The sequence below is a fragment of the Pseudomonas sp. R3-56 genome (assembly GCF_051132075.1).
Classification (GTDB): domain Bacteria; phylum Pseudomonadota; class Gammaproteobacteria; order Pseudomonadales; family Pseudomonadaceae; genus Aquipseudomonas.
This window is the reverse complement of the sequence record NZ_CP071657.1, coordinates 815,729-931,071: the sequence shown is the minus strand read 5'-3', so window position 1 is coordinate 931,071 and position 115,343 is coordinate 815,729. Positions and strand designations below refer to the sequence as shown.

97 protein-coding genes and 1 pseudogene (2 of these 98 running past the window's edge) are annotated in these 115,343 nt (G+C 60.9%); 52 read left to right on the top strand and 46 right to left on the bottom strand.

The window, feature by feature from the left end; translation table 11 throughout:
* The 4 genes from J3P96_RS04315 to J3P96_RS04300 all read left to right on the top strand — a co-directional run.
* Positions 1–710: the 3' portion of a ThiF family adenylyltransferase gene (locus J3P96_RS04315; RefSeq protein ID WP_434655564.1), read on the top strand. The gene continues 268 nt to the left of window position 1, outside the view; the window shows 710 of its 978 coding nt (coding positions 269–978); its start codon lies off the left edge, out of view; its stop codon occupies positions 708–710.
* 2 nt (positions 711–712) lie between these two features.
* Positions 713–1,180, top strand: a complete 468-nt coding sequence (locus tag J3P96_RS04310) for an HIT family protein (RefSeq protein WP_434655561.1) — start codon at positions 713–715, stop codon at positions 1,178–1,180.
* 31 nt (positions 1,181–1,211) lie between these two features.
* A complete protein-coding gene (locus J3P96_RS04305; protein WP_434655559.1) occupies positions 1,212–1,688 on the top strand; it encodes a hypothetical protein in 477 nt (158 codons plus the stop codon).
* Between the two features lie 379 nt (positions 1,689–2,067).
* A complete protein-coding gene (locus J3P96_RS04300) occupies positions 2,068–3,348 on the top strand; it encodes an FAD-dependent oxidoreductase (protein WP_434655557.1) in 1,281 nt (426 codons plus the stop codon).
* Positions 3,349–3,411: 63 nt separating this feature from the next.
* Here the strand turns inward: J3P96_RS04300 and J3P96_RS04295 are convergent, their stop codons facing one another.
* The 5 genes from J3P96_RS04295 to rplU all read right to left on the bottom strand — a co-directional run bounded on the left by J3P96_RS04295 (position 3,412) and on the right by rplU (position 7,328).
* Positions 3,412–3,870 (bottom strand): CreA family protein, encoded by a 459-nt coding sequence (locus J3P96_RS04295; RefSeq protein ID WP_434655555.1) that lies wholly within the window; start codon positions 3,868–3,870, stop codon positions 3,412–3,414.
* A 9-nt stretch (positions 3,871–3,879) separates the two neighbouring features.
* Positions 3,880–4,998, bottom strand: a complete 1,119-nt coding sequence (proB, locus tag J3P96_RS04290) for a glutamate 5-kinase (protein ID WP_305498706.1) — start codon at positions 4,996–4,998, stop codon at positions 3,880–3,882.
* Positions 4,999–5,306: 308 nt separating this feature from the next.
* Complete coding sequence (gene cgtA, locus J3P96_RS04285) at positions 5,307–6,530, bottom strand: Obg family GTPase CgtA (protein ID WP_434655552.1); 1,224 nt, start codon at positions 6,528–6,530, stop codon at positions 5,307–5,309.
* Between the two features lie 190 nt (positions 6,531–6,720).
* The gene (gene rpmA, locus J3P96_RS04280) at positions 6,721–6,978 is read right to left on the bottom strand and encodes a 50S ribosomal protein L27 (RefSeq protein ID WP_003205738.1); all 258 of its coding nucleotides are present in this window, start codon (positions 6,976–6,978) and stop codon (positions 6,721–6,723) included.
* A 35-nt stretch (positions 6,979–7,013) separates the two neighbouring features.
* On the bottom strand, positions 7,014–7,328 hold the full coding sequence (rplU, locus tag J3P96_RS04275) for a 50S ribosomal protein L21 (RefSeq protein WP_003176051.1): 315 nt from the start codon (positions 7,326–7,328) through the stop codon (positions 7,014–7,016).
* A gap of 239 nt (positions 7,329–7,567) precedes the next feature.
* On the opposite strand from rplU, the gene J3P96_RS04270 reads away from it, so the two are divergent.
* From J3P96_RS04270 to J3P96_RS04260, 3 genes are all read left to right on the top strand, one after another.
* Entirely contained in the window at positions 7,568–8,536 is a 969-nt protein-coding gene (locus J3P96_RS04270) for a polyprenyl synthetase family protein (protein ID WP_305498703.1), read from the top strand.
* Positions 8,537–8,770: 234 nt separating this feature from the next.
* Positions 8,771–9,112: a zinc ribbon domain-containing protein YjdM gene (locus J3P96_RS04265; protein ID WP_030140290.1), complete on the top strand. Its 342-nt coding sequence runs from the start codon at positions 8,771–8,773 to the stop codon at positions 9,110–9,112.
* A gap of 192 nt (positions 9,113–9,304) precedes the next feature.
* Positions 9,305–9,562, top strand: coding sequence for a PA4570 family protein (locus J3P96_RS04260; protein WP_003205743.1), 258 nt, complete (start codon positions 9,305–9,307; stop codon positions 9,560–9,562).
* A 114-nt stretch (positions 9,563–9,676) separates the two neighbouring features.
* Here J3P96_RS04260 and J3P96_RS04255 read toward each other — a convergent pair whose 3' ends face one another.
* The 4 genes from J3P96_RS04255 to J3P96_RS04240 form a co-directional block, all read right to left on the bottom strand.
* Positions 9,677–10,294, bottom strand: coding sequence for an FKBP-type peptidyl-prolyl cis-trans isomerase (locus J3P96_RS04255; protein WP_003205746.1), 618 nt, complete (start codon positions 10,292–10,294; stop codon positions 9,677–9,679).
* A gap of 120 nt (positions 10,295–10,414) precedes the next feature.
* Positions 10,415–10,903, bottom strand: a complete 489-nt coding sequence (locus tag J3P96_RS04250) for a TIGR00645 family protein (protein WP_047230159.1) — start codon at positions 10,901–10,903, stop codon at positions 10,415–10,417.
* 118 nt (positions 10,904–11,021) lie between these two features.
* The gene (locus J3P96_RS04245; protein ID WP_305498700.1) at positions 11,022–11,363 is read right to left on the bottom strand and encodes a hypothetical protein; all 342 of its coding nucleotides are present in this window, start codon (positions 11,361–11,363) and stop codon (positions 11,022–11,024) included.
* 311 nt (positions 11,364–11,674) lie between these two features.
* The gene (locus J3P96_RS04240) at positions 11,675–14,113 is read right to left on the bottom strand and encodes a Lon protease family protein (RefSeq protein WP_434628136.1); all 2,439 of its coding nucleotides are present in this window, start codon (positions 14,111–14,113) and stop codon (positions 11,675–11,677) included.
* 274 nt (positions 14,114–14,387) lie between these two features.
* Here J3P96_RS04240 and J3P96_RS04235 point away from each other — a divergent pair, with 274 nt between their 5' ends.
* The 4 genes from J3P96_RS04235 to J3P96_RS04220 all read left to right on the top strand — a co-directional run bounded on the left by J3P96_RS04235 (position 14,388) and on the right by J3P96_RS04220 (position 17,829).
* Positions 14,388–14,876 carry a DUF3015 domain-containing protein gene (locus J3P96_RS04235; protein WP_030140293.1) on the top strand — a complete coding sequence of 163 codons (489 nt, stop codon included), beginning with the start codon at positions 14,388–14,390 and terminating at the stop codon, positions 14,874–14,876.
* Between the two features lie 90 nt (positions 14,877–14,966).
* Complete coding sequence (locus J3P96_RS04230; protein ID WP_434655549.1) at positions 14,967–16,820, top strand: Lnb N-terminal periplasmic domain-containing protein; 1,854 nt, start codon at positions 14,967–14,969, stop codon at positions 16,818–16,820.
* Positions 16,821–16,909: 89 nt separating this feature from the next.
* Positions 16,910–17,266, top strand: a complete 357-nt coding sequence (locus J3P96_RS04225) for a hypothetical protein (RefSeq protein ID WP_434655546.1) — start codon at positions 16,910–16,912, stop codon at positions 17,264–17,266.
* A gap of 71 nt (positions 17,267–17,337) precedes the next feature.
* Positions 17,338–17,829, top strand: a complete 492-nt coding sequence (locus J3P96_RS04220) for a GreA/GreB family elongation factor (RefSeq protein WP_434655544.1) — start codon at positions 17,338–17,340, stop codon at positions 17,827–17,829.
* 299 nt (positions 17,830–18,128) lie between these two features.
* Here J3P96_RS04220 and ettA read toward each other — a convergent pair whose 3' ends face one another.
* The gene (ettA, locus tag J3P96_RS04215; protein ID WP_434655542.1) at positions 18,129–19,793 is read right to left on the bottom strand and encodes an energy-dependent translational throttle protein EttA; all 1,665 of its coding nucleotides are present in this window, start codon (positions 19,791–19,793) and stop codon (positions 18,129–18,131) included.
* Between the two features lie 271 nt (positions 19,794–20,064).
* On the opposite strand from ettA, the gene J3P96_RS04210 reads away from it, so the two are divergent.
* The 3 genes from J3P96_RS04210 to J3P96_RS04200 all read left to right on the top strand — a co-directional run bounded on the left by J3P96_RS04210 (position 20,065) and on the right by J3P96_RS04200 (position 26,137).
* Positions 20,065–23,913: a bifunctional diguanylate cyclase/phosphodiesterase gene (locus tag J3P96_RS04210; protein WP_434655540.1), complete on the top strand. Its 3,849-nt coding sequence runs from the start codon at positions 20,065–20,067 to the stop codon at positions 23,911–23,913.
* Between the two features lie 220 nt (positions 23,914–24,133).
* Entirely contained in the window at positions 24,134–25,387 is a 1,254-nt protein-coding gene (gene glyA / locus J3P96_RS04205) for a serine hydroxymethyltransferase (RefSeq protein WP_434655538.1), read from the top strand.
* A gap of 210 nt (positions 25,388–25,597) precedes the next feature.
* Complete coding sequence (locus J3P96_RS04200; protein WP_434655535.1) at positions 25,598–26,137, top strand: hypothetical protein; 540 nt, start codon at positions 25,598–25,600, stop codon at positions 26,135–26,137.
* A 68-nt stretch (positions 26,138–26,205) separates the two neighbouring features.
* On the opposite strand, the gene yjiA is transcribed toward J3P96_RS04200, so the two are convergent.
* On the bottom strand, positions 26,206–27,174 hold the full coding sequence (yjiA, locus tag J3P96_RS04195) for a GTPase (protein WP_434655533.1): 969 nt from the start codon (positions 27,172–27,174) through the stop codon (positions 26,206–26,208).
* Between the two features lie 236 nt (positions 27,175–27,410).
* On the opposite strand from yjiA, the pseudogene J3P96_RS04190 reads away from it, so the two are divergent.
* Positions 27,411–27,500: pseudogene (locus tag J3P96_RS04190) on the top strand (metal ABC transporter ATP-binding protein); the annotation flags it as partial.
* A gap of 14 nt (positions 27,501–27,514) precedes the next feature.
* On the opposite strand, the gene J3P96_RS04185 reads toward J3P96_RS04190, so the two are convergent.
* Positions 27,515–27,712: a YbdD/YjiX family protein gene (locus J3P96_RS04185; RefSeq protein WP_003182142.1), complete on the bottom strand. Its 198-nt coding sequence runs from the start codon at positions 27,710–27,712 to the stop codon at positions 27,515–27,517.
* 15 nt (positions 27,713–27,727) lie between these two features.
* A complete protein-coding gene (locus tag J3P96_RS04180) occupies positions 27,728–29,794 on the bottom strand; it encodes a carbon starvation CstA family protein (protein WP_434571699.1) in 2,067 nt (688 codons plus the stop codon).
* A 158-nt stretch (positions 29,795–29,952) separates the two neighbouring features.
* On the opposite strand from J3P96_RS04180, the gene J3P96_RS04175 reads away from it, so the two are divergent.
* Positions 29,953–30,309: a PilZ domain-containing protein gene (locus J3P96_RS04175; RefSeq protein WP_434571697.1), complete on the top strand. Its 357-nt coding sequence runs from the start codon at positions 29,953–29,955 to the stop codon at positions 30,307–30,309.
* Positions 30,310–30,373: 64 nt separating this feature from the next.
* Here J3P96_RS04175 and radA read toward each other — a convergent pair whose 3' ends face one another.
* From radA to katB, 3 genes are all read right to left on the bottom strand, one after another.
* Complete coding sequence (radA, locus tag J3P96_RS04170; RefSeq protein WP_030140305.1) at positions 30,374–31,741, bottom strand: DNA repair protein RadA; 1,368 nt, start codon at positions 31,739–31,741, stop codon at positions 30,374–30,376.
* A 41-nt stretch (positions 31,742–31,782) separates the two neighbouring features.
* On the bottom strand, positions 31,783–32,331 hold the full coding sequence (locus tag J3P96_RS04165; RefSeq protein WP_434655531.1) for an ankyrin repeat domain-containing protein: 549 nt from the start codon (positions 32,329–32,331) through the stop codon (positions 31,783–31,785).
* 109 nt (positions 32,332–32,440) lie between these two features.
* A complete protein-coding gene (gene katB / locus J3P96_RS04160) occupies positions 32,441–33,982 on the bottom strand; it encodes a catalase KatB (RefSeq protein WP_434655528.1) in 1,542 nt (513 codons plus the stop codon).
* A 284-nt stretch (positions 33,983–34,266) separates the two neighbouring features.
* Here katB and mscL point away from each other — a divergent pair, with 284 nt between their 5' ends.
* Positions 34,267–34,680 carry a large-conductance mechanosensitive channel protein MscL gene (gene mscL, locus J3P96_RS04155; protein WP_434571690.1) on the top strand — a complete coding sequence of 138 codons (414 nt, stop codon included), beginning with the start codon at positions 34,267–34,269 and terminating at the stop codon, positions 34,678–34,680.
* A 44-nt stretch (positions 34,681–34,724) separates the two neighbouring features.
* Here the strand turns inward: mscL and J3P96_RS04150 are convergent, their stop codons facing one another.
* Complete coding sequence (locus J3P96_RS04150; protein WP_434655526.1) at positions 34,725–35,501, bottom strand: ferredoxin--NADP reductase; 777 nt, start codon at positions 35,499–35,501, stop codon at positions 34,725–34,727.
* 285 nt (positions 35,502–35,786) lie between these two features.
* On the opposite strand from J3P96_RS04150, the gene J3P96_RS04145 reads away from it, so the two are divergent.
* Together J3P96_RS04145 and J3P96_RS04140 are read left to right on the top strand one after the other, a co-directional pair.
* The gene (locus J3P96_RS04145) at positions 35,787–36,500 is read left to right on the top strand and encodes an autoinducer binding domain-containing protein (RefSeq protein WP_434655523.1); all 714 of its coding nucleotides are present in this window, start codon (positions 35,787–35,789) and stop codon (positions 36,498–36,500) included.
* Positions 36,501–36,682: 182 nt separating this feature from the next.
* Positions 36,683–37,807 (top strand): methyltransferase, encoded by a 1,125-nt coding sequence (locus tag J3P96_RS04140; RefSeq protein ID WP_434655521.1) that lies wholly within the window; start codon positions 36,683–36,685, stop codon positions 37,805–37,807.
* A 23-nt stretch (positions 37,808–37,830) separates the two neighbouring features.
* On the opposite strand, the gene J3P96_RS04135 is transcribed toward J3P96_RS04140, so the two are convergent.
* The 3 genes from J3P96_RS04135 to J3P96_RS04125 are packed head-to-tail and all read right to left on the bottom strand — an operon-like array spanning position 37,831 to position 40,465.
* The gene (locus J3P96_RS04135) at positions 37,831–37,995 is read right to left on the bottom strand and encodes a DUF2474 domain-containing protein (protein WP_434605841.1); all 165 of its coding nucleotides are present in this window, start codon (positions 37,993–37,995) and stop codon (positions 37,831–37,833) included.
* A gap of 21 nt (positions 37,996–38,016) precedes the next feature.
* Positions 38,017–39,024: a cytochrome d ubiquinol oxidase subunit II gene (cydB, locus tag J3P96_RS04130; RefSeq protein ID WP_434571683.1), complete on the bottom strand. Its 1,008-nt coding sequence runs from the start codon at positions 39,022–39,024 to the stop codon at positions 38,017–38,019.
* A gap of 1 nt (position 39,025) precedes the next feature.
* The gene (locus tag J3P96_RS04125) at positions 39,026–40,465 is read right to left on the bottom strand and encodes a cytochrome ubiquinol oxidase subunit I (protein WP_434601886.1); all 1,440 of its coding nucleotides are present in this window, start codon (positions 40,463–40,465) and stop codon (positions 39,026–39,028) included.
* A 496-nt stretch (positions 40,466–40,961) separates the two neighbouring features.
* Between J3P96_RS04125 and J3P96_RS04120 the strand changes: the two genes are divergently transcribed.
* The 3 genes from J3P96_RS04120 (at position 40,962) to J3P96_RS04110 (ending at position 43,802) form a co-directional block, all read left to right on the top strand.
* Positions 40,962–42,200: an MFS transporter gene (locus tag J3P96_RS04120; RefSeq protein ID WP_434655519.1), complete on the top strand. Its 1,239-nt coding sequence runs from the start codon at positions 40,962–40,964 to the stop codon at positions 42,198–42,200.
* Between the two features lie 116 nt (positions 42,201–42,316).
* Complete coding sequence (locus tag J3P96_RS04115; protein WP_434655518.1) at positions 42,317–42,910, top strand: hypothetical protein; 594 nt, start codon at positions 42,317–42,319, stop codon at positions 42,908–42,910.
* An 82-nt stretch (positions 42,911–42,992) separates the two neighbouring features.
* Entirely contained in the window at positions 42,993–43,802 is an 810-nt protein-coding gene (locus J3P96_RS04110; protein ID WP_434655516.1) for a hypothetical protein, read from the top strand.
* A 164-nt stretch (positions 43,803–43,966) separates the two neighbouring features.
* On the opposite strand, the gene J3P96_RS04105 is transcribed toward J3P96_RS04110, so the two are convergent.
* From J3P96_RS04105 to J3P96_RS04085, 5 genes are all read right to left on the bottom strand, one after another.
* Entirely contained in the window at positions 43,967–46,168 is a 2,202-nt protein-coding gene (locus J3P96_RS04105; RefSeq protein ID WP_434655513.1) for a xanthine dehydrogenase family protein molybdopterin-binding subunit, read from the bottom strand.
* Positions 46,165–47,157: an FAD binding domain-containing protein gene (locus J3P96_RS04100; protein ID WP_434628074.1), complete on the bottom strand. Its 993-nt coding sequence runs from the start codon at positions 47,155–47,157 to the stop codon at positions 46,165–46,167. The genes J3P96_RS04105 and J3P96_RS04100 overlap by 4 nt, the downstream gene beginning before the upstream one ends.
* Positions 47,154–47,678 carry a (2Fe-2S)-binding protein gene (locus J3P96_RS04095; protein WP_434655509.1) on the bottom strand — a complete coding sequence of 175 codons (525 nt, stop codon included), beginning with the start codon at positions 47,676–47,678 and terminating at the stop codon, positions 47,154–47,156. The genes J3P96_RS04100 and J3P96_RS04095 overlap by 4 nt, the downstream gene beginning before the upstream one ends.
* Before the next feature lie 178 nt (positions 47,679–47,856).
* The gene (locus J3P96_RS04090) at positions 47,857–48,423 is read right to left on the bottom strand and encodes a DJ-1 family glyoxalase III (protein ID WP_434601889.1); all 567 of its coding nucleotides are present in this window, start codon (positions 48,421–48,423) and stop codon (positions 47,857–47,859) included.
* A 79-nt stretch (positions 48,424–48,502) separates the two neighbouring features.
* Positions 48,503–48,949 carry a DUF4879 domain-containing protein gene (locus tag J3P96_RS04085; protein WP_434655507.1) on the bottom strand — a complete coding sequence of 149 codons (447 nt, stop codon included), beginning with the start codon at positions 48,947–48,949 and terminating at the stop codon, positions 48,503–48,505.
* Between the two features lie 209 nt (positions 48,950–49,158).
* On the opposite strand from J3P96_RS04085, the gene J3P96_RS04080 reads away from it, so the two are divergent.
* From J3P96_RS04080 to J3P96_RS04065, 4 genes are all read left to right on the top strand, one after another.
* Entirely contained in the window at positions 49,159–50,454 is a 1,296-nt protein-coding gene (locus J3P96_RS04080) for an NCS2 family permease (RefSeq protein WP_305498657.1), read from the top strand.
* Entirely contained in the window at positions 50,451–51,530 is a 1,080-nt protein-coding gene (trmA, locus tag J3P96_RS04075; protein ID WP_434655505.1) for a tRNA (uridine(54)-C5)-methyltransferase TrmA, read from the top strand. The genes J3P96_RS04080 and trmA overlap by 4 nt, the downstream gene beginning before the upstream one ends.
* A 262-nt stretch (positions 51,531–51,792) precedes the next feature.
* On the top strand, positions 51,793–52,233 hold the full coding sequence (gene aroQ / locus J3P96_RS04070) for a type II 3-dehydroquinate dehydratase (RefSeq protein WP_305498655.1): 441 nt from the start codon (positions 51,793–51,795) through the stop codon (positions 52,231–52,233).
* Positions 52,233–53,090, top strand: coding sequence for a shikimate dehydrogenase (locus tag J3P96_RS04065; protein ID WP_434655502.1), 858 nt, complete (start codon positions 52,233–52,235; stop codon positions 53,088–53,090). Before aroQ ends, J3P96_RS04065 begins: the two co-directional genes overlap by 1 nt.
* 128 nt (positions 53,091–53,218) lie before the next feature.
* On the opposite strand, the gene J3P96_RS04060 is transcribed toward J3P96_RS04065, so the two are convergent.
* On the bottom strand, positions 53,219–53,896 hold the full coding sequence (locus J3P96_RS04060) for a TetR/AcrR family transcriptional regulator (RefSeq protein ID WP_320389482.1): 678 nt from the start codon (positions 53,894–53,896) through the stop codon (positions 53,219–53,221).
* A 102-nt stretch (positions 53,897–53,998) separates the two neighbouring features.
* Positions 53,999–55,897, bottom strand: a complete 1,899-nt coding sequence (gene quiC, locus J3P96_RS04055; protein ID WP_434655499.1) for a 3-dehydroshikimate dehydratase QuiC — start codon at positions 55,895–55,897, stop codon at positions 53,999–54,001.
* Between the two features lie 269 nt (positions 55,898–56,166).
* Here quiC and J3P96_RS04050 point away from each other — a divergent pair, with 269 nt between their 5' ends.
* The gene (locus J3P96_RS04050) at positions 56,167–57,504 is read left to right on the top strand and encodes an MFS transporter (protein ID WP_434655497.1); all 1,338 of its coding nucleotides are present in this window, start codon (positions 56,167–56,169) and stop codon (positions 57,502–57,504) included.
* Positions 57,505–57,658: 154 nt separating this feature from the next.
* Here J3P96_RS04050 and J3P96_RS04045 read toward each other — a convergent pair whose 3' ends face one another.
* Positions 57,659–58,537 carry a DMT family transporter gene (locus J3P96_RS04045; protein ID WP_434571664.1) on the bottom strand — a complete coding sequence of 293 codons (879 nt, stop codon included), beginning with the start codon at positions 58,535–58,537 and terminating at the stop codon, positions 57,659–57,661.
* 248 nt (positions 58,538–58,785) lie between these two features.
* Between J3P96_RS04045 and ypfJ the strand changes: the two genes are divergently transcribed.
* Together ypfJ and J3P96_RS04035 are read left to right on the top strand one after the other, a co-directional pair.
* Entirely contained in the window at positions 58,786–59,673 is an 888-nt protein-coding gene (gene ypfJ / locus J3P96_RS04040) for a KPN_02809 family neutral zinc metallopeptidase (protein ID WP_434655494.1), read from the top strand.
* Positions 59,674–60,621, top strand: coding sequence for an alpha/beta hydrolase (locus tag J3P96_RS04035; RefSeq protein ID WP_434655491.1), 948 nt, complete (start codon positions 59,674–59,676; stop codon positions 60,619–60,621).
* Positions 60,622–60,744: 123 nt separating this feature from the next.
* On the opposite strand, the gene J3P96_RS04030 is transcribed toward J3P96_RS04035, so the two are convergent.
* The 3 genes from J3P96_RS04030 to J3P96_RS04020 form a co-directional block, all read right to left on the bottom strand.
* Positions 60,745–61,338, bottom strand: coding sequence for an HAD family hydrolase (locus J3P96_RS04030; RefSeq protein WP_434655489.1), 594 nt, complete (start codon positions 61,336–61,338; stop codon positions 60,745–60,747).
* On the bottom strand, positions 61,335–62,204 hold the full coding sequence (gene tesB, locus J3P96_RS04025) for an acyl-CoA thioesterase II (protein WP_072411434.1): 870 nt from the start codon (positions 62,202–62,204) through the stop codon (positions 61,335–61,337). The genes J3P96_RS04030 and tesB overlap by 4 nt, the downstream gene beginning before the upstream one ends.
* A 104-nt stretch (positions 62,205–62,308) precedes the next feature.
* Positions 62,309–62,878, bottom strand: a complete 570-nt coding sequence (locus J3P96_RS04020) for a GNAT family N-acetyltransferase (protein ID WP_434571658.1) — start codon at positions 62,876–62,878, stop codon at positions 62,309–62,311.
* Positions 62,879–62,950: 72 nt separating this feature from the next.
* On the opposite strand from J3P96_RS04020, the gene J3P96_RS04015 reads away from it, so the two are divergent.
* The gene (locus tag J3P96_RS04015) at positions 62,951–63,871 is read left to right on the top strand and encodes a histone deacetylase family protein (RefSeq protein WP_434655486.1); all 921 of its coding nucleotides are present in this window, start codon (positions 62,951–62,953) and stop codon (positions 63,869–63,871) included.
* A 170-nt stretch (positions 63,872–64,041) separates the two neighbouring features.
* Here the strand turns inward: J3P96_RS04015 and J3P96_RS04010 are convergent, their stop codons facing one another.
* The gene (locus J3P96_RS04010) at positions 64,042–64,989 is read right to left on the bottom strand and encodes an IS110 family transposase (RefSeq protein ID WP_434623735.1); all 948 of its coding nucleotides are present in this window, start codon (positions 64,987–64,989) and stop codon (positions 64,042–64,044) included.
* A gap of 338 nt (positions 64,990–65,327) precedes the next feature.
* Here J3P96_RS04010 and J3P96_RS04005 point away from each other — a divergent pair, with 338 nt between their 5' ends.
* Positions 65,328–66,569 (top strand): TIGR03862 family flavoprotein, encoded by a 1,242-nt coding sequence (locus J3P96_RS04005; RefSeq protein ID WP_434658087.1) that lies wholly within the window; start codon positions 65,328–65,330, stop codon positions 66,567–66,569.
* A 135-nt stretch (positions 66,570–66,704) separates the two neighbouring features.
* On the opposite strand, the gene J3P96_RS04000 is transcribed toward J3P96_RS04005, so the two are convergent.
* The 5 genes from J3P96_RS04000 to J3P96_RS03980 all read right to left on the bottom strand — a co-directional run bounded on the left by J3P96_RS04000 (position 66,705) and on the right by J3P96_RS03980 (position 71,390).
* Complete coding sequence (locus J3P96_RS04000) at positions 66,705–68,042, bottom strand: DEAD/DEAH box helicase (protein WP_434571654.1); 1,338 nt, start codon at positions 68,040–68,042, stop codon at positions 66,705–66,707.
* Between the two features lie 58 nt (positions 68,043–68,100).
* Complete coding sequence (gene yedA / locus J3P96_RS03995) at positions 68,101–69,003, bottom strand: drug/metabolite exporter YedA (protein WP_434571653.1); 903 nt, start codon at positions 69,001–69,003, stop codon at positions 68,101–68,103.
* A gap of 375 nt (positions 69,004–69,378) precedes the next feature.
* Complete coding sequence (locus J3P96_RS03990; RefSeq protein ID WP_434655483.1) at positions 69,379–69,990, bottom strand: 3'-5' exonuclease; 612 nt, start codon at positions 69,988–69,990, stop codon at positions 69,379–69,381.
* A 21-nt stretch (positions 69,991–70,011) separates the two neighbouring features.
* The gene (locus tag J3P96_RS03985; RefSeq protein ID WP_008012653.1) at positions 70,012–70,491 is read right to left on the bottom strand and encodes an NYN domain-containing protein; all 480 of its coding nucleotides are present in this window, start codon (positions 70,489–70,491) and stop codon (positions 70,012–70,014) included.
* Positions 70,492–70,619: 128 nt separating this feature from the next.
* Complete coding sequence (locus J3P96_RS03980) at positions 70,620–71,390, bottom strand: DUF2076 domain-containing protein (protein ID WP_434655481.1); 771 nt, start codon at positions 71,388–71,390, stop codon at positions 70,620–70,622.
* A 176-nt stretch (positions 71,391–71,566) separates the two neighbouring features.
* Here J3P96_RS03980 and J3P96_RS03975 point away from each other — a divergent pair, with 176 nt between their 5' ends.
* The 3 genes from J3P96_RS03975 (at position 71,567) to J3P96_RS03965 (ending at position 75,036) form a co-directional block, all read left to right on the top strand.
* The gene (locus J3P96_RS03975) at positions 71,567–72,226 is read left to right on the top strand and encodes a YciC family protein (protein WP_434571649.1); all 660 of its coding nucleotides are present in this window, start codon (positions 71,567–71,569) and stop codon (positions 72,224–72,226) included.
* The gene (locus J3P96_RS03970) at positions 72,223–73,302 is read left to right on the top strand and encodes an endonuclease/exonuclease/phosphatase family protein (protein WP_434655478.1); all 1,080 of its coding nucleotides are present in this window, start codon (positions 72,223–72,225) and stop codon (positions 73,300–73,302) included. The genes J3P96_RS03975 and J3P96_RS03970 overlap by 4 nt, the downstream gene beginning before the upstream one ends.
* A gap of 150 nt (positions 73,303–73,452) precedes the next feature.
* On the top strand, positions 73,453–75,036 hold the full coding sequence (locus J3P96_RS03965; protein WP_434655475.1) for a glycosyltransferase family 4 protein: 1,584 nt from the start codon (positions 73,453–73,455) through the stop codon (positions 75,034–75,036).
* A gap of 3 nt (positions 75,037–75,039) precedes the next feature.
* Here J3P96_RS03965 and hrpB read toward each other — a convergent pair whose 3' ends face one another.
* On the bottom strand, positions 75,040–77,556 hold the full coding sequence (gene hrpB, locus J3P96_RS03960) for an ATP-dependent helicase HrpB (protein ID WP_434655472.1): 2,517 nt from the start codon (positions 77,554–77,556) through the stop codon (positions 75,040–75,042).
* Positions 77,557–77,651: 95 nt separating this feature from the next.
* Here hrpB and J3P96_RS03955 point away from each other — a divergent pair, with 95 nt between their 5' ends.
* On the top strand, positions 77,652–78,071 hold the full coding sequence (locus J3P96_RS03955; protein WP_434571645.1) for a polyribonucleotide nucleotidyltransferase: 420 nt from the start codon (positions 77,652–77,654) through the stop codon (positions 78,069–78,071).
* A gap of 27 nt (positions 78,072–78,098) precedes the next feature.
* Positions 78,099–78,992: a cation diffusion facilitator family transporter gene (locus J3P96_RS03950; RefSeq protein WP_434655470.1), complete on the top strand. Its 894-nt coding sequence runs from the start codon at positions 78,099–78,101 to the stop codon at positions 78,990–78,992.
* Between the two features lie 122 nt (positions 78,993–79,114).
* Here J3P96_RS03950 and J3P96_RS03945 read toward each other — a convergent pair whose 3' ends face one another.
* Complete coding sequence (locus J3P96_RS03945; RefSeq protein ID WP_434655467.1) at positions 79,115–80,095, bottom strand: DUF6515 family protein; 981 nt, start codon at positions 80,093–80,095, stop codon at positions 79,115–79,117.
* A gap of 344 nt (positions 80,096–80,439) precedes the next feature.
* Between J3P96_RS03945 and J3P96_RS03940 the strand changes: the two genes are divergently transcribed.
* From J3P96_RS03940 to J3P96_RS03920, 5 genes are all read left to right on the top strand, one after another.
* Positions 80,440–82,131, top strand: coding sequence for a ShlB/FhaC/HecB family hemolysin secretion/activation protein (locus J3P96_RS03940; RefSeq protein ID WP_434655464.1), 1,692 nt, complete (start codon positions 80,440–80,442; stop codon positions 82,129–82,131).
* 35 nt (positions 82,132–82,166) lie between these two features.
* On the top strand, positions 82,167–91,808 hold the full coding sequence (locus J3P96_RS03935; RefSeq protein WP_434655462.1) for a hemagglutinin repeat-containing protein: 9,642 nt from the start codon (positions 82,167–82,169) through the stop codon (positions 91,806–91,808).
* The gene (locus J3P96_RS03930) at positions 91,805–92,608 is read left to right on the top strand and encodes a hypothetical protein (protein ID WP_434655459.1); all 804 of its coding nucleotides are present in this window, start codon (positions 91,805–91,807) and stop codon (positions 92,606–92,608) included. Before J3P96_RS03935 ends, J3P96_RS03930 begins: the two co-directional genes overlap by 4 nt.
* 337 nt (positions 92,609–92,945) lie before the next feature.
* Positions 92,946–93,425: an Lrp/AsnC family transcriptional regulator gene (locus J3P96_RS03925; protein ID WP_434655457.1), complete on the top strand. Its 480-nt coding sequence runs from the start codon at positions 92,946–92,948 to the stop codon at positions 93,423–93,425.
* A gap of 227 nt (positions 93,426–93,652) precedes the next feature.
* On the top strand, positions 93,653–93,862 hold the full coding sequence (locus tag J3P96_RS03920) for a DUF2788 domain-containing protein (protein WP_434655454.1): 210 nt from the start codon (positions 93,653–93,655) through the stop codon (positions 93,860–93,862).
* On the opposite strand, the gene J3P96_RS03915 is transcribed toward J3P96_RS03920, so the two are convergent.
* From J3P96_RS03915 to J3P96_RS03900, 4 genes are all read right to left on the bottom strand, one after another.
* Positions 93,857–94,423: a pseudouridine synthase gene (locus J3P96_RS03915; RefSeq protein ID WP_434574092.1), complete on the bottom strand. Its 567-nt coding sequence runs from the start codon at positions 94,421–94,423 to the stop codon at positions 93,857–93,859. The genes J3P96_RS03920 and J3P96_RS03915 overlap by 6 nt on opposite strands.
* A gap of 145 nt (positions 94,424–94,568) precedes the next feature.
* Entirely contained in the window at positions 94,569–96,068 is a 1,500-nt protein-coding gene (gene amn, locus J3P96_RS03910; protein WP_305501175.1) for an AMP nucleosidase, read from the bottom strand.
* A gap of 430 nt (positions 96,069–96,498) precedes the next feature.
* On the bottom strand, positions 96,499–98,148 hold the full coding sequence (locus J3P96_RS03905) for an acyl-CoA dehydrogenase family protein (RefSeq protein ID WP_434655452.1): 1,650 nt from the start codon (positions 98,146–98,148) through the stop codon (positions 96,499–96,501).
* 73 nt (positions 98,149–98,221) lie between these two features.
* Positions 98,222–100,606: a hybrid sensor histidine kinase/response regulator gene (locus tag J3P96_RS03900; RefSeq protein ID WP_434655449.1), complete on the bottom strand. Its 2,385-nt coding sequence runs from the start codon at positions 100,604–100,606 to the stop codon at positions 98,222–98,224.
* 406 nt (positions 100,607–101,012) lie between these two features.
* Here J3P96_RS03900 and J3P96_RS03895 point away from each other — a divergent pair, with 406 nt between their 5' ends.
* The 4 genes from J3P96_RS03895 to J3P96_RS03880 all read left to right on the top strand — a co-directional run bounded on the left by J3P96_RS03895 (position 101,013) and on the right by J3P96_RS03880 (position 104,537).
* Positions 101,013–101,810, top strand: a complete 798-nt coding sequence (locus J3P96_RS03895; protein WP_434655446.1) for a hydroxymethylpyrimidine/phosphomethylpyrimidine kinase — start codon at positions 101,013–101,015, stop codon at positions 101,808–101,810.
* Positions 101,811–101,825: 15 nt separating this feature from the next.
* Positions 101,826–102,452: a thiamine phosphate synthase gene (gene thiE / locus J3P96_RS03890; RefSeq protein WP_434571635.1), complete on the top strand. Its 627-nt coding sequence runs from the start codon at positions 101,826–101,828 to the stop codon at positions 102,450–102,452.
* A 27-nt stretch (positions 102,453–102,479) separates the two neighbouring features.
* Positions 102,480–103,763 carry a glutamate-1-semialdehyde 2,1-aminomutase gene (gene hemL / locus J3P96_RS03885; protein ID WP_434571634.1) on the top strand — a complete coding sequence of 428 codons (1,284 nt, stop codon included), beginning with the start codon at positions 102,480–102,482 and terminating at the stop codon, positions 103,761–103,763.
* A 219-nt stretch (positions 103,764–103,982) separates the two neighbouring features.
* On the top strand, positions 103,983–104,537 hold the full coding sequence (locus tag J3P96_RS03880; RefSeq protein ID WP_305498608.1) for a tetratricopeptide repeat protein: 555 nt from the start codon (positions 103,983–103,985) through the stop codon (positions 104,535–104,537).
* A gap of 156 nt (positions 104,538–104,693) precedes the next feature.
* Here the strand turns inward: J3P96_RS03880 and J3P96_RS03875 are convergent, their stop codons facing one another.
* Entirely contained in the window at positions 104,694–105,023 is a 330-nt protein-coding gene (locus J3P96_RS03875) for a DUF1820 family protein (protein WP_305498606.1), read from the bottom strand.
* Positions 105,024–105,156: 133 nt separating this feature from the next.
* Between J3P96_RS03875 and miaB the strand changes: the two genes are divergently transcribed.
* The 5 genes from miaB to lnt all read left to right on the top strand — a co-directional run bounded on the left by miaB (position 105,157) and on the right by lnt (position 110,591).
* Entirely contained in the window at positions 105,157–106,485 is a 1,329-nt protein-coding gene (gene miaB / locus J3P96_RS03870) for a tRNA (N6-isopentenyl adenosine(37)-C2)-methylthiotransferase MiaB (protein WP_434571631.1), read from the top strand.
* Between the two features lie 216 nt (positions 106,486–106,701).
* The gene (locus J3P96_RS03865; RefSeq protein WP_434627991.1) at positions 106,702–107,709 is read left to right on the top strand and encodes a PhoH family protein; all 1,008 of its coding nucleotides are present in this window, start codon (positions 106,702–106,704) and stop codon (positions 107,707–107,709) included.
* Positions 107,702–108,160, top strand: a complete 459-nt coding sequence (ybeY, locus tag J3P96_RS03860) for an rRNA maturation RNase YbeY (RefSeq protein ID WP_434571627.1) — start codon at positions 107,702–107,704, stop codon at positions 108,158–108,160. The genes J3P96_RS03865 and ybeY overlap by 8 nt, the downstream gene beginning before the upstream one ends.
* Positions 108,161–108,200: 40 nt before the next feature.
* Positions 108,201–109,040: an HlyC/CorC family transporter gene (locus J3P96_RS03855; protein ID WP_186610826.1), complete on the top strand. Its 840-nt coding sequence runs from the start codon at positions 108,201–108,203 to the stop codon at positions 109,038–109,040.
* A gap of 27 nt (positions 109,041–109,067) precedes the next feature.
* Positions 109,068–110,591 (top strand): apolipoprotein N-acyltransferase, encoded by a 1,524-nt coding sequence (gene lnt, locus J3P96_RS03850; protein WP_434655444.1) that lies wholly within the window; start codon positions 109,068–109,070, stop codon positions 110,589–110,591.
* A 171-nt stretch (positions 110,592–110,762) separates the two neighbouring features.
* Here the strand turns inward: lnt and J3P96_RS03845 are convergent, their stop codons facing one another.
* Positions 110,763–111,524: a YdcF family protein gene (locus J3P96_RS03845; protein WP_434655442.1), complete on the bottom strand. Its 762-nt coding sequence runs from the start codon at positions 111,522–111,524 to the stop codon at positions 110,763–110,765.
* A 103-nt stretch (positions 111,525–111,627) separates the two neighbouring features.
* Positions 111,628–111,948 (bottom strand): hypothetical protein, encoded by a 321-nt coding sequence (locus J3P96_RS03840; protein WP_434571622.1) that lies wholly within the window; start codon positions 111,946–111,948, stop codon positions 111,628–111,630.
* Between the two features lie 293 nt (positions 111,949–112,241).
* Here J3P96_RS03840 and leuS point away from each other — a divergent pair, with 293 nt between their 5' ends.
* Together leuS and lptE are read left to right on the top strand one after the other, a co-directional pair.
* Complete coding sequence (gene leuS, locus J3P96_RS03835) at positions 112,242–114,848, top strand: leucine--tRNA ligase (RefSeq protein ID WP_434655439.1); 2,607 nt, start codon at positions 112,242–112,244, stop codon at positions 114,846–114,848.
* 90 nt (positions 114,849–114,938) lie between these two features.
* Positions 114,939–115,343, top strand: the 5' portion of a protein-coding gene (gene lptE, locus J3P96_RS03830; RefSeq protein ID WP_434655437.1) for an LPS assembly lipoprotein LptE. The gene runs 201 nt beyond the window's last position; the window shows 405 of its 606 coding nt (coding positions 1–405); it begins with the start codon at positions 114,939–114,941; its stop codon lies off the right edge, out of view.

Genomic DNA, 115,343 nt, shown 5'->3' with positions numbered 1-115,343 from the left:
CTTACCTCACTACATTTTCCTCTAGTTGTCGTGAGATTATTACTATCATGCACGCATTGAAAGCAGCACACATTCTCATCATTGGGTGCGGTGGCATAGGTAGCAGTACCGCTTTATTACTGGCCGGAGCGGGAATTAAAAAATTCACTCTGGCTGACGACGACATTATTGAAAAAAGCAACTTGAACAGACAGTTATTTTGGCGACTGCAAGACGTAGGCAAGAAGAAAACAGAAACTCTAAAGAATGCCATAACAGAACGATTCGAGGCCACAGAAATATCTTGCATTAACCAACAACTTGAATATGAAAAAATCCTAGAGCTTGTCATCAATAACAACTTTAACACGGTAATTATAACCGCTGATTCTCCTATTGATTTAGCTACCCGATGCGGCGAGCTTTCCAGAGCCGCGAAAACAACTGTCATGAGTGCAGGGTATTTACATAGCTCATGCCGCGTAAATTTCTTTTCAGCCTCAGATTACGATAGTGAATATGAAATCTCACCTGATGCTAATCAATGGAGGCGGTTACCCGAATCAATAGCGCCGAGTTATGGACCAAACAATTTCATCCTAGCTTCAATACTGGCTCACAACACCATCACCAACACAATATTAAAAGACAGCCCAAACATCAAAAGCAACTACACTCAGTGGAACACCCGAAGCTTTCCAATATCCTTTTCCACCTTTATTTGGCCATAACAATGAAATGCATATTCTGTGATATTTCCAAGCGAAAACAAACAGCTCACATTATTTGGGAAGATGAAAAACATCTCGCATTCCTTTCAATATACCCGAACACTCCCGGCGCCTCGGTCGTAATAACAAAAGAACACCATTCAAGTTACGCATTTGACCAATCTGACAATACTCTCTCAGACCTGATCATAGCGGCAAAGCAAACAGCAGTGCTGCTAGACAATTCTCTTCCCGATGTAGCGAGAACCGGAATGATACTGGAGGGCTACGGAGTCGACCATTTGCATGCAAAACTCTTCCCCATGCACCAAACGGGTAATAGTAGCAAATTCAAGAAAATCAATTCCAATATTGCAACTTTCTTTACGAGGTATGAAGGATATATCTCTTCCCATGACGGTAAACGGGAAGACGATAGCACCCTTGAAAAACAAGCCAGCATGATTCGCGCCTACAACTTCAAAATCTAAAAAATTTTCTACTCAATCTACAGAGATCGATATGATAAAACTTAAAAAGCTGTTCACCTACCTGATACTAATGATGCCTACGTATGGAGTCTGCGCATCCGAACCTGATGACAACGAAACAATAAAACTTATCACACCAAAGTCGTTGACGATAATATTTTATCCCCCGGCAGGAAGAGAAAGAGAATTTCTTGATATCTTTGTAAAGCAACAATCGGAGCACATGAAACAATACACAGATAAATATCCAAACCCTGATGGAAACATGAGTATAAATATCGCCCCTACTGAAGCCGGCGAACCACTAATCCATCTTATAATATACAAGAGCAGCGAGAATTACAAAAAAGCAATCGCAACTTTCTCCTCGCGAGAAAAGCTTTTGAGTTATATAAATTCACATTCAAGTCTTTACGGAGGCGAGCAAATAAATCCAGACTTCCTAAAAAATTCAAAAATCCATTTCGGAGAAGTCATATCCGAACTACCCAGATCAATCACTCCATGACATACAAAAATATAAAAAAAACTCCTCAGCTATTATTAACCATCATGCTTCTTCCAGCGTACACGCAGGCCAGCCAAACCGAAGACATTATGCTTACGAATATCTGTCTAAATTGCCACCAAAGCCAAACAGATACCTCTAAAAAAACATTCCCAAGCCTAGACGGGCTACCTAAAGAATATATTTTCCATAAGCTTTCCAGCTTCAAAGAGCAAGCCGCCCCCAGCACAATAATGAATCGTATCATGCGATCCTATGACTCAACCACCATTGAAAAACTATCAGCACACTATAGCTCACTAACAACCATTCATCTTCCACCCTAAGCACCTGTCGACACTCGAAGCGGCAGCAATAATAACTACTACAGGCCTCAGCAATGTTTAAACGAAGAGACTTTATTAAGGGCTTAATCTTAAGCTCGGCATTAATAAAAAACCAAGCACACGCTAAAGAAATAAAAAACTTCAAAATTGTAGTTATTGGCGGCGGCTTCGCAGGCGCCACCTTCATTAAAACGATAAGAAAACTACACCCTCTAATCAGCGTCACACTGATCGAACCGAATAGGCATTACTTTTCTTGCCCATTAAGCGCAGAATATCTGGTAGGCAAGCGTCCTCTCAGCTCGCTGGAATTCTCTTACGATTACCTAGCAAAACAAAATGTAAATATAATATGTGACCGAGCACTAACAATAAACACCACAACAAAAACCATTAATACTCAAAAAAATATTTTAATACACTATGATCGATGCATAGTCGCTTGCGGTGTTGGATTCAAGTTGGACACCATCGTTGGCTATGATGAAAACAGCTTAGAAATAATCCCTCACGCATGGGCAGGCGGCATACAGCATAGCCATCTGAGAAACAAATTACTTGGAATACCAGATGGAGAAAATTTTTTAATCTCCGTACCGCCAGGAGATTACAAATGCCCTCCTGGCCCCTACGAAAGAGCCAGCTTGATCGCCGAATATTTTAAGAAAAACAAGCCAGCGTGCCGCGTTATTATCCTCGATTCCAATAATAAATTTCCAAAACAGCCCCAGTTCGAGCTAGCTTGGAGTAAATTTTATGGCTATGGCACGGGTGGATCGCTTATCGAATGGGTGAGTGAAAAAGATGGAGGGGCCGTCAAAGCACTGCAAAGGGAAACGATGGAGTTGTCCACGCCTATTCATAGCTTTAAAGGCGGAGCTATAAATATTATTCCGCCACAACAAGCAGCAATCTTCGCTCAAATGAATGCATTAACCGACGCCACAGGTTGGTGCCCGGTAAATACTCAATCGATGGAATCACTCTTCATACCGGAGGTCCACATAATCGGCGATTGTGCTTATGCCGAGATGCTTCCCAAATCGGCGTTTGCGGCAGCTTGCCAAGCGCGTGTTTGCGCTATCGCTATTAGCCGTATGATCCACGACTTACCAGCGATTCCGCCTGAGTTCGCGAATATTTGCTATAGTCTCTGTGCCGACGATTATGGCGTCTCTGTTTTCATTAAGTACCAAAGAAACGATTTAAACAATATTCTGGAAATAGTAGACCTCCTAACCACCCCCCTTAACTCCGACGAAGGTCAATACATCAAGGAAGCTCAATCGGCTCATAACATGTTCACTTCCCTGACTCGAGGAGCATTTTATTAGTTACCTATACTCAGCGATAAATTAAAGAATATCCCTTAACGATCAGCGTCTCAGACTTATACATTAGTTCGCCCAAGGCAGGATCGGAATCGCCGTCACCGCATTCTGCGGGCTACCCTCGATCACACGGTCGCTGTAGACCAGGTACACCAGCGTATTGCGCTTCTTGTCGAGAAAACGCACCACCTGCATGGTCTTGAACACCAGCGAGGTGCGCTCCCGGAAGACCTCCTCGCCATCCTTGAGCTCGCCCTTGAAGCTGATCGGCCCGACCTGGCGGCAGGCGATGGACGCCTCGGCGCGATCTTCGGCCAGCCCCAGGCCACCTTTTACGCCGCCGGTCTTGGCCCGCGACAGATAGCAGGTCACGCCATCGACCCTGGGATCATCGAACGCCTCGACCACGATCCGGTCGTTTGGCCCGACAAATTTGAACACAGTGGACACCTGACCGATTTCCTCGGCAGAGGCCAGCAGCGGTAGCGCCACCAGCAAGCCGATCAATCCTTTTGCCAAACCCATGATTTTTCCTTAGACGAGGATCAGGTTGTCACGGTGAACCAGCTCAGGCTCAGCCATGTAACCCAGCAGGCCAACAATCGCATCAGACGATTGGCCGATGATTTTCTGTGCTTCCAGCGCGCTGTAGTTGGCCAGGCCCCGGGCAATCTCTCGACCATCCGGCGCTACGCAAACGACCATTTCGCCGCGGCGGAAGCTGCCCTGGACCAGCTTCACGCCTACCGGCAGCAGGCTTTTGTTACCTTGAGACAACGCCGACACGGCCCCGGCGTCCAGCACCAGCGTGCCCCGGGTTTGCAGATGCCCGGCCAGCCATTGTTTGCGCGCCGCCAGCATGCCGCGCTCAGGCGACAGCAGCGTACCGATGCGCTCCCCGGCCTTGAGGCGATCCAACACCCGTTCCAAACGACCACCGACGATGATGGTATGAGCACCGGAACGGGCCGCCAGACGCGCCGCGCGCAGCTTGGTCTGCATGCCGCCGCGCCCCAGGGCTCCGCCAGTGCCACCCGCCACCGCATCCAGCGCGGGATCGTCGGCTCGGGCTTCGTAGATCAGCTTGGCATCAGGGTTATTGCGCGGATCGGCGTCGAACATGCCGTCGCGATCCGTGAGAATCACCAGCAGGTCGGCTTCCACGAGGTTGGCTACCAGCGCCGCGAGCGTGTCGTTGTCGCCGAAACGGATCTCGTCGGTGACCACCGTGTCGTTCTCGTTGATCACCGGGATGACTTTCAGCTCCACCAACGCTCGCAGCGTGCTACGGGCATTGAGGTAACGCTTGCGGTCGGACAGGTCGTCGTGGGTCAGCAGAATCTGCGCCGTGTGGCGATCATGCTCGGCAAAGCTCGACTCCCACGCCTGCACCAGGCCCATCTGGCCAATGGCGGCAGCGGCCTGGAGTTCGTGCATCGCGCTGGGTCGCGAGGTCCAGCCCAAACGGCTCATGCCGGCCGCCACAGCACCCGAGGAGACCAGTACCAGCTCGACGCCCGCCTCATGCAGGGCCACCATCTGCTCGACCCACACCGCCATCGCCTGGCGATCCAGGCCCTTGCCATCCGCCGTCAGCAGTGCGCTGCCGATCTTCACGACCCAGCGTTGCGCACCCGTCACCTTGCTCCGCATTTTCTTCAACCTTTGCCAGCGAACAGCGCGACCCAGCGCCACTCATGGGATTATTCGTATTTGCGTTTTTCAGATACCAAAACGCCGCTCGAATGAGCGGCGCCTTGAAAACCGGCCGACTGCGATGATAACACCGCGCCGAAACACTTGAACCTGCTCCCCATGCCAGCTACCCGAGAAACCTTGTGGGAGCGAGCCTGCTCGCGATGGCATAGGGTCAGCAGCATGAATGCAAACTGACACACCGCCTTCGCGAGCAGGCTCGCTCCCACAGGTTCTGATCTCAAGCGGCCTGCATCAGCACCAGATCAGTCGCGAACGTAGATGATTTCCGGACCGTCTTCGTCATCCACATCCTCTTCGTCCCAATCGTCATCACCGATGTCATGGACCGACTTGACGCCGCTGCGGCGCAGGGCACGCTGGTCGTCCAGCGCCTGCAACTGGGCGCGTGCCTCGTCTTCGATGCGCTGGTCGAGCTCGGCCAGTTCTTCCTTGTAGACCGGATCATTGGCCAGGCGATCAGCACGATCTTCCAGGTAACGCATGATGTCGTGGCAAAGGCGCTCGGTGCCTTCTTTGGCAATGGCCGAGATCACGTAGACCGGACCTTCCCACTCCAGGCGATCGACGATTTCCTTGACCCGCTCTTCGTGCTCTTCTTCGAGGATCTGGTCGCACTTGTTCAGCACCAGCCAACGGTCGCGCTCGGCCAGGGCCGGGCTGAATTTGGTCAGCTCGTTGACGATAACCTCGGCGGCATCGGCGGCATCGGTTTCATCCAGCGGCGCCATGTCGACGAGGTGCAGCAACAGACGGGTGCGGGACAAATGCTTGAGGAAACGAATCCCCAGGCCAGCACCTTCGGAGGCACCTTCGATCAACCCCGGAATGTCGGCGATCACGAAGCTTTTCCAGCGATCGACACTGACCACGCCCAGGTTCGGCACCAGGGTGGTGAACGGGTAATCGGCGACTTTCGGCTTGGCCGCCGACACCGAGCGAATGAACGTACTCTTACCCGCGTTCGGCAGGCCCAGCAGACCCACGTCGGCCAGTACTTTCATTTCCAACTTCAGGTCACGCTGCTCGCCTGGCTTGCCCGGCGTAGTCTGGCGCGGCGCGCGGTTGGTACTGGATTTGAAGCGGGTGTTACCCAGACCGTGCCAGCCGCCATGAGCCACCAGCAGGCGCTGACCAGCCTTGGTCAGGTCGCCGATGACTTCCTGGGTGGCGGAGTCGATCACTGTGGTACCGACCGGCACACGCAGGATCAGGTCTTCGCCCTTCTTGCCGGTGCAGTCGGTGCTGCCGCCGTTGGAACCACGCTCGGCATCGAAATGCCGGGTGTAACGGTAATCCACCAAGGTGTTGAGGTTTTCATCGGCGAGCATGTAGATCGAGCCGCCATCGCCCCCGTCACCACCGTTCGGACCACCGTTTTCAATGAATTTTTCCCGACGGAAACTCATGCAACCATTGCCGCCGTCGCCAGCCTTTACTCGAATCGATACTTCATCAACAAACTTCATGACACACGCCTCTCGCCGTACGGACGAGCCAAAAAAACAAGACATAAGACTCTTGCAAAAATGAGCGCAGCGACCTGAAAACACGCCCCAACCGCAGCGCCGACAGCCCATACAAACAGTTTTGCAAGAGACTCACCCCACAAACGAAAAAGCCCCGTCGCAAGACAGGGCTTTTCCAGCGGTCTCGCAATTAAGCTGCGATAACGCTTACGTAACGACGACCGAAGGCGCCTTTTACTTCGAACTTGATCACGCCTTCGACTTTAGCGAAGAGGGTGTGATCCTTGCCCATACCAACGCCGTAGCCAGCGTGGAATTGGGTGCCGCGCTGACGCACGATGATGTTGCCCGCTTTGATAGCCTGGCCGCCATACATCTTCACGCCAAGGCGTTTGGCTTCTGAGTCGCGACCGTTACGGGTACTACCACCAGCTTTTTTGTGTGCCATGAGTTCAATTCTCCTAGTGAGGAATTAGGCTGGAATTAAGCCTGAATACCGGTGATTTTGATCTCGGTGTACCACTGGCGGTGGCCCATACGCTTCATGTGGTGCTTACGACGACGGAACTTGATGATGCGGACTTTATCGTGACGACCTTGGGAGATCACTTCAGCCACAACGGTAGCGCCAGCAACGACTGGAGCGCCGATATTCACGTCGTCGCCATTGGCGACCAACAGAACGCGATCAAAAGTCACGGATTCGCCGGTAGCGATTTCCAGTTTTTCGATCTTCAGGTATTCACCTGGGGCGACCTTGTATTGCTTGCCACCAGTAACAATTACTGCGTACGACATGGTATTTCTCCGATAATCCTGCTCACCCAGCGCTTTATAAGAAGAGGTATTGGCTGGCATGGCTGCATAGGCTGGAAGGCCCGGATGCAATTGCGTAAGGCAGGTGCTGCCCAGGAAGTTCAGGGTGCGCGATTGTACGCAAGCCGGCAGAGCCTTGCAAGTGGCCGTCTATCGCGCCTTGACAGGCCTGGACGTGGGTCCTAGCATGCCGCGCAACCCTTCTGGAGCGCCTGTCGCTGATGCAACCCCAAGCTTTCTACCGCGCTGTGGCGGACGATTTTAGCGCCGTCGACGGTATCATCAAGAAGCAGCTGACTTCCCGAGTGCCGCTGGTATCGAAAATCGGCGACTACATCACTTCGGCCGGGGGCAAGCGCCTGCGTCCTCTATTGGTGCTTTTGTGCGGCAAGGCCCTGGGTCGCGAAGGCGACGACATGCGCCTGCTGGCCGCCACCATCGAATTTTTGCACACCGCGACGCTGCTGCATGACGACGTGGTCGACATGTCCGGCATGCGCCGTGGCCGCTCGACCGCCAACGCGATGTGGGGCAATGCCCCAAGCGTGCTGGTGGGCGACTTCCTGTATTCGCGCTCGTTCGAAATGATGGTCGAACTGGGCTCGATGCCGGTGATGAAGATTCTGTCCCAGGCCACGCGCATCATCGCCGAAGGCGAAGTGTTGCAGTTGTCCAAGGTCCGCGACGCCAGCACCACTGAAGAAACCTATATGGAAGTCATCCGCGGCAAGACCGCGATGCTCTTCGAAGCCTCGACTCACAGCGCCGCCGCCCTGGCCGGCGCCACCGCCGAGCAGAGCGAAGCCCTGCGCACCTTCGGCGATCACTTGGGCGTGGCGTTCCAACTGGTAGACGACCTGCTGGACTACAAGGGCGACGCCGACACCCTGGGCAAGAACGTCGGTGACGACCTGGCCGAAGGCAAGCCAACCCTGCCGCTGATCTACACCATGCGCGAAGGCACGCCGGAACAGGCCGCGCTGGTCCGCCAGGCGATCCAGAAAGGCGGAATCGAAGACCTGGAAAGCATTCGTGCGGCGGTTGAAGCCTCCGGCTCGCTGGACTACACCGCAACCCTGGCCCGGGATTACGTTGCCCGTGCGATCAAGTGCCTCGACGCCCTGCCGGCCAGCGAATACCGCGACGCGCTGGTGGAATTGAGCGAGTTTGCGGTGGCGCGTACGCACTGATTGCATGAAAACGGCGAGCTTTAGTGGCGAGGGAGCTTGCTCCCGCTCGGCGGCGCAGCCGTCGTAAAACCGGCTGACGCGATCCGCCTGAATGATCGCAGCAATCCAATCGGGGCTGCTTCGCAACCCAGCGGGAGCAAGCTCCCTCGCCACAAAAGCCCCGTATCACCCTCCTTGCGACAAAACCCTATACAATGTGCGCCCTTTTGACCTCCTGATACCCAAGGAACCTTAGTGAGCACGTTGCCTCCCTGCCCGAAATGCAATTCCGAATACACCTACGAAGACGGTACTCAACTGGTCTGCCCGGAGTGTGCCCACGAATGGTCCGCCAGCGGCGAAGCTGAAGCGCCGTCCGACGATACGGTGAAAAAAGATTCGGTCGGCAACGTCCTGCAGGACGGCGATACCATCACCGTGATCAAGGACCTCAAGGTCAAGGGCACTTCGCTGGTGGTCAAGGTCGGCACCAAGGTGAAGAATATCCGCCTGTGCGATGGCGACCACGACATCGACTGCAAGATCGACGGCATCGGCCCGATGAAGCTCAAATCCGAGTTCGTCCGGAAGGTCTGAACCTGTCACACGCCCATCCCGCGTCACGCGCGGGATGCTGCTTCGCCCCCTCCGTTTCGCCAGGCCCGCCAGTTGCGGATGACCTGAGCCATCCCAACCCATCGTCAGAAAAACCAGCGTTGCGCCAATAGAGACTTGCTATTTAGCGAATAAGAATTATTCTCATCGAACCCCATCAAGGAGATGAGAACCATGACTTATTTGATCGATGCCTGGCTGGACCGCCCACATCCCTACCTCAGGATCCTGCATCGGGAAACCGGCGAAGTCTGTGCGGTGCTCGAAGAAGAAGCCTTGAACGAGCTGCAGGACCAAGGCGACCTGGACCTCAACAGCCTCAATTCCAGTGAGCCGCTGGTGCTCAAGGAGCTGGTGCGTAACCTGTTTCTGTTCTGCTACGCCCGGGCGTTGCGCCCGACGGGTGATTTCAGCGGCAGGTTCCATGGATGAAGCAGCAAACCCTGTGGGAGCGAGCCTGCTCGCGAAGGCGGTAGGTCAGTCGATATCAATGTTCGATGACACACCGCTTCGCGAGCAGGCTCGCTCCCACAAAAGGCAGTTGCCTTACAGAACGTCCAACAGCTCGACGTCGAACACCAGCACGCTGTGCGGTGGAATGCTGCCAACGCCCTGGGCGCCGTAGGCCAGTTCGCTCGGCACGTACAGGCGCCATTTGCTGCCGGCGTTCATCAGTTGCAGCGCTTCGGTCCAGCCCGGGATCACGCCACCTACCGGGAATTCGGCTGGCTGGCCACGATCGTAGGAGCTGTCGAACACAGTGCCGTCGATCAGGGTGCCATGGTAGTGGGTACGCACCTGGTCTTCGCGAGTCGGCTTGGCGCCTTCGCCCTGGGTCAGCACTTCAAACTGCAGGCCGGACGCCAGGGTGGTAATGCCTTCGCGCTTGGCGTTTTCGGCCAGGAATGCACGGCCTTCGCCAGCAGCGGCTTCAGCCTTGGCGGCAGCTTCGGCCTGCATGATTTCGCGGATCACCTTGAAGCTTGCGGACATCTCGTCCTGGCCCACGCGGCTCGGCTTGCCGGCGAAAGCGTCGGTCAGGCCGGCGAGGATCGCGTCCAGGCTGACGCCCGGCGGCGGGTTGTCGCGCAGTTGGTCGCCCAACTGACGGCCGATGCCGTAGCTGACGCGGGTTTCGTCGGTGGACAGGTTAACTTCGGACATGCTGCTGCTCCGCTGTGCGGACGGCTCGGGAGCGTGCCGTGCGTGACACAGCGCCTCCCGGAGCGCCCGGAACCAAAAGGGCGAGCAGACTAGCACAGATGCCGCCGCCCGTGACGAACCTCAATGCTTGGTCAGTTTGTCCAGATAGCCCATGGCGAATGCCGAGACCACGAAGGTCATGTGGATGATCACGTACCACATCAGGTGCTCGGGATCGACGTTCTTGGCGTCCATGAAAATACGCAGCAAGTGGATGGACGAAATGGCAACGATCGACGCCGCGACTTTCATCTTCAGCGACGAGGAATCCATGGTGCCCAGCCAGTTGAGCTTTTCCTTGTCGGAGTCGATGTCCAGTTGCGAGACGAAGTTCTCGTAGCCGGAAATCATTACCATCACCAGCAAGCCACCTACCAGCGCCATGTCGATCAGCGACAACAGCACCAGGATCAGCTCGGACTCGGCCATGGCAAATACGTTGGGAATGATATGAAAGACTTCCTGGAAGAATTTCAGTGCCAGGGCCAGCAAGCCCAGGGACAACCCGAAGTAGATCGGCGCCAGTAGCCAACGGGAGGCATACATTGCATTTTCGATAAAGCGTTCCATTGAGTCTCACACCTGGGCTGAAAAATCGCGGCGAGTATATCAGCCACGACCCGCCCCACAAACGCCGCCCCCTTCCTGAGGCCCGACGCTTGTGTCAAGACTTTACCGCGCTGAAGGCTCAATGCAGCGGGCGATATTCGACGCCGCCGACGTTGCGACAACGGCCTCCGTTGATTTCCCGTAGCTGTGCCTGCATGTGCAGCGACCAGATCTGCGGATCATCAGCCAGCTCATAACCGTGCAATGTCAGGTTCTGGACGATGGTGTCGAGGAGGGTTTCAGCGGCAGTCGGGCCAGGGAACGGCCCTTGGGCCTTGATCGCGGTAGGTTGCTCGCCGGCCATTCCGGCGGCGAACAGTACAGTCCACATGCCGGTGTCGCCAGCGAGCGGACGAACGGCGCATTCGATACGGGTCACCAGACCCAGGCAGTGGCGAGTAAGACAAAGGTTGCGCGACATGGCGGCGCCCCTCGGTAGATCCGGTATTCAGCCCGGGAAGGCTGTTTCGATCCAATGATGGCTCTCGTTATCCTTGAACTGAGGATAGGAGAAAAGTTCCGGCCGCAAGGGATTTCGAGACCAGAATGCGCTGAGCGGTCATAGTGTGAATATTGACGCCAAACTGGTGACGCACAGTCGAAATAACCCACGAAACAATGTGGGAGCGAGCTTGCTCGCGATAGCGGTTTGACAGTCAAAAAACTGTGACTGAAACTCCGCTATCGCGAGCAAGCTCGCTCCCACAGGGTCTTGCGGCGGTCAGGAAAGCCTTACGCAGGCTTCGCCTCCGCCAGCGCCTGCTGGGCCATTTCCTTTTCCGCTTCCTTGATGTCGTCTTCGCTGATCATTTCCGCGATCACCCGCAACCGCTCCACCACGCGAGCGTTGACGCTGCCCTCCGGGAACTCGCCATTTTCATCCGGCTCACCGGCAGGTTCGCCCACCAGCAGGCTCAATGCCTCGTCGGCCTGGCGCACGGCATAGACGTGGAACTGCCCCGCTCGCACCGCGGCCAGCACCTTCTCGTCGAGCATCAGGGTCGCAACGTTGGCCTGGGGGATGATCGCACCCTGCTCTCCCGTCAGTCCGCGGGCTTCGCAGAGGCGGAAGAACCCTTCGATCTTCTCGTTGACCCCGCCGACCGCCTGCACTTCGCCGAACTGGTTGATCGAACCGGTGATGGCGAAGCACTGCTTCAACGGCGTCTTCGACAGGGCCGAGATCAACGTGCAAGCCTCGCCCAGGGAGGCGCTGTCACCGTCCACATAACCGTAGGATTGCTCCAGGGCGATGCTGGCCGAAATCGCCAGGGGGAATTCCTGGGCATAACGGCTGCCCAGGTACCCGGTGAGGATCATCACACCCTTGGAGTGGATCGGCTGGCCGAGGTTGACCTCACGCTCGATGTCGACGATACCGCTGCCGCCCGGGTACACCGTGGCGGAAATCCGCGCCGGCACGCCAAACGCCGAATCCCCCACTTCCAGCACGGTCAGCCCGTTGCACTTGCCCACGGCCGCGCCGTCGGTATCGATCAGGATGATCCCGGCCAGCATGTCGTCGAGGATCCGCGCCGAAACCCGTCCGGTGCGAGTCGCCTTGGCCTTGAGGGCGCGCTCGATGTGGCCGGCATCGGTCATGTCATCGCCGGCCAACTGCCGGATGAAGTCCGCTTCGCTGACCAATTGGAACAGATCACCGATCCGCGCCGACAGGCGCCCCTGATGCTCCGCCAGGCGCGCGCTGTAAGTGGCCAGGCGCGCCACCGCATCGGCGGTAAGCGGGGCCATGCCCTCCTCCGAGGTTCGGGTCTTGAGCAACTGGGCAAACTGCTCCAGGCTCTCGTCGCCCATCGGGATGTCTTCGTCGAAGTCCACCAGCACGCGAAACATTTCCTGGAAGTCCGAATCCAGGTCCTGCAACGCGTAGTACAGCTGGCGGGCGCCGATGATCACCACCTTGACCTGCAACGGAATATGTTGCGGCGTCAGGGTGACCGTCGCCAGCCGCCCCAGCTCACCCAACGGCGACTCCATCTTCAGCTTGCGCGATTGCAGGGCGCGCTTGAGCGCATCCCACACGAACGGCTCGCCTAGCATCTTTTCCGCCTCAAGAATCAGGAACCCGCCGTTGGCCCGGTGCAAGGCACCCGGGCGCAACTGCCGATACGTGGTGTAGAGCGCGCCCTGATCGGTGCTGTACTCGATGCGCCCGAACAGGTTGTCGTAGGTCGGGTGCGGTTCGAACACCACCGGCGCGCCACCGCTCGCCGGATGCCCCACCACCAGGCTCGGCGCGTATTGCTCCTCGAGCAATTTGCGGGCGACGGCGTCGGTCTTGCTGTCGTCGACCAATTGCTCGACCACGGTCTTGAGCAGGTAGACCTGCATGGCCTGCAGGTAGCCGCAGACGGCGGCATTCTCGGCGTATTTTTCCGAGAGCGGCGCGAGCAACGGCTGCAAGGCCAGGGTGATGGTTTCTTCGTTGAGCTGGCGCAGTTGGTTGTTGGATTCGCGTTTCCACTGCGGCAGGCTGGCGAGCTCTTCGTTCAGACGCTCCTCCAGATTGGAAATGTCCTCATGGAAGCGCTCGCGATCGGCCTCTGGCAACTGGGCGAACTCCGCTTCATCCAGGGCCTTGCCTTCGCTCATCGGCGTAAAGGCGATGTTGCTGCTGTCACGGTACAGCGCGACATCCTTTTCCAACGCCAGGCGCTCGATCACATCGAGGGCGCGGTCGTAGCGCTGATTGAAGGCGCGGTCGATCGCGCTTTTTTTCTGTTGGTAGGACGGATGCTCGAACACCGCCGGAAAAGTCGCCAGCAGATTGTCGATCAGGCCATTGATGTCGGCGATGAAAGCCCCAGCCGTGCCCGACGGCAATTCCAGGGCACGCGGTTCGCGAGGCTCGTCGAAGTTATTGACATAGACCCAGTCCGCCGGGGTCTGCATGCGCTTGCCCTCGGCCTTGAGGTAGCGTTTGACGAACGAGAACCGACCGGTGCCGGGCTCGCCCATGACAAAGACGTTGTAACCGGGGCGTGGCATCGCCACACCGAACTGCAAGGCTTCGACCGCGCGTTCCTGGCCAAGCACACCGCGAAAGGGCTCCAGATCATTGGTGGTAGAGAAGCTGAACTGTTCAGCGGAAAACGGACGGGTCAGCGCTTCGGGCGCTAGACGCAAGCTGGCAGCAACAGGATCAGGCATCGGGCTTCCTTACATCAGGCGGGGCAGATAGCGGCATTCTGGCGCTGCCCATGCCTGACTGGCAAGGAGCGCCTCAGGCCGAAGCATAGTCGACGGCCCCACCACCGGCAGAAGCCCGTAAACAGGTGATTTCAAATAATGTTTTTGCAAAATGTCACGGAACCCTCGGAACGTGCCTAAACTCCAAACTGCGCGGCTGGAACAATAACCGGCCCACTGGCTGCTGTAGGGGCCAGACCCTGTCCATTGGTATGCACATAAAGAGAACATAGCTATGAAACGGATTCTTCTCGGTACTCTCTTCACCGCTGTATCCATCAACGCCATGGCTCAGGCCCCGGGCGGCCCGGATTGCGGTTGGGGCAACATGCTGTTCGAAGGCCAGCGTGGCACCCCGGCGCATTTCCTCGCATCCACCACCAACGGCACCTCCGGCAACGCCACCTTCGGCATGACCTCCGGCACCAACGGCTGCTCGACCAACGCGGCACTGACCTACGGTGGCAAGTCCTGGCTGGCCATGAATGGCATGATGAACGAGCTGTCCGAAGACATGGCCAAGGGTCAGGGTGAAGCACTGACCACTTACGCCGTGGTACTGGGCGTGGCGCCGGAAGACCGCGCGCACTTCTCCGCTGTGACCCACGAGCACTTCCAGCAGATCTTCAGCAAGGCTGACGTGACCGCCGAAGACGTGCATACCAACACCCTGGCCGTGCTGAAAAACGACCCTCGCCTGGCCAAGTACGCTACTCAAGCTTAAGCTCGACATCACTCGCTCCTTTCGGGGAGCGGGTTTTTTCTTTTTGGGGCCCCTTCGGTCTTTATTTTTCGACTTTCCAAGTAGCCGACTATGCTCAAACGCCTTGCCTGGCTGGCGCTCTGTGTGTGCGCCCCGCTGTCCGCCGCGCCTCATGTCGATCCTCAACGTTTGCAGCAACTGGCCAATGACCGCTTCTGGATTTCCCTGGGTCACTACGAAACGGCCAAGCTCGGCGGCTGGCGCAGCTATGTCAGCGATCGCAAGTTTTTCCTCGCACCCGACGGCAATGAACATCCCGACCGTGAGCTGACCGCCACGCTGCAAGCCTTGTACGGCCCGGCCAGTGCCGGCCAGCAACATGCCCAGTGCGTGTACCCGGCGCGAACGCGCTGGCTCAAGGAGCAGCTCAACCTGACGGACCTGCCGGCGGTCAATTGCAGCGAATTCACTCAGTGGTTCAAGGACGTATCGCCCCACAGCGCGGTGATGATTTTCCCCGCCGCGTACCTGAACAGCCCTTCCTCGATGTTCGGCCATACCTTGCTGCGCATCGACCAGGCCGACGTGCAAAGCGACAAGACCGCCCTGCTCAGCTACGCAATCAACTTCGGCGCCTACATCGAGGGCTCCGACAACAGCCTGCTCTACGCCTGGAAGGGCTTGATGGGCGGCTACCCAGGACTGTTCGCCCTGGTGCCGTACCAGGAAAAACTCTCCGAGTACCGTAGCCTGGAGAACCGCGACCTGTGGGAATACCGTCTCAACCTGAGCCAGGCGGAAACCGAACGCATGGTCGAGCATGTGTGGGAACTCAAGCAGATCCAGTTCGACTATTTCTTCTTCGATGAAAACTGCTCCTATCGCCTTCTCGAACTGCTGCAGGTGGCGCGTCCGAGCCTGCGCCTGACCGAGCAGTTCCCGCTGACGGCGATCCCCACCGACACTGTCAAGGCGGTGAAAGAAGCCGGACTGGTGGAAAGCATCCAGTACCGGCCGTCCCGCGAGCGAGAGCTGCTCAGCCGCGCCGAGCCGCTCAGCGACGACGAGCAGCAATGGGTACAGAAAGTCAGCGCCGACCAGCAGCAACTGCAAGCGCCGGCATTCAAGGCGCTGCCGCGTCAACGCCAGGCCCTGATCATCGATGCCGCCTATCGCCTGGAGCGCTATCGCGCCAACGGCCAGGAACGTGACCCACAGCGGGCCCAACGCAGCTTCGAACTGCTGCGGGCGATCAACCGCAATCCCGCGCCGGAACTGGACATCCCGCAACCCGGCCTGCCCGAGGATGGTCATGAGTCGCGCACCTGGCAGGCTGGCCTGGGTACGCGAGGCGATCGTGCGTTCGGTGAATACGGCCTGCGCATGGCCTATCACGACCTCAACGACAACGCCGAGAGTTTCCCCCTCGGCGCGCAGATCGAGATCCTGCAATTGAAGCTACGCCAGTACGAAGGCAACGATTGGCAGCTACAACAACTGGACCTGGCGACCATTCGCTCGCTGACCCCGCGCAATGAGTTGCTGCAGCCGCTGTCCTGGCAGGTTACCGGTGGCCTGGAGCGGGTGCCTGGCAAACACGACGATGAAACCCTGGTCAGCCACGTCAACGGCGGCGCCGGTGGTACCTGGGCCTTGGGTGAGGATGTGCTGGGCTTTGCCCTGGGCACGGTGCGGGTCGAGCACAATAACGACTTCGCCCAGTTCATCGCCCCGGCCGCCGGCTTCAACAGCGGCGTGCTGTGGAAAAACCCACTGGGCAACCTGAGCCTCGAAGCAAAGGGCGATTACTTCGTCAACGGCGAAGTGCGCCGTAGCCTGAGCCTGAATCAGCAGTGGGAATTGTCGCGCAACCTCGGTCTGCGCCTGAGCGCCCAGCGCGAATTCAGCCAATTGGCTTCGCCGGAAACCGAGGTGATGCTCGAAGTGAAGTGGTACCACTACTGAACGAACGGAATGATCACCGCGCTTTCACGCCTTTCTGACGAATCCGCTTCTAGACTTGCCTTACAAGTGGATCCGGCAGGCAGGCAGACATGAGGCGCGCGGCAGTGGTACTGGGTGTGTTGATGTTGCTCGGTGGCTGCGAAACCACCCACGAGGATCTGATCGCCCGAGGTTATCCACCGGCCTTCGCCGATGGCTTCGATGACGGTTGCAGCAGTGGCCGGCAAGCCGCCGGTGCGATTACTGGCCAATTCCGGAAAGACGTGCCGCGTTATCTCAAGGACGCCCACTACGCCGAAGGCTGGAGCGATGGCTTTCGGCAGTGCCAGGCCATGCGCGAGAGCCAAGAGCGTGACGCCTACCGCGAGCGCCATTGGGACGACCGCGAACGGGCCTGGCAACAGGAGAAAGATCGGGACGCCGCCCGGGCTTATCGCTCGCCGTGAGTCGCGTACAGACATTCGTCGAAACCAAAACCCTGCGACCATGGCCCAAACTCCACTACAAGGAGATCATCATGAGTCGCGCCTTCGTCAACGAAGACAACGCCGCCGCCCAGGCCGATCAACCGGTCGAGCGTCAGGTCAGCACGCAACCCAACTACGTCACACCCGCCGGGCTTGCCCAGCTACAGGCGCGTGTCGCCGAGTTGCAAGCACTGCACAGCCAACAGACAGCCCAGGGCGAGCAGGCGGACAAGCAGCGTATCGCCGACCTCGAACGGGACCTGCGGTATTTCAATCAGCGGCTGCAAAGCGCACAGGTCGTCACCTTGAGCAAATGTGATCAGGTGCGAATCGGACATTGGGTGACATTCGCCGATGAGCACGACCAGGCGCAACGAGTGCAACTGGTGGGTGAAGACCAGGCCGATGCCGCCAATGGATTGATCAATTGGGGCTCGCCGCTGGGGCGGGCCTTGCTAGGTGCGAAGATCGGGGATGAGGTGGTGTGGAAGCGGCCGGTGGGGGACGTGACGATCGAAGTGCTGGAAATAGAGCTTGGGTGATGTTGCTCCCACAGGGTTCGATGTCAGCCAGGTATCTTGCGGCCACCCCAAAACCAATGTGGGAGCGAGCCTGCTCGCGAAAGCGGTGGATCAGTCAATTATCTTTCAACTGATCTGACGCCTTCGCGAGCAAGCTCGCTCCCACAGGGTTCGATGTCAGCCAGGTATCTTGCGGCAAACCCAAAACCAATGTGGGAGCGAGCCTGCTCGCCATGGCGGTGGGTCAGTCAATTACTTTTAACTGATCTGACGCCTTCGCGAGCGGGCTCGCTCCCACAGGGTTACTGCTTAGCCGCGAATCAAGCCAGTTTCTTGTGCCGTACACGATGCGGCTGGGCAGCGGCTTCGCCGAGGCGCTTCTTGCGATCGGCTTCGTACTCGGTGTAGTTGCCTTCGAAGAATACCGCTTGCGAGTCGTCTTCGTACGCCAGGATGTGCGTCGCGACACGGTCAAGGAACCACCGGTCGTGGGAGATCACAATGGCCGCGCCCGGGAAGTCCAGCAGGGCCTCTTCCAGGGAACGCAGGGTTTCGACGTCGAGGTCGTTGGACGGTTCGTCGAGTAGCAAGACGTTGCCACCCTCCTTCAAGGTCAGCGCCAGGTGCAAGCGACCACGCTCACCACCGGACAGGTCCTTGACGAATTTCTGCTGATCGCCACCCTTGAAGTTGAAGCGCCCCACGTAGGTACGCGACGGAATTTCGTAGCTGCCGATGCGGATCTGGTCGGAGCCGTCGGAGATCTGCTGGAACACCGTCTTGCTGCCGTCCAGGTCCTCGCGGCTCTGGTCGACGCAGGCCAGCTGCACGGTTTCACCGATTTCGATGGTGCCCGAATCCGGCGTTTCCTTGCCCATCAGCATGCGGAACAGCGTGGATTTACCGGCGCCGTTACCACCGATCACTCCGACGATGGCGCCCTTGGGCATGGAGAACGACAGGTTGTCGATCAACACGCGGTCGCCATAGCCCTTGGTGACGTTCTTGAACTCGATGACCTTGTCACCCAGGCGCGGACCGGCCGGGATGTAGATCTCGTTGGTTTCGCTGCGCTTCTGGAATTCCTGGGACTGCATTTCCTCGAAGCGTTGCAGACGCGCCTTGGATTTGGACTGACGAGCCTTGGCGCCTTTGCGCACCCACTCCAGTTCTTCCTTCATGGCTTTTTCATGCGCCGATTGCTGCTTGGATTCCTGGGCCAGACGATCGGATTTGGCCTCCAGCCAGCCCGAATAGTTGCCCTCGTATGGAATGCCTGCGCCACGGTCGAGCTCCAGGATCCAGCCGGCAACGTTGTCCAGGAAGTACCGGTCGTGCGTGATCGCAACCACGGTGCCGGGGAAATCGTGCAGGAAGTGTTCGAGCCAGGCGACGGAATCGGCGTCCAGGTGGTTGGTCGGTTCGTCGAGCAGCAGCATGTCCGGGGCGGACAGCAGCAGGCGACACAGCGCCACGCGGCGCTTTTCACCGCCGGACAGGTGCTCAACCTTGGCGTCCCAGGCTGGCAGGCGCAGTGCATCGGCGGCGACTTCCAGCTGACGGTCCAGGTTGTGGCCATCGCTGGCCTGCAGGATCGCTTCGAGCTTGGCCTGCTCGGCGGCCAGCTTATCGAAATCGGCGTCCGGTTCGGCGTAGGCGGCATAGACCTCGTCCAGGCGCGCCTGGGCGTCCTTGATCACGCTGACCGCTTCCTCGACCACTTCGCGGACGGTCTTGGTCGGATCCAGCTGAGGTTCCTGCGGCAGGTAGCCGATGTTCAGGTCAGGCATCGGACGGGCTTCGCCGTCGAAATCGTTGTCGACGCCAGCCATGATTTTCAGCAGCGTGGACTTACCCGAACCGTTGAGGCCCAGCACGCCGATCTTGGCGCCGGGGAAAAATGACAGCGAAATGTTTTTCAGGATTTCCCGCTTCGGCGGAACAACTTTGCTCAGCCGATGCATGGTGAAGACGTATTGAGCCATGGTGAACCTAGCGTCAGTGACAGGTGAAAAGAACGAGCCAGGCCATGCGCGGCGCGGGCACTTGATGTTGATCAATGCCTGCGGGCCGATTGAGCCTGGGAATCTGGAGCCGGAGCGCTCTTGTTTGACCGGCAAAGCTACCTCAACCGTCGGTCAAGGTCCAGCCGCCCAGGGCTGGCACTTTGCCACAAGTCAAGGCATGCTAGCCGCCCTTCGGGCGTCCGGCTTATAGTGCACGTCGCGCCAGTCCAGCAAACTGCAGGATTACAGCTTGTCCAACGTCACTCCGTCCCCGTCCCCGCGCGCCGCACCTGCTGTGCCTGGCGTGCCCCTGCGCGGGACATTGAAGGGCGCGCTGGCCTCGCTGGTGCTGTTGCTGCTGGGCCTGCTTTTCTGGCAATTGCTCGACCAACTGCGCGAAACCCAGCAGCAACAGCGCCAATACACCATCGACTACACCGCCGACCTGGCCGCGCAAGTCAGCCTGAACATGGCCTTGAATGCGCAGATTGCACTCAATCTGCTACCGATCGTCGAACAACCGCAAAGCGCCGACGAACAACAGGCGCTGCTGCGCAAACTCCAGCAATCGTTGCCCGAATTACGCAGCCTGGCACTGCTGAGCCCTTCCGGCCGGGTGCTCAGCGACAGCGACGCTACCAGCGAGGATGCCGGCTACCTGGCCGAACTGGTACGGCGCAGTCATGCCCAGGCGCATTATTTCAGCAATGCCGAGGACGGTTCCGTGGTGCACCTGCTATTGCATCAGGCCAGCGGCAGTACTCGCGGTTATTGGGCGTTGCGCCTGACCCCGAGTTTTTTTGCGACATTGACCAAACAGGCCGATACCGGGCTGCGCCCGCTGTGGCTGGTGGAGAACCGGCTCAACCAGCAAATCGTCAGCCGTGACGAGGCCCCGCCCGCGCTCAACCCGACCCGATTGACCGAGCAAGACCTGAGCAACACCGTATTGACCGTGCCCCTGAGCAGCAGTGACTGGCAGCTGCGCGGGTTGTTCGATCGCAGCCAGGTGCTCGAACAGTTGCTGCCCGCGTTCATCGGCAAATGCCTGCTGGGCCTGGCGTTTTCGCTGCTGCCGGTGATCGCGCTGCTGAACATGCGTCGCCGCCAGCGTCAGTTGCATGAGGGGCGCCGCCGCTACCAGGACATTTTCGAGGGCACCGGCGTGGCCCTCTGTGTACTTGACCTGTCCGGGCTCAAGGCCTTTTTTGCCAGGGCCGGCCTGCATGATGGCGAGCAATTGCGCGCCTGGCTGCAGGTCCCCCAGCAGCTCGAGCAGTTACAGCAGCAAGTGCACGTCACCGAAGTCAACCAGATGGCCTTGAAGCTGCTCAATGTCGACTCCTGCGGACAGGCCTGGCAACTGCTGGTGGGCAACGCGGCAAAAGACAACAACCCGGTTGGCTCGAAACTGCTCGAAGCGCTGCTCGACCAGCACAAACAACTGGAACTGGAAATCAGGCTCCAGGACGCCCATGGTCGTGACCAGCATTTGTGGCTGGTGTTGCGCCTGCCGGAAACGCAGGACGACTATAACGCCGTCATCCTGAGCATCAGCGATATCACCAGCCGCAAGCTGATCGAATTGTCGCTGCTTGAGCGCGAAGGCTTCTGGTCCGACGTGGTGCGCACCGTCCCGGATCATCTTTACGTACAGGACGTCATCAGCCAGCGGATGATCTTCAGCAACCATCACCTGGGCCAGACGCTCGGCTACGACCGTACCGAGTTGCACCAGATGGGCGAGTATTTCTGGGAAATCCTGCTGCACAGCGACGATGCCGATCACTACCACCACTTGCGCCAGGAACAGCGCCGCGGCGGTTACACGCAACTGCTGCAATGCCAGTTACGCTTTCGCCATCGCAACGGCAAATGGCGACGTTTCGAGGTCCGCGAACAGGCCCTGGCCCGGGACCGCCATAATCAGGTCACGCGGATCATCGGCGTGGCCAAGGACATCACCGAGCAGATCGAGGCCAGCGAATCGTTGCGCGACAGCGAGCAGCGCTACCGGATGCTCGCCGAAAGCATCAGCGACGTGATTTTCTCCACCGACAGCAAACTCTCGCTCAACTATGTCAGCCCGTCGGTCCAGGCAGTGCTGGGCTACACCGCCGACTGGATCTTCCAGCATGGCTGGCAGTCGACCATCGCCAATCCGCAACAACTGACCGGCATCTACAGCCTGATGGACCGGGTCAGCAAGGCCCTCGACCAGCCCGACCAGTTGGCCGAGCTGCGCAACCAGTTGCAGACCCAACTGTTCCTGTTCGACTGCCTGCGTGCCGACGGGCGCAAGATCCCCATCGAGCTGCGGCTGGTGCTGGTGTGGGACGACAACGGCGCGTTTGAAGGGGTATTGGGCGTCGGCCGCGACATCAGCCAGCAGCGCCGAGCGGAAAAAGACCTGCGCATGGCCGCGACGGTATTCGAGCATTCGACCTCGGCGATCCTGATCACCGACCCGGCCGGCTACATTGTCCAGGCCAACGAAGCCTTCAGCCGCGTCAGCGGGTATGCGGTGTCGCAGGTGCTGGACCAGTTGCCCAACATGCTGACCGTGGACGAGCAGCAGGAAGCCCACCTGCGCTACGTACTCAAGCAGCTGCAACAGCACAGCACCTGGGAAGGCGAAGTCTGGCTCAAGCGCCGCAACGGCGAGCACTACCCGGCCTGGGTCGGCATTACGGCGGTGCTCGACGACGAGGGCGACCTCGCCAGCTATGTGTGCTTCTTCAGCGACATCAGCGAGCGCAAGGCCAGCGAGCAGCGCATCCACCGCCTGGCTTACTACGACGCCCTGACCCACCTGCCCAACCGCACGCTGTTCCAGGACCGCCTGCATACCGCGCTGCAATCGGCGGAACGGCAGAAGAGCTGGGTGGTGCTGATGTTCCTCGACCTGGACCGCTTCAAGCCGATCAACGATTCCCTCGGCCACGCCGCCGGCGACCGGATGCTCAAGGAAATGGCCACGCGACTGCTCGGCTGCGTGGCCGATGACGACACGGTGGCGCGCATGGGCGGCGACGAGTTCACCCTGTTGCTGCAACCGCGCGCGAGCCGCGAAATGGCGCTCAACCGGGCGATTACCGTGGCCGAGCAGATCCTTGCCAGCCTGGTCCGGCCGTTTGTGCTCGAAGGCCGGGAATTCTTCGTCACCGCCAGTATCGGTATCGCCCTGAGCCCACAGGACGGCAACGAGCTGAGCCAACTGATGAAAAACGCCGACACGGCCATGTACCACGCCAAAGAGCGCGGCAAGAACAACTTCCAGTTCTACCAGGCCGACATGAACGCCAGCGCCCTGGAGCGCCTGGAGCTGGAAAGCGACCTGCGCCATGCGCTGGAACAGAACGAGTTCGTCCTGTATTACCAGCCACAGTTCAGCGGCGACGGCAAGCGCTTGACCGGGACCGAGGCCTTGCTGCGCTGGCGCCATCCGCGACGCGGGCTGGTGCCGCCAGGGGACTTCATCCCGGTGCTCGAAGAACTCGGGCTGGTGGTGGACGTCGGCGACTGGGTCATCAGCGAGGCCTGTCGCCAGCTCAAGACCTGGCACCAGGCCAAGGTCCGGGTGCCGAAGGTCTCGGTCAACATTTCCGCACGGCAGTTCTCTGACGGCCAACTCGGTACGCGCATCGCCAATATCCTGCGCAGCACCGGCCTGCCGCCGGCGTGCCTGGAACTGGAGCTGACGGAGAGCATTCTGATGCGCGAAGTCAGCGAGGCGATGCAGATCCTGGCCGGCTTGAAGAATCTGGGCCTGAGCATCGCGGTCGATGACTTCGGCACTGGTTATTCATCGCTCAACTACCTCAAGCAATTCCCCATCGACGTGCTGAAGATCGACCGTACTTTCGTCGACGGCCTGCCGTCCGGCGAGCAGGATGCACAGATCGCCCGGGCAATCATCGCCATGGCCCATAGTCTCAACCTGGCGGTCATCGCCGAGGGTGTCGAGACCCATGAGCAACTGGATTTCCTCCGCGAACATGGCTGCGACGAAGTCCAGGGCTACCTGTTCGGCCGCCCGATGCCGGCCAACCGGTTTGAAGCGCAGTTCAGCAATGATGCGTTGTTCATGCTCGACTGAGATTCCCATCGTCTGGGCGGGCCCCTTCGCGAGCAGGCTCGCTCCCACAGGGGAATGCATTTCAAGTGTGGGAGCGAGCCTGCTCGCGAAAGGCCCGGCCAGGACACCACTTGGGGCGCATGAAACCCATTCGTCCAGGACATGACGTCCTTTCATATGCCTTCCAAAACCGGTTGGGTTAGAATGCCCCCCTTTTCTGCCCCGATCCTTGAGGACCGCCATGTTCAGCCGTGATTTGACTATTGCCAAGTACGACGCCGATCTCTTTGCCGCCATGGAGCAAGAAGCTCAGCGCCAGGAAGAGCACATTGAGCTGATCGCTTCGGAAAACTACACCAGCCCCGCGGTGATGGAAGCTCAAGGCTCGGTACTGACCAACAAGTACGCCGAAGGCTACCCGGGCAAGCGCTACTACGGCGGTTGCGAGTACGTCGATGTGGTCGAGCAACTGGCCATCGACCGCGCCAAGCAACTGTTCGGCGCCGATTACGCCAACGTCCAGCCGCACGCAGGCTCCCAAGCCAACGCCGCCGTCTACCTGGCGTTGCTGTCGGCCGGCGACACCATCCTGGGCATGAGCCTGGCCCACGGCGGTCACCTGACCCACGGCGCCAGCGTTTCGTCCTCGGGCAAACTGTATAACGCCATCCAGTACGGCATCGATGGCAACGGCCTGATCGACTACGACGAAGTCGAGCGCCTGGCGGTCGAGCACAAGCCGAAAATGATCGTGGCCGGTTTCTCCGCCTACTCGCAGATCCTCGACTTCCCGCGCTTCCGCGAAATCGCCGACAAGGTCGGTGCCTACCTGTTCGTGGACATGGCTCACGTTGCGGGCCTGGTCGCCGCTGGCGTCTACCCGAACCCGGTGCCGTTCGCCGACGTGGTCACCACCACGACCCACAAGACCCTGCGTGGCCCACGTGGCGGCCTGATCCTGGCACGCGCCAACGCCGACATCGAGAAGAAGCTGAACTCGGCCGTATTCCCTGGCGCCCAAGGTGGCCCGCTGGAGCATGTGATCGCGGCCAAGGCGATCTGCTTCAAGGAAGCTCTGCAACCTGAGTTCAAGGCCTACCAGCAGCAAGTGGTGAAGAATGCCAAGGCCATGGCCGGCGTGTTCATCGAACGCGGCTTCGACGTGGTCTCCGGCGGTACTGAAAACCACCTGTTCCTGCTGTCGTTGATCAAGCAAGACATCTCCGGCAAAGAAGCTGACGCCGCATTGGGCAAGGCGTTCATCACCGTGAACAAGAACTCGGTGCCGAACGACCCACGCTCCCCATTCGTCACCTCGGGCCTGCGCTTCGGCACCCCGGCCGTGACCACTCGCGGCTTCAAGGAAGCCGAGTGCAAGGAACTGGCCGGCTGGATCTGCGACATCCTGGCGGACCTGAACAACGAAGCGGTGATCGATGCCGTTCGCGAGAAGGTCAAGGCCATCTGCAAGAAGCTGCCGGTTTACGGCGCTTAATCAGCCTCGCTACATCGCTGTTCAAGCAAGGCCCATATCGAAAGATATGGGCCTTTTTAGTTAGCGCGACTCACTGATGTTATCGACAAACTGCTCCAGCCTCTGCAGAGCCAATTAAAACTGGCAACACTTCAAATATCCCCCTCCAACAGAAAAAATAATATAAGTACTCCTCACTTGATCAATCGACCTTAAGGAATACTTCAACACATGGACAATCAATCATCTTTCGATGTCGTATTAAGAACTTCCGGCGAGCATATAAACCTGCTTGAAGAGCTGCATGGTAAACCCGCACTCGCAACCTTGACCGAGTTCAGCGGAGGCTTCTTCACCGGCAGACCCCAGCCCCATGACCACTCGACGCTTCTGGGTGCTGTCTCCAGAGATCCGCGCCTGGATCGGAAGCCGCTAAGGCTACGTTTTCAATACACCGAAGCCGGATATGCATTGACTATAAAAAACACAGGCGAGCATCAGGACAAATATATCGGCATGACTTGGCGCAACCACTTTGGCGTGACGACTGCAAACTTTGAAGACGCCGCCTTGTTCAGCCTGATGGATCAGAACAACAACTTACTTACCCGAGATAGTTTAAAAGCAGCCCACACCCTCATCACTTTGAGAACTGCGACCGATAAATATATCGGTAGATCCAAGCGGCGCGGATCCCCTTATACCTATCTCGCCGAGACAAACGAAAATGCAAAGATAACGTTCCTGCTAACTCTCCTTGAGCAGTCCTGATCCGAAGAGCCGGGGCCTGACTCTGGCTATCCGGAGCAGGCCTCGTGGCGCTTAGGTACACACGATCGTCACAATAGCGCAGCATCGAAACCAGCGCGGATCTTCTCTTCAGGCAATCCGTCAGCAATAAATACGATCACGCTTTCCCGAGCTTCACCCTCGGCCCATTCGGTGTCCCAATCGAAACCGTACAGCTTGAGTACGCCCTGGAACACCAGTCGGCGGGGTTCGCCGGCAATGTTCAGCACACCTTTGTAGCGCAGCAATTGCTTGCCGTGTTCTTCCAGCAGCTGGTTCATGAACGCACTCAGCTTGTCGATATCCAGCGGCTTGTCGGTGCGCAGCACAAGGCTGCTGATGCGATCGGCCGTGGTGGCCTTGGCGACCGGGCGAAGGCTGAGCCCGCCGCCCAGGTCCGCGTTGAGATTGAAGCCGCGGATATCCAGCAGCTCGGCGAGGTCGATATTGCCGTGCTCGACGACCCTGATCGGCGCCCGTCGGTTGATGCGCGTCAGACGCTCGGTAAGTGCCTCGACCTGAGCGGCGTCCACCAGGTCGGTCTTGCTCAAGAGCAAGCGGTCGGCAAACCCGACCTGGGCCTGGGCAATGGCCTGGGTCAGGTGGATCTCGGCGTGAGCGGCGTCCACCAGGGTCAGGATACCGTCGAGGATGTAGCGTTCGCGCAGGTCTTCATCGATGAAGAAGGTCTGGGCCACTGGGGCTGGATCGGCGAGGCCGGTGCATTCTATCACCAGGCGGTCGAAGGCGATTTCACCGCTGTCCAGCCGCTCGAGCAACAGGTACAGGGCCTTGGTCAGATCGGTGTGAATGGTGCAGCACACGCAACCGTTGGCCAGGGTCATGACTTGCACCGGATCGTCGCCCAGCAACTGGGTGTCGATGCCGGCATCGCTGAATTCGTTCTCGATCACGGCGATTTTCAGGCCGTGCTCGGCCTTGAGCAGATGACGCAACAACGTGGTCTTGCCAGCACCGAGAAAGCCGCTGAGGATCGTGACCGGGATGGGAGAGGACACACTGGATCTCCTGTTTCGAAATTAGAATAAGGCAAACAAACTCCTGTGGGAGGGAGCCTGTGTAGCGCATGCGAATCCTGAGTCTGCCCCAAAAACAACTGTTGGAGCGAGCCTGCTCGCGAAGGCGCCCGCTCAGTCGACATCTTCATCGACTGACACCCCGCTTTCGCGAGCAGGCTCGCTCCAACAAGGGCATCTGTGGCGCATGCAAATCCTGAGTCCAACCCAAAACAACTGTGGGAGCGAGCCTGCTCGCGAAGGCGTCAGGTCAGTCGACATCATCCTTGACTGACACTCCGCTATCGCGAGCAAGCTCGCTCCCACAGGGGATTACTTCAGTTCAACAGCATTTGGGGCCACCCTTGCCACCGTAGCGGGCTTCCTGGCGTTCTCGGAAGAACGCCTCGTAGTCCATCATCGGTTTGTCGGGGTGCTTGGTTTGCATGTGCTCGACGTAGTTGTCGTAGTCGGGCATGCCGACCATCAGGCGGGCGGCCTGACCGAGGTATTTACCGAGGCGACTCAAGTCATTGAACATCGTTGCAATCCCCTATCAAGCGTCCGGCAGCGCCTGGAAGGGCGCTTCCTTGTCCGTGCGTTCTTTCGTGCCCCAGGCGGCGATGCCGACCTTGAGCGCGTAGAACAGGATGCTGAAGACCACGAACAGGAACAACACCGTCAGCGTCGCGTTGGTGTAGGCGTTGAACACCACGTGCTGCATCTGCTCGATGCTCTTGGCCGGGGCCAGGATCTGGCCGGCGGCCAGGGCATCGTTGTACTTGCGCGCCAGGGCCAGGAAGCCGATCGCCGGGTTGGCGTCGAACAGCTTGATCAGGCCCGCGGTGGTGGTGCAGATCAGCAGCCAGCTGGCCGGCAGCAGCGTGACCCAGACGTAGCGCTGGCGCTTCATCTTGATCAGCACCACGGTGGCGAGCATCAGCGCGATACCGGCCAGCATCTGGTTGGAGATGCCGAACAGCGGCCACAAGGTGTTGATGCCGCCCAGCGGATCGATCACGCCCTGGTACAGCAGGTAGCCCCACAGCGCGACGCAGCCGGCGGTGGCGATCAGGTTGGCGGTCCACGATTCGGTGCGCTTGAGGGCCGGCACGAACGAGCCGAGCAGGTCCTGCAGCATGAACCGCCCGGCACGGGTGCCGGCGTCTACCGCGGTGAGGATGAACAGCGCTTCGAACAGGATCGCGAAGTGGTACCAGAACGCCATGGTGTTCTCACCCGGCAGCACCGAGTGGAGGATCTGCGCGATACCCACCGCCAGGGTCGGCGCACCGCCGGCACGGGCCAGGATGGTGGTCTCGCCGATGTCCTTGGCCACCGCTTGCAGCGCGTCGGGGGTGATTGCAAAACCCCAGCTGCTGACGGTCTGGGCCACAGCCACCACGTCGGTGCCGACGATCGCCGCCGGGCTGTTCATGGCGAAGTACACGCCCGGCTCGATCACCGAGGCCGCGACCATCGCCATGATCGCCACGAACGATTCCATCAGCATGCCGCCGTAACCGATGTAGCGCGCGTTGGTTTCGTTATCCAGCAGCTTGGGCGTGGTGCCCGAGGAGATCAGCGCGTGGAAACCCGAGACCGCGCCGCAGGCGATGGTGATGAACAGGAACGGGAACAGACCACCCTTCCACACCGGCCCGGTGCCGTCGGTGAATTGGGTCAGCGCCGGCATTTTCAGCTCGGGCATGGTCACCAGGATGCCGATCGCCAGGGCGATGATGGTGCCGATCTTGAGGAAGGTGGACAGGTAGTCCCGTGGCGCCAGGATCAGCCACACCGGCAGCACCGCGGCGACAAAACCGTAGCCGATCAGCATCCAGGTGATCTGGATCCCGGTGAAGGTGAAGGCCTTGGCCCAGACCGGGTCGGCGGCAATCTGCCCGCCCAGCCAGATCGAACCGAGCAGCAACAGCACGCCGATGAGCGAGATTTCACCGATGCGGCCCGGGCGGATGTAGCGCATGTAGATGCCCATGAACATCGCGATCGGGATGGTCGCCATCACCGTGAAGATGCCCCACGGGCTCTCGGCCAGGGCCTTGACCACGATCAGCGCCAGCACCGCGAGGATGATGATCATGATCAGGAAGCAGCCGAACAGCGCGATGGTGCCGGGGATGCGGCCCATTTCCTCGCGCACCATGTCGCCCAGGGAGCGGCCGTTGCGGCGGGTCGACAGGAACAGGACCATGAAGTCCTGCACCGCACCGGCCAGCACCACGCCGGCGATCAGCCAGAGCGTGCCGGGCAGGTAGCCCATCTGCGCCGCCAGCACCGGCCCGACCAGCGGCCCCGCGCCGGCAATGGCCGCGAAGTGGTGGCCGAAGAGGATGTGTTTGTTGGTCGGGACGTAGTCCAGGCCATCGTTGTTGAGCACGGCGGGCGTGGCCCGGCGCGCATCGAGTTGCATCACGTTGTTGGCGATGAAGAGGCTGTAGTAGCGGTAGGCGACCAGGTAGATGGCCACGGCTGCGACGACGATCCAGAGGGCGTTGATCGGCTCTCCGCGGCGCAGGGCCACGACGCCAAGGGCGCACGCGCCTACGACGGCCAGCAGTAGCCAGGGCAGATGGCGTAGCAGGCTATTATTGTTTTTCATTTTTTTATTCCAGCCAGGGTGGACAAGAAAGACAGCCACCCGAGTTTAGCGCTTACCGGCGTAAAGGCCATACCCGACATTCGTCTGCCAATGGCCAAACGGGCACGATGCTGCGCCAGCAGGGTCTATAGTCAGTGAATCTCCAGAGGGAATGCGTAATGAGCGAACGCCGCCGCTTCGTACGAATTGAGTTCCATGCCAAGACCGAACTGAGCCAAGGGCCGTTCATTTGGCCGGTAAAGCTGCTGGATCTATCCCTCAAGGGGCTGCTGATCGAAAAGCCCGAACCCTGGATTGGTGACCCCGAAAAGTCCTTCATGGCTGATATTCATTTGAGCCCTGAGGCTGAGGTCAAGATGGAAGTCCGGCTGACTCACGACGACCATGGTCACTTGGGCTTTGTCTGTGAACACATCGACCTGGATTCCATTGCGCATCTACGTCGGCTGGTAGAGCTGAATCTGGCCGACCATGACGAGCTGGAGCGGGAACTGGCGGCGCTGATTCATATCTGACGGCACCGAGCTCCCCTGTGGCGAGGGAGCTTGCTCCCTGGCCACAAAAGGCCTGCACAAGCCGCTATTCGAACAAAGCATCCAACGCCTGCTCCAACCGCGTCACGGCAATGATCTGCAACCCCGCCGGCGCTTCCTTCGGCGCGTTCCCCTTGGGCACGATGGCGCGCTTGAAGCCATGCTTGGCAGCCTCCTTGAGCCGCTCCTGCCCGCTGGGCACTGGCCGCACCTCACCCGAAAGCCCGACCTCACCGAACACCAGCAAATCATGCGGCAGCGGCCGATTGCGCAGACTGGACATCACGGCCGCCATCAACGCCAGGTCGGAGGCGGTCTCCAATACCTTCACCCCGCCCACCACGTTGAGGAACACATCCTGATCGTGGGTAGGAATGCCGCCGTGTCGGTGCAAGACAGCCAACAGCATGGCGAGCCGGTTCTGATCCAGGCCCAGGGTGACCCGGCGCGGGTTCGCCAGGTGGCTGTCATCCACCAGCGCCTGGACTTCCACCAGCATCGGTCGAGTGCCTTCCCACGTCGCCATGACCACGCTACCCGGAACTTCTTCCTGGGCACGCGTGAGAAAAATCGCCGAAGGGTTGGAGACTTCCTTCAGGCCCCGGTCAGTCATGCCGAACACGCCCAATTCGTTGACGGCGCCAAAACGGTTCTTCACCGCTCGCAACAAACGCAGGCGACCGTCCGATTCGCCTTCGAAATACAACACCGTATCGACCATGTGTTCCAGCACCCGAGGGCCCGCCAGCGCGCCCTCCTTGGTGACGTGGCCGACCAGGAAGATCGCCGTGCCGCTCTGCTTGGCATAACGCACCAGCAACGCCGCGCTTTCGCGCACCTGGGACACCCCGCCCGGTGCCGATTGCAGCTGTTCGGTAAAAATCGTCTGGATCGAGTCGATCACCATCACCTTGGGTTTTTCCAGGCGCGCCGTGGCGATGATGGTTTCGATGCAAGTCTCGGTCATGACGCGCAACTGATCCTGGGGCAACCCCAGCCGTCGTGCGCGCATCGCGACCTGTTGCTGGGATTCTTCGCCAGTGACATACAGCGCCGGCATGCGAGTGGCGAGATTGCACAGGGTCTGCAGCAGGATGGTGGATTTGCCGATGCCCGGATCCCCGCCGATCAGTACCACCGAACCATCCACCAGACCGCCGCCCAGCACGCGATCCAGTTCGCCGGACGCCGTGGAAAAGCGCGGGATTTCTTCAACGCTGACCTCGGCCAGGGTCTTGATCTGGGCTTGTTGCCCGGCCCAACCTGTGCGCCCGGTGGGTGCCGCCGCCCCGCCGCTTTCCACCATGGTTTCGGTCAGGGTATTCCAGGCCCCGCACTCACTGCATTGGCCAGCCCATTTGGGAAAGGTCGAGCCGCACTCGGTGCAGCCGTACATGCGCTTTGCCTTGGCCATCTGAACTCCGGTTAAAACCGCGATGATAGCCTAGCCAGGCTTTACTGCGGGGCCGGCATTCTGATTTCACCCTTCGCCAGATCCGCCGCGCTATTGCCCAGCGGATCCCTGGCCTCCAGGTCGGCGCCCCTGGCCTTCAAGGCATCGAGCAATTCGTCACGCTTGAACAGGCCCGCATACATCGCAGCGGTCTGTCCGGCACCGTTGCGTTGGTCCGGACTGCACTCGGTGGACAATAACCGGCGGGCGATCTGGACTTCACCCTTGAAGATGGCGCCCATCAACGCGGTATTGCCGCGTTTGTCCTGGGCGCAGGCATCGGCGCCAGCGGCCAACAGCCGCTCCACCGCGCGAGCCTGACCGTGGTAAGCCGCCAGGATCAACGCGGTGTAGCCCTTCTCATCCCGGGTGTCGAGCGAGTAACCGCCCTTGATGAAGGTATCGAGCATCGGCACATCACCCCGGCGTGCGGCGTCGAAATAATAGTCTTGCAACTGTTCCCGCACCGCAGCCGGATCGGCGGGTACAGGTTGCTCGGCCAACACGCCCACCGACCAGGCCACGAGTACCGATAGAAGAACATTTCGCATCAGGCTTCTCCTTATGACGCAGGCCTGTGGGAGCGAGCCTGCTCGCGATCCAGGCAACGCGGCCTGCCTGGGCACCGCATCGCGAGCAAACTTGCTCCCTACAGGTCGATCAGTCGCTCAGCTTCTCGGCCAGCGCCTTGACCCGCGCCAGGTCGCCTTTGGCGACACGAGCCACGCCGGTGCCGTATTCGGGGTCAGCCTTGTAGAGATACGACAGGATGATGTGCTTGCTCTCATCATCAGTGGTTGCCAATGACCCACCGAAGCTTTCGATCAAGTCATTGCGCTCCTTCTGATTGAACGAGCGGTACAGATCACCCGCCTGCTTGAAGTTCTGCTCGCGCTGGATTTTCGCTTGCTGGGTGCTGCCGGTCAGCGCTGCCTGGCTATAGCGCGCCGCAGGTTGCTCTTCGCGCGGCATCAAGCGGCTCGGCTGGTAGTTCACCCCGGTACTGGTAGCGCCGAAATTCATCGCACCGTCCTGGTTGCCATTGTTTACCGCGACCTTGGGCGCGTTGATGGGCAACTGCAACGCGTTCGGCCCGACCCGGTACATTTGCGTATCGGCATAAGAGAAGACCCGACCCTGCAACAGGCGATCCTCGGAAGGCTCGATACCCGGGACCAGATTGGCCGGGGCCATCGCGACTTGTTCGGTTTCCTGGAAAACATTCGCCGGATTACGATTCAACACCATCTGCCCAACTTTTCGCTCAGGCACATCCGGCCAGATCTTGGTGGCGTCCAGCGGATCGAAATCGAACTTCGACAACTCTTGCGGCTTGAGCACCTGAACGTACAGATCCCACTTTGGAAAGTCACCCTTGTTGATATGACTGACCAAATCATTCGTCATATGGCTGTAATCCTGCCCTTGCACTTTCACTACTTCTTTTGGATCGAGGTTTTTCAGCCCCTGCAAACTTTTCCAATGAAACTTCACGTAACTGATATCGCCCTTGGCGTTGATCAGTTTGTAAGCGTGCACGCCATTGCCGTCCATTTCGCGATAACTGGCCGGGGTGCCGGAGTTGGAATACAGCTCGGTCAGCGTGCGGGTGGCTTCCGGTACGTGGGAAAAGAAATCGAAACGACGCGAATCATCGTCCAGGTTGGTCCGCGGGTCGGGCTTGAACGCATGGACCATGTCGGGAAACTTGATTGCATCACGGATGAAGAACGTCGGGAAATTATTCCCGACCAGGTCCCAGTTACCATCGGCCGTGTAGAACTTGGTAGCGAAGCCTCGCGGATCACGCAGCGTCTCAGGCGAATGATTACCGTGCACCACGGCAGAAAAACGGACGAACACCGGCGTGACCTGTCCGGCGGCGAATACCTTGGCCTTGGTCAGGTCGCTCAGGTCATTGGATACCGTAAACTCGCCATGCGCACCGGTACCACGGGCGTGCACCACACGCTCGGGGATCCGTTCACGGTCAAAACGCTGGAGCTTCTGGATCAGTTGCACATCCTGCAGCAGGGTCGGGCCGTTGGGGCCGGCGGTCTGGGAGTTCTGGTTGTCGCCCACTGCCGCGCCATTATCCCGGGTCAGGGTGGCGGCATTGACGGACAGGGAAAACAGGCTGGCGGTCAGCACAACAAGGGTATGGCGGTTGGAAAAAGCACCAAGGCCAAGGGAAGTGTTCATGTGAGTTTCCTCTGATTTTATAGAGCGCATCCATGTGCGCCTTTCAGAGGCTAGTGCTCGACAAACCGAAACCTAAATAGAAATGCCGTACCGACCTGATAGAAAAAACAATATGGGGAATCGGCCCTGAACCGCGTATCACGCGCGATTGGTGGCACTTTGTAAACTTTTTGCGAGGCCCTGGGTCGATAACTGGCAAGCTTTGTAAGCATGCATGTCAGGCAAGACCCGTTTAGCTGACTTACACTGCGGCTATAAACCTCATCTGTCACAAGGAACAACTCATGGGCGTGCTAAGCGAGTTCAAGGCCTTCGCGGTCAAAGGCAATGTCGTCGACATGGCCGTCGGGATCATCATTGGTGCTGCTTTTGGCAAAATCGTTTCGTCATTCGTTGGCGACGTGGTCATGCCGCCGCTCGGCCTGCTGATCGGCGGAGTGGATTTCAGTGACCTGGCGATCACGCTCAAGGCGGCCGAAGGAAATACGCCAGCGGTGGTGCTCGCCTATGGCAAATTCATCCAGACGACAGTGGATTTCATCATCGTGGCTTTCGCCATTTTCATGGGCGTCAAAGCCATCAACCGCCTGAAGCGCGAGGAGGCCGTCGCTCCGAGCGCGCCGCCTGTTCCTACCAAGGAAGAACAATTGCTCAGCGAGATCCGCGACCTGCTCAAGGCTCAGAACGAGAGGCCTTGAGGATTCGCCGGCCCAAAAATGGCGTCCCACGGACGCCATTTTTTTCACCAGTAATTTTCCACCGCCACCTGGCCGGGCCGCCGCGTGAGGCTCAGTTGCAAGCCCCTGGCCTTGAGCAACTTGCGCGTGTCGTCAATCATCTGCGGGTTGCCGCACAACATGACCCGCGAATGCTCTGGCGTCAGCGCGACACCGGCGGCCTGTTCCAGCTCGCCATTTTCGATCAGTGTGGTGATGCGTCCGTTGAGGGCGCCAGGGCGTTGTTCACGGGTGACCGTCGCAATGAAGCGAAACTTATGGGCGTATTCGACGAGGTAGTCTCGCCGGGGCAACGCGTCGATCAAGGCCTGGTAGGCCAATTCCGGTGACTCGCGGACGCTGTAAACGAGGATGATCCGCTCGAATTTTTCCCAGACCTCGAAGTCCTGCAGGATAGAAAGAAACGGGGCGACCCCTGTCCCGGTGGACAACAGCCACAAATCGCGACCGTCAACAAAACGGTCCAGCGTCAGGTAACCAAAGGCCTGGCGCTCGACCAACAAGCTGTCCCCCGGCTTCAACCGGCTGAGCTCGCTGGTGAATTCGCCGTCCGGGACGACGATGGAAAAAAACTCCAGAAACTCGTCGAACGGCGAAGACACCATGGAATAAGCCCGCCAGACGGCAGTGCCGTCCGCCTTCACCACCCCCAGTCGAGCAAACTGACCAGCCCGGAAACGAAAGCCGCGATCCCGGGTGGTACGCAGGGTAAACAGGTGAGGCGTCAGGGGCTGCACATCGATCAGGGTTTGGCGGGTAAACTTTTCTGCGCTGTCGGTCATGAGCCTCTCCAATGGGACGAGGACCGTATTGTCCCGTAAACCAAGCACGTTAACCACTTACGATCAGTAATGATACTTAGGTCGTACATCACACATCTTCCCAGCGGATTCCTTCATCAAAGTTATACAAAAACAAATTAACGTATCGAAAACCGTAATAGAAAATCATCAATTTAATAACAACTAACGCCGATAAAAAAATGCCTGAAGCGTAGGAAATACCCTACACTAATTTTCGCAGCATCAATTGGATCCACATCACTGGACGACACCCAGGAGAACGCCATGGATGCATGGAAGGATTTACAACTAAGGAAATTGTCGTGCGAGCAGGACCTGCAAAAAGCCTATCGCCTCGTACAAAACTTCTTTAATTATCAAGGATTTGAATACTGCGCCTTCGCCGCCTACCCGACTTTTGCGGACAGACACAGGCATCGGATCAATATCAACAACTACCCTTATGGATGGAACAGGCTATACAAACAAAACGGTTATGCGGCGAACGACCCGATACTGGCACACTGCAATCAATCATCCCTGCCAATTCTCTGGAGCGAAGATATTTTTTGCGAGGTCCCCGAATTATGGCAAGCACTTGAACACCAAGGGCTCAGCCATGGCTGGACACAAGCCGTCCATGAGGAACGGGGCACCTATTACAGTCTGTTCAGTCTCGCCAGGATGCAACGCCCCATCGACCCGGAGGAGCATTATGGCAACCTGGGCTATGCCATTTTCGCCAGCCAACGGTTGCATGCGCTGGCAGGCCGGCGAATGTCCGACGCCGAGCCTTCGTCACAGACAGTCCATTTGTCGCCAAGGGAAATTGAAGTATTGAGATGGTCTGCCGAAGGCAAGACGGCATCGGAAGTCGGCAGGATCCTCTGTCTTTCCGAGCGCACCGTGAATTTCCATGTCAACAGCTGCATGCGGAAACTGAACGTGACCAACAAAATCTCGGCGGTTGCCAAGGCGGCCCATATCCACATGATCTGATCAGCAAAGCAGAACAGCCCCCCTGAAAAACCCACGAGTAATGCCCAGTAAAAAAACGTAACATCCACGGTTCCACTTGAATGATGACGTGCCAGGCACGCGACGCAGTTCATTCAGGCGGTCCCGCTGAGACACCTGCCTCCAGGCAGCGGGACATTCGTTGATTTGCCAGAGTCCCCGCCATGCCCTTGCTAGATAGTCCCTTCGCCCAACTCGACCTGATCCGCCAACCCGAACAGCAGAACGAACCGCTGCAGGCATTCGACGCAGCCGATGAATATCTGCTTGCGTACCTGGCCGAACAGCAGCCGGGAGCGGATACCCGGGTTCTGGTACTCAATGACGGCTTCGGGGCCCTGGCGGCGAGCCTGGCCGGCAAGGTCAAGGTCACCAGCAGCGGCGACTCGTTCCTTGCCCTACAGGCATTGGAGAAAAACCTGGCGCGCAACGGTTTGCCCTTCGATGCGGTACCGATCGTGCCCGCCAGCGAACCGCTGACAGGGCCGTTCGACCGTGTCCTGATCAAAGTACCCAAGACCCTGGCCCTGCTGGAAGAGCAATTGATCCGGCTGCAAGAGCAACTGGCTCCAGGCGCTCAGGTCATAGCCGCCGCGATGGTCAAGCATCTGCCACGGGCCGCTGGCGATCTGCTGGAGCGCTATATCGGCCCGGTACAGGCCTCGTTGGCGGTGAAGAAGGCTCGCCTGTTGATTGCCACGCCACAAACCAGGACCACCACCGCCTCTCCCTACCCCACTCGCTATTGGCTGGATGAGCCGAAAATCGAGTTACTCAATCACGCCAACGTATTCTGTCGCGAAGGGCTGGATATCGGCACGCGCGCCTTTTTGCCACACCTGCCAAAAAACCTCGGCGCGGCGCGGGTGGCGGACCTGGGGTGCGGCAATGGCGTGCTGGCTATCGCCAGCGCCCTGCACAACCCGCAGGCCCAGTACACGTTGGTGGATGAGTCATATATGGCGGTCCAATCGGCCGCTGAAAACTGGCGAGCGGCCCTCGGCGAGCGTGAGGTGACCCTGCGGGCCGGCGATGGACTCGCCGGACAAGCGCCGCAATCTTTGGATGTGGTGCTGTGCAATCCGCCCTTCCATCAGCAGCAAGTGGTCGGCGATTTCCTCGCCTGGCGGATGTTCCAGCAAGCCCGCGAGGCGTTGGTGGTTGGCGGCGCGCTGTACATCGTCGGCAACCGGCACCTGGGCTACCACAGCAAGCTGGCTCGGTTGTTCCGGGGAGTCGAGCAGGTCGCCGCCACGCCAAAATTCGTGATTCTCAAGGCCCGCAAGTAGCCCTGGCATTCAGTGCGGTCCGCTCAATGAGTCGTCAGACCGGCGGCGTTCATGAACATCCGCATCAGGCTGGCAACGATGAACAGCGCCAGCACACTCCCGGCCCAGATCGCCACGAGCCAGCCGAGCCGCTGCCATAACGGTTTTTTCTCAGCGGCTTCGATGTCTTTCAAGTCAGGCTTGGCCATTCTCGGCACCTCGCAGGTCGGTCAATGGTAGCCATCGTCATGGGTGACCTTGCCGCGGAACACGTAGTAGCTCCAGAAGGTGTACACCAGGATCAACGGTATGATGAACAGCGTGCCGACCAGCATGAAGCCCTGGCTCTGGGGCGGTGACGCGGCGTCCCAGATCGAAATGGATGGCGGCACGATGTTTGGCCACAAGCTGATGCCGAGGCCACTGTAGCCAAGAAAGATCAACACTAGCGTCAGGATGAAGGGCGTGTAGTTGGCGTTGCGGGCCACGGCGCGGAACAAGCCGTACATGGTGACGAGCACCAGGATCGGCACCGGCAGGAACCAGAACAGGTTCGGCAGGGTGAACCAGCGTGCCGCGATGTCGGCGTGAGCCAGCGGCGTCCAGATGCTGACGATGCCGATCACGGCGAGCACCACGAATGCCAGCGGTCTGGCCAGATCGTGCATCTGCTCTTGCAGCTTGCCTTCGGTCTTCATGATCAGCCAGGTACAGCCGAGTAAAGCGTAGGCGGCGATCAACGCCAGGCCGCAGAACACCGTAAACGGCGTGAACCAATCCAGGGAGCCGCCGGCAAACTGGCGATTGACCACCTCGAAACCGTCGATGAATGCCCCCAGCGCCACGCCCTGGAAAAAAGTCGCCGTCAGCGAACCACCGATGAACGCCTTGTCCCACAAATGCCGCTTCTCGGCCTTGGCCTTGAAACGGAACTCGAACGCCACGCCCCGGAAGATCAGGCCAACGAGCATCAGGATCAGCGGCAGGTACAGCGCCGAGAGCACCACCGAATAGGCCAGCGGAAACGCCCCGAACAGCCCGGCGCCGCCCAGCACCAGCCAGGTTTCGTTACCGTCCCAGACTGGCGCGACGGTATTCATCATCACGTCGCGGTCGCGTTCGCCCTTGACGAAGGGGAAAAGAATGCCGATCCCCAGGTCGAAGCCGTCCATGATCACGTACATCATGATGCCGAAGATGATGACCACGGCCCAGATCAGCGGAAGATCAATACCCATCTCAATTCCCCTTGTGCGAGCTGTCGTTGTGGTCCACTTCGTCGTCGCCTTCGTTGGCGGCCGACAATGGACGGGCCGGGGTGCGTTTCTGGCCCGGACCGCCGTCGCTCGGCTCGGCTTCGTGAGCCACCGGCCCCTTGCGCACCAGGCGCAGCATGTAGCTCAGGCCCGCACCGAACAGCGCGAAATACACCACCACGAACATGATCAGGGTGAAGCTCATTTGCGCAAAGCTGTGGCCGGACGAGGCATCCGCCGTGCGCATCAGACCGTAGACCACCCAGGGTTGGCGGCCGATTTCAGTGGTGAACCAGCCCGCGAGAATTGCAATCAAGCCCGACGGTCCCATCCACAGCACCAAGTGCAAAAATGGCCGGGATTGGTAGAGCCGTTCACCACGCCGCAGCCAGAGGCTGCACAGGCCGGTGAAAATCATCAGCAGCCCCAGGCCCACCATGACCCGGAAAGACCAGAACACGATGGTCGAATTCGGCCGGTCCTCCGGCGGAAACTCCTTCAGGGCCGGCACTTGATCGGTCAGCGAGTGCGTCAGGATCAAGCTGCCCAGGTAAGGGATCTCCACGGCAAATCTGGTTTCCTCGGCTTCCATGTCCGGCCAGCCAAACAGAATCAGGGGCGTGGGCTCGTCGCCGACGTTTTCCCAATGCCCCTCGATCGCGGCGATTTTTGCCGGCTGATGCTTGAGCGTGTTGAGCCCGTGGAAGTCGCCGATGACCGCTTGCACCGGTGCCACCAGCAGGGCCATCCACATCGCCATGGACAGCATCCGGCGAATGGCCGGATTGTCGCGACCACGGAGCAAATGCCAGGCCGCCGACGATCCGACGAAGAACGCCGTGGCAACAAATGCCGCGACCGACATGTGCAACAGGCGGTAAGGGAACGAGGGATTGAACACCACCGCCAGCCAGTCCACCGGGATGACCCGGCCATCGATGATTTCGTAGCCCTGCGGAGTCTGCATCCAGCTGTTGGAGGAAAGAATCCAGAAAGTCGAGATCAGGGTGCCGATCGCCACCATGACCGTGGAGAAAAAATGCAGTCCCCTGCCGACGCGGTTCCAGCCGAACAACATGACCCCGAGGAAACCCGCCTCCAGGAAGAATGCCGTGAGCACCTCATAGGTCAGCAACGGCCCGGTGACCGCACCGGCGAAGTCCGAAAAACGGCTCCAGTTGGTGCCGAACTGATAGGCCATGACCAGCCCGGACACCACGCCCATGCCGAAGTTGACGGCAAATATCTTCGACCAGAAGTGGTACAGGTCGCGGTAGGTGTCGTCACGCGTCTTCAGCCACAGCCCTTCGAGCACCGCCAGGTAACTCGCCAGGCCAATGGTGATGGCCGGGAACAGGATGTGGAACGAGATGGTGAATGCGAACTGGATTCGGGCGAGATCGAGCGCCTCCAAACCGAACATAAGTCTTCCTCTGTCAGGTAAAACCGGCTGCGGGCGGGGCTTGCATCACAGCTCCCTGGGGATATGGAGTGTGATGCTTTTCAAATCGTTCTTTTTTTAGAACCGTCACAACGCAGGATTCTGGCCGGGTGGCCCCAGCGCAACGCCTTTGCAGGCATTGATCTGGATCAAGCAATGTTCAAAGAGTAGACCCATATTTGCCGATGGACGGCGTGGTCTTTTGTCGCGTGGCAGGTTGTCTCAGGGCCGCAAAGCTGCCCCACGGCATCGCTTCCAAACACATGCTGTCCCGTGGCGAGGGAGCTTGCTCCCGCTGGGCTGCGCAGCGGCCCCGAGATTTTGCGGTCGCTGCGCAACCGAGCGGGAGCAAGCTCCCTCGCCACAATAGCCCGCATCAATTTGAATTGATGTCTGGCTAACTATTTTTCCAGCCGCCGCAACTTCCAGTTACAGCTCGGTGATAATCTCGCTCTTCACGTCACCGGACCCGTCATAGATGCCCAGCCAAGCGCCCTTGCTGCTCCGTCACCACCGACCTTTCATTGCCTTCTGGCTGGCCCGGATCTTCACAGCGAGCGGCTTCCAGATGCTCACCGTGGCCATTGGCTGGAACCTCTATCAGCTGACCGGCAACGTCTTGGACCTGGGTCTCGTAGGGCTGGTCGAATTCGCACCGCGGGTGCTGTTCATGCTGCACACCGGGCATGTGGCCGATCGGTATGACCGGCGCAAGGTCGCGGCCATCTGCCAATCCCTGCAGGCGACGATTGCCGTGGCGCTGGTGATCGGCAGCGCCACCGATAATGTTACGCGCGAGATGATCTTCATCCTGGCGTTCCTGCTGGGCGCGGCCCGCTCCTTCGAAATGCCGACGACCCAGGCGCTGCTGCCGAGCATCGTGCCTTCCGCGCTGTTTCCCCGCGCCGTGGCCGCTGCGCAGTCGGCACAGCAATCGGCGACCATCGTCGCACCCGCGCTGGGCGGTTTGCTGTACGCCTTCGGCAGCGTCTGGGTCTACGGGCCGACCGTGCTGCTCTACCTCATCGCCTGCGGCCTGATGCTCAACCTGCCCGCGCGGCAGACGCCGTTGAACAAAGGCAAGGCGACCCTGAATTCGCTGCTGGCGGGCATCCGCTTCATCCGCAGCCGGCAGGATATTCTCGGGGCGATTTCCCTAGACCTGTTCGCGGTATTGCTAGGGGGCGCGACGGCGTTGCTGCCGGTATTCGCCAAGGACATCCTGCTCACCGGCCCCTGGGGCCTGGGCCTGTTGCGCTCGGCACCGGCGGTGGGCGCCTTGCTGATGTCGTTGTGGCTGGCGCGGTTTGCCGTCGAGCGCAAGGTTGGCCGAGTGATGTTCACGGCGGTGGGCGTGTTCGGCGTCGCCACGATTGCCTTCGGCCTCTCCACTTCGTTCTGGTTTTCCTTGGCGGTACTGGTGGTGCTGGGCGCGGCGGACATGATCAGCATGGTCATCCGCGCCTCTTTCGTGCAATTGGAAACGCCGGATGAAATGCGTGGCCGGGTCAGCGCCGTGAACGGCCTGTTCATCGGCGCCTCGAACCAGCTGGGCGAATTCGAATCCGGCCTGACCGCCCACTGGTTCGGCACGGTGCCGGCGGTGGTCATGGGGGGCGTCGGCACGCTGCTGGTGACCGGAGCCTGGATCAAGCTGTTCCCGACCCTGGCCAACCGCGACCGGATGCACGAACCGGTTGCCGAAACGAAAGCCTGAGACGTATTGCTTCGGGAATCGCTGAGCTTTTTTGCCTGTGGGTCACGACCTGTGGGAAGAGTCTTAAGGGCTAATCTGGTTTGTTTATATAAATAACTTACTTACTACGCGCCGAAGTGAAATTTCTTACGCACCTTTCCTTTATTAACATTCACAGACTTATTGGCATTGCAAAAACCCACTTAGCGTCACACCATGCGAAAAACATCCTCCGTGAAGCAATACCGGCAACGCTGTATAACAATCAATACAGGGAACAAACCATGCGCGCATCAAACTGGGTGATAACAACTCTCGCATTGACAATTTTCTCCGTGGCTTCAGCTATGGCTGGGCCAGCCGTAACCGTCACATTCAAAAACCTTGGCACAAAGGACGCAACATATACCGTTGCAAACAACAACGAAGCCTCCACCAGAAATAATTCCAACCCCACCCCCACGCCATCAGTAAAAGCAGATCAATCCAATACCTACAAGGTGCAAAGTCGAACCTCTCCAGATGCCAACTTTGCAAGTTTGCGCTACAAAATGGGCAGCAAGGAGTGTGTTTATTCAACTACTTTCGTGGCGACTGCGGGTCCAGGAGGCTCCAAGATTCCAAGATGGAAGGAATCTGCTACTCCGGGGGGCGGTGCTATCTGCACGATCACAGTCCTGTCCAGAGACTTCAGAACTTATGAATGGGCAGTGCAAATTACTATGAAGTGAGGACCGTCCGAATTCGAAGTCTTTTCAGGCCTGAACTCGGCAAATCAATATCCAAATACCTCGCCAGGAATAGGTGACTGCCATGGCAATTTCCAATGTCAACTTCATGACCCACAGCGCTCCCGCCCTGAGTAAAGCAACCGAAACCAAAGCCACCATTAGCGATAACTTCAATATCATTCGAGACCCGGTAAATACCGGAGGTGATGACAGCAGTACCGTTTCTCCGCTCTCACGTCAATTGAGCGAGGCCGCTGAACGCGCAGAGGCGCGGGACGCTAGCCTGAGCAGGAAAGAGCTTTTCGCCTTGGCCATGAGCACAGCAGAAAAATTGGGTGAGGATTATATTGAAACCAAAGCCAGATATGATGCTGAAGTTCCTGATACCGATGACCCCGAACTCTTGGCGCGTGCCAGACAGGCTACTGAATACATCAACGGAGTCGTCACAGACGGCCGCGGCAAAAATCCTTTTTCCGGGATGCCGAGAGATCAGCTGAATTTGATCATTTACGATGACAGCGGCGCTTTTACCGTCAATGAGCGGCGCTCTGCGCAACATGAAGTAGCCCAACAGGAAGAGGCATGGCGGCAGATAGTCATCGCCAAGGGGACGATGGAATACAGCAACACAGGAAAAATGACCGATTTCTACAAGAACCTGCTCGATCATTACCGTGGCTTGCCCGCCATTGAACAATCGCAGTATCCAGCCGATTACGAAGCCAGGCTGCTGCTTGATATAGCCATGGACCTCAACACCGAAGTACCTGATATCGATAGTGAAAGCTTCTGGAACGAACTCTTCAAGGGCGACACCTCACTGGCCGGCAAGTCCACCGCCTCCACCGAGGAGAAAGCAGCGGTCAATACCGATATCAAGGAGCCTTAGAACAGATTATCCAAGAGCGACAACCCGTTGTTCGACAAGCCCCCTCTACCCGAGCGGGACGCATGGCAACCGAAGGCTCTGCTTTGAACTCGGGAGGCGTTTGAACCACTGCTCTTCAGCCTGTGGAACCGAAGTTCCACAGGCTCACCGTATTGACCACTCCCTCAGAGCAACTTGTCCAGCGTAATGGGAAAGTCCCGCACCCGTTTGCCGGTGGCATGGTAAATGGCATTAGCCACCGCTGCCGCCACACCGACGATGCCGATTTCACCGACGCCCTTGGACCCCAGCGCATTGACGATGTCGTCCTGTTCATCGACGAACACCACGTCGATGTCGCCGATGTCGGCGTTGACCGGCACGTGGTATTCGGCGAGGTTGTGGTTCATGTGACGGCCCAGGGCGTGATCGGTCAGGGTTTCTTCGTGCAGGGCCATGCCGACGCCCCAGACCACGCCACCGAGAATCTGGCTGCGGGCGGTTTTCGGGTTGATCACCCGCCCGGCCGCGATGGCGCTGACCACGCGGTTGACCTTCACCGTGCCCAGGTCTTCGTCGACCAGCACCTCGACGAACACCGCCGAGTGCGTAGCAGTGGCATAGGCCTGGCGTTTCTCATCCGGCTGGGCCGTGACTTGTGCCTGCAACGGCGTCTCGCCGCTGTTCCGAGCGAGCTCCGCCAGGGTGACACTGGCCTCCCCCATGCGCAGTTCACCGTCGATAAACGTCACTTGCTCAAGGGTTGCGCCGCTGAAGGCCGGGCAAGTCTGCCGAGCCACGGCGAGCAGTTTTTCCCGCAGCGCCTCACAGGCTTGCTGCACTGCGGTGCCGACTGACGAGACGGTAAACGAACCGCCCTGCAGCGGTGCGGTCGGCAGCGACGAATCGCCAAGCACAAAAGTGACATTCTCCAAGGAAACGCCGGACGTCTCGGCAGCAATCTGGGTCATGACGGTATAGGTGCCGGTGCCGATGTCAGTGGTCGCGCTGCTCACGGTCAGCTTGCCGTCGGGGTCCAGCGATGCTCGGGCGCTGGCCTTCTGCTGCATGGCCTCCCAGACACCGCCGGCCATGCCCCAACCTACCAGTTGCCGCCCTGCGCGCATGCTGCGCGGCTCCGGATTGCGCTTGCTCCAACCGAAACGGTCGGCACCCTGGGCATAACATTCGCGCAACTCCTTGCTCGAATACGGCTTGCCTTCGTTCTCGTTACGTTCGGCATAGTTGATCAAGCGCAGCTGGACCGGGTCGATGGCCAGGGCGCAGGCCAACTCGTCCATGGCGCACTCCAGACCGATCAGTCCAAGGGCGGCGCCGGGGGCACGCATGTCCAGCGGTGTGTAGACGTCCAGGGGTACCAGCTTGTAGCTCAATTCGACGTTATCGCAGTGATAGAGCATGCCGCTCCACTCCACCACATGCTCGGTGAAGTCCTCGAAGCGCGACGTCTGGCCGACGGCGCTATGGGCCACCGCGAGCAAACGTCCGTTGGCCGCAGCCCCCAGTTGCACGCGCTGGAAGGTCCGGGGCCGGTAGCCGAAGGTAAACATTTGCTGACGGGTCAGGCTGACCCGCACCGAGCGCTTGAGCGTCAGCGCGGCCATTACCGCCAACGGCAACTGGTACTGCGGGCGCAGCCCGGAACCGAAAGCGCCGCCAACGTAGGCGGCAAACACCCGCACCTGTTCTTTTTCCAGCCCGAACACCTCTTGTACATAGGCCTGGCAATTCTGCGTGCCCTGGGTCTTGTCGTGAATATGCAAGCTGCCGTCGGGTTGGTACAGAACGGTCGAAGCGTGGGGCTCCATAGGGTTGTGATGTTCTATCGGCGTGCTGTAGGACACATCAACGCTGAGCGCCGAGCTGGCGTACTCGCCCTGAAAATTCCCACGGGGCTTGGGTAATTCGGCGGGCGCCGGATGCGCTTCGTTTTGCAGGATGGTCAGATCGGTCTGATGGTCCTGGGTCTCGTAGTCGATCTCAACGAGCGAGCCGGCGTAACGCGCCAGCTCGATATTTTCCGCAACCACCAGGGCAAGCGGCTGGCCGCTGTAGAGGACCTGATCGTTGAACAACGGCCGGAACGGCGAACCCTCTGCAGCGTCGGCATCCTGGTAGGGCTCGTCGTAACTGGCGATCTTCGGGCGGTTGGTATGGTCGATCACCGCGACGACGCCCGGCAGCGCCAGGGCTCGGGAAGCATCGATGCGCACGACCCGGCCACGGGCGATACCGCTGGAGACGACGCTGCCGTGCAGCAGGCCATCTTCGGGATACTCCCCGGCGTATCGGGCCCGACCGGTGACCTTGAGCAGGCCATCGGTCCGGTCAAGCGGCTTGCCTATGGTTTTGCTCAATGCATTCATCGGGTGGTTCCCCCCACCAGCGCGGCATCGCTCAAGGCGCGGATAATTGCCCGGCGTGCCAGTTTGACTTTGAAGCCGTTGTGTTCCAGCGGCTCGGCGTTCTGCATTAACGCATCGGCAGCCGCCGTAAAGGTTTCGCGGCTGACGGCCTGGCCGACCAGCCAGTTTTCCACGGCCTTGTCGCGCCACGGTTTGTGGGCTACACCGCCGAGGGCCAGCCGAGCCTGGCGAATCACCGGCCCATCAAGCTCCAGCGCCGCCGCCACCGAAACCAGCGCAAAGGCGTAGGAGGCCCGGTCACGGATCTTCAGGTAGTGGCTATGTTCAGCAAAACCCACTGGAGGCAACTCGATATAGGTGATCAGCTCGTCATCGGCCAATTGGTTGTCCCGATCCGGTGCGTCACCGGGCAGACGGTGAAAATCCGCGAACTCGATGGTCCGCGCGCCGCCCCGTCCCAGCACATGAACAACCGCCTCAAGCGCCGCCAGGGCCACGCACATGTCCGACGGATGAGTCGCCACGCACTGATCACTGGCGCCGAAAATCGCGTGGATCCGGTTCAGGCCGCTTCGGGCCGGGCAACCGCTGCCTGGGCGCCGCTTGTTGCACGGCACGGAGGCGTCATAAAAGTAATAGCAGCGCGTGCGTTGCAACAGGTTGCCACCGGTGCTGGCCATATTGCGCAACTGCGGCGAGGCGCCCGCCAGGATGGCTTGGGCGAGCAGCGGATAGCGCCGTTGAATCCACGGATGCCAGGCCAGATCGGCATTACTTACCAATGCGCCAATCATCACCCCGCCCGACGGGGTCTCGCTGAGGTCCGTCAAAGGCAGACCGGTGATATCGATCAAGTGCTGGGGGCGGCTGAGGTTTTCCTTCATCAGGTCCAGCAGGTTGGTGCCGCCAGCGATGAAGCGCGAGTTCGCACTGGACAACTCGACGGCCGCCTGCACGGTGTCGGGCTTGCTGTAGCTAAAGGGATTCATCGCTCGCCCTCCGTTGTCTGGCAGAGCGGAAGCGCTTCCTCGATGGCGTCGCGAATATTGTTGTAGGCGCCGCATCGGCAGAGGTTGCCGCTCATCAGTTCGCTGATTTCGGCGCTGGTCTGCGCCCGGCCCTCGTTGGCCAGCCCCACCGCCGAACAGATCTGCCCCGGCGTGCAGTAGCCGCACTGGAACGCGTCATGCTTGATGAACGCCCGCTGCATGGGGTGCAGCTCATCGCCATTGGCCAAGCCCTCGACGGTGGTCAACTCGGCGCCGTCGCACATCACCGCCAGGGTCAGGCAGGCGTTGATACGCTTGCCATCACGCAACACCGTGCAGGCGCCGCATTGCCCGTGATCACAGCCTTTCTTGCTACCTACCAGGTCCAGTTGCTCGCGCAGCAGGTCCAGCAGCGTAGTCCAGGACAGCACCTGCAACTCGCGCACGGCGCCATTGAGTGTCAGACGTATCGGATGACGGACGAAGGACGCCTGCGTCGCTTCGGACAAGGTCGCGCTCATGGAACACCTCACGGTTGGTCGTACTCGCGGCGTTTTGGGAAACCGCCGTCATAAGGGGTACGACTTCGAGGTGGGGTGAGCGTTCAAGGCAATTGGGCGACGAAACGCCAGCGGCCGCTGCGCAGCCGAGCGGGAGCAAGCTCCCTCGCCACAGGGCTACTCTCGATTAAAGGAAAGATCAGGCCAGCAACTCCGCCGCCACCACACCTCTCACACCCTTGCCGGCGAGTTGCTCCACCAGCGTCAGGGCAAATATCAGGGCGGCGGCCGAGCCTTGGGCGGTGATGCAGTTGCCATCCACCACCACCGGCTGGTCGACGAAGCTGCATCCGGACAGCTGCTGGCTCACGGCGGGCAGGCACGTCATGCGGCGCTGGCGTAGCACGCCGAACGCCTGGAGTACCAGCGCCGGCGCTTCGGCGATGGCGGCAAAAAATCGCCCGGCGGCGGCCTGGTCCCTGACCAACTGCTGCAAAGGCTGGTGGGCGGCCAGATGCTGCGCGCCAATGATGCCGCCCGGCAGGACGATCAGGTCGAAATCCTGAACCAGCATGTCCACCAGCATGCCGTCGGCGGTCAGGCGCGTGCCGCGTGCACAGGTGAGCATGCGTCGGCCCTCGATACTCGCCACCACCACTTCGAGCTGCGCACGACGCAACACATCGATCAGCGTCACCGTCTGCAAATCGTCGACGCCTTCAGCCACGGCAATCAGGGCTCGGGGGATCTTGGTTCCAGGAATCATGGGCGCTCTCCGCTGGGTGATCCCTCAAGACTAGCCAGCTTTGCCGGGCCGTGTCAGGTGAAGGTCGCCCGTGACGGTGTCATTTGATGTAGAGCTGGGTCGCCATCCGGTTCCCCGGCGCGTTGATCGACACATTGGTGAAGCTGAAAGTGCCTTCCTGCTTGCCCTTCAGATCGAAGATGTACAGGTAACCGACCACCTTGGTGCTCGTCGAACAGTCGTTGAGATTGCCATTGCCGAACGCGCACACCGGCGAGCGGGTGCCGTCGACTTCGAAGCCGTCCAGCGTGACATGAGGCTGGCGGCCATAACCGACCTCCAACACGTAGACCTTGATATTCGGCCCGCTGTGATCGCAACGGGTCTGCGCCTGCCCTGCCGCGATATTCTCAAACCCACAGGTCGGCGATTCGACCTTGAGCACCTTGACCTCGCTCAGCGGCGGCGCCGAGGCGGCGTGCGCCGCCGTTCCGAGCAGCCCCAGGTTCAAGGCGCAGGCCCATGCGAATTTTTTCATGCGATACATACCGACCTCCCCGGAATCGCGCGCAGTATGGCCCAACTTTTGCGTCTGCACACTTTGCGACGCACACCGAGGATCGCAGCCTCATCGCCGCGCTGCTATGATGCGCGGCTTTTTCCGACCCGCAGAAAATCCCGGGCGCCCCTGGCGCAGTGTGCTTTGCTGTTGAGGTCGATACATTCACGGCGCCGCGCGCGCCACGGGGAGCAGACATGCTGGAAAGGCTGTTTCAACTCAAGGCACACAATACCAACGTGCGGACCGAGATCCTGGCGGGCGTCACGACCTTCCTGGCCATGGCCTACATTCTGTTCGTCAACCCGAGCATTCTCGGCGAAACCGGCATGGACAAGGGTGCCGTATTCGTCGCCACCTGCCTGGCGGCGGCCATCGGTTCGACGGTCATGGGCCTGATCGCCAACTATCCGATCGCCCTGGCACCGGGCATGGGCCTGAATGCCTTCTTCACCTACACCGTGGTCTTGCACATGGGCCATACCTGGCAAGTGGCGCTGGGTGCGGTGTTCGTCTCCGCCGTATTGTTTTTCCTGCTGTCGATCTTTCGTATTCGCGAATGGATCATCAACAGCATCCCGCTGCCACTGCGCTCGGCCATCGCCGCCGGTATCGGCCTGTTCCTGGCGCTGATCGCCCTGAACAACGCTGGCATCGTGGTGAAAAACCCGGCGACCATGGTCGGTCTGGGCGACCTGAAACAACCGGCGCCGATCCTGGCGACCCTGGGCTTCGTCCTGATCGTCGCCCTCGAAGCACTGAAAGTGCGCGGCGCCGTGCTGATCGGCATCCTGGCGGTCACCGTCGTCTCGATCGTGATGGGCTTCACGCCGTTTGGCGGGATCATTTCCGCGCCGCCCTCCCTCGCCCCGACGTTTTTGCAACTGGACATCAAGGGCGCCCTGGACATCGGTCTGGTGAGCGTGATCTTCGCCTTCCTCTTCGTCGACCTGTTCGACAACTCCGGCACCCTGATCGGCGTCGCCAAGCGCGCCGGGCTGATGGGCAAGGACGGCCACATGCCGAAGATGGGCCGCGCGCTGATCGCCGACAGCACCGCCGCCATGGCCGGTTCGCTGCTGGGCACCTCGACGACCACCAGCTACATCGAGTCGGCGGCAGGCGTCAGCGCCGGCGGACGCACCGGCCTGACCGCCATCGTCGTGGCGATCCTGTTCCTGCTGGCGCTGTTCTTCTCGCCACTGGCCGCCAGCGTCCCGGCCTTCGCCACCGCGCCGGCCCTGTTGTTTGTGGCCGTGTTGATGACCTCCGGCCTGGCCGAGATCGACTGGGACGACATCACCGTCGCCGCCCCGGTGGTGATCACGGCGCTGGCAATGCCGTTCACCTACTCCATCGCCAATGGCATCGCCTTCGGCTTCATCGCCTGGACCGCCATCAAACTGGTGTCCGGCCGTGGCCGTGAGCTGAACCCGGCGCTGGTCATCCTGTCGATCCTGTTCGTTATCAAGTTGGGTTGGTTCAACGCATGACTTTTGATTCCCAAGCCTACGCCGCCCAGTTGCAGGACAAGGTCACGCGCTTGCGTGACTTGCTGGCTCCGTTCAATGCACCCGAGCCCGAGGTATTCGACTCGCCGTTGCAGAACTTCCGCCTGCGCGCCGAATTCCGCCTGTGGCGCGAGGCCGGCGAACGCCACTACGCGATGTTTTCCCAGGATGACAAGCGCACGCCGATCCTGATCGAAGAGTTCCCCATCGCCAGCTTGCGCATCAACCAGTTGATGCCGCAGCTCAAGGCCGCCTGGCAGGCCAGTGCGCCGTTGAGCCACAAGCTGTTCCAAGTGGAATTCCTGACCACCCTGGCCGGCGACGCGATGATCACCCTGTGTTATCACCGCCCGCTGGATGAACACTGGCACGCCGCGGCGTCGAAGCTCGCGACCGACCTGGGCGTCAGTATCATCGGGCGCTCCAAAGGCAAACGGGAAGTGATCGGCCACGATTATGTGGTGGAAAAACTTGAGGTGGGCGGCCGTGCCTTCAGCTATCGCCAGCCCGAAGGCGCCTTCACCCAGCCCAACGGCACGGTAAACCAGAAGATGCTCAATTGGGCTTATGAAGCCTTGGGCGATCGCAGCGACGATCTGCTGGAGCTTTACTGCGGCAACGGCAACTTCACGTTGCCCCTGGCCACCCGCGCGCGCAAAGTGCTCGCCACTGAAATCAGCAAGACATCGGTCAGCGCCGCGCTGAGCAACCTCAGCGAAAACGCTGTGGATAACGTCACGTTGGTACGGCTGTCCGCCGAGGAACTGACCGAAGCCTTGAACGAAGTCCGCCCATTTCGCCGCTTGCAGGGTATCGACCTGAAAAGCTACGAATTCGGCAGCGTCTTCGTCGACCCACCTCGCGCCGGCATGGACCCGGACACCTGCGAACTGACCCGACGCTTCGACAACATTCTCTACATCTCCTGCAACCCGGAAACCCTCGCCGCGAACATCGCGCAGTTGAGCGACACCCACCGCATCACGCGCTGCGCGTTGTTCGATCAGTTTCCGTGGACTCATCACATGGAATCCGGCGTGTTGCTGACCCGGCGCTGACCTACGCAAACCGTCGTGGCGAGGGAGCTTGCTCCCGCTCGGTTGCACAGCAACCGCAAAAACCTGGGGCTGCTGCGCAGCCCAGCGGGAGCAAGCTCCCTCGCCACAACTGCCCTCTCCTTGTAACGGCAATGTTCGATCATCGAACAGTTATTGTCCGATGACCGCTGCTTTATTTGACCAAATTAACCATCTAGTACAATTTATCCCCACAGGCTGAACCACAGCCCACACCAACAATAAAAATGTGGAGAAAATTGCGATGCCTCCGATCGTTCTGGTGCTCAACGGCCCGAACCTGAACCTGCTCGGCACCCGCGAGCCGGCCACCTATGGCCACGAAACCCTGGCTGATATTTCCGCGCTGTGCGGCCGCGCCGCCGAGGAGTTCGGCCTGGCCGTGGAGTTCCGCCAGACCAACCAGGAGGGCGAATTGCTTGACTGGATCCACGGCGCCCGTGGCCGGTGTGCCGGGATCATCATCAACCCGGCGGCCTGGACCCACACTTCGGTTGCGATCCGCGATGCGCTGGTGGCCAGTGAAGTCCCGGTGATCGAAGTCCACCTGTCCAATGTCCACGCCCGCGAGACCTTTCGCCACCACTCCTTTGTCTCGTCAGTCGCCATCGGCGTGATGTGCGGGTTCGGCAGCCATGGTTATCGCCTGGCCCTGGAACATTTCAGTCAGCGGTTGAAGGGTTGATGAGTATGTCCAACGTCACTGTACTGGCCGGCCTGATCGGCGCGGGCATCCAGGCCTCTCGCACGCCGGCGCTCCACGAACACGAGGGCGATGCCCAAGGCATGCGTTACCTGTATCGGCTGATTGATCTGGATGCGCTGAAACTCGACAGCGGCGCCCTGGCCGATTTGCTCGTGGCTGCCGAACGTATGAGTTTTACCGGGCTGAATATCACGTTTCCTTGCAAGCAGGCGGTCATCCCGCTGCTGGACGAGTTGTCGCCCGAAGCGCGCGGCATCGGTGCGGTAAATACCGTGGTGCTGAAGAATGGCAAACGCATCGGCCACAACACCGACTGCCTCGGCTTCGCCGAGGGCTTTCGGCGTGGCCTGGGCGATGTTACCCGTCGCCATGTCGTCCAGATGGGCGCAGGGGGTGCCGGGGCCGCCGTTGCCCACGCGCTACTCGCCGAAGGCGCGAAGACGCTGAGCATCTTTGATGTCGAGACCAGCCGTGCCGAGGCGCTGGCGAATAACCTGAACCAACAGTTCGGCGCCGGCCGTGCTCGCGCCGGGCACGACCTGCCCACCGCCATGGCCGAGGCCGACGGCCTGGTGAACACCACGCCCATGGGCATGGCGAAACTGCCGGGCATGCCGGTACCGGTGGAGCTGTTGCGAGGCGATCTGTGGGTCGCGGAAATCGTCTATTTCCCGCTGGAAACCGAACTGCTGCGCAACGCCCGCGCCCTCGGCTGCCGCACGCTGGATGGCGGCACCATGGCGGTGTTCCAGGCGGTGAAGGCGTTCGAACTGTTCAGCGGCGTGGCGCCCGATGCGGGGCGGATGCTGGCGCATTTTCAGCGCATGGATAATTAAAGCCGAGTGAAAATTCCTCTGTGGGAGCGAGCCTGCTCGCGAATGCGTTGTTTCAGTAGGCGAATTTGTGACTGGCACAGCGCATTCGCGAGCAGGCTCGCTCCCACAAGGTATGCAGAGGTTCGGTATCAGGCCTGCAAGTACCGCAACACCGACTCACAGACCATCTGCCGATGGCGCTGCTTTACCGCTTCGTCCGACAGATCGATCTGAAAGATCTCACCGAACGTCTGGCGGTTGGACACCCGATAGAAGCAGAACGAACTGATCAGCAGATGCACATCCAGCGGCTCGAGACCGGCGCGGAATACGCCCTCCTCGGCGCCTCGGCGCAATATCACACCGAGGGAATCGAGGATGGTGTTGGTCATCGCCTTGATCGCGCCAGACTGCTTCACGTATTCGGCGTTGTGGATGTTCTCGATGCAGACGATACGCACGAAGTCCACATTGCGGTCATGGTGGTCGAAAGTGAATTCCACCAGGCGCCGGATTGCGTCGACCGGCGCCAGCTCCGCCAGGTGCAGGCGGCTTTCGGTAGTGCGGATATCGCCGTAGAGTTTTTCCAGCACCTCGACGTACAGCTGCTCCTTGCTGCCGAAGTAGTAATAGATCATCCGCTTGGAGGTGTGGATGCGCTCGGCGATGGCGTCGACCCGCGCGCCGGCCAGGCCCTGCTGGACGAACTCGACGATGGCTTCCTGAAGAATATTTTCCCGGGTCTTTTCCGGGTTGTTCTTGCGACTCTTGCGCGGCGCGGCGACAGGTTCGTCGAGGGCTGCGGAAAGCTCTGGATTCATAGTCATTACGGGCTCACGGCCATCACTGCACAGGTTCGCGATTATGGGCCGCACCGCACAGTGAAGGAAGCCACGGCGTTGCCCTTTACCGCCGCGCTTACGATTTCCCTACAACTTGGCGTGCCGCAAGCCGCCGCTGCGGGACTTGGCCATGGCCGCCAGCCGCACCGCGACGTTGGCCGCGCCGTAGCCGGCATAACCGTTCTTGCGCTGGATGATTTCGAAGAAAAACCGACCTTCGAACGGTTCGGTATAGACGTGAAACAACTCGCCGCCTTGGGCGTCACGGTCGTACAACACGTTGAAATAGGCCAGCTCGCTGAGAAACTCATCGTCGAAATCGAAACGTGCCGCCAGGTCATCGTAGTAATTGAGCGGAATGTCCAGCAACGGCACCCCGGCCTCCTTGGCACGGCTGACCTGGGCGAAGATATCGTCGCAGTCAAAGGCGATATGGTGCACGCCGGAACCGCGATAACTCGACAGCGCGTGTGAGATCGCGGTGTTGCGGTTCTCGGAAATGTTCAGCGGCAAGCGAATCGAACTGCAGCGGCTGCGCAACGCACGGCTTTTCACCAGGCCATAGGGGTCGGGCAACACCACTTCATCGTCAGCTTCGAAATCCAGCAGGCTCTTGTAGAACAGCACCCAACTGTCGAGGCTGTCGGCCGGCAGCGCCATCGCCATGTGGTCGATGCGCTTGAGCCCGGCGCCGATGACCGCACCGGGTTGCAAGTTGAAATCGGTGCCATAGACATCGGCGTCCTGGTCCACCAGGTAGATCAGGCTGCCATCCGGCGCTCGCACCGCCGCCAGCTCCAGCTCGTTGGGCCCGACCAGGCCACGATAAGGCTGGCCCTTGTAGGCCACCGCCCGCTTGAGAGCGCTGGCGCTGTCCTTGACCCGCACGGCGGTGGCGCACAACGATGGGCCATGGGCTTCAAAAAAGCTGTGGGCGAAGGAATACGGCTCGCAATTGAGGATCAGGTTGATATCGCCCTGGCGCAACAGGCTGACGTTCTTGGAGCGATGCTGGCCGGCCTTGACGAACCCCAGCCGCTCCAGCCAGTGGGAGAGCTTGGCGCCGAGGTTGTCATCCACGGCGAACTCCAGGAATTCAACGCCGTTGTATTCGCTGGCCGGCGCTGTCGCGAAGAGGATATCGCTGTTCTGCGCAGGCGCTTGCGCGGCCAGGCGCTCACGGGTTTTTTCTTCCAGGTACAGCAGCGAACGCAAACCGTCGGCGGCGTTGGCCCTGGGCGGCGCGGCGCGAAACCCGTCGTTGAAGATCTCCAGCGACAGCGGCCCGGTGTAACCGCTCTGGATGATCGGCGCGAGGAAACCCGGCAGGTCGAATTCGCCCTGGCCCGGGAAACAGCGGAAATGCCGGCTCCACTCCAGGACGTCCATCGCCAGGATCGGTGCGTCGGCCATCTGCACGAAAAAAATCTTCTCCCCGGGAATCTCGGCGATGGCGCTCGGGTCGCCCTTGAGGGACAAGGTGTGAAAGCTGTCGAGCAGCACGCCCAGGCTGGGGTGATCGGCCTGGCGCACGATGTTCCAGACCTGTTGATAAGTATTCACGTGGCGGCCCCAGGCCAACGCTTCATAGCCGATGCGCAGGCCCCGCGCACCGGCGCGCTCGGCCAGCAGCCTGAGGTCATCAATCAGGATCTGCTCGTCGCCGACGCTGTCGGCCGAGGCATTGCTGCACACCAGCACCAGATCGGTGCCCAGCTCCTGCATCAGGTCGAATTTGCGCTCGGCGCGGTCAAGGTTGCGTGCCAGACGATCCCGGCGGCAGCCTTCGAAATCCCGAAATGGCTGGAACAAGGTGATGGCGATACCCAGGTCGGCGCACATCTGCCTGATTTCCCGAGGGCTGCCGTCGTAATACAGGAGGTCGTTCTCGAAAATTTCCACGCCGTCGAAACCAGCGGCGGCAATCGCTTCGAGTTTTTCCGGCAGGGTACCGCTCAAGGAAACAGTGGCAATGGAACGCTGCATGACTTCGGCTCCCGGGACAGGCATCGGCTACACAAGGTGCGCCGCTTTTGAAAGAGTCAGCCGATTATTGAGCGGTCGGTTTTTTTGGGCAATTTAATATGTACCATCCGGTTAGTTTTTTGGGCGATTATCGAACACAATGCCCGATCAGCGAATTGACGATTTTTTGTCCACTGCGCACCATCGACCCCACATTGACGCCGGGTTGCGGCGCGAGCCTCAATGCAGACCCAGACCAAACCATAAGAATTTCAAGAACGGGTGCACCTATGATTCCTTCCCAGAGTTCCCGCCTGGCCCCCGGCCTGAGTGCCGCCCAAGACGGCATCGGCGACAAGATCCGTGGCGCCATGGCCGTGGGCAAGACCCGTTGGGGCATGCTTGCCCTGGTGTTTTTCGCCACCACCTTGAACTACATCGACCGCGCCGCCCTGGGGGTCATGCAGCCGATCCTGGCCAAGGAGATGAGCTGGACGGCGATGGACTACGCCAATATCAACTTCTGGTTCCAGGTCGGTTATGCGGTCGGCTTCCTGCTGCAAGGTCGCCTGATCGACCGGATCGGCGTCAAGCGTGTGTTCTTCTGCGCCGTGCTGCTCTGGAGCCTGGCAACCGGCGCCCATGGCCTGGCCACTTCGGCGGTGGGCTTCATGGTCTGCCGCTTCATCCTCGGCCTGACCGAAGCCGCCAATTACCCGGCCTGCGTCAAGACCACGCGGCTGTGGTTTCCGGCCGGCGAACGGGCCGTGGCCACCGGTATCTTCAACGCCGGCACCAACGTTGGCGCGATGTTCACGCCGATGCTGCTGCCGCTGATCCTGCACGTGTGGGGCTGGCAGGCCGCGTTCCTGTGCATGGCCGCGCTGGGCGGGATCTGGCTGCTGTTCTGGGGCCTGAAATACTTCAACCCGGAAGATCACCCCAGCGTCAAACAGTCGGAACTGGACTACATCCAGGCCCAGGAAGAACCGGACCAGATCCGCGTACCGTTCTCCCGTATCCTGCGCATGCGCGGCACCTGGGCCTTCGCCCTGGCCTACTCGATTACCGCGCCGGTGTTCTGGTTCTACCTCTACTGGCTGCCGCCGTTTCTCAACCAGCAATACAACCTGGGCATCAACGTGACCCAGATGGGCATCCCGCTGATCATCATCTACCTGACCGCCGACTTCGGCAGCGTCGGCGGCGGGATCCTGTCCTCGTTCCTGATCGGTCGCGGGGTCAACCCGATCAAGGCGCGACTGGTCTCCATGCTGCTGTTCGCCTGCTGCATCGTTGGGGTAATCATGGCCGCCGGCTCCAGCAGCCTGTGGGTGGCGGTGTTTGCCATCTCCCTGGCCATCGGCGCCCACCAGGCCTGGACGGCAAATATCTGGAGCCTGGTGATGGACTACACGCCCAAGCACATGATGAGCACGGTGTTCGGCTTCGGCGGCATGTGCGCCGCCGTCGGCGGGATGTTCATGACCCAGTTGGTGGGGCACATCCTGACCGTCACCAATAACAACTACACGGTGCTGTTCACCCTGATTCCGGCGATGTATTTCATTGCGCTGATCTGGATGTACTTCATGGCGCCGCGCAAGGTTCCGACCCTGGAAAACTGACCGTGAACTAACGGACAGCGATCTACCCGTGGCGAGGGAGCTTGCTCCCGCTCGATTGCGCAGCAATCGTAAAAAAGCGAGGGCCGCTTCGCAGCCCAGCGGGAGCGAGCTCCCTCGCCACAAAAGCCTGTGCCAGCCATAAAAGGCGCGAGCTTTACTTGCGCCGCTGCTGCCACGCCGCTGCCAATCCACTCAAGCAGATCAGGACGATACCCACTACCGTGGTCAGCGTCGGCGTATGGCTGAACAACAGCCAGCCGAGCAGCCCGGCAAAGATAATCTGGCAATACCCGAATGGCGCCAGCAACGCCGGGGCGGCGAAGCGGAAGGCCTGGGTCAGCATCAGGTGCGCGGTCATCCCGCAGGCACCCAATGCGAGCATCATCAAGCCGTGGGTCACGCTGGGCACTTGCCAGAAGAACGGCACCAGCGCGCTCATCACCAGGGTATTGCAAAGTCCTGCGAAAAAGTTACTGGTGGTCGGGCTGTCGATCTCGCTGAGCTTGCGCGTGAGCAATTGGTAGAAGCAGAAAAACAGCGCCGAACAGAACGGCAACAGCACCGCCGGCGTGAACAGATCACCACCGGGGTGAACGATGATCAGCACCCCGATGAAACCGAAGATCACCGCGATCCACTGACCGCGCGTCACGTGTTCGCCCAGCAACGGCACTGACAGCGCGGTGACCAGCACGGGGGCGAGGAAGTTGACCGCGGTCGCCTCGGCCAAGGGGATGTACATCAGCGCCGTGGTGAAAAACAGACTGGTGCCCAACAGGCACAACGCCCGGGCCAGTTGCCACAACGGACGCTTGGTCCGCAGCACCCGCAGCCCCGAGCGCGGCAGGAAAATGCCCGCCATCAACAACGTGTGCACCACGTAACGGGCCCAGACCACCATGATGATCGGATAAAAACCCGAGAGATATTTGGACAACGCGTCGTGACTGGAGAACAGGAACGTTGCGACCAGAATAAGCACGATGCCCTTGAAAGCCTGGTTGACGCCGGAGAGCGGAGTGCTGACGGTCATGAGGGAAACCTGCGTTGCTTGATGAAAGGCCGTGATCCTTGATGCACTTGTTGGGCCAGCGAGGATTCCGATAGTTCTGATCCGAAGTGTAATGAAAATTCCGCTCTCGGGCAGGACCGGCGCACCGATGAACCAAAATCCCTGTCAGTTGCCTGAAAGCTCAAGCATGCGCGCACCTTGCGCTCCTGAAAGCTAGACTCTTCGCCACAGCAACCATTCTTCGCACGGTCATTCAGAGGATTCCCCCCATGTTATGGAAAAAAGGTCGCCGCAGTGACAACGTGGTGGACGCCCGCGGTGACGGTGGGGGCGGCGGCGGAATGCGTTTTGGTGGCGGCAAGGGCTTGAGCCTGACGGCCATTATCCTGATCGTCGGCATCGGCTGGATCACCGGCCAGGACCCCATGCAGATTCTCGGGCAACTGACCGGGCAGATGGACCAGGCTTCCGCGCCCGCTCCTTCGCAAACGCGCCAGGCGCCACCGGCCAACGACGAACAGGCTGAATTCGTGCGCTCCATCCTGGGCGATACCGAAGACACCTGGGGCCAGGTTTTCCAACAGGCCGGGCGCCAGTACCAGCAACCGAAGCTGGTGCTGTTCAGCGGTCGGGTCAACTCCGCGTGCGGCCTGGCTTCCGCGGCGACCGGCCCCTTCTACTGTCCGGCGGACCGGCAGGTTTACCTGGACATGAGTTTCTTCAAGGAAATGTCCCAGCGCTTTTCCGCCGCCGGAGACTTCGCCCAAGCCTACGTCATCGCCCATGAAGTAGGCCACCACGTGCAGACGCTGCTCGGCGTGTCCGCGAAAATCCAGGAAGCGCGCCAGCAAGGCCGGCAAATGGAAGGCGACGGTGGTTTGCTGGTACGTCAGGAATTGCAGGCCGATTGCCTGGCGGGCGTCTGGGCCAACCATGCGCAAAAGCGCCTGAACTGGCTTGAACCGGGCGATATCGAAGAGGCCTTGACCGCCGCCAATGCCATTGGCGACGATCGCCTGCAGCAACAAGGCCAGGGCCGCGTGGTGCCGGACTCGTTTACTCACGGCACCTCGGCACAACGGGTGCGCTGGTTCAAGACCGGTTTTTCTCAAGGCCAGGTCAGCCAGTGCGACACCTTCGCGGCGAAAACCCTGTAGATGAAGTGGCGGGCATTGATCGGGCTGGTGCTGTGCTGCGCCGTAGCCCAGGCCGAAGAACCCGGCGTCAAGGTGATCGCCGAGGGACGCTTGCAGATCAGGGGCGGCGCCATGGCCGTCGGTGTCAGCCCGCCACCGGCCTCGATCGAGCGGGTGCTGATCATCCTCCATGGTCGGCTACGCAATGCCGATACTTACTTGCACAGCGCTGAACAAGCCGCGGCACAGGCCGGTCAGTCGGCGACGACGTTGATCATTGCCCCACAATTTCTCAACGAACATGACGTAGCGCGCCATCAGTTGCCTGCTGAAATCCTGCGCTGGCAGGGCAACGACTGGATGGCGGGCGGCCTGTCCACGGGGTCGAAACCGCTCAGTTCATTCCAGGTGCTGGACGACATCGTTGCGCGGGTCAGCGACCGCCAGCAGTTTCCCGCAGTGAAAGACATCGTCATCGCCGGCCACTCCGGCGGCGCCCAAGTGGTGCAGCGCTATGCCCTGCTTGCCCATGGCACTTATCGCATCAGCCCACGGTTCGTGATCGCCAACCCTTCGTCCTATGCCTACCTGGACGCACAGCGGCCCATGGCGTTCGACCCGGTCAGTTGCCCAGGCTTCAATCGCTGGAAATACGGCCTGGAAAACCTGCCCGCCTACGCCACCGGGCAAACGCCCGCCCAGCTCGAGGATCGCTACATCAAGCGCGACATCGTCTATCTGCTTGGGCAACAGGACATCGACCCGGAACATCCGGCGCTGGATAAAGGTTGTGAAGCGCAGACACAAGGGGCGTATCGGCTGCTACGGGGGCATTTCTTCTTTGACTACCTGACCCGGCGTCACCCGCAAGGGTTGAATCAGCGACTGATTGACGTGCCCGGGGTTGGGCATGATGGGGATGGGATGTTCAATTCGCCGGAGGGGTTGAAGGTATTGTTTGGGCAGTGAGCGTTGTGTCGACCGGGAAACCCTTTCGCGAGCAGGCTCGCTCCCACAGGGGATCTACGGTGGTCCTGAATCGCTGTGGGAGCGAGCCTGCTCGCGAAAGCGGCAAGTCAGGCACCGCCCGAATCAAGCCGAAAGCATCCGCCGCAACTCGGCGCAATCACGCGCATGCCAGTCCGTCAGCTCCGGCCAGGGATTGTCCGGCAGATTCACCAGCACCGTCCGCGCCCCCGCCGCGCGACCGCAGTCGAGGTCAAAGCGGTAGTCGCCCACCATCACCATGGTCTCGGGCGCCACGTTCCAGGCCTCGGCCAGTTTCAACAGGCCACCGGGATGAGGTTTGGGCGGCGCTTCATCACGGCCGAGAACGTCCTCCACGGCAAAACAATCGGCCAGGCCGATCGCCTCAAGCGTCACGTGGGCGAGCTCGCGGGCATTGCGCGTCAGGATACCCAGGCGATAACCACGCCCGGCCAACTCGCGGACCAGCTCCACCGCCCCCGGCGCGGGCCTGGAGCCCAGCGCCAGGTCCCGCTCGTGTTCCAGCAACCAGGCATGTTTGGCCGCGGCTTCTTCAGCGGGCAATCCCGCTAGATGCGTGAGGATGTCGTCTTCGGCCGGAATCGCCAGGGCCACGCGGATCGCGGCGAAATCATGCACGGCGATGGTCAGCGTACCGTCCATGTCGAACACCCAATGCCGCACATCGGCCAGGCTCATGCCCAGTCCTTGCGATGGCGGATCAGGCCTTCCTGGGTCACCGAGGCCACCAGCTGCCCGGCGCGATTGAACACACTGCCACGGGAGAATCCACGGGAATTGCCGGCCCAGGGGCTGTCCATGGCGTAGAGCAACCAGTCATCGGCGCGCAGGTCGGCGTGGAACCACAACGCGTGGTCGAGGCTGGCGACCTGCATGTCCTTGTGCCAGACCGATTTGCCATGAGGCAGCAACGAGGTGGTCAGCAGGCCGAAATCCGACGCATAGGCCAGCAGGTACTTATGCAGGGCCGGGGAATCCGCCAAGGCGCCATCGGCACGAAACCACACGTACTTGACCGGATCGGCCGGTTGCGGGTTGTACGGGTCCTTTTCGGTGACCGGGCGCACCTCGATCGGCTTGGGGCACAGCAGTTTTTCGCGCATGTGCTCAGGCAACAGGTGCGCGCGCTGCTGGGTCAGTTCCAGTTCCGAGGGCAGGTTTTCCGGCCCGACGACTTGCGGCATAGTGCTCTGGTGCTCGAAGCCCTGCTCGTCGTACTGGAACGACGCGCTGCAGGTGAAGATCGGGTTGCCCTTCTGGATCGCCGTGACCCGTCGAGTGCTGAAGCTGCCGCCATCACGCACGCGATCCACCTGGTAGACCACCGGCAACGCCGCATCGCCCGGACGCAGGAAGTAGCCATGCATCGAATGCACATGGCGCGCCTCTTCCACGGTCTGGCTGGCCGCCGACAGCGACTGGCCCAGCACTTGGCCGCCGAACAGCTGGCGAAAGCCCAGGTCCTGGCTGCGACCGCGAAACAGGTTCTCTTCGATCGGTTCCAGGGTCAGCAGGTCGACCAGATCTTCCAACACGTGGCTCATTCAGATTTTCCTCACACAGCACAAAACCGCGCAGGCTGTGCTGCGGCGGCGGATCGATAATTGGCCCGGGCCATTTTGGCGGGCATTGTAAACGTCCGTGTCGGTTAACCGTGAAGGGTCTGCAACCATTGCTCACGATTGATGCGATAGAGCACATGGTGACGCAATGGATGCCCGACCGCGAGCTTTGGGTGTTCGAAATCATCGTCCGGATCGTGCTGCATGCCGATGGCCTGCATGACCTTCTGCGAAGGCAAGTTATCCACAGCGGTAAACGCCACCACTTCATCCAGGCCCAGGCGGTCGAAGGCGCAACGCAACGCGGTCCACGCGGCTTCGCTGGCATACCCCAGCCCCCAATGTTCGCGCGCCAGGCGCCAGCCGATTTCCACCGCCGGGGTGAAATGCGCATCGAACCCGACCACGCCCAGCCCGGTAAAACCGATAAAGGCACCGGTGTCCTTGCGCTCCAATGCCCACAAACCAAAACCATGCTCGGCAAAATGCCCGCGCACCCGACCGATCAACGCAGCGCTTTCCAGGCGACTCAGGGGGGCCGGAAAATAACGCATCACTTGCGGATCGGCAGACATCGCCGCAAACGCCGGCAGGTCTTCATCGCGCCACTGCCGCAGAATCAGCCGTGCGCTTTCCACTTCCAGTATCGGCTCCATCTTCACTCCCTTTCCATGCCCAGAGTCTACATCGCTGGTAGGATCCGTCACTCACCCGCCACTGAAAACACCATGCCGCTACCGCTGATCTACCACGAAGACTACAGCCCCGAATTCCCTGCGGAGCACCGTTTCCCCATGGACAAGTTCCGCCTGCTACGCGATCACCTGGTGGACAGCGGCCTGGCCCGGGACGCGGACCTGCTGCGTCCGGCCCTATGCCCGCCGGACATCCTCGCCTTGGCCCATGATCGCGCCTATATCGAACGCTACATGGACGGCGAGTTGTCCCGCGAAGACCAACGGCGCCTCGGCCTGCCCTGGAGCGAAGCCTTGGCTCGCCGAACGGTACGCGCCGTCGGCGGATCACTGCTGGCCGCCGAGCAGGCTCTCGAACACGGACTGGCCTGTCACCTGGCCGGCGGTACCCACCACGCCCACTATGACCACCCGGCCGGATTTTGCATCTTCAATGACCTGGCGGTGATCAGCCGCTATTTCCTCGCCAGCGGTCAGGTCTCGCGAGTGCTGATTTTCGACTGCGACGTGCACCAGGGCGACGGTACGGCTCGAATACTCCATGACACTCCCGACGCCGTGACAGTTTCCTTGCACTGCGAAAAGAATTTTCCTGCACGCAAGGCGCAAAGCGACTGGGATATTCCCCTGCCGATGGACATGGAGGACGCCGCCTACCTGAAAGTCGTCGATGACGCGCTCAATTACCTGCTACCGCTCTATCAGCCCGATCTGGTGCTCTATGACGCCGGCGTCGATGTGCACAAGGACGATGCCCTCGGTTACCTGAAGCTGACCGACGAAGGCCTCGCCGCCCGGGACGAGAGCGTCATGCGCCATTGCCTGGGCCGGGACATTCCGGTAGTCGGCGTGATCGGCGGCGGCTACAGCAAGGACCGCAAAGCCCTGGCCCGCCGGCACGGAATCCTGCACCACAGCGCACAGAAGGTCTGGACGTCATCAGGTTGTCATTGAAGTCTGGGTGCGTTACCCACAATGCCTGTGGAGCGGCCTGTGGATAACCTGAGCGAAAGGGCCTGCAACCTATGCCGTCTATAGCTCGCAAGAGCTTGGCTGTTTTTTAACCAGACTTTCCGGCAGCCATATTTTCCCCTGTGGGAGATTCTATGGTGCAGGACTAGCCCCTAAATGCCTTTTGGTAAGTATTCGCTCTGGTTCTTCAACAGAGCGAATACCACTCGGGCAAGCTTGCGGGCCAGCGCTACCAATGCCTCGGTTGTGCTGAGCCCTCGGGACCTCAAACCCTCGTAAAATCCCTTCCACGCCGCTGTGCGACTCGCCGACATCGCGGCGTTGTGCATCAATCGGCGTGCCTCCGGATCACCTCGCTTAGACAGGCAGCGGCGTCCCTTCTTTTTTCCCGAGTCCGATATGCGCAGGTCCAGCCCCAGAAAAGCGATGAAGGCATCGGCATTTCTGAAATCTCCACGCTGGAACGACGTGAGCAAACGGGCACCGCTTAACAGACCGATGCCTTCGACTTTCATGCAGCGCTTGAGCTGACTGCCCAAACCGGCTGCATCCAACTGCGTCTGGATTGTTTTCTCAAGCAAAATTTCGAGTCTTTGCATGGCCTTTATCTGGTTCTCAAAGGCCGTTTTGAGCAACGGTTCGTTCGACCAGCTTTGCTTGAGGCTGACACGCGCCTGAACCAAGGCTGCCCGTCGCCGGAAAAGGCTTATAAGCCTGCAATACAGGGGCGATGGCGGGGACCAAGGGTGCAACTGGTGGCCTTCGTTGTTCAAGTAGCGAGCCAACAACCGAGCATCCAGCGCATCGGTTTTAGCGCGCACTTTCACACCTTTGCGGTAATGACTGAGTTCGTAACCGCCGATCATATAAATCACACAGCCATGCGCATAAGCCAGATCGGCGAAGTCCTGGTGATAGATATTCGTGGCTTCGATGGCGACATCCACGGGCGCAGGTAATGCCTTGAGCCACTTTTTGATATCAGCTTTGGTGTTGGGGATCGTTTCGAGTCGATCGGATTGGGCGTGATAAATCACCAACTCATCTTTGGCGACATCCACACCTACGATCGGCTGGGCGGTGGCGACGGGCATTGCCATTGAAAATCCTCCGGGCTAAGGTTTGAACACTTGAAGGGTTCACCCAGAGGCGCAGGCTTGTTCCTATCGTCGGTCTAGGCCAGATGCATTCTTTATCGGCGCTTGGGTGAAAGGAGGAGGGGTGAAATCTCCCACGGTCTGTACTGCGGCTAACAGTCAGAATCGAGCCTAGTCCCTCCTCCTCCCTTCAAGTCCTACCATACAAGCGAGCCTGCTCGCGAATGCAGTACACCAGTTGATACTCATGTAACTGACACACCGCATTCGCGAGCAGGCTCGCTCCCACAGGGATTTGAGCTGGTAGAATGCCTCGCCAATTCCTGCCCCACAGCCCGATCATGACCTCGACCACCAAGCCTTCCACCCCAAACATCGCCATTATCGGCGGCGGCCCGGCCGGCCTGATGGCGGCCGAGGTGTTGAGCCAGGCCGGCCTCCAGGTCGACCTGTACGACGGCATGCCATCGGTGGGCAGGAAATTTCTGCTGGCCGGTGTCGGCGGCATGAACATCACTCACTCGGAAGCTTTCCCGGCGTTCCTCTCCCGCTACGGCGAACGCACGCCGAATATCGCCCCGCTGCTGCGGGCATTCGGCGCCGATGAGTTGTGCGAATGGATTCATGGGCTGGGCATCGACACCTTTATCGGCAGCTCCGGGCGGGTATTTCCTACCGATATGAAGGCCGCCCCGCTGCTGCGCGCCTGGCTCAAGCGCCTGCGCGATGCCGGCGTGGTAATTCATACGCGCCACCGCTGGCTTGGCTGGAATGCCGACGGCAGCCTGCGTATTGCCAGCCCGGACGGGGAAAAGGCCCTGCTGCCCGACGCGACCTTATTGGCGCTGGGAGGCGGCAGTTGGTCACGCCTGGGCTCCGACGGTGCCTGGATGCTGCCGCTGGAACAGCGCGGCGTGGTCCTCGCGCCCTTGCAGCCAAGCAACTGCGGGTTCGATGTGCCGGGCTGGAGCGATCTGATGATCGCCAAATTTGCCGGCACCCCACTGAAGAACATTGCCATCGGCCTCGACGATGACGTGCCACGCCTCGGCGAATGCGTCATCACCGCTACCGGCATCGAGGGCAGCCTGATCTATGCGCTATCGGCGCGGATTCGTGAGGCTATCAACCAACACGGCAGCGCGACCATTCATCTGGACCTGCTGCCGGGCCGGCCTGTGGACAAGATTCTCCTCGCATTAAGCAAGCCGCGCGGTTCTCGCTCGATGGCCAAGCATCTGCACAGCCAGTTGGGGCTCGACGGGGTAAAGGCGGCGTTGTTACGGGAACTGACTTCAGCCGATTGTTTTACCGACATGGCGCGGCTGGCCCAGGCGATCAAGGCGTTGCCGGTCACGCTGTTGAAAACCCGTCCGCTGGACGAAGCCATCAGCAGTGCCGGCGGCGTGACGTTCGAAGCACTCGATGAGCGACTGATGCTCAAGCAAGTGCCCGGCGTTTTCTGCGCGGGAGAGATGCTCGATTGGGAAGCGCCGACCGGCGGGTACTTGCTTACGGCATGCTTTGCCAGCGGTCGTGCGGCGGGGTTGGGGATGGTGGAGTGGCTGCAGCGCCAGGCCTGAAGACCGAGGCGTGCCCATCGCGAGCAAGCTCGCTCCCACACAGGATCTGAGATGCACACAAGATATGTGAACACCCGCTAACCCATGTGGGAGCGAGCTTGCTCGCGATAGCGGTGTATCAGACGCAGCAAATCATCAAGGCTTACGCTTGCGCGGTCCGGTATTGAACACCGGCACTTTTCGCACAGGTTTCACCGAAGGCTCCACCGGCCCCGAGTCGCCACTGTCCACCCATTTGCCAAGGTTGCGCTTGCCGCCGCCCCCGGAAGCTTTCGGCTTTTTTGGTTTTTTCGGTTTCTTGATCACCTGGCCGCTGGCATCGGTTTCCGGCACGCGATGCTCAGGTTCGAAATCATGTTCCATCTGCCGGGGCAATGCCTGGCGGGTCAGGGTTTCAATGGCCGACAGCAGATTCACTTCATCGGCGCAGACCAGGGAAATCGCCTGCCCGGTGGCACCCGCACGGCCCGTACGGCCGATACGGTGGATGTAGTCCTCGGCGACGATCGGCAAATCGAAGTTCACCACCAGCGGCAAGTCCTCGATGTCCAAGCCACGGGCCGCGACGTCGGTGGCCACCAGGATCTGCACTTCGCTGGCCTTGAAACGATCCAGCGCACGCTGGCGGGTCGCCTGGGGTTTGTCGCCGTGGATGCCATCGGCGTTGACGCCCAGGCCCTGGAGTTTTTCCACCAGTGCATCGACGCCGTTGCGGGTCTTGGCAAATACCAGCACCTGCTTCCACTTGTGCTTGCGCATCAGGTGGATGAACAGTTCCGGCTTGCGCTTCTTGTCCACCGTCACCACCCATTGCTTGACGGTGTTGGCGGCCACGTTGCGCGGGCTCACTTCGATGCTCAGCGGGTCGTTGAGCATCTGCCCGGCCAGCAGGCGGATCGCATCGGAGAAGGTCGCCGAGAACAGCAAGGTCTGGCGCTTCTTCGGCAGGGCCTTATAGATGTTCGCCAGTTCTTCGGAGAAGCCCAGGTCGAGCATGCGGTCGGCCTCGTCCAGCACCAGGGTCTGCAATTGGTTGAACTTCAGTGCGTTCTGGCGGAACAGATCGAGCAAGCGGCCCGGCGTGGCGACCAACAGATCGACGCCTTTGCGCAGCTTCATCATCTGCGGGTTGATGCTGACACCGCCGTACACCGCGTAGGTGCTCAGCGGCAGGTTCTGCGCGTACTGGCGCACGCTTTCATGGACCTGCTCGGCCAGCTCGCGGGTCGGCACCAGGATCAGCGCGCGCACCGAGTTGGCGGCAACTTTCGGTCCTTCGGTGGTCAACAACTGCAACAGCGGCACGGCGAAACCGGCGGTCTTGCCGGTGCCGGTCTGGGCTGCGGCCATCAGGTCGCGACCGGCGAGCACCGCCGGCATAGCTTGGGCCTGGACCGGGGTCGGCGTCTGGTAGCCGAGCGTCTCGAGGGCGCGCAGCAGGGGTTCGATCAGGCCAAGAGTGGCGAAAGTCATGGAGATACCGTAGGAAAAATCAGCGCAAGGTGTGCAATGCGCGGCAGTTTACCCTAAATCATGATTCGGCCGGTGCGGGCTTGGGCTTGCGCCACTGCGGCAACCCGATCAGGACCACGGCGCTGATAATCACCAGCATCGCCAAAGCCTCTTCAATACCGATGGTTTCCCCGGCGAAGACGATCCCCAGCAACACCGCCACCGCCGGGTTGACATAGGCGTAGCTGGTGGCCGCGGCCGGACGCACATGCTTGAGCAAGTACATGTAGGCGTTGAAGGCGATGATCGAACCGAAACCGATCAGATAGACCAGCGCGAACCAGCCTTCCAGCGGCGGCATGCTTTCCAGGCGCTCGCCACTGGCGAAGCTGCCGATCAACAGCACCACGCCGGCCACCAGCATCTCCACGGCGCTGGCCATCGCTCCCGCCGGCAATGGCAGGTGTTTGCTCAACACCGAGCCGAAGGCCCAGGAAGCCGCCGCAAACACCAGCAAGGCCGCCCCCATCGGGCTCGATTGCAGGTTGGAACCGAGGTTGAGCATGGCGATACCGATCAGCCCCAATACAATCCCGGCCCATTCCAGACGCGTATTACGCGCGCCCCAGAAATATCCGCAGAGCAAGGTAAACAAAGGCACCGTCGCCACGGCCAACGCCGCCACCCCCGAGGCCACGCCCATATGCTCGGCGATACTCACCGCGCCATTGCCGAACGTCAGCAACAACACCCCGATCAGCGCCCCGGCCTTCCACTGCGCCCAGGTCGGCGCCGGTGCCCCGCGCCAGCGCAGGAAGCCATACATCAACGACCCGGCGATCACGAAACGAATCCCGGCCAGCAGCAGGGGCGGCCAATGCTCGACGCCGATGCGAATCACCAGATAGGTCGATCCCCAGATGACGTACAAAGCGAAGAAGGCAGCGATCAATGGCAACGGAAAACGGCGTGGGCCAGGCATGTTCAGCTCGAAGTCAGGACGATGAAACCTGTCATTCTAAAAAGGCAATCGACAGAAATTAAGTTACAAAATCTGTTTATCCGAGCCATACACTTTTCAAAACATTGTAAATGAATCATCAACACAACCCACCCTGTGGGAGCGAGCCTGCTCGCGAAAGCTACAGACCAGCCAACATCGATCCCGACTGACACACCGCCTTCGCGAGCAAGCTCGCTCCCACAATGGAGCTTGTGCTGTACGCATCATCTGAGTAGCCATCGAACCCTGTGGGAGCGAGCTTGCTCGCGAAGGCGTCCGCCCTGCCAACATCTGTGGTGGCTGACACACTGCTTTCGCGAGCAGGCTCGCTCCCACAAAGGATCCTGGGTGTATTCAGAGCCCGCGATGGCGCTTGAGATGCTCGTTGATCTTCGCTGCCGGCACCTTCTGCAAGCTGCACAGCAGATCATGGGACAGCTCCCGCAACCCATGCTTTTGCCGCAGCTCCGAGGCCAGGTGCGCGGTGAGGTTGGCGGCCATTTCGGCATCGGCCATGGCCCGGTGAGCCTGGCCGGTGTGGGGCAGGCCGGCGAAAGCGTTGAGCGTGCCGAGCTTGTGGTTCGGCGCCGCTGGCATCAGGCGTCGGGCCAACAGCAGTGAACAGGCAAAATTCTGCAAGCGGGTGCGCTTGATTCGTCCCAGTTCGAAGTCCCAGAACTTCTGGTCGAACGCGGCGTTATGGGCCAACAGCGGCGTAATGCCGACGAATTCGTTGACCTCGTTCATGACCTTTTCCGCTGGCGGTGCGCTGCGCAGCATGGCATTGCTGATACCGGTCAGCTGCTCGATGAAGGCCGGCACGCGCACGCCGGCGTTCATCAGGCTCTGGTAACGGTCGACTATCCGGCCTTGCTCAAGGATCACCACGGCGATTTCGGTGGCCCGGCAACCGCTGCTCGGGGTGATGCCGGTGGTTTCAAAGTCGATGACTGCGATGCGTTCCAAACCGGTGGGGCTCCTTGAAAATCAGTTCTTGAGCAGCAACGCGCCTTCGATCGGCACGTAGCGGCTGGCGGCGCGGATCAGCGAGTTGGCGGTCAACCCAGGTACTCCATAGGCCACAGCTTGCACGCCGTGTTTGCTGATGATGCGTTCGAGCAACATGTCGAAATCGCCATCACCGGAGGCCAGGACCACCTCGTCGACATGGTCGGCGGCGTCCATGATGTCCAGGGTGATGCCCACGTCCCAGTCGCCCTTGGCCGAGCCGTCGCTGCGCTGGATATAGGGCTTGAGTTTCACGATGAACCCCAGGTTGCGCAGGATCTGCTGGAACTGCTGTTGCTTGCTGTCACCGCGATCGATCGCGTAGGCATAGGCCTCGACGATCTGCCCCTGCTTGCTCACATCAGCCCACAGCGCCGCGTAGTTGAAATGGCAGCCATAGGCTTGGCGCACGGTGTAGTAGAGGTTCTGGACATCGGCGAACACTGCGATTTTTTTCACCGCGTTTCCTCTTGAATGCACACGCGCGCAGGCCACCCGGGCCGAAAAGTCGCCCAGTATGCCAGTCTCGAGGAGCGTTCCGCGAATAATCGGCCCGAGGCGCCAGGGCGCCCCGGACGAACGGCGGATCAGACGAAAGAGTCGTCGTCGCCGAACGAGGACGAATCGTCGCTGTAGTCGGCGTCGCTGAAACCGCCCTGGTCGTTGCCATAGCTATTGTTGCCGTCGCTATCGCTGTCGGCCACGCGCTGATCATCGCCCCAACCGGTGTCACCGTTGTTGGCGGCGTCATTGACCGGCTGGGCCGGCTCTTCCTTGAGGACCTCGACGATCTCCTCGGGTTGATTGCTGTGGAACAGGCTACTGATGCCCTGGGCGAGCATCACACCACCGGCCACGCCCGCTGCGGTTTTCAAGGCGCCACCGAGAAAGCTGCCCGCCGCCGGGGCCTGCTGTTGCGGCGCGGCATAGTTGCCGGGCGCAGCGCCAAAGCCTGGCTGGGCCGGTGCGTTGAAGGAAGGCCGCGCAGGTTCGCGCCAGCCGCCACCGCTGGATGCCGGTGCGCTTGCTGGCCGTGAATCGCGGTTGCTGCCACCGAAGATACTCGAAAGGAAACCACCGCCGCCGCTTGGCGCCGAAGTCTGGCTGCGGGCCTGCTGCAATTCGCCCTGCAATTGCTCGACCTGTTGGGCGAGCTGTCTGTTCTGCTCGTTCAGGCGCTTGATCGCCGCCTCTTGCACCAGGATCGCCTGGGCCATGAAATAGCCCGCGGCAGGCTGGTTGGCCAAGTGTTCCTTGATCCGCGCCTCTGCCTGGGCGTCGCGCGGGGCTGAATCCTTTTCGGCCTGTTGCAGCCGGGAAAACAGTCCATCGATCAGGGTTTGTTCTTCGCTGTTCATGGCGACCTCATCAGATTGCCGGATTAAAACCAGGCCGGTCGCAAAGACCGGTGCGATTCAGTAATGGGGTTGCGCAGCAAGCTTTCAATGGTCTTTACCTGATGTTTACGTTTGCTTGTGCGGTCGCTTGATCGGTTAAAGTGTCGGACCGCTTTTTCGAACTGCGATACCGACTCATGAATCCGTTAGAAGTACTGCGTGACTCCTTGTATTTTTTCAAGCGCAACCTGGGCCGGATCGCCCAGCTGTGCCTGCCGCTGGTAATACTTGAGGCGGTCCTGCAACAAGGGGTGGACAGCGCCATCGGCGCCGACGGTTTCTCCGGCTACAGCGTGATCGTCGGTCTCCTCGTGTACCCGCTGTATACCGCGGCGTTGATCCTGTTTCTCGATGCTCGCAGTCGCGGCGAAGCCCCGCGTGCCCGTGACCTGCTCGCGGCAGCCCTCCTCCAGTGGCCGCGCTTCGCCTTGCTGACCGCCCTTAATACGTTGCTGATCCTGATCGGCATTTCCTTGTACTTCCTGCCGGGGCTGTGGCTGATGGTCGTCCTCGCCTTCGGTGAATACCTGTTGGTTTTGCGGGGCATGGCGCCCTTGGCGGCCATGAAGGAAAGCGCGCGCCTGAGTCGAGGCAATTTCTGGCGAATCCTGTTATGCATCCTCGCCGTAATGGTCCCGTTGTGGCTGCTCAAGGGCGCCAGCGTCTCGGTGTATCCGCCGCCGCAGAACCCCTTCATCAGTTTGCTGATCGACAGCGTCCACAGTTTCCTGCAACTGTTCACTACCGTGGTGCTGTTCCGAATGTTCATGTTGATTGCAGAAAAACCCGAGCCATGACCCGTCTGCTGCGATACGTCTTGTTGGGCCTGTTGTTGCTCGTCGGCATTGCGGCCTTTTCCATCTATGGCCCGACCTGGCGCCCACAGGCCCGGGAAGCGATGCCCGTCAGCTGCGCCGCGAACGCCCCACCGCTGGTGCCCGGCCAGGCCCTGAAGGTGATGACTTGGAACGTGCAGTTCCTGGCTGGCAAGCGCTACGTGTTCTGGCACGACCTGGCCGAGGGCGACGATGAAAGCCCGACCCCGGAAGACATGGCCTTCAGCCTCGACGAAGTGGCACGGGTCATTCGCGACGAGCAGCCGGACGTGGTGCTATTGCAGGAACTCGACAACGGCGCCAAGGCCAGCGACTACCAGAACCAGCTCAAGCTCTTGCAGGAACGGCTGGCCGACCTCTATCCCTGCGGCACCAGCGCTTTTGACTGGAAAGCCGATTTCATTCCCAGCCCACATATCTTCGGCAGCGTTGGCCGCCAGTTGGCGACGCTGAGCCGCTATCGCATCGACCACGCCGAGCGGGTGCAATTGCCCGTGGCCGAGGCGAACTTCATCACCCGCCAGTTCCAGCCGAAAAATGCCTTGCTTGTGAGTTACCTGCCCCTGAGCGGCGGCGGCCAACTGGCGGTGCTCAATACACATCTGGAGCGGGCCACCCAGCCGGACGACACGGCGCGCGCACAAGTCAGCGCGATAGCCAAGGCCTTGGACAAGCTTGAATCCGCCGGCACTCCGTGGCTGACCGGGGGAGACTTCAACCTGTTACCCCTGGGCCAATACCGACGCCTGCCCACCGAGCAACGCTCGCCCTATTCCGCCGACAGCGAATTGCACCTGCTGTGGGACAAATACCCGATGATCCCCACCAACAACGAGGCCAGCGGCATCGACCGCGCAAACTGGCTGACCCACTACCCCAACGATCCCGGCCTCAACGGCCCCGACCGGACCGTCGATTACTTGTTCCACAGCCCCCGCCTCAAACGGGTCGAAGCCCAGGTCCGGCAGGACGATACGTTGCGCATTTCCGATCATTTGCCGGTGATCGCGCGGTTTCTGTTGCCGGCGATGCCCTGACCGCAGTGACCAGCAGCGCAAAAATTTAAAGCTGCGCACCCTCTATGCAGACAACCACTTGCAATATCCAGAACCACATACCTGCAACTCATTTATTCCTGCCAACTAAGCAAGGGGCTAATATCTGCAAACCCAATAAGAGTTCAACCGATGATTACTCCAGTCGACGCGGCGCCCACCCCCCACACAGAAAGTCTATCCAGCGCGCCTAAATACGCTTGGGCAAAGTCCATACTATTTGTACAGAACTATCAGGGAACCGGTGGCACCGAAAATATTGGAAACATGTTGGCCCAGCACAACAGCGGAGCCAAAGGTGCCCAGCTGAAACTCAGTAACGCGACACTTATTGATGTCACCCTGAAGGGCGACGGTAGTAAATTCCCTCTGCACAACCACATCACGCAAACCGACCAGAACGGTATAACCAGAACAACGCTGGAAGTGATAGCCTGGGATTCGAACAGCAACTTCAGCGACATACAATCACAAGCGGGGCGCCATATCGGAAGGGGGCCATTCGGGCTGGCAATAGAAAAAATCTGTCTGAAAAACTATTTCCTGAACCTGGGTCACAAGACGACAAAATCCGAAACAACGACCAACGCCCAGAGCAATGCCAATCGACTTGACGGCGTACTTATAAAATCGCCGGACGGCTTCGAATTAAACCCGTCAGCGATCGCCACCATGAAGGAGGCCATAGAGGACGCCGCGCCTCATGTCGTTTATGTTGCACAAGACCATGCCACTACGCTGGTCACTGAGGCAATCAAGCAGCTGAACGATGTCCGGCCAATTGGGGAACGGATTGGAATAGTCTACGGTATCCACCGGGAAGACCTTTCAGTAGAGGACACGTTGAACAATGAAAAGGACTTCTGCGTGGCAACAAATATGCGGGCATCTTATGGCGCTATCCAGGTCGCAGTGGTCTGTTCTCGCTCGGCGGGACAAAACTATGCAAGTGTCGGTGGCAACCCATACGCATTGAAAGAAGTTGAAAACGGTACCGATTGCGAAAAATTTGCTCGTAACGATAAAGCACGCCACCAATTCAGAGAACAGCATGATATTCCACAAGGCGCCAAGGTCATCACCCTGGCCGGCAGATACTCGCCCGAAAAAGACATGACTGCATGCATCAGAATAATCAGCGAAGTGTTACAAAGACCAGGTAATGAAGCCGTACATTTTGTCGGATGCGGCGCGATGTTAAGTTCGGATAACCGCGATCTGCAAAATCTGCTGAAAAATACGCTGGGCGACCTTCAGTCATTAAAGGAGCGCATTCATTTTCTCGGCTTTCAGGACATGCCAGCGGTGATGTCCGCGACGGACATCGTCCTTTCTACTTCCCGGACCGAATCCTGGGGCCTTACATTGCTGGAGGCAGCGGCCGCGGGGTGTATAGCCGTTTATTCTGACCTACACGGTACACGCAATGCCATGGGCCGCCTCGCTGAAGATTACAGCCTGTGTGTCAAACGACAGCAGGCCGAAAAACCCGACCCGCTTTTTCCGAACTACAGAATGCTATCCGATGAATCCATTGGTGAGTTTGTCGATAAATTGCAGGAAGCGCTGGCGTTAAGCGAAGATCCTGAAGCCAGACAAGCGCATCTGGATCGGGCCAGGGAAACCGATATATCAAAGATGTATGACGGCTACCTCGAAGCATTCCAGCAGGCCTATCAGAAAGCCAATTCAACCTTGGCTGGTTTCCCGGCCTGAGAACTAGCGTCTAGGCTTGGCCCGCGCCGTCGCCTCCGCCACCAGCGGGTCGTCCGGCCAGTAGTGCTTGGGATACCGTCCCTTGAGATCCTTCTTCACCTCGGCATAAGTACTGCGCCAGAAGTTCGCCAGGTCCTGGGTCACTTGCACCGGTCGGCGCGCGGGCGATAGCAGGTGCAGCTTGACCACCTGCCGACCACCGGCGATACGCGGGGTGTCGGCCAGGCCGAAAAGCTCCTGCAAGCGCACCGCGAGAATCGGTGGGTGTTCGCTGTAATCCAAGCGAATCGACGACCCGGAAGGCACGCTCAAGTGCTGCGGCGCGAGTTCGTCCAGCCTTTGCGGCAGAGGCCAGGGCAACAGGTTACGGACGATGCTCGACAGATCCAGGTTGGCAAAATGACTAAGGCGCGACACCCGGCCCAGATATGGCATCAACCAGTCTTCAAGACTGAGCAGCAACGCCGCATCGCTGACGTCCGGCCAGTCGCTGTCGCCCTTGGTATCCAGGTCGAGCCGACGCAACAGCGCCACCCGCGCCTGCCACTGACGCAGCTCCGGCGTCCAGGGCAACAACTCCAACCCCTTGCGGCGTACCAGGTTGACCAGCGCCCGGCTGCGGGCAGATTCATCCAGGCCGGTCAACGGCTCGCGGCTGAGCACCAGCTCGCCGACCTTGCGCTGGCGCTCGGCCCGCAGCACGCCTTCGCGCTCATCCCAGTCCAATTGATCTTCGGTACGTACCTGTTCCGCCAGCACCGAATCGAACAGCGCCGGATCGAAATCCGTCGCCAGATAGATCCGTTCTTCCCGCTGGCCTTGGCGACTGCCCAGTTCGGCAATCACCAACCACGGTTGCTTCATCAAGCTGTCGGCCTCGGCAAACAGCGCCGCGCGCCCATTCGCCAGGCGATATTCCGCGCCGCCGGGTCGCCGCTGTTGCGCGACGCGATCCGGATAGGCCAGCGCCAACAGCGCGCCGAGCCAGCGCGGATGCTCGGGATCGGCGACAGCTTCCTCGGCCTTGCCGCGCAAGTAGCCACGATATTGCCGGGCCAATTGCCGCGCCCGCTGCACACCGCCCTGAGCGCCGCGTGCCGCTCGTTCCTCGCCGGACAGTAACGCCAGGCGACTGTGCAAATCCGCGCCAGCGCCTCGAAGAATGTCACGCTCGCCCAACAGCGCCGCGACATTGCAGGCCATGTCCGCCAGCCCCAGCGCCTGGCCCCGCAGCAGCAAGTGCGCGATGCGCGGATGGGCCGGCAGCTCGGCCATGGCCTGGCCGTGCCGAGTCAGATGTCCACCGTCCAGCGCGCCCAGGCGCTGCAATAAATCCCGCGCCTGGGCATACGCGGCGGTCGGCGGGACGTCGAGCCACGTCAACTGCTGCGGCGTCACGCCCCAGCGGCCCAACTGCAGGGCCAGCCCGGCCAGGTCCGCCGAGAGAATCTCGGCGCTGCCGTAGGCCGCCAGCTGTTCATGCTGGTCTTCGGACCACAGCCGGTAACACACACCCGGCTCCAGTCGCCCGGCCCGGCCGGCCCGTTGGGTGGCGCTGGCGCGGGAGATACGCTGGGTATCGAGGCGGGTCATGCCACTGCCCGGGTCGAAGCGCGGTACGCGGGCAAGCCCGGCATCGACCACCACCCGCACACCGTTGATGGTCAGGCTGGTCTCGGCGATGTTGGTGGCGAGCACCACTTTGCGCTGGCCGGGCGGTGCCGGATCGATGGCGGCGCGTTGGGCGGCCAGGTCCAGCTCGCCATGCAGTGGACACAGCAACACGTTGCCGCCCTCGCCCAAGGCTTCGGCCAATTGTTGATGAACGCGGCGAATCTCCGCCTGCCCCGGCAGGAACACCAGCACGCTGCCGGTTTCGTCGTGCAGCGCTTCGAGAAGGGTCTGCACCAGTCGCGGTTCGATGAATTCGCCGGGCTGGAATGGCCGGCCCCAGCGCACCGCCACCGGGAACATGCGCCCTTCGCTGCGTAGGATCGGCGCATCGTCCAGCAACCCGGCCAGGCGTTCGCCTTCCAGGGTCGCGGACATCAACAGAATCTTCAGCGGCTGCTCGTCCCGAAACAGCTCCCGACCGTTGAGGCTCAACGCCAGGGCCAGGTCGGCGTCGAGGCTGCGCTCGTGGAATTCATCGAAAATCAACAGCCCCACGCCATCCAGTGCCGGGTCATCCTGTAGGCGACGGGTGAGGATGCCTTCAGTGACCACTTCAATGCGGGTTTTCGGCCCGACCTTGCTGTCGAGGCGAATCCGGTAGCCCACGGTTTCGCCGACCTTTTCCCCCAGCTCGCTGGCCAGGCGCTCAGCCGCCGCCCGTGCCGCCAGGCGCCGGGGTTCGAGCATCAGAATGGTCTGCCCGGCCAGCCACGGCTCGTTCAACAGGGCCAAGGGAACACGGGTCGTCTTACCGGCACCGGGGGGCGCTTCGAGCACCGCTTCGTGGCGCGACGCCAAGGCTTGGCGCAGGGCCGGTAAAACTTCATCAATCGGCAAAGAAATCATGCTGGCTCCAAAACAGAGGGCCGAGTATAACGGCGAACTGTTTAGCGTGGTCTGGACTCCAACCAGCAACGCCCTTACCTGCTCAGGAGATTGTTATGCGTATTCCCTTTCGCGTGATCGGCGGCGTGCTGGTCGCCAGCCTGCTGACCCAGATCAGCGCCTGTGGCTCGATCTTCTACCCCGACCGTCGGGGCCAGATCGAGGGCAAGATCGACCCGGCCATCGCCGCGCTCGACGCCGTCGGCCTGCTGTTCTACATCATCCCCGGCCTGATCGCCTTTGCCGTGGATTTTGCCACCGGCGCGATCTATTTCGAGCCGGGCAGAAGCGTGCAGATCGAACCGGAGAAACTCAAGCCGGCCATCAACGCCGACGGCACGGTCAATAATCAGAAGCTGCAAGCCATCCTGGAGCGCGAGCTGGGCCGCAGCTTCCCGCTGGACGACCCGCGCCTGATCCAGCACAAGGGCAACGTGCAACAACTGGCCACGCTCGGTCTCGTACCCGCCGCGTAAGAGGCGCAGCCCAAGGAAGACCGCGCCATGACCACCAGCGCCGAACATGCTCGCCTGCTACGCCTGGCCACCCGCGCTTCGGTGGCCGTGGCGTGCATTCTGATCATTGCCAAGGCGGCGGCCTGGTGGCTCAGCGGCTCGGTGAGCATGCTCGCCGGCCTGACCGACTCGGCGCTGGACGGCGTCACCTCGTTGCTCAATCTGCTGGCGGTGCATTACGCCCTGCGACCGGCTGATGACGATCATCGCTACGGGCACGGCAAGGCTGAATCGCTGGCGGGCATGGCCCAGGCACTCTTTATTGGCGGCAGCGCGGTGCTGATCGCATTGCAGGCATACGAACGACTCAAGCAGCCGCTGCCGGTCGAGGCGCCCTGGCTCAGCGTCGGCGTGATCGTGTTTTCCCTGGCACTGACCCTGGCGCTGCTGGCGTTGCAGCATCGGGTCGTGCGCGCCACCGGCTCCAACGCCGTGCGCGCCGACTCGCTGCACTACCGCTCGGACCTGTTGCTCAACGGCAGCATCCTGGTGGCTCTGGTCCTGGCCGGGTTCGGCTGGTACCAGCTCGACGCCTGGTTCGGCCTGGGCATCGCCGCGTACATCCTCTGGAGCGCAGTGCAGATTGCCCGGGAAAGTTTCGCCGTGCTGATGGATGAAGAACTGCCGCCGGACGTCAGCCAGCACATGCTCGAACTGGCCTGCGCGGTGCCCGGCGTGGTCGGCGCCCATGACCTGCGCACACGAATCTCCGGCAACCACTGGTTCGTGCAGTTGCACCTGGAATTGCCGGGCGAGCTGACCCTGTCAGTGGCCCACGGCATCAGCGACCAGGCCGCCGATGCGATCCATCGCGCTTATCCGAAAGCCGAGGTGCTGGTGCATGCCGATCCGTCAGAAGTGGTGAAGCGCGCCAACGCTTGATGCCGTCACCGTGGCGAGGGAGCTTGCTCCCATTGGACTGCGCAGCAGGCCCCAAAATCTTGCGGCCGCTGCGCAACCGAGCGGGAGCAAGCTCCCTCGCCACAAATGCCGCTCGCACAATCTCAGTACGTCACCTGATACCCACGACTGCTCAAGCAATCGCCCTGGGCCCGGCGGTAGGTTTGCACCACTTCCGGCGCCGGTGGGTAGGTATAGGTGCGCGGGTCGAAACCACTCTGCTGCACCGCCCAGCGATAGCAATCGTAGCCGTCCTGGTTGACCTGCTCGGGCGACTGGCCGTTGGCCGGATAAGCCACCACGTCGAAGCTGTTGCCCTGGGGCTGCGGCTGCGGATTGGCGACCGGCGCCTCGACCACGACGTAGTCCCGGGTGTTGGCTTCATAAATGTAATAGGCACCGGCGGCGAGGAAAAACAGCGAGCTGCCGATCCAGACCTCACGGGCATAATCGGGCAGATAGCGGGTACGAATGCCTCGAGGCGGCTGCACCACGACATAACGCGGCCCTTGCGGACGATACCAGTAGCCACCCGAGTAGAAATAATCCTGGCCGCGATAAGGCACGCGGTAATTCCGGTCCGGGAAACGATCGATCACATACCCTGGCCGATATTGCGGCCCCTGCCCCCAACCGTTGCCATGGCCGTCCGGCCGACCGGGCCAGTGCTGATCGGGCCGATTGTCGTGGCCTGGACGCGGCCCGCCGTTCGGATAGCCGTCGTTGCGCCGTGGAATGTCGCGGTAGTAGCCCGGTCGCGGCTCCTGGGTCTGGGTCACGCTGTCGGGCCGGCCCTGGATCGGCAGATTGTTGCCCGGTTGCTGTTGCGGCGGGCGGTTGTGTACGCTGGGGTCCTGCGGTGGACGCTCGTAGTGTTGCCCACCTGGAGATTGCGGCTGGACCTCGAACTGTCGGCTGTTATCGCCACGAATGATCTCGTTGCTTTGCGGCCGGGGCTGGCCTGAATAACCCGGGCCATTACCGTTTGGGCCGCCACGGTTCTGCTGATCATCCGCCATTCCCTGCGCACTGACACTTGCCCACAACAGACCAACACCTGCCAAACGCCAGATGCGCGACTTCATGAAATTCCTCACAGCGGTTCGGGGCCTGAAAATAAGACTGGAAAAAGCCCAGGCCGGTTCGGCGACAGGTTATCAGGCGCGGGGCTTGATTCGCAGGACGACAGCAAAATTTCATGGCGCTTGCCTCGGTTATGAGAGCACAACCGCACAGCAATCAAGGCCTTATGCCATCATTCGAGAGAGATAAAATGGCAACTACCGTTCGTCGGCTTTATCCAAGGCTTTTTTATTACAAGAAGTTTTAGGATTTAAGATGCCCACCGTTTAAACCGGGCCGCATGGACTTTTGCGCCTGAAACGACCGCTGGCATCCGCCGCAATTAGCCGTTCAAGGGAATGAAGGCATGACCCGCTTTAGTCTTTCGCACCTTTTCGCTGCTGGTGCAATTTTTTCCTCCCTCGCCAACGCCGCGCCCCTGCAAAGTCCTGGGGATCGCGATCTGATTCGTGACCGCCAGCAGCAATTGCTGCAGGAACAACAAAAACGCCTCGACGAGCTTCAGCAACTGCCAGGCAAGACCTTGCCGGCACCTGAGCCTGCCAGCCCCGACGACAGCCGCTGCTTCGATATCAAGACCATCGAGCTTGAAGGCGCGAACCACCTAGATGCAGGCATGCGCGATCAACTGCTCAAGCCATATCGGAACCAATGCCTGTCGCTCGGGCAGATCAATACCCTGCTCAAGGCTGTGACCCACCACTATCTGGAGCGCGGGTTCGTTACCACGCGCGCCTACTTGCCGCAGCAGGATCTCTCGGGCGGCGTACTGAAGATCGTTGTGGTCGAGGGGCAGCTCGAAGGTTTCGACAGCTCCGCCATCGTCAGTCCCCGCGAGTTGGCGATGACCTTTCCCGGCCAGATCGGCGCGCCGCTGAACCTGCGGGAACTGGAACAACTGGTGGATCAACTGGGCCGCCTGCCGTCCCGCCAGGCCCAGCTGGAACTGACCCCGGGCGACCAAGTCGGCGGCAGTCGCATCAGCCTCAAGGGTGAACGTGAAAAACCCTGGCAGGTCTCGGCTACTCGCAACAACGACGGCGACCGCAGCACCGGCCAGCAGCAGATGGGCCTGGGCCTGGACTGGGACAGCCCGCTGGGCCTGGCCGACCAACTGAGCCTGCGCGCCAACCAGGACGCGGTCAGCGATCACTGGCGCCATTCCGACAATCAGAGTCTCTACTACAGCGTGCCCTACGGCTGGTGGACCTTCAATTACGCCTACAGCCAGAGCTTCTACCGCGCCAGCGGCAACGCCCAGGGCTACGTATTCGGGTATGACGGCACCAGCAAGAATCACGCAGTACGCGCCGAGCGCGTATTGCACCGCGACAACGTCAGCAAGACCGGCATCAGCTTCGGCCTCAGCCAGCTGCGCACGCGCAACTACGTCGACGACAACTTCATCGACGCCTCCAGCGTGACCATCACCGAGACCCAGTTGAGCTTCAACCATGGCCGGCGCATCGGGACCGCGTTCATCAACCTGGACGCCGGATGGCAACAGGGGATCGGCGCGCTGGATGCCCAGCGTGACAGCGCTCACGACGAACCGCAGTCACGCTATAACAAATACAGCCTGACCCTGAGCTACTTGCAGCCCTTCCGTCTGTGGGGCGAAAGCTTCAGCTTCGATAGCCTCGCAACCGGCCAACGCAGCGAAGATCCCGTCTACAGCCCGCAACGAATCAGCCTCGGCGGTGTCAGTTCGGTACGTGGCCTGCAAGATCAGACCCTGACCGGCGACAGCGGCGGTTACTGGCGCAACCAGTTACGCTGGCGCCGGCCCGTGACTTGGCAACCTTTGCAGCCGGTATTACAGGAATACGGCGTGGCGTTTGCCTACGACGTCGGCGTGATCGAGGGCACCTCCTCGAATCCCGATGAACGTGGCCGCGTCACCGGCAATGCCCTGGAATTCAATGCCAGGGGCAAGCACCTGGCCACTTCCGTGAGCTTCGCCCGCTCGTTGGAACGCCCCGGGATTATCGAGAAACGCGAACGCCCGGTGTATTTCCGCGTCGATCTGTTTTTCTGATATCCGATTCGCACTTGTCAATGGAAGACTCACACATGGACGTCCGTACCCCGCTGTCTCAATGCATCGCCCTGTCCCTGGCCTCGATTGTGCTGCTCAACCCTTTGGTCGTCGCAGCGGCAGGTCTCACCGTCGACGCGGCAGCGGGCGGCAAGACCAGTATTGGCGCGGCGGGCAACGGCGTACCGGTGATCAATATCAACGGTGCCAATGGCAACGGGTTGTCCCATAACAAGTTCACCGACTACAACGTCGGCCAGAATGGCGTCATCCTCAACAACGCCACCGGCAAGACCCAGCGCACGCAACTGGGCGGCATCATTCTGGGCAACGACAACCTCAAGGGCCAGGCCGCACAGGTCATCCTCAACGAAGTCACCAGCGGTAATCGCAGCCACATGGCCGGCTACACCGAAGTCGCCGGGCAAGCGGCGCGCGTCATTGTCGCCAACCCCAACGGCATCACCTGCAGCGGCTGTGGCTTCATCAACACCCCGCGCGCAACCCTGACCACCGGCAAACCCGTCCTGGACGGCGAGCGCCTGGACCGGTTCCAGGTCGACGGCGGCGACATCAGCATCGAAGGCGCCGGCCTGGATGCCAGCGAAGTCGACCAATTCGACCTGATTACTCGCAGCGCCAAGCTCAACGCCAATATCCATGCGAAGAACCTCAACGTGGTGACCGGCCGCAATGACGTCAACGCCGAGAACCTGAGCGCCACCGCTCGCGCCGACGATGGCAGCGAAAAACCGCAACTGGCCATCGACAGCTCGGCGCTGGGCGGCATGTATGCCGGGGCGATACGTCTGGTGGGCACGGAGAAAGGCGTAGGGGTGCGCCTGGCCGGCGACATGGCAGCCAGCGCTGGCGACATCCAGATCGACGCCAACGGCAAGGTCAGCCTGAACAATGCCAGCGCCAACCAGGCGATCGCCGTGAACGGGCAGAGCGTGGATGTTCAGGGCAAGGTTTATGCCGGCACCCAGGTCGATATCAAGACCCCGGGCAACGTGACAATCAGCCAGAGTATCGCTGCCCGGGACAAGGTTGCCATTACCAGCGCCGGCAAGGTCGCCAACGGCGGCATTATCGAAGCCGGGGTCAATCCGGACAACACGCGCAACCCGACCGGCGACGTCGCCCTCACCGCGCGGCAATTGAGCAACACCGGTACTGTAACTGCCAGTCGTGGCCTCCAGGTACAGGCCACCGAGCTCGTTGACAACCAGAACGGGATTCTCCAGGGCGCCATCGTCGGCCTGACCAGCGATCGCCTGGTTAACCAGGGCGCGGCAGCGCGGGTGCTGGGCATGAATTCGCTGTCCCTGGTGACGCCTGCCATCGTCAACCTGGGCGGCCTGATTCGCTTCGGTGACGGCCAGTCCGCCGCCCTCAACCTCGACAGCCTGAATAACACCGACGGCCGTATCGAATTGGCCGGCGCAAACCTTGAACTGAACGCCAGGCAACTGAACAACCTGCGCGGCTCGGTAATTGCCGACCAACTGAAAGTGACCGCTGATCGCCTGGACAACCAGGCCGGCCTGATTGCCGCCAGCGTCGGCCAGGCAACCATCAAAGTCGCCGGCCAGCTCGACAATACCGGCGGCACGCTACAAGCGCAGGGCCTGCTGGAAATCGGCGCCACCCAGGTGCTCAACCAGGGGGGCAAGATGGTCGCCGATCATTTGCAGCTGACCGCGGATCGCCTGGACAACAGCGCCAATGGCTTGCTCAGCGCCGAGCTGGGCAATACCGACCTGACGATCGGTCAAGAATTGCTCAATAACGGTGGCCGGATCCAGGCAAGCGCTGCTATGAACGTGGACGCAGCAAGCGTCGACAACATCGGCGGCACCCTGGTGGGCAAAAAAATGACCCTGGTCAGCCACGGCGCCCTGAACAACCAGCAAGGCAAGATCGGCGCCGAAGACCTGGTCATCAACGCGCAGGATCTGGACAATGCTGAAGGCCTGCTGCAAGGCACGAACATCGCGACGCTGACTGCCCGCGACCTGGACAACTTCAAGGGAACCATCAACGGCGGCGAACTCACCACCCACCTGCGCAACCTCACACGCAACACCCAGGGCGTGCTCAGCGCAGAGACCGGCAAGCTGACCATGGTCGTGACCCAGCAACTGGCCAACAGCGCTGGTCACCTGCAATCCAGGGGCGGCGATCTCGACATCACCTCTGCCGGGCTGGACAACCGGCAAGGTGTGATCACCGGCAAACAGTTGCTGATGACCCAAACCGGCCTGCTGGACAACCGTGGCGGCCGCATCGTCGCTGACCAACTGACGCTCAACGCCGGACGCATCGATAACCGCGCCGAGGGTTTGTTATTGGCCGGTGCCGGCGGCGCATTGCTGACGCTGCGCGACCAAGGCGCAACGCCCGGGCAACTCCTGAACAATCAAGGTCGCGTACAAAGCGACGGTCATTTGCAGGTCAACGGCAGCGATATCGACAACCATGGCGGCGTGTTGCTCGGCCAAAGCGTAGGCGTTACCGCCACTCGCCTGGACAACAGCGCGAAGGGTGCGGTGACTGCCACCGACGGATCGATCGGCCTGGCAGTCTCAGGCGTGCTGGACAATGCCCAGGGCTTGATCGATGGCGGCGAGTCATCGGTGTTGGTGACCCAGGCCAGCCGAGTGGATAACCAGGGCGGCACGTTGTCTGGTAAGCGCCTGGATGTTCAAGGCACGGTTGTGGATAACCGCAAGGGCCAGTTGTTGTCTGGCACTGACGGCCTGAAAGTGACCGCCACCACGCTGGACAACAGCGAAGGCCTGGTGCTGGCGCAGGCGGGTCATGTGGACCTGCAACTTGCCCAGGGTTCCCTGGATAACCAGGGCGGCGCAGTGCAGGGCAACAGCATCGAGGTAGTAGCCGCCACGGCGAACAACAGCGCACTGGCCGGCAAGGCCGGGCTCATCAACGCCCAGGCGGGAAATCTGAAATTGCTGGTCGACCAGTTGACCAACCAGGCCGGCCGCCTTTATGCCCAGGGCCTGCTCGACAGCCAGGGCTCTACCCTGGATAACCGGGCGGGTGGCGAGATCAGCGCGAAAAACCTGACCCTCAGTGCCTCGAACATCTACAACCAGAACGGCCTGATCGAGTCGGGCGGCAACCTGCTATTGACCGGCGGCAACCTGGAAAACGCCACCGGCCGTATCCGCGCCATTGGCGGCGACCTGAGCCAGATCCTGCTGAGCGGCGCCCTGAACAACCAGGGCGGTTCCATCGGGATCACCAGTCAGGCCCTCAACCTCAAGGCCGGCGCGCTGAATAACCAGGCCGGCAGTGTCGAGCACGCCGGGACGGGACTGCTCAAGGTCGACCTGACCAGCCTCACCGGCAACCAAGGCAGCCTCATCGGTCTTGGCAGCGGTGACCTGGACATAACCTCGGTCGATGGCACCGGGCGCCTGCAACTCAACGGCGCACTGGACGTAGCCGTGAATGGCGATCTCAAGCTGCTGGCCGGCGACCGCATCGCCAGTGCCAGCGGCCTGGCACTGAGCGCCGCCACACTGACCAGCAGCGGTGAAATACTCAGCGACGGCGACCTGGGCCTGACGCTCACCGGAGACTTGAATAACGCCGGCCTGCTGTCGGCAGCCAAGGCCGTCAGCATCTCGGCCGGCAACCTGGTCCAGGCTAACGGCCGCATCGCCAGTGGTGGCGATACCACGCTTGAGCTGCGCGGCCGGCTCGACAACCTGGGGCGCCTGATTGCCAACCAGAACCTCAAGGTCCAGGCGGCCCAGGTCAGCAACCGCGGCACCCTCGGCGCAATGGGCCAGCTCGACATCTTCGCCGGCGGCGGCATCAGCACCTCGGCCAATACCCTGATCTACAGCGGCACCGACATGAACCTGCGCGGCGCCACGCTGAGCAACACTTACGGCGACATCTACAGCAAGGGCAACCTGAGCTTCGCCGGCCTCGACGGCGGTCAGGCGCAAAGCCTGAGCAACCGCTCGGCGAACATCGAAAGCGAAGGCGACATGAACCTCAATGTCGCCAGCCTGGAAAATACCAAGGACGAGTTCGAACTCGGCGAATCGCTGGTCAGTCGCCGCATCGACATCAACTGCACCGATTGCTCCGGCGACCACCACACCGCGACATTCATCGTCAATAGCACCTACCTTGGCAAAATCATCAAGGACTCTCCTGGCGCACGGCTGATTGCCGGGCGTGACCTGTTGATCAACGCCGGCACCGTGGAGAACAAACAAAGCCTGATAGCCGCCAACCGCGACGCCTTCGTCAACGCCACGAACTTCTACAACCGTGGCGCCACCCTCGACCAACGCGTGGAAAGCACCACTTACTTCCTGCACGGCGTCGAGCAAGGCGATTTCCGCTGGGCGGAATCCAATGCCCATGCCTGGAACGCCGCCAATGCCGGTAGCGCTCCGGACCAGCAGCAACCGATTCCCGCGGCGATTACCCAGTACCCGCTCATCGGCCAGAGCAGCGTCGTGCACACCGGCACGCAGACCGCAAACGCCTCGACCCTGCAGTCCGGACGCCAGTTGAACCTCAACGTCTCCGGCAATATTGAAAACGGCACCCTGACCCAACAGGCCACCGCCCAACTGACCGGCCAGACCCTGAGCAACACGGTTGGCCTGCTCGGCGGCCAGACCATCACGGTCAACGCCTTGGGCAGTGGCGGCAGCACCCAGGTAGCGGCCGATGTCCGCCGTGTCGAGCGTGTCACCGCCGATGGCAGCACCCAGGTCAGCTTCGTGCCCGTGGACTTCGCGGGCGTTCCTTTCGTTGCGGTCGACCCTACGGCGCTTGCCACTTACCGCTTGCCGGAAGGTGACTATGGTCTGTTCGTACGCAGCCAGAATCCAAACAGCCATTATCTGATCGAGACCAACCCGAACCTGACCAACCTGTCGCGATTCATGAGTTCCGACTACATGTTCGGCCTGCTGGGCTACAACGACGACCGCAGCTGGCGTCGCCTGGGCGATGGCCTGTACGAGACCCGCCTGATTCGCGAAGCGGTGCTGGCCCAGACCGGTCAACGCTTCCTCGCGGGCAGCCTGACCAGCGACTACGACCAGTACCAATACCTGATGGACAATGCCGTCGCTTCCAAGGATCAGTTGCAGTTGAGCGTTGGCGTCGCCCTGACCTCCCAGCAAGTAGCCGCGTTGACTCATGACATCGTCTGGATGGAAACCCGCCGGGTGGAAGGCCAGGATGTATTGGTGCCGGTGCTCTACCTGGCCCAGGCCGAATCGCGCAATCTGCGTGGCGGCAGCCTGGTACAAGCCCGGGATATCAACCTGTTGGCCGGCAACGACCTGACCAGCGTCGGTACCCTGCGAGCCAGCAACGACCTGACGGTCGAAGCCGGGAACAACCTTTATCAAGGCGGCCTGGCGCAAGCTGGCGAGCGCGTCAGCCTGATGGCCCAGAACAGTATTCGCAACGCCCTGGGCGGCGAAGTACGCGGCAATCAGGTCGACCTTAGCGCAATCAAAGGCGACATCGTCAACGAACGTGCGGCCATGGAGGTGCTCTACGGTTCGGGCTCGCGGACCAACCTCGACCAAGGCAGCCTGATCAGCGCCCGTCAGCAATTGAACGTCAACGCCGGACGTGACCTGACCAACAAGGGGCAGATTCACAGCGACGGCAACGCCAGCCTCAACGCCGGCCGCGATGTGGAAATGCTCGCGGTGACGGATCACACCTTTACCCAGAGCGCGATCCGTCGTGGCCTGGTCACCAACGACACAGTGAAAAACCTCGGCTCCAGCGTCACCACCGGTGGCGACCTGGCCGTCACCGCCGGGCGCGACATGGCTATTGTCGCAAGCCAGCTCAAGGCGGGTAATGACGTGGCGCTCAAGGCCGGCAATGACATGGCGATCATCTCGGCGCTGGACGAACAGTCCTCGACGTTCTACCAGAAGAAAAAGGGCTCCTGGGGCAAAAGCAAAACCACCCAAAGCGCTGATTCGGCAACCACTAACGTAGCGTCTCGCATCGAAGCCGGACACGACCTGACCGTCAACATCACCCAGGACAAAGACGGGCGTATCGGCCTCACCGGTGGCCAGGACGTGACCGTGATCGGCAGCCAGCTCAAGGCCGGAAATGATCTGCTGGTGGGCGGTGCCGGCAGTGTCAACCTGATGTCGGCGCAAGAGCAGACCGACAGCAGTTACAGCGTGAAGAAAAAAGGCAGCTTCGGCCTGAGCAAAAGCGGCAACAGCCGCAGCTCCAGCAGCATCACTCAGGTGGGCAGCGAGTTGAGCGCTGGCAATGACGCCGTGGTGGTCGCGGGCAGCAACGTCAACCTGTCCGCCAGCCGAGTCGATGCCAAACGCGACGCCGAATTGCGTGCCGGGATGGTCGACAAGAACGGCGACGTCAACCTGATGGACGCGGCCAACGAGTCAACCAGCCACAGCGAGAAGTACAAGAGCAAAATCGGCTTCAGCACCTCCGGTAACTTCATCTCCATCGCCTCGGCAAAAAAGGCCGGCCAGGAAAACCTGCAGAGCCAAAGTGTCGGTAGCCAGGTCACGGGGGGGCGCGACGTCACCGTACAGGGCAACCGTGATGTGAACATGATCGGCAGCACCGCCGAGGCCGGGCGCAATCTGCAAGTCGGTGCCGGACGCGACGTCAACGTGTTGGCCGGTAGCAACAGCCAGGACCAGAGCAACTGGAAGTCCACCAAGCAGGCCGGTCTGTCACTGGAAAGCGACCGCAACGGCTTCACCGCGTTTGCCGGGCGCGAAGCGACCAAGGTCAAATCCCGCGATGCCCAGCAGACCGCCGCCGGCAGCCAACTGGTGGCCGGCCAGGACATGAGCGTCCAGGCCGGGCGCGACCTGACCCTCGAAGGCGCGGGCGTGGACGCCGGGCGCGATATCAACCTGCAGGCCACGCGCGACATCAACGTCGACGCCGCCGATGAAACCTTCATCCAGGAACGGAGCAAGACGCGCGATCGCAACGGCCTGACCGTCAATATCAGCCACAACTACGGCAATACCAAGGATGCCATCAGCGGCACAGGTAAAGGCGAAGACAACGTCAGCAAGGCCTCCAGCGTGCTCAGCACCGTGGACGCCATCAACTCGTTCACCTCCGGCCCCACCAGCGCAACCCACTTCGGCTCGGCCAGCCAGGGCACCCGCTCGCGCTCGGAAATCCGCGACAACGTCCCTTCGACCCTGAGCGCCGGCCGCGACATCAATGCGGTCGCCGGTAACGATATCAATGTCCGTGGCAGTCAGTTCGAAGCCGGGCGCGACATCACCCTGGTGGGCAAGAACGTCAACCTGGATGTTGCCCGTGGCGAGATCAACGAAGAGAGCCAGACCACCCGCAGCCAGGGCGGCATCAACGGCCAGAGCGGTGGCGGCAGTGCCCGCGCCGGGATCGGCGGCAGCAATGGCGTAGCCAGCGAAGAGATGACCCAGGGCACCAACAACCCGAGCGTGCTGCTTTCCGGGCGTGACACCAATATCGAGGCCAGCGAGAACCTGAACATGGTCGGTACCCAGGTGATCGCCGGCCACGACATCGACCTGCGTGCCGGCAAGGACCTGAACATCCGCGCCGCGCAGAACGACTCCAACAGTCAATCCACCCGCCGCAGCGGTGGCGGCGAGGTCGGCCTCGCCCTGGGTGGCAAGGACTTCATCGCGGTCTACGCCAGCGTCGACATGGGCAAGGGCAAGCTCGAGCGCGAGACCGAGAAACAGCAGACTGCCTACCTCTATGCAGGGAACCAGTTGCGCTTCAACAGCGGCAACGACACCACCATCGCCGGCGCCAACCTGCGTGCCAACGAAGTGGTTGGCCGCGTGGGCAGGGACCTGCTCGTGTCGTCGGTGCCGGACACCGGCAAAGTCAGCGGCAAGCAATTTGATGCCAGTGTCACCGTCAGCATCGGCCTGGCCGGTGGCGGTGGGGTGAGCGGCTCGGTGGGCGTGGGCAAGACCACCGGCAAGACCAACTGGGTCGAGCAGCAAACCAGCATCACCGGTAAAAACGGCGTGGATATCCGCACCGAGAAACACACCCAGATCGACGGCGCGCTGATCGCCGCCGACAACGGCAAACTCAAGCTCGACACCAACACCCTGGGCTTTCGCAACATCAACGGCGAAGACAAGGAGCATAGCTACTACGTCAACGTCGGCGGTGCCTTTGGTTGGGGCGCGGACGCGGGTAACGGCGCCAAGGCCACCGGTGGCAAGGACGTGGCGTTCACTGGCGACAAGAGCCTGAGCGGTGCGCCCAAGGAAGGCTTCAATGGCTGGAGCGTGAGCGGCTACGACTACCGCAAGGAGCGCGAGCAGGATGTGCGCGCCACCGTCGGCGCGGGCAACATTATCGTGCGCAACGACGCAGCGACCGGACAAGTTTCCACCGCCGGCCTCAACCGTGACCTGACCAAGGCCTACGACATCACCCGGGACAAGGAAAAACGCACCGAGCTTTACGTGAGCGAGTCGTCGCTCAATTCGGTAGCCAACCCGTCGCAGACCCTGGATCGGTGGAAAAAGGGACTGCAGGACTATGGCAAGAACAGCTCTGATCTGTTCAAGAACTACGGCAACCTGACCAAGGCCACCGAACAGGCGCTGGTTGAAAATCCGGGCCTGGCACCGTTGGCCTGGATCCCGGGCGTGATGCAAAGCGCCATGGACAAAACCTCGTACGGGACTCTGGGCCTGATGCCAGGCGTAATCAGCCATGGTGGCGTAGCCACGCAGTTGCCTGTGCTGCTCAGCGGAGACATGAGCTTCTACCGCACCGAGCTGGTCTACCAGAAAGATGCCAACGGCAATGTCGCCATGGACCCGGAAACCGGCAAGCCACTGCTGGACCTGACGAAGACCAAATTCGACATGATCCTGCGCCCCGATGCGCCGGGAGCGGTTGCCACCAACGGCATCCAGAATGCGTTCGAGGCGGCATTGGTCAACGGCGGCATGCAAACCGGCCGCGACAACTACATGCAGGCCTACAACCCGGAACATGGCTTCCTCGGCGACCTGTTGGAGTCAGCGTGGGACGTGAACCTGGGCGGCATCAAGCGCTCCGGGAACGCCCAGCAGTTACATGAGTTCTACCAGTCAGGCATCGACCGGGGCTTCAAGTTGGACCTGGTCGGCCACAGTCAGGGGGCGTTGCTCACCTACCGTGCCCTCGATGGCCTGGATTTCAGCAAGAACCCCGGCAGCATCCAGCTCTCAGGGGCACCGGTGTACGCGCAAAAGTTCTTTACCGCCGCGGAGAAAGCCGGCTTCAACACCACTGACAACGCGGTGTTCCAGGTCAACCGGCCAGACAAGCAAGTGTTCTTCGGCATGCTGCCCATGACCGACTCGGTGTCCGATCTGCTGGGACGCAACGCAATGAATTCCAACGATCCGATCAGTCGTTTCCTCGGGGCGGTATTCACCCTTCCGGGCCTCATGGGTAAGGAAAGCCCACACTCCAACTACCTGTGCCAGGTTCAGTCGATGTGCGGAAACGGCGCCAGCCAGTTGCAGCAAGACTTCAAGAACGGCACCACCACCAATCCGGACGGAACCAAGAGCAAGACTTACATCGTGCCGACCTTTATCGACAAGAACGGCAACGCCTTCGGCGCTTCACTTTGAAGTCAAGGCGACTTGCCCTGCTGTTGCTGCCCATGACCTTGTGGGGTTGCGGGCAGACACCGTTGGTGTACGAAGACGATCGGCGCTTGAGCCGTATGTTGTGTGAAGTGGGAGAACAGCGGGTGACGCTCAGTCCGCGCTTCTCTTATGACCTGCCCGGGCCGCTGCGACACACGGCCTGCGGCACGCTGAAAAGCGGCTTCACCTACGACAAACGCCGCGATATACAGTCGGCAGGCGCCTCCGGCAGCTTTCGCGCAGGCGAGCTTGAAGTCCTGGCGTCATCACTGTTCCTGATCGTAGAGGGCCGGCTCGATGGCGACGTAGAGGACCTCTATTCTCCCGAGCAATTTCTGCAGAACAAACGAGCACTGATGGATCTGGATTTAAACGAGCCTCGCCCACAAGAGATCGACTGGGTCGCTCGCCAAGGGATGCGATGCCTGCGCTTTCACAACGTATGGCACAGCCCGACGGGTACCTGGGAAGAGGTCGTCAAGTACTGGTGCTGGGAAAACCAGAGCGGCCTGCAGCAGCCTTTCCATGTACGCGCCGGTCAGCGCTTAACCGAAGGCACCCGGGGCTACGATCTGGACGAGGCGTTCATCCAGCCTTTCTTCCAGAGCCTGAAGATGAATCGACTGTCCGAGGCTCAAATGGCCGAAGCCAACGCGCGCATCCAGGCCGCCTGCGCCCATCTCAAATCCCGCTACGACCAGCAGCTGAATTGGGGCGCCGATTACCCGGACAAACGCCTGACCCACCAGCGCCTGCATGCTTGCGGTTATGCGCAGCCCTAGGCGGGCGCAGAAAAGCCGCCCATAAAAAAGGGAGGCCCGTCGGCCTCCCCTCGAGAATCTAGTCCGTGCGCGACGCTTGTGGCGTCGGCTCACCTCACGCCGTCTTCTGGACAGTGTGCAGCTCGGGGGTCTGCCAGTACCGATGGGTACTGCGACCGCAGCCGGCCTGATTGGGCGGGCTGCACTGGACTGTTTGTCCGAGCAGTGATCTTGGTGGTAAGCATAGGCCCGAGGCGTCGGCAGATAATTGCTAAGATTGCTTGAATAAACACTACTTGCGCAATTTTTACCCTTGGATGGATAATCTTCCGCAATTAACCGAATAAAGGCCCGCTCAATGAGCAAACTCGACCGTTACGACCTGAGCATCCTGACGGAATTGCAGCGCGACGCGCGCATCTCGAACCAGGAATTGGCCGAGCGCATCGGCCTGTCGCCCTCCCCCTGCTCGCGGCGGGTCAAGCAATTGGAAGACGACGGCTACATCACCCGCCAGGTTGCCCTGCTCGATCGCAAGATGCTCGGCCTGAGCCTGACCGCCTATGTGCTGATCGGCATGGACCGCCACACCCCCGACCGCTTCGAGACCTTCGAAGCCGCGATCCGCAACCTGCCGCAAGTGCTTGAATGCAGCCTGGTGACCGGCATCGACGCGGACTACCAACTGAAGGTGGTGGTGCCGGACATGGATCATTACCAGAAGCTGCTGCTGGGCCACCTGACCCGGATCGAAGGCGTCACCAGCGTGCGTTCGAGTTTTGTGCTGAACCAGGTGCTCAACAGTACCGAGCTGCCGCTGACTCACCTGCGCAGCTGAGACCTTCTGTGGCGAGGGAGCTTGCTCCCGCTGGGTTGCGCAGCGACCCCAAATCTCCACTGGTTTGCGACTGCTGCGCAGTCGAGCGGGAGCAAGCTCCCTCGCCACAAAAAGCAGCCCATGAATATCCGGGCTGCGACACACCGCCGCAGCCCGATCCTGCGCCCCGCCGCCATGCCGTATACTCGCCCCTGCCTTTTCAACCCCGCCCACGCCGGAGTGCGCCGATGGATCCTGCTGTTTTGGAAGAGTGGATGATGACCGGACTGGTCAGCATCCTGATCATTTTCATGGGGTTCATCGTCTGGGACCTGGCGAAGAAATCCAAGGCCGGGCGTTTCGGCTCGTTCATCCTGTTTTTCGTGCTCGGCCTGGGCGTGGCGGCGTTCATCATCAAGAGCGTGGTCATCGGTCTGATCGAATCCGGCTCGTTATAAACGCGCCGGTACCTCTTTCCATTGGCCCTGATCGAGCCCTTCGATCGTCCAGTCACCGATCCTGACCCGCACCAGACGCAGGGTCGGCAGGCCCACCGCGGCGGTCATGCGCCGCACCTGGCGGTTGCGCCCTTCACGTATCACCAGTTCCAGCCAACTCGTCGGCACGCTTTTGCGAAAGCGCACCGGTGGATTGCGCGGCCATAATTGCGGTTCGTCCAGCTGACGGGCCTCGGCCGGCAGCGTCATACCGTCGTTCAACTCGACCCCATCACGCAAACGCTGCAGTTGCTCGTCGCTCGGCTCACCCTCGACTTGTACCCAATACGTCTTGGCCAGTTTGTGCTTGGGATCGGCGATGCGCGCCTGCAACTGGCCGTCATTGGTCAGCAACAGCAATCCTTCGCTGTCGCGGTCCAGCCGACCAGCCGGATAGATGCCCGGTACGTCGATGAAATCCTTGAGCGTGGCGCGCCCTTCGCCGTCGCTGAATTGCGTCAGCACGTCAAAAGGCTTGTTGAACAGGATCAGTTTCGCTTCGGCCGGCGGCGCCTTGGCCACACGGCGCGGGGTGGAAGCGGGAGGCTTCGCGCCAGGGCGGCGGGAAGCGGGGCGTGGAGGACGGGGCATGGCGGCAACAATATCCAACGGTCGAGGCCGACATGCTAGTGGCCCGACCGTTAAATAACCACCGTTCAGGACGGCGTCAGCGGAACGGCGGCTCGTCGAAGCTGCGCAGTTTGCGCGAGTGCAACGAGTTGAGTTCGTTGCGCAACAGGTCCAGCGCCGCGATCCCGATCTTGAGATGCTGGTTGACCGCCCGCTCATAAAACGCGTTGGCCGAGCCCGGCAGCTTGATCTCGCTGTGCAGCGGCTTGTCCGAGACGCACAGCAACGTGCCGTATGGAACCCGCAAGCGGTAACCCTGGGCAGCGATGGTGCCGCTTTCCATGTCCACCGCCACGGCGCGGGACAGGTTGATCAACGGACGCTCCTGGGCCCAGCGCAATTCCCAGTTGCGGTCGTCGTAAGTCAGCACGGTGCCGGTGCGCAGGCGTTTTTTCAGCTCGTCGCCTTTTTCGCCAGTGATGTTCGCCGCCGCCTGCTGAAGCGCCAGCTGCACTTCGGCCAGGGCCGGGATCGGGATGTTCGGCGGCACCACGCGGTCGAGGATGCCATCGCGGCGCATGTAGGCGTGGGCCAGGACGTAATCGCCGATCGTCTGGGACTGACGCAGGCCGCCGCAGTGGCCGATCATCAGCCAGCAATGCGGACGCAGCACGGCCAGGTGATCGGTGATGTTCTTGGCATTGGACGGACCAACGCCGATGTTCACCAGGGTCACGCCGTGGCCATCGCTGGCTTGCAAGTGATAGGCCGGCATCTGGTAGCGATGCCAGACCACGCCAGCGGCGATGGCCGAGGCTTCACCGTGATCCATGTTCTTGTCGATGATCACGTTGCCCGGCAGCACCATGCGCACGAAACGCGGATCGCTGCGCAACTGCTCCAGCCCGTGGACGATGAACTGGTCGACATAGCGGTGATAGTTGGTCAGTAGAATCCAGGGCTGCACATGGCGCCAATCGCTGCCGGTGTAATGCACGAGCCGGCGCAGGGAGAAATCCACCCGCGCGGCGTCGAACAGCGCCAGGGGCAGCGGGTCGGTGTTTTCCCAATCGTAGAGGCCATCGGCGATGCCATCGGTGGCGGCCGAGAGATCGGTGCTGGGGAACACCCGCGCCAGCACCGCCGCCGTCACACCGGAACCGGCCAGTTCATCGCCCTGCTCCACCACATACGGGTACGGAATGTTCTGCTCACTGACGCCCACCTCGACGGTGACGGTGAAGTCGTGCATCAGCGGGACAAGCTGCTCGAGCAGGTATTTTCGAAATGCCGCCGGGTGGGTGACGGTGACGCTGTAGGTGCCCGGCAGCTGGACCTTGGCGTAGGCGCGGGTGGTCTGCGGGACTTCGCCATGGCAATGGTAGGTCAGGCGCAGGGCCGGATAGCGGAACAATGCGCGTTGCTCGGCATCCGGCTCGATGCGGTCCTTGAGATAACGCTTGAGCGCCTGGTTCAGCGCGGTGGTCGCGCGCTCGTGCAGGGCCGCCAGCCGGTCCACGGCTTGCTCGGCGGTTTGAACGACAATAAACGCTTCGGTCACGATCAGCTTCCTGTGTTCTGACTTGCAGGCCTTCATCTTGCCTGCATCGTGGGCCGACGGGAACAGTGGCGTATTAGTTGTCCTTGCGCGGAGCCTTTTGCGGGAGCGGGCTTGCTCGCGAAAGCGGTGTGCCAGGCAACATCGATGCTGAATGTACCGACGCCTTTGCGGGCAAGCCCGCTCCACAGGGTTTGATGTTTACTCAGATGTTGCGTCCAGCACAGGTCCACTGTGGGAGCGAGCCTGCTCGCGAAAGCGGTGTGTCAGGCAACATCGATGCTGAATGTACCGACGCCTTTGCGGGCAAGCCCGCTCCACAGGGTTTGATGTTTACTCAGATGTTGCGTCCAGCACAGGTCCATTGTGGGAGCGAGCTTGCTCGCGATAGCGGTGCGTCAGCCACCATCAATGCTGAATGTACCAATGCCTTCGCGAGCAGGCTCGCTCCCACGGGGGCATGGGTTGTTTAGAAGCCGTGCGGGGTCGAGCGGGCGACGATGGCTTCGACATTCAGGCCGCGGGGCAACGCGCCGTAGACCCGGCCAGTGGAACCCAGCCGGCTGGCGATGAAGGCATCGCTGACGTCGCTGTTCCCCGCTTCCAGCAACAGCCTGGCTTGCAGGCCCACGGCGATGTCTTCAGTCAATTGCCGGGCACGATACTGGATGTCATCGGTGTCCTTGAACGCTGCGTGCAACCGGTCGATATGGGCCGCCAGGCGATTGTCCCCATGGCCGTCGCCCAGTTCGTCGAACAGCACTTCCAACACGCCCGGCTCTTTGGACAGAGCGCGCAAGACGTCAAGGCACTGCACATTGCCGGAGCCTTCCCAGGTCGAATTGACCGGTGCCTCGCGGTACAGGCGCGGCAGGATGCTGTCCTCGACATAGCCGGCACCGCCCATGCATTCGGCCGCCTCGTTGATCATTGCCGGGGCGCGTTTGCAGATCCAGTATTTGCCTACCGCCGTCACCAGCCGGGCGAATTTGGCTTCATGCTCATCGTTCAGATGATCCAGCGCCCGGCCCATGCGCAAACTCAGCGCCAACGCAGCTTCGCTTTCCAGGGCCAGGTCGGCGAGTACGTTCTGCATCAGGGGCTGCTCACTCAACAACTTGCCGCCGACCTTGCGGTGCGCGCAATGGTGACTGGCCTGGGTCAGGGCCTGGCGCATAAGGGCACTGGAGCCGACCATGCAATCGAAGCGGGTCATGGCGACCATCTCGATGATCGTCGGCACGCCTCGGCCCTCTTCGCCGACCATCCAGGCCAGCGCACCACGGAACTCCACCTCGCTGGAGGCGTTGGAGCAATTGCCGAGTTTGTTTTTCAAACGCTGGATGTAGAACTGGTTGCGGGTGTCGTCCGGGCGGTGGCGCGGCAGCAAAAAGCAGGTCAGGCCCTTGTCGGTCTGGGCCAGGGTCAGGAAGGCATCGCACATCGGCGCCGAACAGAACCACTTGTGGCCCACCAGCTCATAGGCCTGGCCCGGGCCGCTGGCGCCTACCGGATACGCCTTGGTGGTGTTGGCGCGCACATCGGTGCCGCCCTGCTTCTCGGTCATCGCCATACCGAGAGTGACCCCGGCCTTGTGGGCCATGCCGACGTTACGTGGATCGTATTCGGTGGCGAGCACTTTCGGCACCCAGCGCTCGGCCAGGTCCGGTTGCAGGCGCAGGGCCGGCACACTGGCAAAGGTCATGGTCAACGGACAACCGGTGCCTGCTTCGGCCTGGCTGTGCAGGTACGTCATCGAGGCGCGGGCGACATGCGCGCCAGGTTGCGGATGGGCCCACGGCAGGCTGGGCAGGCCATGTTCGATGGCGGTGCGCATCAGCTCGTGATAGGCAGGATGAAATTCCACCAGGTCGATACGATGGCCGTAACGGTCGTGGCTGGAAAATATCGGCTTGTTCTGGTTGGCCAGGAACCCCGCCTCCATCAACGGTCCGCCGGCCAGGGCACCGTAGGCGTCGATCCGCGCCTGTGCCCACCCTGCGCCGAAACGCCGCGACCACTCTTGCAGCGGCAGGTCGATACGGTACAGGTTGGCGCCATCCAGGGACGGAGGCTGATTGGTGACGTCGTGGGTTTCGGCGAACTGGTGCAGGTTCATGACGGGGCTCCTTGGTCGGCCAGCAGAGGTCAGTTAAGCACCGCCTCCTGGCCGATCAAAGTGGCATATCCGCCTAAATACCGGCGCTTTCACCCTGCTTCGGACAAAGTACCCGTCGTTGCAGAATCGCCTGCAGTGCTTCGAATTTCACCGGTTTGCTCAGGTAATCGATCAGGCTACCCGCAGGGCAATGCGCCTGGTCCACGTTCGGGCTGACCACCAGCACGGGTAAGTCCTCGCAACCTGACATCGCGCGGATCTGACAGCAGACCGACACCCCATCCGATGGTGTCGACTGGCAATCGAGCAGCACCGCGTCAAAACTGTCGCCCTGCAACAGCTCCAGCGCCGCGCGGCCACTGTCCGCGGTACGTACTCGGTAGCCAAGCTTGAGCAACATGCCGCGCATCACCAGTTGGTCGATGTTGTTGTCGTCGGCCAGCAGCACCGTGCACTCCTGGGGCAAGCGCGCAGCCCGGCGTGCGCCGCCAGGAAACGTTGCCGGGACGGCCACAGGCAATGCGATGTCAAATTCCACGTCCAGCTGGAAACGACTGCCGCGCCCCGGCTCCGAGGTATGGGTCAGGCGCCCGCCGAGCAATTCGACCAGTTGCCGACAAATTGCCAGGCCGACGCCGAGGCCGCCGTATTCGCGGGTCATCGAGCCGTCGAGCTGGAAGAAACGCTGATACAGGGTCGCCTCTCCCAGATCGGTAAAGCCGATGCCGGTATCGATCACGGCGAAAGACAGCACCAGGCGATCGAGCTCCGACGTCCGGCCACTGACCCGCAGCGCGATGCCACCGACGCGGGTGAACTTGATGGCATTGTCCAGCAGGCATTCCAGGCACTGGGCCAATTTACCGCTGTCACCCAACAAACGGTCCGCCAGGCCGGGCGCTACGTCGACCTTGAAATCCAGGCCCTTGGCCGCCGCGTTGGCGCCGAACTGTACCTGCAGGGCCTCTATCACGCTGCGCAGGCTGAACGGCGCCGGATAGACCTTGAGCTTGCCGGCCTGCAACTCGGTGAGGGTGAGCATGCCGTTGACCATGCGCATCATGTCCCGCGCCGAACCGGCTGCGGTCTGCTGATATTGGCTGAGTTCCTCGTCCATCTCGACGGTTTCCATCAGTTCCAGGCAACCGATCACACCATTCATCGGCGTGCGCAACTCATGGGTCAACGTGGCGAGGAATTCGTCCTTGAGCTTGTTGCCCTGGGCCAACTGCTGGTTCAGCACTTCGAGTTTCTGCCCGGCGTCGAACAGCGTCTGCGCCTGCTGTTCGCGCATGGCGTTGATGCGGTCCGCCAGGGCCAGGGACAACAGCGCCACCTCGATGGCAGAGCCAATCTGGCTGGCATACATGGTCAGGAAGATGTTCGGCAGGTAACCCAACACCATCATCGTATTGACGACGCCCCCCAGCAGAAACGCCGACCAGGCAATAATGAAGTAACGCGCCACCCGCAGCCCCCGCCACCAGGCGAACAAGCCGGCGGCGAAAATCACCACGGTGAACACCAGGGCCAGCGCCGTCGCCAGGCGCAGCGCCAGCGCATAGCTGGTCATCAACGACAGGCCCACCACCACCGCGCCGTAGGCAATCAGCGCGAGCAGCAATCGGTCGAGCCAGCGGCTGTGCTGGGCGGTTTGCAGGAAACTGCGGGCAAACTGGCTGCCAAAAACCCCCGCGCAGCCAATGAAAAACGGCGTCGCGGCGTTGGCCCACCAGGGGTTGTCCGGCCAGAAATACTCAACCGCCGCACCGTTGACCGACAATTGATAGAGGCCGAACGAGGCGATATAGAAAATGTAATAGAGATAACTGGTGTCGCGCACGCTCAGGTAGATGAACAGGTTGTAGACCAGCATCCCCAGCAGTACGCCATAGATGATCCCCAGCACATACAGGCGCACCGGCTGCTGTTCCAGGTACGCGGTGCTTGACCAGAGCGTCAACGGGGCCTGGATCGAGCCCTGGCTTTGCAGGCGCAGATACACGGTCTGGCGTTGATCGGGTTGGAAATCCAGGCTGAACAGGTAGTTGTTCTGGCGCACCTCGCGGCTGGCGAACGGCAAGGCATCGCCGGTCTGGCGAACCAGGCGATAGGCACCTTGCGTATCGGCCAGATACAAGTCCAGGCGGTCCAGCGGCGGATACGCCAGCTCCAGCAGCCAGGTGCGCTGGGCGCCGGGATTGCCCGGGCGGTAGTGCAAGTCGATCTTCAGCCAGAACGCCGAGCGCGAATACCCTGCGTTCAGCGTGGCCTGGTCGTGGGGTTTGAAGCGCCCAGCCGCGGCCTGGGCCAGGACATCCTCGAGGGTGGCCGTGCCGCTGGCGTCTTCAAACACCTGCAAGGCATGGCCCAAAGGCAGGCTTCGGGTAGATTCATCGAATTCAAGGGCGCTTGCCAAGGGGGACAAGCACAGCAGCAACATCAGCAAATAGCGCATTAAAGCCCCAGCGTGGCCTGTCCGGTTGAGTCAGGAAGCCCCCCATTCCCTGAGTAGACGTAAAACCGGCATTACCTGTTATTGGTTGGATCCATCCGTAGCATAGCCGTTGATGGCCAATTTGCACCATTGAAATTTTTCCGACAAAAGGCTCTAGCACGGGCGTCTCAGCGCCAAGCGTTGAGATAGAGCTGTTGCTTTGGTCAGGTTGGTACTGGCGGGCCATTCGTGGCGAGGGAGCTTGCTCCCGCTCGGTTGCGTAGCGACCGCAAGATCTCGGGGCCGCTTCGCGCCCCAGCGGGAGCAAGCTCCCTCGCCACAAAAACAGTCTCCAGCAGGAAACGTCGCGTAAAACCCTCAGAGCCCGATCACCGATAAATGGGGTTTGGTGATAAGCTCGCGCACCATGAATATCTACAACTCCCGCCCCGTTGTCCTCTGTCTCTCCGGCCACGACCCCAGTGGTGGCGCCGGCTTGCAGGCAGATATCGAAGCCCTGCTCGCCCAGGGTTGTCATGCCGCCCCGGCCGTTACCGCGTTGACCGTGCAAGACACGGTCAATGTCAGCGATTTCCGCGTACTCGATCGCGAGTGGGTAATGGCCCAAGCCAATGCCGTGCTCAACGATTCGCCCGTCGCGGCGGTCAAGCTGGGGATGCTCGGTTCGCTGGAAATGGTCGACACAGTGGTCGAGCTGCTCCAGGCGCATCCACATCTGCCGATGGTCTGCGACCCGGTGCTGCGCGCCGGTGGTGGCGGGCGGCTGGGCAAGGATGAAGTCGGCTACGCCATGCGCGAGCGCCTGCTGCCGCTGGCGATCATCGCCACGCCCAACCTTCCTGAAGCACGCATTCTCGCCGAACTGCCGGAAGGCAGCGCCGATGAATGCGCCGAAAAACTGCTGCCCTTCGTCAAGCACCTGCTGATCACCGGCGGTCACGGCGATGAACATGAAGTCCACAACCGCCTGTACAGCCGCGACGGACGCCGCGAGACCTTCACCTGCCAGCGCTTGCCCGGCAGCTATCACGGTTCCGGCTGCACTCTGGCCAGCGCCCTGGCCGGCCGGCTGGCCCAGGGTGAACAGCTCGCCAGCGCGGTGAAGACCGCGCTGGATTACACCTGGCGCACCCTGCGCGATGCCGAACAATTGGGCAAAGGCCAGTTCGTACCGCGTCGCCTGCCGCTGGATTTCTGCTCGTAGCAAAGGAGCCGTGGAATGAAATTACGTGGCCTTTATGCCGTCACCGACAGCCAGTTGCTGGCCGGCAAGTTCCTCGCCTATGTGGAAGCCGCGCTGGAAGGTGGCGTGACCCTGCTGCAATACCGCGACAAAAGCAGCGACGAGGCCCGGCGCTTGCGCGAGGCCGAGGCGCTGCGCAACCTGTGCGAGCGCTACAAGACCCAACTGATCATCAACGATGACGCCGAACTGGCCGCACGCCTCGGCGTCGGCGTCCACCTGGGCCAGACCGATGGCCCGCTGGCGCCGGTGCGGGCGTTGCTGGGGCACAAGGCAATCGTCGGCGCCACTTGCCACGCCAGCCTGGAACTGGCCGAACAGGCCGTCCGGGAAGGCGCCAGCTACGTCGCGTTCGGGCGCTTCTTCAATTCCAATACCAAGCCCGGGGCGCCCGCCGCAAACCTTGAACTGCTCGAACAGACCCGTATCAAACTGCATATACCGGTGTGCGCCATCGGCGGCATCACTCTGGAAAATGCCGCCCCGCTGGTGGCCCATGGCGTTGACCTGCTCGCGGTGGTCCATGGCCTGTTCGGGGCCGACAGCACGGCTGAGGTGACGCGCCGCGCCCGCGCCTTCAACGACCTGCTGCAAACCAAATAGTCATTTCCCGATTTCGAGAGCCCTACCATGTCCCGTTCCGAAACCCTGTTTGCCAACGCTCAGAAACACATCCCCGGCGGCGTGAATTCACCCGTTCGTGCGTTCAAGAGCGTCGGCGGCACCCCGCTGTTCTTCAAGCACGCCGAGGGCGCGTATGTCACCGACGAAGACGACAAGCGCTACGTCGACTACGTGGGTTCGTGGGGCCCGATGATCCTCGGCCACAGCCATCCGGACGTGCTGGACGCGGTGCGCAAGCAACTGGAGCACGGCTTGTCCTATGGCGCGCCGACCGCGATGGAAACCGAAATGGCCGATCTGGTCTGCTCCATCGTGCCATCGATGGAAATGGTGCGCATGGTCAGTTCCGGCACCGAGGCGACCATGAGCGCGATCCGCCTGGCGCGCGGCTACACCGGGCGCGACAGCATCATCAAATTCGAAGGCTGCTACCACGGTCACTCCGACAGCCTGCTGGTCAAGGCCGGCTCAGGCGCGCTGACCCAAGGCGTGCCCAGCTCGGCAGGCGTACCGGCGGCATTTGCCAAACACACGCTGACCCTGCCGTTCAACGATCTCGAAGAAGTCGAGAAAATGCTCGGGGAAGTCGGCCAGGAAGTGGCCTGCATCATCGTCGAGCCGGTGGCCGGCAACATGAACTGCGTGCCGCCAGCGCCAGGTTTCCTCGAAGGCCTGCGCAGCCTGTGCGACCAGCACGGCGTGGTGCTGATTTTCGACGAAGTGATGACCGGCTTCCGCGTCGCCCTCGGCGGTGCCCAGGCTCATTACGGCGTAACGCCGGACCTGAGCACCTTCGGCAAGATCATCGGCGGCGGCATGCCGGTAGGCTGCTTCGGCGGCAAGCGCGCGATCATGGAATGCATCGCCCCGCTGGGGCCGGTCTACCAGGCCGGTACCTTGTCGGGCAATCCGCTGGCCATGGCCGCCGGCCTGACCACCCTGCGCCTGATCAGCCGTCCGGGTTTCCACGCCGAGCTGAGCGACTTCACCACTCGCCTGCTCGACGGCTTGCAAGTACGCGCCGATGCGGCGGGCATCCCGTTCGTGACCACCCAGGCCGGCGGCATGTTCGGCCTGTACTTCAGTGGCGCCGATGACATCGTGACCTTCGACGACGTGATGGCCAGCGACGCCGACCGCTTCAAGCGCTTCTTCCACCTGATGCTCGAGGGTGGCGTCTACCTGGCGCCAAGCGCGTTCGAAGCCGGCTTCACCTCCATCGCCCATGGCGAGGCCGAGTTGAAGATCACCCTCGACGCGGCCGAGCGGGCCTTTGCTGCGCTGAAGTAAACGTCTGACCAACTGACGCTGGCTGACACCAGCGTCAGTTATTGACCATTGCCCCGGGATACCTTTTTCCAGGTATTTACCCAACAAGTGGCCGCTATCGTTCCCTCGCAGCAGAAAAACGAGTAAAGACTTTGTAAGGATGGCCCTGCTTATTTCATAATGCGCGCTTATTGGATCCCCCGGAGGGTCCACGCGCCCCTCAGAGGTAAGTCGATTCCCATGAACCGCACCGGCCGCACCCTTGCCTTGGGCTGCCTGTTGCTCCTTCAGCCCCTGCTCGCCAACGCACAGGCAGGCGGCAACTCGTTGTTGATCCCGGCGATGGGCCGTTGCACGCTCAACACCCAGCCACAAGATCTGGCACCGGCACTCGACGCCTGTCGAAAAGCCGCCGACGAGGGCGATGCCCAAGCGCAATATGAGCTGGGCGAGTTCTACTATGACGGCAAGGCCGCGCCCCGCGACCTCAAGCAAGCCCTCGACTATTTCGAAAAAGCCTCGCTGCAAGGCCACGCCCAGGCGCAATTCAAGCTTGGCGGCATGTTCTTCCATGGCGAAGGCGTGCCGGCCAACAACGTCCAGGCTTACATCGTCTTGAAGATGGCGGCGGTCAACGGCGCCGAAGAAGCACTGGACACCGCCGACGAAGTCGCCGAGCAGATGCCCCGCGACGAGCTGGAAGTGGCGACCCAGGTGCTGGGCCAGATCTTTCGCAAATACCTGATGGAATTGCAGAACGCCGACGGGCGTACGCCGTTTTCGCCGCTGCCCTGAATCCAAGGCCCCTGTGGCGAGGGGATTTATCCCCGCTGGGCTGCGAAGCGGCCCCCAAAGCAGCCAACTTAATCAATCTCTAATACTGGGGTGTCAGGTTTTTAGGGCCGCTTCGCGCCCCAGCGGGGATAAATCCCCTCGCCACAAGGGCCAGGTTTACTTGTCAGGCATCGGCATCGGAAACGGCATGACGTTGCCGACCGCGCCCCGGGCTTCGCTGATTTTCGGCGTGCCCAGGCGCTCGACCTCATCGATGCGCACGATCGAGTGCATCGGCACGAAGCTGCGCACCACGCCTTCGAACTGCGCCTTGAGCTTTTCTTCGCTCGGGTCGACGACCACTTGCGTGCGCTCGCCAAAGACGAATTCCTCGACCTCTAGGAAGCCCCACAGATCACTCTGATAGATCTGTTTGGCGTACATTTCGAACACCTGGCCCTGGTTGAGGAAAATCACCTTGTAGATTGGAGCTTCACGTTTGGTCATGGCTGGCGAAACACATCGGCGGGTAAAAATGAGGGCGCGAACTATAGCATAGCCACTGCTCGCGCGAATTAGCCACACAGGCCACAATTTCCCTATAATGCGCGGTTCTTTGAATCACGTGATGAACCCGTCCATGGCCAAGAAGCTTTACATCGAAACCCACGGTTGCCAGATGAACGAGTACGACAGCTCGCGCATGGTCGATCTGCTGGGTGAACACCAGGCCCTGGAAGTCACCGCCCGCGCGGAAGACGCGGACGTGATCCTGCTCAACACCTGCTCGATCCGCGAACGCGCCCAGGACCGGGTGTATTCCCAGTTGGGCCGCTGGCGCGAACTGAAGCTGGCCAACCCGGACATGGTCATTGCCGTTGGCGGCTGTGTCGCCAGCCAGGAAGGCGCGGCCATTCGTGACCGCGCGCCCTACGTGGACGTGGTCTTTGGCCCACAGACCCTGCACCGCCTGCCGGAGATGATCGACGCCGCACGCATTACCAGGCTGCCGCAAGTAGACGTCTCGTTCCCGGAAATCGAAAAATTCGATCACCTGCCCGAACCGCGTATCGACGGCCCAAGTGCCTACGTATCGGTGATGGAAGGCTGCAGCAAGTACTGCACCTTCTGCGTGGTGCCGTATACCCGCGGCGAAGAAGTCAGCCGCCCCTTCGACGACGTGATTGCCGAAATCATCCACCTGGCGGAAAACGGTGTGCGCGAAGTGACCCTGCTGGGGCAGAACGTCAACGGCTACCGCGGGCTGACCCATGACGGTCGCCTGGCGGACCTCGCCGAACTGATCCGCGTCGTGGCGGCGGTGGACGGCATTGACCGCATCCGTTACACCACCTCACACCCGCTGGAGTTTTCCGACAGCCTGATCCAGGCCCACGCCGAGGTCCCCGAACTGGTCAAGCACCTGCACCTGCCAGTGCAATCGGGTTCCGACCGGATCCTCGCGGCCATGAAGCGCAACCACACGGCGCTCGAATACAAATCCAAGCTGCGCAAACTGCGCGCGGCGGTCCCGGGGATCTGCATCAGTTCGGATTTCATCGTCGGTTTCCCCGGCGAAACCGAGAAGGATTTCCAGCAGACCATGAAGCTGATCGAGGATGTGGGCTTCGATTTCTCCTATTCCTTTGTCTACAGCCAGCGCCCCGGCACGCCAGCGGCGGACCTGGTGGACGAGACGCCCGAGGAAGTGAAGAAGGAGCGACTCAATGCCTTGCAGCACCGCCTTAACCAGCAAGGCTTCGAGATCAGCCGACAAATGGTCGGCTCCATCCAGCGGATCCTGGTGACCGATTACTCGAAAAAAGACCCGGGCGAATTGCAGGGGCGCACCGAGAATAACCGTATCGTCAACTTCCGCTGCGACACTCCGGCATTGATCGGCCAGTTCGCCGACGTGCACATCGACGCCGCGCAACCGCACTCCCTGCGCGGCTCGCTGGTCCAGTAACAACACCACGCCATGTGGGAGCGAGCCTGCTCGCGAAAGCGCTATTACGGTCAATATCGAGGTTGGATGTGACAGCGCTTTCGCGAGCAGGCTCGCTCCTACAGCGGCGGTGCCAGGCCCTGTTGTCAGATTGCACCGCTTAAGAGCTTTCGCACCCAGCCTACTGGCGTTATCCTTGATTTCATCTTAATTGCCCCTGGGCGGCTAAAAACGACCTTGAACGCACCCATCGAACCACATCGTTTCATTCTCGAGCCCTTCGAGGCTCGCCGCTTCGCCAATCTGTGCGGGCAATTCGACGAGCATCTGCGCTTGATCGAACAGCGCCTGGCCATCGAGATCCGCAACCGCGGAAACCAGTTCGAGCTGATCGGCGAACCCAAGCACACCTCCTCCGCGGAAAACCTGCTGCGCCGCCTCTATCGGGAAACCAAGGCAAGCGAGCTGTCGCCGGATCTGGTCCACCTGTTCCTGCAGGAATCGGCTGTCGAGGAACTCGACAACCCTGCCCCTGCGGAACCTGCGGTGGCCCTGCGCACGAAAAAAGGCATGATTCGCCCGCGCGGCCTGAATCAGCAGCGCTACGTGAAGGAAATCCTCGCCAACGATATCAATTTCGGTATCGGCCCGGCCGGCACCGGCAAGACCTACCTGGCCGTGGCCTGTGCGGTCGATGCGCTGGAGCGCGAACAGGTGCGACGCATCCTGCTGGTGCGCCCGGCGGTCGAAGCCGGGGAAAAGCTCGGCTTCCTGCCCGGCGACCTTTCCCAGAAAATCGATCCGTACCTGCGCCCGCTCTACGATGCGCTGTACGAAATGCTCGGCTTCGAATACGTCGCCAAGCTGATCGAGCGCCAGGTCATCGAGGTTGCACCACTGGCCTACATGCGTGGCCGCACGCTGAACAACAGCTTCATCATCCTCGACGAAAGCCAGAACACCACCGTCGAACAGATGAAGATGTTCCTGACCCGGATCGGCTTCGGCTCCACCGCCGTCATCACCGGGGACATCACCCAGGTCGACCTGCCCCGTGGCACCAAGTCCGGGCTGAACCATGTGATCCAGGTGCTCAAGGATGTTCCGGGCATCAGCTTCACGCATTTCATGCCCAAGGACGTCGTGCGCCATCCGCTGGTGCAGCGCATCGTCGAAGCCTATGAACGCTTCGAGAATCGCCAGGAAGACGCGCCCGCCGCCAAGGGCAACAGCCACGATGCTTGAACTCGACCTGCAACTGGCCAGCGAACATGCAGCCCCCGGCGAGGCCCAGTTCCGTCAATGGTGCGAACTGGCCCTGCGTCAGCGTAGCGCCGACTCGGAACTGACCATCCGCCTGGTGGACGAAGCCGAAGGTCGCGAGTTGAACCACACCTGGCGGCAGAAGGACTACGCCACCAACGTGCTGTCCTTCCCCGCCGACGTGCCCGACGAGCTGCTCGATATCCCGCTATTGGGCGACCTGGTGATTTGCGTCCCCGTGGTGGAGCGTGAAGCGGCGGAACAACACAAGACCCCTGAGGCCCACTGGGCTCACCTGGTGATTCACGGCTGCTTGCATTTGCTCGGTTACGACCATATGGAAGATGACGAAGCCGAGGAAATGGAAGCACTGGAACGAACGTTGCTTGCCGAGCTGGGTCATCCCGACCCTTATGCCGGCGACGAACACTGATACATCAACCTGTAACGACAAAGGATTCAGAGTAATCGCTATGAGCGAAGATCGATCGACCAACGGGCAGAAGTCATGGCTGGGCAAGCTCACCCAGGCTTTTGCCCATGAGCCGAAAAACCGCCAGGAGCTGCTGGAGCTGCTGCGCGATGCACACCAGAACAAACTGTTGGACAGCGAAGCGCTGGCCATCGTCGAAGGCGCCATCCAGGTCGCTGACCTGCAAGTGCGGGACATCATGGTCCCGCGCTCGCAGATGGTCAGCATCAAGGCGACCCAGACTCCCCGCGAATTCCTGCCGGCCGTGGTCGATTCCGCTCACTCGCGCTACCCGGTCGTCGGCGAGAGCCATGACGACGTCATGGGCGTGCTGCTGGCCAAGGACCTGCTGCCGCTGATCCTCCAGGAGAACGGCGACAGCTTCAACATCAAGGACTTGCTGCGTCCGGCCACCTTCGTGCCCGAGTCCAAGCGCCTTAACGTGCTGCTGCGCGAGTTCCGCGCCAATCACAATCACATGGCCATCGTCATCGACGAATACGGTGGCGTGGCCGGGCTGGTCACCATCGAAGACGTGCTTGAGCAGATCGTCGGCGACATCGAGGACGAACACGATGTCGAGGAAGACAGCTACATCAAGCCACTGCCCAGCGGTGACTTCCTGATCAAGGCCCTGACGCCCATCGAGAACTTCAACGAGTTCTTCGACAGCGAGTTTTCCGACGATGAGTTCGATACCGTCGGCGGCCTGGTCATGAGCGCTTTCGGGCACCTGCCCAAGCGTAACGAAACCACCGAGATCGGCTCCTGGCGCTTTCGCATCCTGAATGCCGACAGTCGCCGGATCCATCTGCTGCGCCTGTCACCCATTGCCCGTTAACCCCTGCGAGACCCGCTAAGGAAATACATGCGCTGGATAACCCGCCCCGGCTGGCCCGGTAACCTGCTGGCCGTGGCGGCCGGCGCGATCACCACCCTGGCGTTGGCACCCTTCGACATCTGGCCGCTGGCATTGCTCGCGGTCGGGTTGTTCTACGCCGGCTTGCGCGAACTCTCGCCCCGCCAGGCCCTGGGCCGTGGTTGGTGTTTCGGTTTCGGCCTGTTTGGCGCCGGCACCAGCTGGATCTACGTCAGCATCCACAACTTCGGCGGCGCCTCGGTGCTGCTAGCCGGTCTGTTGATGCTGTTGTTCATCGCCGCCATCGCCTGGTTTTTCGCCCTGCCCGCCTGGCTGTGGGCGCGCTGGCTGCGGCGCAACGAGGCGCCCCTGGCCGACGCACTGGCCTTCGCCGCGCTGTGGTTGGGCCAGGAAGCTTTCCGCGGCTGGTTCCTGACCGGTTTTCCGTGGCTTTATTCCGGCTATAGCCAGCTCGACGGCCCGCTGGCGGGGCTCGCGCCGCTGGGCGGGATGTGGCTGATATCCTTCACCCTCGCCCTGACCGCCGCGCTGCTGTACAACGTGCCCCGGCTGCTGCGCGCCGGGCGCAAGGGCTTCATCGCTGCGGGCCTGGTGCTGCTGGTCGGTCCGTGGGTCGCCGGCATGGCGCTCAAGGGTCACGCCTGGACCAGTCCTTTGGGCGACCCGCTGAGCGTGGCGGCGATCCAGGGCAATATCGAACAAAGCATGAAGTGGGACCCCGAACAGCTCAACGCGCAGTTGGCGCTGTACCGCGACATGAGCCTCAGCTCCAAGCGCGTCGACCTGCTGGTCTGGCCGGAAACCGCGGTGCCGGTGCTCAAGGAGTCCGCCCAGGGTTACCTGGACATGATGGGCAGCTTCGCCGCCGAGCGGCATTCGGCGCTGATCACCGGCGTGCCGATTCGCCAACTGGTGCGCCACGAGAGACGCTACTTCAACGGCATCACCGTGACCGGAGAAGGCGATGGCACCTACCTCAAGCAGAAACTCGTGCCCTTCGGCGAGTACGTGCCGTTGCAGGACCTGCTGCGCGGGCTGATCGCATTCTTCGACTTGCCCATGTCGGATTTCGCCCGGGGCCCGGCCGACCAGCCGCTGCTGCAAGCCAAGGGTTACCAGATCGCTCCATTCATTTGTTACGAAGTGGTCTACCCGGAATTCGCCGCCAGCCTTTCGGCGCGCAGCGACCTGCTGCTGACCATCAGCAACGACACCTGGTTCGGCACTTCGATCGGCCCGTTGCAGCATTTGCAAATGGCGCAGATGCGCGCGCTGGAAGCCGGCCGCTGGATGATTCGTGCCACCAACAATGGCGTGACCGGCCTGATCAACCCCTTCGGCCAGATCACCGTCAGCATCCCGCAGTTCGAGCGCGGCATCCTCTACGGCGAAGTGGTGCCGATGCACGACCTGACGCCCTACCTGCAATGGCGTTCGTGGCCGTTGATCATCCTGTGCGCGTTGCTGCTGGGCTGGGCGTTGATGGCCGGACGGATGGCCAAGACCGTTTGACACATCTCTTGTAGGGCTGGATATCTCTGTGGCGAGGGAGCTTGCTCCCGCTCGGCTGCGCAGCAGTCGCAAAACCGGACAGTGCGGTTTACCTGGAGCACTGCAGGGGCCTGCTTCGCAGGCCAGCGGGAGCAAGCTCCCTCGCCACAATGGCGCTCACCTCGATTTTGTTCAGCGGTAGAACAACCAATACCCCACCAACCCCACTGCTTCATTCATCAACTGTCCCGACTGCCAGATCGACTTGAATTCCGGCATCCAGCCGCCCAGTGGCCGGGCGTTATCCTGGCCGAGAAACCCCACCGGCGCCGGTACCACCTCGAAGCCCGCACGCTGGAAGCTCCAGACCGCGCGCGGCATATGCCAGGCCTGGGTCACGACGACCACGCGCTTGACGCCTTCAGGCAACAGGATCTGCGCGCTCATCTGGGCATTTTCCCAGGTCGTGCGGCTGCGCTCTTCCAGCCAGCGTACGGTCACCCCGTGATCATCGAGCATCGCGTCGGCCATCAGCTTCGCTTCGCTGGGCGGAGTGCCATAGTGCAAGCCACCACTGGTCAGCACAGGCAGGCCGGACGCCTTGGCCAGGCGCGCCGCATAACGCTGGCGCTCCAGACCGATACCGGTGGGCTGGTCAGTGCCCCAGGCCAGGTCGCCACGCTCACGACCGGACCCCAGCACCACGATGGCGTCGGCACGCTGAGCCAGGGTCACCCATTCACTGCGCGGCAGTGGCGGCTCACGCTCCAATGCCCCGGCGCTCCACTGCACCACCACCGGCAGGCTCATCAGCCAGAAACCACCCAGGCCCGCCGCAAAACACAGGCGAGCCAGGCGCGGCCGGGAGTCGCGCCACCACCAGGCAAGCGCCAGCAGCAGTAAAAGAATGCCGGGCGGCAATAGAAGTTGTTTGATGAAATAACGAAACGGCATCGGGCATCTCCAAAGATGCCCGAAGCCTAGGTGGGTTGACGCAATGCGACAACAGATTCGAAAAAAGCCGAATCAAAAAAAAGCGACACGCGTGGATCCGGCTTCACTTGAACTGCAGCGAGCGGACCTTTACAGCATCCTTGTCGGGCGTCCGGTCCTTGAGCCAGACAACCTTGGCCGGACGGGGCGCATCGAGACGCTTGTTTGCCTGGACACCACTGGAGGAGGCCTGGTGCCCGACCTGCTCAAGGTAAGCCTTGACGACTTCGAACTCTGCGGGGCTCAAGCCGCGTAGTTCCAGCTCTGCCGGGCGTTCATCACGCAAGCGACCGGCGGTTCTTGCCGCGTCCAGGGCCACCCCGAGACGATCGATCAGTTTTTCGTACAGCTCAGGTGTAGCGACTTTTCGTTGTGATTCAACCATCCCTCACCTCATTGAAGATAAGACTCACTCCCCATTGAGAAGCTTAGCTTCGCTGGGCAAACCGGCAGGACGCCGCGACCAACGGCCCTGAACGCCGGCCGTCGGCAATGGTCGGCAACGCCTGGACACGCAATCAAGGTTTCCCTCGGCAGAGCGCGGTCATGTATGCTACGGCGCTTCCTGTAACTCCACTTCCAGCCTGGCTGGGCATCGAAAACGCCGCATCCGGCGTCGTCTGCGTCCAGCATGGCAATGAAGAGGATTGGGCCACCCCATTCAGTACAAAAGTAGCCATGCACGAACACTACCAGCCCCGTGAAATCGAAGCCGCCGCCCAATCGTTCTGGGACGAGCAAAAGTCCTTTGAAGTCAGTGAACAGCCAGGCAAGGAGACGTACTACTGCCTGTCGATGTTCCCTTACCCCAGCGGCAAGCTGCACATGGGGCACGTGCGCAACTACACCATCGGCGACGTGATCTCCCGCTACCAGCGCATGCAGGGCAAGAATGTCCTGCAACCGATGGGTTGGGACGCCTTCGGCATGCCGGCGGAAAACGCCGCGATGAAAAACAACGTGGCCCCTGCCAAGTGGACCTACGAAAACATCGCCTACATGAAGACCCAGCTGCGCAGCCTGGGCCTTGCGGTGGACTGGTCTCGCGAGGTCACCACCTGCAAGCCCGAGTACTACCGCTGGGAGCAGTGGCTGTTCACCCGCCTGTTCGAAAAAGGCGTGATCTACCGCAAGAACGGCACCGTGAACTGGGACCCGGTGGACCAGACCGTACTGGCCAACGAGCAGGTCATCGACGGTCGCGGCTGGCGTTCCGGCGCGCTGATCGAAAAGCGCGAGATCCCGATGTACTACTTCAAGATCACCGCCTACGCGGATGAACTCCTGGAGAGTCTCGACGAGCTGACCGGCTGGCCCGAGCAGGTCAAGACCATGCAGCGCAACTGGATCGGCAAGTCCCGGGGCATGGAAGTGCAGTTCCCGTACGACGTCGCCTCCATTGGCGAGGCCGGCACCCTGAAAGTCTTCACCACCCGTCCGGATACCCTGATGGGCGCCACCTACGTAGCCGTGGCCGCCGAACATCCGCTGGCGACCCTCGCAGCGCAGAACAACCCCGAGCTGCAGGCGTTCATTGCCGAATGCAAGGGCGGCAGCGTCGCCGAAGCCGATGTCGCCACCCAGGAAAAGAAAGGCCTGCCGACCTCGCTGTTCGTTGAACACCCGCTCACCGGCGAGAAACTGCCGGTGTGGGTCGCCAACTACGTGCTGATGCACTATGGCGACGGCGCCGTGATGGCCGTGCCGGCTCACGACGAACGCGACTTCGAGTTCGCCCACAAGTACAACCTGCCAGTCAAACCGGTCGTGCGTACCAGCGCCGGTGACCAGACCCCGGCGCCATGGCAGGATGCCTATGGCGAGCACGGTGAGCTGATCAATTCCGGCGAGTACAACGGCCTGGATTTCGCCGGCGCATTCGATGCCATCGAAGTCGCCCTGATCAAGAAAAACCTCGGCGCCTCGCGCACCCAGTTCCGCCTGCGTGACTGGGGCATCAGCCGCCAGCGCTACTGGGGCTGCCCGATTCCGATCGTGCATTGCGACACCTGCGGCGATGTACCGGTACCCGAAGACCAGTTGCCAGTGGTCCTGCCGGAAGACGTCGTACCCGATGGCGCCGGCTCGCCCCTTGCGCGCATGCCCGAGTTCTACGAATGCAGTTGCCCGAAATGCGGCGCACCGGCCAAGCGTGAAACCGACACCATGGACACCTTCGTCGAGTCCTCGTGGTATTACGCCCGCTATGCCTCGCCGCATTATGAAGGCGGCCTGGTGGAAAAATCCGCGGCCGACCACTGGTTGCCAGTGGACCAGTACATCGGCGGCATCGAACACGCCATCCTGCACCTGCTCTACGCGCGCTTCTTCCACAAGCTGATGCGCGACGAAGGCCTGGTGAGCTCCAACGAGCCGTTCAAGAACCTGCTGACCCAAGGCATGGTGATCGCCGAGACTTACTATCGTCGCGAAGCCAATGGTGCCTATACCTGGTTCAACCCGAGCGACGTCGAACTCGAACGCGACAGCAAGGCCAAGGTCATCAGCGCCAAGCTGATCGCCGATGGCCTGCCGGTGGAAATCGGCGGCACCGAGAAGATGGCCAAGTCGAAGAACAACGGCGTCGACCCACAGTCGATGATTGATCAGTTCGGCGCGGACACCTGCCGCCTGTTCATGATGTTCGCGTCGCCACCCGACATGAGCGCCGAATGGTCCGACTCCGGCGTCGAAGGCTCGCACCGCTTCCTCAAGCGCGTCTGGCGCCTGGCCCAGGCTCACGTCAGCCAGGGTCTGCCAGGCAAACTGGACCTCGCCGGCCTGAACGACGAGCAGAAAGCCATTCGTCGCTCGATTCACCTGGCGATCAAGCAGGCCAGCCATGACGTCGGCCAGAACCACAAATTCAACACGGCCATCGCCCAAGTAATGACGCTGATGAATGTGCTGGAAAAAGCCGCGCAAGACACCGAACAGGATCGCGCGCTGGTTCATGAAGGCCTGGAAGCGGTGACGCTGCTGCTCGCGCCAATCACTCCGCACATCAGCCATGAACTGTGGAATCAATTGGGTCACGCCGACCCGGTGATTGACGCCGGTTGGCCGGTGGTGGACGAAACAGCGCTGGTACAAGACAGCCTGACCTTGGTCATCCAGGTCAACGGCAAGTTGCGCGGCCAGATCGACATGCCGGCCGCCGCCACTCGCGAAGAAGTCGAAGCCGCCGCACGCGCCAACGAAAACGTACTGCGCTTCGTCGATGGGCTGACGATCCGCAAAGTGATCGTCGTGCCCGGCAAACTGGTCAATATCGTCGCAAGCTAATTGGATCGGGCGTCCAGGCCACCGGCCGGACGCCGAATATGACCTGCGGGGCCGCACAGTCGGCCCATGGGTTTCAAGGGGAGCAACAAGATGATCAAACGTAATCTGCTGGTTATGGGCCTGGCGGTCCTGTTGAGCGCCTGCGGCTTCCAGCTGCGCGGCACTGGCACCACCGAGCTGGCCATCAAGGAACTGGACCTCAGCGCGCGGGACGCTTATGGCGATACCGTGAAAATGCTGCGTCAGACCCTGGAAAACAGCGGTGTGAAAGTCTACAGCGGCGCACCGTACAAGCTGGTATTGGCAAGCGAACAGCAAAGCCAGCGCAGCCTCAGCTATGCCGGCGCCGGTCGTTCGGCCGAGTACGAGCTGACCAACGTGTTGAACTACGAAATCCGCGGCAACAACGGCCTGTCGTTGCTGGACGACAAGCTGCAGGTGCAGAAGGTCTACCTGCACGACGGCAACAACATCACCGGTTCCGATCAGGAGTCC

Excerpts from the sequence above, each read along its gene's own strand:
- J3P96_RS04310 (WP_434655561.1), top strand. The coding sequence starts at position 713 with ATGAAATGCATATTCTGTGATATTTCCAAGCGAAAACAAACAGCTCAC.
- J3P96_RS04305 (WP_434655559.1), top strand. The coding sequence starts at position 1,212 with ATGATAAAACTTAAAAAGCTGTTCACCTACCTGATACTAATGATGCCT.
- J3P96_RS04300 (WP_434655557.1), top strand. The coding sequence starts at position 2,068 with ATGTTTAAACGAAGAGACTTTATTAAGGGCTTAATCTTAAGCTCGGCA.
- J3P96_RS04295 (WP_434655555.1), bottom strand. The coding sequence starts at position 3,870 with ATGGGTTTGGCAAAAGGATTGATCGGCTTGCTGGTGGCGCTACCGCTG.
- proB (WP_305498706.1), bottom strand. The coding sequence starts at position 4,998 with ATGCGGAGCAAGGTGACGGGTGCGCAACGCTGGGTCGTGAAGATCGGC.
- cgtA (WP_434655552.1), bottom strand. The coding sequence starts at position 6,530 with ATGAAGTTTGTTGATGAAGTATCGATTCGAGTAAAGGCTGGCGACGGC.
- rpmA (WP_003205738.1), bottom strand. The coding sequence starts at position 6,978 with ATGGCACACAAAAAAGCTGGTGGTAGTACCCGTAACGGTCGCGACTCA.
- rplU (WP_003176051.1), bottom strand. The coding sequence starts at position 7,328 with ATGTCGTACGCAGTAATTGTTACTGGTGGCAAGCAATACAAGGTCGCC.
- J3P96_RS04270 (WP_305498703.1), top strand. The coding sequence starts at position 7,568 with ATGCAACCCCAAGCTTTCTACCGCGCTGTGGCGGACGATTTTAGCGCC.
- J3P96_RS04260 (WP_003205743.1), top strand. The coding sequence starts at position 9,305 with ATGACTTATTTGATCGATGCCTGGCTGGACCGCCCACATCCCTACCTC.
- J3P96_RS04255 (WP_003205746.1), bottom strand. The coding sequence starts at position 10,294 with ATGTCCGAAGTTAACCTGTCCACCGACGAAACCCGCGTCAGCTACGGC.
- J3P96_RS04250 (WP_047230159.1), bottom strand. The coding sequence starts at position 10,903 with ATGGAACGCTTTATCGAAAATGCAATGTATGCCTCCCGTTGGCTACTG.
- J3P96_RS04245 (WP_305498700.1), bottom strand. The coding sequence starts at position 11,363 with ATGTCGCGCAACCTTTGTCTTACTCGCCACTGCCTGGGTCTGGTGACC.
- J3P96_RS04240 (WP_434628136.1), bottom strand. The coding sequence starts at position 14,113 with ATGCCTGATCCTGTTGCTGCCAGCTTGCGTCTAGCGCCCGAAGCGCTG.
- J3P96_RS04235 (WP_030140293.1), top strand. The coding sequence starts at position 14,388 with ATGAAACGGATTCTTCTCGGTACTCTCTTCACCGCTGTATCCATCAAC.
- J3P96_RS04230 (WP_434655549.1), top strand. The coding sequence starts at position 14,967 with ATGCTCAAACGCCTTGCCTGGCTGGCGCTCTGTGTGTGCGCCCCGCTG.
- J3P96_RS04225 (WP_434655546.1), top strand. The coding sequence starts at position 16,910 with ATGAGGCGCGCGGCAGTGGTACTGGGTGTGTTGATGTTGCTCGGTGGC.
- J3P96_RS04220 (WP_434655544.1), top strand. The coding sequence starts at position 17,338 with ATGAGTCGCGCCTTCGTCAACGAAGACAACGCCGCCGCCCAGGCCGAT.
- ettA (WP_434655542.1), bottom strand. The coding sequence starts at position 19,793 with ATGGCTCAATACGTCTTCACCATGCATCGGCTGAGCAAAGTTGTTCCG.
- glyA (WP_434655538.1), top strand. The coding sequence starts at position 24,134 with ATGTTCAGCCGTGATTTGACTATTGCCAAGTACGACGCCGATCTCTTT.
- J3P96_RS04200 (WP_434655535.1), top strand. The coding sequence starts at position 25,598 with ATGGACAATCAATCATCTTTCGATGTCGTATTAAGAACTTCCGGCGAG.
- J3P96_RS04185 (WP_003182142.1), bottom strand. The coding sequence starts at position 27,712 with ATGTTCAATGACTTGAGTCGCCTCGGTAAATACCTCGGTCAGGCCGCC.
- J3P96_RS04180 (WP_434571699.1), bottom strand. The coding sequence starts at position 29,794 with ATGAAAAACAATAATAGCCTGCTACGCCATCTGCCCTGGCTACTGCTG.
- J3P96_RS04175 (WP_434571697.1), top strand. The coding sequence starts at position 29,953 with ATGAGCGAACGCCGCCGCTTCGTACGAATTGAGTTCCATGCCAAGACC.
- radA (WP_030140305.1), bottom strand. The coding sequence starts at position 31,741 with ATGGCCAAGGCAAAGCGCATGTACGGCTGCACCGAGTGCGGCTCGACC.
- J3P96_RS04165 (WP_434655531.1), bottom strand. The coding sequence starts at position 32,331 with ATGCGAAATGTTCTTCTATCGGTACTCGTGGCCTGGTCGGTGGGCGTG.
- katB (WP_434655528.1), bottom strand. The coding sequence starts at position 33,982 with ATGAACACTTCCCTTGGCCTTGGTGCTTTTTCCAACCGCCATACCCTT.
- mscL (WP_434571690.1), top strand. The coding sequence starts at position 34,267 with ATGGGCGTGCTAAGCGAGTTCAAGGCCTTCGCGGTCAAAGGCAATGTC.
- J3P96_RS04150 (WP_434655526.1), bottom strand. The coding sequence starts at position 35,501 with ATGACCGACAGCGCAGAAAAGTTTACCCGCCAAACCCTGATCGATGTG.
- J3P96_RS04145 (WP_434655523.1), top strand. The coding sequence starts at position 35,787 with ATGGATGCATGGAAGGATTTACAACTAAGGAAATTGTCGTGCGAGCAG.
- J3P96_RS04140 (WP_434655521.1), top strand. The coding sequence starts at position 36,683 with ATGCCCTTGCTAGATAGTCCCTTCGCCCAACTCGACCTGATCCGCCAA.
- J3P96_RS04135 (WP_434605841.1), bottom strand. The coding sequence starts at position 37,995 with ATGGCCAAGCCTGACTTGAAAGACATCGAAGCCGCTGAGAAAAAACCG.
- cydB (WP_434571683.1), bottom strand. The coding sequence starts at position 39,024 with ATGGGTATTGATCTTCCGCTGATCTGGGCCGTGGTCATCATCTTCGGC.
- J3P96_RS04125 (WP_434601886.1), bottom strand. The coding sequence starts at position 40,465 with ATGTTCGGTTTGGAGGCGCTCGATCTCGCCCGAATCCAGTTCGCATTC.
- J3P96_RS04120 (WP_434655519.1), top strand. The coding sequence starts at position 40,962 with ATGCCCAGCCAAGCGCCCTTGCTGCTCCGTCACCACCGACCTTTCATT.
- J3P96_RS04110 (WP_434655516.1), top strand. The coding sequence starts at position 42,993 with ATGGCAATTTCCAATGTCAACTTCATGACCCACAGCGCTCCCGCCCTG.
- J3P96_RS04105 (WP_434655513.1), bottom strand. The coding sequence starts at position 46,168 with ATGAATGCATTGAGCAAAACCATAGGCAAGCCGCTTGACCGGACCGAT.
- J3P96_RS04100 (WP_434628074.1), bottom strand. The coding sequence starts at position 47,157 with ATGAATCCCTTTAGCTACAGCAAGCCCGACACCGTGCAGGCGGCCGTC.
- J3P96_RS04095 (WP_434655509.1), bottom strand. The coding sequence starts at position 47,678 with ATGAGCGCGACCTTGTCCGAAGCGACGCAGGCGTCCTTCGTCCGTCAT.
- J3P96_RS04090 (WP_434601889.1), bottom strand. The coding sequence starts at position 48,423 with ATGATTCCTGGAACCAAGATCCCCCGAGCCCTGATTGCCGTGGCTGAA.
- J3P96_RS04085 (WP_434655507.1), bottom strand. The coding sequence starts at position 48,949 with ATGTATCGCATGAAAAAATTCGCATGGGCCTGCGCCTTGAACCTGGGG.
- J3P96_RS04080 (WP_305498657.1), top strand. The coding sequence starts at position 49,159 with ATGCTGGAAAGGCTGTTTCAACTCAAGGCACACAATACCAACGTGCGG.
- trmA (WP_434655505.1), top strand. The coding sequence starts at position 50,451 with ATGACTTTTGATTCCCAAGCCTACGCCGCCCAGTTGCAGGACAAGGTC.
- aroQ (WP_305498655.1), top strand. The coding sequence starts at position 51,793 with ATGCCTCCGATCGTTCTGGTGCTCAACGGCCCGAACCTGAACCTGCTC.
- J3P96_RS04065 (WP_434655502.1), top strand. The coding sequence starts at position 52,233 with ATGAGTATGTCCAACGTCACTGTACTGGCCGGCCTGATCGGCGCGGGC.
- J3P96_RS04060 (WP_320389482.1), bottom strand. The coding sequence starts at position 53,896 with ATGACTATGAATCCAGAGCTTTCCGCAGCCCTCGACGAACCTGTCGCC.
- quiC (WP_434655499.1), bottom strand. The coding sequence starts at position 55,897 with ATGCAGCGTTCCATTGCCACTGTTTCCTTGAGCGGTACCCTGCCGGAA.
- J3P96_RS04050 (WP_434655497.1), top strand. The coding sequence starts at position 56,167 with ATGATTCCTTCCCAGAGTTCCCGCCTGGCCCCCGGCCTGAGTGCCGCC.
- J3P96_RS04045 (WP_434571664.1), bottom strand. The coding sequence starts at position 58,537 with ATGACCGTCAGCACTCCGCTCTCCGGCGTCAACCAGGCTTTCAAGGGC.
- ypfJ (WP_434655494.1), top strand. The coding sequence starts at position 58,786 with ATGTTATGGAAAAAAGGTCGCCGCAGTGACAACGTGGTGGACGCCCGC.
- J3P96_RS04035 (WP_434655491.1), top strand. The coding sequence starts at position 59,674 with ATGAAGTGGCGGGCATTGATCGGGCTGGTGCTGTGCTGCGCCGTAGCC.
- J3P96_RS04030 (WP_434655489.1), bottom strand. The coding sequence starts at position 61,338 with ATGAGCCTGGCCGATGTGCGGCATTGGGTGTTCGACATGGACGGTACG.
- tesB (WP_072411434.1), bottom strand. The coding sequence starts at position 62,204 with ATGAGCCACGTGTTGGAAGATCTGGTCGACCTGCTGACCCTGGAACCG.
- J3P96_RS04020 (WP_434571658.1), bottom strand. The coding sequence starts at position 62,878 with ATGGAGCCGATACTGGAAGTGGAAAGCGCACGGCTGATTCTGCGGCAG.
- J3P96_RS04015 (WP_434655486.1), top strand. The coding sequence starts at position 62,951 with ATGCCGCTACCGCTGATCTACCACGAAGACTACAGCCCCGAATTCCCT.
- J3P96_RS04010 (WP_434623735.1), bottom strand. The coding sequence starts at position 64,989 with ATGGCAATGCCCGTCGCCACCGCCCAGCCGATCGTAGGTGTGGATGTC.
- J3P96_RS04005 (WP_434658087.1), top strand. The coding sequence starts at position 65,328 with ATGACCTCGACCACCAAGCCTTCCACCCCAAACATCGCCATTATCGGC.
- J3P96_RS04000 (WP_434571654.1), bottom strand. The coding sequence starts at position 68,042 with ATGACTTTCGCCACTCTTGGCCTGATCGAACCCCTGCTGCGCGCCCTC.
- yedA (WP_434571653.1), bottom strand. The coding sequence starts at position 69,003 with ATGCCTGGCCCACGCCGTTTTCCGTTGCCATTGATCGCTGCCTTCTTC.
- J3P96_RS03980 (WP_434655481.1), bottom strand. The coding sequence starts at position 71,390 with ATGAACAGCGAAGAACAAACCCTGATCGATGGACTGTTTTCCCGGCTG.
- J3P96_RS03975 (WP_434571649.1), top strand. The coding sequence starts at position 71,567 with ATGAATCCGTTAGAAGTACTGCGTGACTCCTTGTATTTTTTCAAGCGC.
- J3P96_RS03970 (WP_434655478.1), top strand. The coding sequence starts at position 72,223 with ATGACCCGTCTGCTGCGATACGTCTTGTTGGGCCTGTTGTTGCTCGTC.
- J3P96_RS03965 (WP_434655475.1), top strand. The coding sequence starts at position 73,453 with ATGATTACTCCAGTCGACGCGGCGCCCACCCCCCACACAGAAAGTCTA.
- hrpB (WP_434655472.1), bottom strand. The coding sequence starts at position 77,556 with ATGATTTCTTTGCCGATTGATGAAGTTTTACCGGCCCTGCGCCAAGCC.
- J3P96_RS03955 (WP_434571645.1), top strand. The coding sequence starts at position 77,652 with ATGCGTATTCCCTTTCGCGTGATCGGCGGCGTGCTGGTCGCCAGCCTG.
- J3P96_RS03950 (WP_434655470.1), top strand. The coding sequence starts at position 78,099 with ATGACCACCAGCGCCGAACATGCTCGCCTGCTACGCCTGGCCACCCGC.
- J3P96_RS03945 (WP_434655467.1), bottom strand. The coding sequence starts at position 80,095 with ATGAAGTCGCGCATCTGGCGTTTGGCAGGTGTTGGTCTGTTGTGGGCA.
- J3P96_RS03940 (WP_434655464.1), top strand. The coding sequence starts at position 80,440 with ATGACCCGCTTTAGTCTTTCGCACCTTTTCGCTGCTGGTGCAATTTTT.
- J3P96_RS03935 (WP_434655462.1), top strand. The coding sequence starts at position 82,167 with ATGGACGTCCGTACCCCGCTGTCTCAATGCATCGCCCTGTCCCTGGCC.
- J3P96_RS03925 (WP_434655457.1), top strand. The coding sequence starts at position 92,946 with ATGAGCAAACTCGACCGTTACGACCTGAGCATCCTGACGGAATTGCAG.
- J3P96_RS03920 (WP_434655454.1), top strand. The coding sequence starts at position 93,653 with ATGGATCCTGCTGTTTTGGAAGAGTGGATGATGACCGGACTGGTCAGC.
- amn (WP_305501175.1), bottom strand. The coding sequence starts at position 96,068 with ATGAAGGCCTGCAAGTCAGAACACAGGAAGCTGATCGTGACCGAAGCG.
- J3P96_RS03905 (WP_434655452.1), bottom strand. The coding sequence starts at position 98,148 with ATGAACCTGCACCAGTTCGCCGAAACCCACGACGTCACCAATCAGCCT.
- J3P96_RS03900 (WP_434655449.1), bottom strand. The coding sequence starts at position 100,606 with ATGCGCTATTTGCTGATGTTGCTGCTGTGCTTGTCCCCCTTGGCAAGC.
- J3P96_RS03895 (WP_434655446.1), top strand. The coding sequence starts at position 101,013 with ATGAATATCTACAACTCCCGCCCCGTTGTCCTCTGTCTCTCCGGCCAC.
- thiE (WP_434571635.1), top strand. The coding sequence starts at position 101,826 with ATGAAATTACGTGGCCTTTATGCCGTCACCGACAGCCAGTTGCTGGCC.
- hemL (WP_434571634.1), top strand. The coding sequence starts at position 102,480 with ATGTCCCGTTCCGAAACCCTGTTTGCCAACGCTCAGAAACACATCCCC.
- J3P96_RS03880 (WP_305498608.1), top strand. The coding sequence starts at position 103,983 with ATGAACCGCACCGGCCGCACCCTTGCCTTGGGCTGCCTGTTGCTCCTT.
- J3P96_RS03875 (WP_305498606.1), bottom strand. The coding sequence starts at position 105,023 with ATGACCAAACGTGAAGCTCCAATCTACAAGGTGATTTTCCTCAACCAG.
- miaB (WP_434571631.1), top strand. The coding sequence starts at position 105,157 with ATGGCCAAGAAGCTTTACATCGAAACCCACGGTTGCCAGATGAACGAG.
- ybeY (WP_434571627.1), top strand. The coding sequence starts at position 107,702 with ATGCTTGAACTCGACCTGCAACTGGCCAGCGAACATGCAGCCCCCGGC.
- J3P96_RS03855 (WP_186610826.1), top strand. The coding sequence starts at position 108,201 with ATGAGCGAAGATCGATCGACCAACGGGCAGAAGTCATGGCTGGGCAAG.
- lnt (WP_434655444.1), top strand. The coding sequence starts at position 109,068 with ATGCGCTGGATAACCCGCCCCGGCTGGCCCGGTAACCTGCTGGCCGTG.
- J3P96_RS03845 (WP_434655442.1), bottom strand. The coding sequence starts at position 111,524 with ATGCCGTTTCGTTATTTCATCAAACAACTTCTATTGCCGCCCGGCATT.
- J3P96_RS03840 (WP_434571622.1), bottom strand. The coding sequence starts at position 111,948 with ATGGTTGAATCACAACGAAAAGTCGCTACACCTGAGCTGTACGAAAAA.
- leuS (WP_434655439.1), top strand. The coding sequence starts at position 112,242 with ATGCACGAACACTACCAGCCCCGTGAAATCGAAGCCGCCGCCCAATCG.